Annotated in this window: 106 protein-coding genes, 8 tRNA genes and 3 pseudogenes (2 of these 117 cut by a window edge); 65 read left to right on the top strand and 52 right to left on the bottom strand. The window is 56.1% G+C overall.

The window, feature by feature from the left end:
• The 5 genes from pxpB to C1Y41_RS01425 form a co-directional block, all read right to left on the bottom strand.
• Positions 1 to 548, bottom strand: the 5' portion of a protein-coding gene (gene pxpB, locus C1Y41_RS01445; protein ID WP_104084665.1) for a 5-oxoprolinase subunit PxpB. 112 nt of this gene lie to the left of the window's left edge; only the first 548 of its 660 coding nucleotides appear in the window; its start codon is at positions 546 to 548; the stop codon falls past the left edge of the window.
• A gap of 154 nt (positions 549 to 702) precedes the next feature.
• Positions 703 to 1,446, bottom strand: a complete 744-nt coding sequence (locus tag C1Y41_RS01440) for a type 2 GTP cyclohydrolase I (RefSeq protein WP_039383201.1) — start codon at positions 1,444 to 1,446, stop codon at positions 703 to 705.
• An 18-nt stretch (positions 1,447 to 1,464) separates the two neighbouring features.
• A complete protein-coding gene (gene phrB / locus C1Y41_RS01435; protein WP_104084664.1) occupies positions 1,465 to 2,892 on the bottom strand; it encodes a deoxyribodipyrimidine photo-lyase in 1,428 nt (475 codons plus the stop codon).
• A gap of 12 nt (positions 2,893 to 2,904) precedes the next feature.
• Positions 2,905 to 3,861 (bottom strand): 2-thiouracil desulfurase family protein, encoded by a 957-nt coding sequence (locus C1Y41_RS01430; protein ID WP_039383196.1) that lies wholly within the window; start codon positions 3,859 to 3,861, stop codon positions 2,905 to 2,907.
• 149 nt (positions 3,862 to 4,010) lie between these two features.
• A complete protein-coding gene (locus C1Y41_RS01425) occupies positions 4,011 to 4,211 on the bottom strand; it encodes a YbfA family protein (RefSeq protein ID WP_071668988.1) in 201 nt (66 codons plus the stop codon).
• Positions 4,212 to 4,448: 237 nt separating this feature from the next.
• Here C1Y41_RS01425 and kdpE point away from each other — a divergent pair, with 237 nt between their 5' ends.
• Positions 4,449 to 5,123: a two-component system response regulator KdpE gene (gene kdpE, locus C1Y41_RS01420; protein ID WP_039383191.1), complete on the top strand. Its 675-nt coding sequence runs from the start codon at positions 4,449 to 4,451 to the stop codon at positions 5,121 to 5,123.
• Positions 5,124 to 5,162: 39 nt separating this feature from the next.
• Here kdpE and pgm read toward each other — a convergent pair whose 3' ends face one another.
• Both pgm and seqA read right to left on the bottom strand, forming a co-directional pair.
• Complete coding sequence (gene pgm / locus C1Y41_RS01415; protein ID WP_039383189.1) at positions 5,163 to 6,803, bottom strand: phosphoglucomutase (alpha-D-glucose-1,6-bisphosphate-dependent); 1,641 nt, start codon at positions 6,801 to 6,803, stop codon at positions 5,163 to 5,165.
• A 25-nt stretch (positions 6,804 to 6,828) separates the two neighbouring features.
• Entirely contained in the window at positions 6,829 to 7,371 is a 543-nt protein-coding gene (gene seqA, locus C1Y41_RS01410) for a replication initiation negative regulator SeqA (RefSeq protein ID WP_039383187.1), read from the bottom strand.
• Between the two features lie 243 nt (positions 7,372 to 7,614).
• Between seqA and ybfF the strand changes: the two genes are divergently transcribed.
• The 4 genes from ybfF to fur all read left to right on the top strand — a co-directional run bounded on the left by ybfF (position 7,615) and on the right by fur (position 10,284).
• On the top strand, positions 7,615 to 8,379 hold the full coding sequence (gene ybfF / locus C1Y41_RS01405) for an esterase (protein ID WP_039383185.1): 765 nt from the start codon (positions 7,615 to 7,617) through the stop codon (positions 8,377 to 8,379).
• A 158-nt stretch (positions 8,380 to 8,537) separates the two neighbouring features.
• A complete protein-coding gene (gene ybfE, locus C1Y41_RS01400) occupies positions 8,538 to 8,813 on the top strand; it encodes a LexA regulated protein (protein ID WP_039383184.1) in 276 nt (91 codons plus the stop codon).
• A gap of 137 nt (positions 8,814 to 8,950) precedes the next feature.
• Positions 8,951 to 9,481, top strand: a complete 531-nt coding sequence (fldA, locus tag C1Y41_RS01395; protein WP_039383182.1) for a flavodoxin FldA — start codon at positions 8,951 to 8,953, stop codon at positions 9,479 to 9,481.
• 356 nt (positions 9,482 to 9,837) lie between these two features.
• On the top strand, positions 9,838 to 10,284 hold the full coding sequence (fur, locus tag C1Y41_RS01390; protein ID WP_039383181.1) for a ferric iron uptake transcriptional regulator: 447 nt from the start codon (positions 9,838 to 9,840) through the stop codon (positions 10,282 to 10,284).
• Between the two features lie 61 nt (positions 10,285 to 10,345).
• On the opposite strand, the gene C1Y41_RS01385 is transcribed toward fur, so the two are convergent.
• From C1Y41_RS01385 to nagE, 3 genes are all read right to left on the bottom strand, one after another.
• Positions 10,346 to 10,741, bottom strand: coding sequence for a hypothetical protein (locus C1Y41_RS01385; RefSeq protein ID WP_039383180.1), 396 nt, complete (start codon positions 10,739 to 10,741; stop codon positions 10,346 to 10,348).
• Between the two features lie 235 nt (positions 10,742 to 10,976).
• Complete coding sequence (gene glnS, locus C1Y41_RS01380) at positions 10,977 to 12,647, bottom strand: glutamine--tRNA ligase (protein ID WP_039383178.1); 1,671 nt, start codon at positions 12,645 to 12,647, stop codon at positions 10,977 to 10,979.
• Between the two features lie 149 nt (positions 12,648 to 12,796).
• Positions 12,797 to 14,821 carry an N-acetylglucosamine-specific PTS transporter subunit IIBC gene (gene nagE, locus C1Y41_RS01375; RefSeq protein ID WP_039385758.1) on the bottom strand — a complete coding sequence of 675 codons (2,025 nt, stop codon included), beginning with the start codon at positions 14,819 to 14,821 and terminating at the stop codon, positions 12,797 to 12,799.
• Positions 14,822 to 15,161: 340 nt separating this feature from the next.
• On the opposite strand from nagE, the gene nagB reads away from it, so the two are divergent.
• The 12 genes from nagB to C1Y41_RS01315 all read left to right on the top strand — a co-directional run bounded on the left by nagB (position 15,162) and on the right by C1Y41_RS01315 (position 22,033).
• The gene (gene nagB / locus C1Y41_RS01370) at positions 15,162 to 15,962 is read left to right on the top strand and encodes a glucosamine-6-phosphate deaminase (RefSeq protein ID WP_071668986.1); all 801 of its coding nucleotides are present in this window, start codon (positions 15,162 to 15,164) and stop codon (positions 15,960 to 15,962) included.
• Between the two features lie 56 nt (positions 15,963 to 16,018).
• The gene (gene nagA / locus C1Y41_RS01365) at positions 16,019 to 17,167 is read left to right on the top strand and encodes an N-acetylglucosamine-6-phosphate deacetylase (RefSeq protein ID WP_104084663.1); all 1,149 of its coding nucleotides are present in this window, start codon (positions 16,019 to 16,021) and stop codon (positions 17,165 to 17,167) included.
• A 7-nt stretch (positions 17,168 to 17,174) separates the two neighbouring features.
• A complete protein-coding gene (locus C1Y41_RS01360; RefSeq protein ID WP_039383170.1) occupies positions 17,175 to 18,395 on the top strand; it encodes an N-acetylglucosamine repressor in 1,221 nt (406 codons plus the stop codon).
• Positions 18,396 to 18,431: 36 nt separating this feature from the next.
• Positions 18,432 to 19,184: an HAD-IIA family hydrolase gene (locus C1Y41_RS01355; protein ID WP_039383168.1), complete on the top strand. Its 753-nt coding sequence runs from the start codon at positions 18,432 to 18,434 to the stop codon at positions 19,182 to 19,184.
• Positions 19,185 to 19,482: 298 nt separating this feature from the next.
• Positions 19,483 to 21,150, top strand: coding sequence for an asparagine synthase B (gene asnB / locus C1Y41_RS01350; protein ID WP_039383166.1), 1,668 nt, complete (start codon positions 19,483 to 19,485; stop codon positions 21,148 to 21,150).
• A 217-nt stretch (positions 21,151 to 21,367) separates the two neighbouring features.
• Positions 21,368 to 21,444: transfer RNA gene (locus tag C1Y41_RS01345), tRNA-Met, on the top strand.
• A gap of 8 nt (positions 21,445 to 21,452) precedes the next feature.
• Positions 21,453 to 21,537: transfer RNA gene (locus C1Y41_RS01340), tRNA-Leu, on the top strand.
• A 21-nt stretch (positions 21,538 to 21,558) separates the two neighbouring features.
• Positions 21,559 to 21,633, top strand: a tRNA-Gln gene (locus C1Y41_RS01335).
• Positions 21,634 to 21,667: 34 nt separating this feature from the next.
• Positions 21,668 to 21,742 (top strand) — tRNA-Gln (locus tag C1Y41_RS01330).
• A gap of 30 nt (positions 21,743 to 21,772) precedes the next feature.
• Positions 21,773 to 21,849 (top strand) — tRNA-Met (locus C1Y41_RS01325).
• A 6-nt stretch (positions 21,850 to 21,855) separates the two neighbouring features.
• A tRNA-Gln gene (locus tag C1Y41_RS01320) sits at positions 21,856 to 21,930 on the top strand.
• Between the two features lie 28 nt (positions 21,931 to 21,958).
• Positions 21,959 to 22,033 (top strand) — tRNA-Gln (locus C1Y41_RS01315).
• Positions 22,034 to 22,136: 103 nt separating this feature from the next.
• Here the strand turns inward: C1Y41_RS01315 and ubiF are convergent.
• Positions 22,137 to 23,309, bottom strand: a complete 1,173-nt coding sequence (gene ubiF / locus C1Y41_RS01310; RefSeq protein ID WP_039383164.1) for a 3-demethoxyubiquinol 3-hydroxylase — start codon at positions 23,307 to 23,309, stop codon at positions 22,137 to 22,139.
• A gap of 238 nt (positions 23,310 to 23,547) precedes the next feature.
• Here ubiF and miaB point away from each other — a divergent pair, with 238 nt between their 5' ends.
• From miaB to C1Y41_RS01265, 9 genes are all read left to right on the top strand, one after another.
• Entirely contained in the window at positions 23,548 to 24,972 is a 1,425-nt protein-coding gene (gene miaB, locus C1Y41_RS01305) for a tRNA (N6-isopentenyl adenosine(37)-C2)-methylthiotransferase MiaB (RefSeq protein WP_071668984.1), read from the top strand.
• Between the two features lie 205 nt (positions 24,973 to 25,177).
• On the top strand, positions 25,178 to 26,251 hold the full coding sequence (locus tag C1Y41_RS01300; protein WP_094111648.1) for a PhoH family protein: 1,074 nt from the start codon (positions 25,178 to 25,180) through the stop codon (positions 26,249 to 26,251).
• On the top strand, positions 26,248 to 26,721 hold the full coding sequence (gene ybeY, locus C1Y41_RS01295) for an rRNA maturation RNase YbeY (protein ID WP_071668982.1): 474 nt from the start codon (positions 26,248 to 26,250) through the stop codon (positions 26,719 to 26,721). The genes C1Y41_RS01300 and ybeY overlap by 4 nt, the downstream gene beginning before the upstream one ends.
• Before the next feature lie 81 nt (positions 26,722 to 26,802).
• Complete coding sequence (corC, locus tag C1Y41_RS01290) at positions 26,803 to 27,684, top strand: CNNM family magnesium/cobalt transport protein CorC (protein ID WP_039383156.1); 882 nt, start codon at positions 26,803 to 26,805, stop codon at positions 27,682 to 27,684.
• A gap of 4 nt (positions 27,685 to 27,688) precedes the next feature.
• Positions 27,689 to 29,215, top strand: a complete 1,527-nt coding sequence (lnt, locus tag C1Y41_RS01285; RefSeq protein ID WP_039383154.1) for an apolipoprotein N-acyltransferase — start codon at positions 27,689 to 27,691, stop codon at positions 29,213 to 29,215.
• A 403-nt stretch (positions 29,216 to 29,618) separates the two neighbouring features.
• On the top strand, positions 29,619 to 30,512 hold the full coding sequence (locus C1Y41_RS01280; RefSeq protein WP_104084662.1) for a glutamate/aspartate ABC transporter substrate-binding protein: 894 nt from the start codon (positions 29,619 to 29,621) through the stop codon (positions 30,510 to 30,512).
• A 160-nt stretch (positions 30,513 to 30,672) separates the two neighbouring features.
• A complete protein-coding gene (locus tag C1Y41_RS01275; protein ID WP_104084661.1) occupies positions 30,673 to 31,413 on the top strand; it encodes an amino acid ABC transporter permease in 741 nt (246 codons plus the stop codon).
• Positions 31,413 to 32,090 carry a glutamate/aspartate ABC transporter permease GltK gene (gene gltK / locus C1Y41_RS01270; RefSeq protein ID WP_039383151.1) on the top strand — a complete coding sequence of 226 codons (678 nt, stop codon included), beginning with the start codon at positions 31,413 to 31,415 and terminating at the stop codon, positions 32,088 to 32,090. The genes C1Y41_RS01275 and gltK overlap by 1 nt, the downstream gene beginning before the upstream one ends.
• Positions 32,091 to 32,816, top strand: a complete 726-nt coding sequence (locus C1Y41_RS01265; protein WP_039383149.1) for an amino acid ABC transporter ATP-binding protein — start codon at positions 32,091 to 32,093, stop codon at positions 32,814 to 32,816.
• A gap of 58 nt (positions 32,817 to 32,874) precedes the next feature.
• Here C1Y41_RS01265 and C1Y41_RS01260 read toward each other — a convergent pair whose 3' ends face one another.
• Positions 32,875 to 33,357, bottom strand: coding sequence for a zinc ribbon-containing protein (locus C1Y41_RS01260; protein ID WP_039383147.1), 483 nt, complete (start codon positions 33,355 to 33,357; stop codon positions 32,875 to 32,877).
• 301 nt (positions 33,358 to 33,658) lie between these two features.
• Here C1Y41_RS01260 and leuS point away from each other — a divergent pair, with 301 nt between their 5' ends.
• From leuS to lipA, 13 genes are all read left to right on the top strand, one after another.
• Positions 33,659 to 36,241: a leucine--tRNA ligase gene (gene leuS / locus C1Y41_RS01255; RefSeq protein ID WP_071668981.1), complete on the top strand. Its 2,583-nt coding sequence runs from the start codon at positions 33,659 to 33,661 to the stop codon at positions 36,239 to 36,241.
• 14 nt (positions 36,242 to 36,255) lie between these two features.
• The gene (gene lptE, locus C1Y41_RS01250) at positions 36,256 to 36,855 is read left to right on the top strand and encodes an LPS assembly lipoprotein LptE (RefSeq protein ID WP_039383142.1); all 600 of its coding nucleotides are present in this window, start codon (positions 36,256 to 36,258) and stop codon (positions 36,853 to 36,855) included.
• Positions 36,852 to 37,883 carry a DNA polymerase III subunit delta gene (holA, locus tag C1Y41_RS01245; RefSeq protein ID WP_039383140.1) on the top strand — a complete coding sequence of 344 codons (1,032 nt, stop codon included), beginning with the start codon at positions 36,852 to 36,854 and terminating at the stop codon, positions 37,881 to 37,883. Before lptE ends, holA begins: the two co-directional genes overlap by 4 nt.
• Positions 37,876 to 38,544, top strand: a complete 669-nt coding sequence (gene nadD / locus C1Y41_RS01240; protein WP_094111645.1) for a nicotinate-nucleotide adenylyltransferase — start codon at positions 37,876 to 37,878, stop codon at positions 38,542 to 38,544. The genes holA and nadD overlap by 8 nt, the downstream gene beginning before the upstream one ends.
• A 111-nt stretch (positions 38,545 to 38,655) precedes the next feature.
• The gene (gene rsfS, locus C1Y41_RS01235; protein ID WP_071668979.1) at positions 38,656 to 38,973 is read left to right on the top strand and encodes a ribosome silencing factor; all 318 of its coding nucleotides are present in this window, start codon (positions 38,656 to 38,658) and stop codon (positions 38,971 to 38,973) included.
• 3 nt (positions 38,974 to 38,976) lie between these two features.
• Complete coding sequence (gene rlmH / locus C1Y41_RS01230; RefSeq protein WP_071668978.1) at positions 38,977 to 39,447, top strand: 23S rRNA (pseudouridine(1915)-N(3))-methyltransferase RlmH; 471 nt, start codon at positions 38,977 to 38,979, stop codon at positions 39,445 to 39,447.
• Positions 39,448 to 39,480: 33 nt separating this feature from the next.
• Entirely contained in the window at positions 39,481 to 41,385 is a 1,905-nt protein-coding gene (gene mrdA / locus C1Y41_RS01225) for a peptidoglycan DD-transpeptidase MrdA (protein WP_071668977.1), read from the top strand.
• 8 nt (positions 41,386 to 41,393) lie between these two features.
• Positions 41,394 to 42,506, top strand: a complete 1,113-nt coding sequence (gene mrdB, locus C1Y41_RS01220) for a peptidoglycan glycosyltransferase MrdB (protein ID WP_039385756.1) — start codon at positions 41,394 to 41,396, stop codon at positions 42,504 to 42,506.
• Positions 42,507 to 42,516: 10 nt separating this feature from the next.
• On the top strand, positions 42,517 to 43,596 hold the full coding sequence (gene rlpA / locus C1Y41_RS01215) for an endolytic peptidoglycan transglycosylase RlpA (protein WP_104084660.1): 1,080 nt from the start codon (positions 42,517 to 42,519) through the stop codon (positions 43,594 to 43,596).
• 123 nt (positions 43,597 to 43,719) lie between these two features.
• Positions 43,720 to 44,931, top strand: coding sequence for a D-alanyl-D-alanine carboxypeptidase DacA (gene dacA, locus C1Y41_RS01210; protein ID WP_039383127.1), 1,212 nt, complete (start codon positions 43,720 to 43,722; stop codon positions 44,929 to 44,931).
• Positions 44,932 to 45,026: 95 nt separating this feature from the next.
• Positions 45,027 to 45,290 carry a DUF493 family protein YbeD gene (gene ybeD / locus C1Y41_RS01205; protein ID WP_039383125.1) on the top strand — a complete coding sequence of 88 codons (264 nt, stop codon included), beginning with the start codon at positions 45,027 to 45,029 and terminating at the stop codon, positions 45,288 to 45,290.
• 69 nt (positions 45,291 to 45,359) lie between these two features.
• Positions 45,360 to 46,010 carry a lipoyl(octanoyl) transferase LipB gene (gene lipB / locus C1Y41_RS01200; protein WP_104084659.1) on the top strand — a complete coding sequence of 217 codons (651 nt, stop codon included), beginning with the start codon at positions 45,360 to 45,362 and terminating at the stop codon, positions 46,008 to 46,010.
• A 176-nt stretch (positions 46,011 to 46,186) separates the two neighbouring features.
• Positions 46,187 to 47,152, top strand: a complete 966-nt coding sequence (gene lipA / locus C1Y41_RS01195; protein WP_039383121.1) for a lipoyl synthase — start codon at positions 46,187 to 46,189, stop codon at positions 47,150 to 47,152.
• A 98-nt stretch (positions 47,153 to 47,250) separates the two neighbouring features.
• Here lipA and tatE read toward each other — a convergent pair whose 3' ends face one another.
• The 5 genes from tatE to pagP form a co-directional block, all read right to left on the bottom strand.
• On the bottom strand, positions 47,251 to 47,454 hold the full coding sequence (tatE, locus tag C1Y41_RS01190) for a twin-arginine translocase subunit TatE (protein ID WP_039383119.1): 204 nt from the start codon (positions 47,452 to 47,454) through the stop codon (positions 47,251 to 47,253).
• Between the two features lie 99 nt (positions 47,455 to 47,553).
• The gene (locus tag C1Y41_RS01185; protein ID WP_104084658.1) at positions 47,554 to 48,348 is read right to left on the bottom strand and encodes a deaminated glutathione amidase; all 795 of its coding nucleotides are present in this window, start codon (positions 48,346 to 48,348) and stop codon (positions 47,554 to 47,556) included.
• A 24-nt stretch (positions 48,349 to 48,372) separates the two neighbouring features.
• Positions 48,373 to 48,798 (bottom strand): GNAT family N-acetyltransferase, encoded by a 426-nt coding sequence (locus tag C1Y41_RS01180; protein WP_071668974.1) that lies wholly within the window; start codon positions 48,796 to 48,798, stop codon positions 48,373 to 48,375.
• Between the two features lie 347 nt (positions 48,799 to 49,145).
• Entirely contained in the window at positions 49,146 to 49,355 is a 210-nt protein-coding gene (gene cspE / locus C1Y41_RS01175; RefSeq protein WP_010615627.1) for a transcription antiterminator/RNA stability regulator CspE, read from the bottom strand.
• Positions 49,356 to 49,505: 150 nt separating this feature from the next.
• Positions 49,506 to 50,054, bottom strand: coding sequence for a lipid IV(A) palmitoyltransferase PagP (pagP, locus tag C1Y41_RS01170; RefSeq protein ID WP_083429514.1), 549 nt, complete (start codon positions 50,052 to 50,054; stop codon positions 49,506 to 49,508).
• A 966-nt stretch (positions 50,055 to 51,020) separates the two neighbouring features.
• On the opposite strand from pagP, the gene C1Y41_RS01160 reads away from it, so the two are divergent.
• Positions 51,021 to 51,266, top strand: coding sequence for a hypothetical protein (locus C1Y41_RS01160; protein WP_104084656.1), 246 nt, complete (start codon positions 51,021 to 51,023; stop codon positions 51,264 to 51,266).
• A gap of 37 nt (positions 51,267 to 51,303) precedes the next feature.
• On the opposite strand, the gene gntT is transcribed toward C1Y41_RS01160, so the two are convergent.
• Positions 51,304 to 52,620: a gluconate transporter gene (gene gntT, locus C1Y41_RS01155; protein WP_039383106.1), complete on the bottom strand. Its 1,317-nt coding sequence runs from the start codon at positions 52,618 to 52,620 to the stop codon at positions 51,304 to 51,306.
• Between the two features lie 275 nt (positions 52,621 to 52,895).
• Here gntT and C1Y41_RS01150 point away from each other — a divergent pair, with 275 nt between their 5' ends.
• On the top strand, positions 52,896 to 54,041 hold the full coding sequence (locus C1Y41_RS01150; protein ID WP_104084655.1) for an iron-containing alcohol dehydrogenase: 1,146 nt from the start codon (positions 52,896 to 52,898) through the stop codon (positions 54,039 to 54,041).
• A 19-nt stretch (positions 54,042 to 54,060) separates the two neighbouring features.
• Here C1Y41_RS01150 and C1Y41_RS01145 read toward each other — a convergent pair whose 3' ends face one another.
• From C1Y41_RS01145 to C1Y41_RS01135, 3 genes are all read right to left on the bottom strand, one after another.
• Positions 54,061 to 54,885, bottom strand: a complete 825-nt coding sequence (locus tag C1Y41_RS01145; protein ID WP_104084654.1) for a Cof-type HAD-IIB family hydrolase — start codon at positions 54,883 to 54,885, stop codon at positions 54,061 to 54,063.
• Between the two features lie 103 nt (positions 54,886 to 54,988).
• Complete coding sequence (locus C1Y41_RS01140) at positions 54,989 to 55,408, bottom strand: RcnB family protein (RefSeq protein ID WP_104084653.1); 420 nt, start codon at positions 55,406 to 55,408, stop codon at positions 54,989 to 54,991.
• A gap of 588 nt (positions 55,409 to 55,996) precedes the next feature.
• Entirely contained in the window at positions 55,997 to 56,227 is a 231-nt protein-coding gene (locus C1Y41_RS01135; protein ID WP_104084652.1) for a DUF1272 domain-containing protein, read from the bottom strand.
• Between the two features lie 131 nt (positions 56,228 to 56,358).
• Between C1Y41_RS01135 and C1Y41_RS01130 the strand changes: the two genes are divergently transcribed.
• Positions 56,359 to 57,462 (top strand): AI-2E family transporter, encoded by a 1,104-nt coding sequence (locus tag C1Y41_RS01130; RefSeq protein WP_104084651.1) that lies wholly within the window; start codon positions 56,359 to 56,361, stop codon positions 57,460 to 57,462.
• 299 nt (positions 57,463 to 57,761) lie between these two features.
• On the opposite strand, the pseudogene C1Y41_RS19970 reads toward C1Y41_RS01130, so the two are convergent.
• From C1Y41_RS19970 to C1Y41_RS20385, 6 genes and pseudogenes are all read right to left on the bottom strand, one after another.
• Positions 57,762 to 57,923: pseudogene (locus C1Y41_RS19970) on the bottom strand (filamentous hemagglutinin); the annotation flags it as partial.
• Positions 57,920 to 58,303: a hypothetical protein gene (locus C1Y41_RS01125; protein WP_104084650.1), complete on the bottom strand. Its 384-nt coding sequence runs from the start codon at positions 58,301 to 58,303 to the stop codon at positions 57,920 to 57,922. The gene C1Y41_RS01125 and the pseudogene C1Y41_RS19970, both read right to left, overlap by 4 nt.
• A 53-nt stretch (positions 58,304 to 58,356) precedes the next feature.
• A pseudogene (locus C1Y41_RS20080) lies at positions 58,357 to 58,631 on the bottom strand (hypothetical protein); the annotation flags it as partial.
• A gap of 298 nt (positions 58,632 to 58,929) precedes the next feature.
• A complete protein-coding gene (locus C1Y41_RS01115; protein ID WP_094112221.1) occupies positions 58,930 to 59,316 on the bottom strand; it encodes a contact-dependent growth inhibition system immunity protein in 387 nt (128 codons plus the stop codon).
• Positions 59,313 to 59,729: pseudogene (locus C1Y41_RS20395) on the bottom strand (polymorphic toxin type 28 domain-containing protein); the annotation flags it as partial. The gene C1Y41_RS01115 and the pseudogene C1Y41_RS20395, both read right to left, overlap by 4 nt.
• A 120-nt stretch (positions 59,730 to 59,849) precedes the next feature.
• Positions 59,850 to 60,137: a VENN motif pre-toxin domain-containing protein gene (locus C1Y41_RS20385; RefSeq protein ID WP_104084649.1), complete on the bottom strand. Its 288-nt coding sequence runs from the start codon at positions 60,135 to 60,137 to the stop codon at positions 59,850 to 59,852.
• Positions 60,138 to 60,398: 261 nt separating this feature from the next.
• Here C1Y41_RS20385 and C1Y41_RS19965 point away from each other — a divergent pair, with 261 nt between their 5' ends.
• Positions 60,399 to 60,893 carry a hypothetical protein gene (locus C1Y41_RS19965; protein WP_158249854.1) on the top strand — a complete coding sequence of 165 codons (495 nt, stop codon included), beginning with the start codon at positions 60,399 to 60,401 and terminating at the stop codon, positions 60,891 to 60,893.
• A 215-nt stretch (positions 60,894 to 61,108) separates the two neighbouring features.
• Here the strand turns inward: C1Y41_RS19965 and C1Y41_RS01095 are convergent, their stop codons facing one another.
• The 11 genes from C1Y41_RS01095 to C1Y41_RS01050 form a co-directional block, all read right to left on the bottom strand.
• Positions 61,109 to 61,408 carry a hypothetical protein gene (locus C1Y41_RS01095; RefSeq protein ID WP_223811764.1) on the bottom strand — a complete coding sequence of 100 codons (300 nt, stop codon included), beginning with the start codon at positions 61,406 to 61,408 and terminating at the stop codon, positions 61,109 to 61,111.
• Between the two features lie 102 nt (positions 61,409 to 61,510).
• On the bottom strand, positions 61,511 to 62,239 hold the full coding sequence (locus C1Y41_RS20155) for a hypothetical protein (protein ID WP_223811763.1): 729 nt from the start codon (positions 62,237 to 62,239) through the stop codon (positions 61,511 to 61,513).
• Positions 62,240 to 62,487: 248 nt separating this feature from the next.
• Positions 62,488 to 62,718 carry a hypothetical protein gene (locus C1Y41_RS01085; RefSeq protein WP_104084647.1) on the bottom strand — a complete coding sequence of 77 codons (231 nt, stop codon included), beginning with the start codon at positions 62,716 to 62,718 and terminating at the stop codon, positions 62,488 to 62,490.
• Positions 62,718 to 63,092: a hypothetical protein gene (locus C1Y41_RS01080; protein WP_223811762.1), complete on the bottom strand. Its 375-nt coding sequence runs from the start codon at positions 63,090 to 63,092 to the stop codon at positions 62,718 to 62,720. The genes C1Y41_RS01085 and C1Y41_RS01080 overlap by 1 nt, the downstream gene beginning before the upstream one ends.
• A 152-nt stretch (positions 63,093 to 63,244) precedes the next feature.
• Entirely contained in the window at positions 63,245 to 63,577 is a 333-nt protein-coding gene (locus C1Y41_RS01075; RefSeq protein WP_233207402.1) for a hypothetical protein, read from the bottom strand.
• A gap of 25 nt (positions 63,578 to 63,602) precedes the next feature.
• Positions 63,603 to 64,130 carry a polymorphic toxin type 25 domain-containing protein gene (locus C1Y41_RS01070; RefSeq protein ID WP_104084646.1) on the bottom strand — a complete coding sequence of 176 codons (528 nt, stop codon included), beginning with the start codon at positions 64,128 to 64,130 and terminating at the stop codon, positions 63,603 to 63,605.
• Positions 64,131 to 64,277: 147 nt separating this feature from the next.
• Positions 64,278 to 64,409 carry a hypothetical protein gene (locus C1Y41_RS20325; protein ID WP_255402022.1) on the bottom strand — a complete coding sequence of 44 codons (132 nt, stop codon included), beginning with the start codon at positions 64,407 to 64,409 and terminating at the stop codon, positions 64,278 to 64,280.
• A gap of 111 nt (positions 64,410 to 64,520) precedes the next feature.
• A complete protein-coding gene (locus C1Y41_RS01065; RefSeq protein ID WP_104084645.1) occupies positions 64,521 to 64,886 on the bottom strand; it encodes a hypothetical protein in 366 nt (121 codons plus the stop codon).
• The gene (locus C1Y41_RS01060; protein ID WP_104084644.1) at positions 64,883 to 73,552 is read right to left on the bottom strand and encodes a hemagglutinin repeat-containing protein; all 8,670 of its coding nucleotides are present in this window, start codon (positions 73,550 to 73,552) and stop codon (positions 64,883 to 64,885) included. The genes C1Y41_RS01065 and C1Y41_RS01060 overlap by 4 nt, the downstream gene beginning before the upstream one ends.
• 12 nt (positions 73,553 to 73,564) lie before the next feature.
• Positions 73,565 to 74,092 (bottom strand): toxin-activating lysine-acyltransferase, encoded by a 528-nt coding sequence (locus C1Y41_RS01055; RefSeq protein ID WP_094111773.1) that lies wholly within the window; start codon positions 74,090 to 74,092, stop codon positions 73,565 to 73,567.
• A gap of 2 nt (positions 74,093 to 74,094) precedes the next feature.
• Positions 74,095 to 75,786 carry a ShlB/FhaC/HecB family hemolysin secretion/activation protein gene (locus C1Y41_RS01050; RefSeq protein WP_083429512.1) on the bottom strand — a complete coding sequence of 564 codons (1,692 nt, stop codon included), beginning with the start codon at positions 75,784 to 75,786 and terminating at the stop codon, positions 74,095 to 74,097.
• 437 nt (positions 75,787 to 76,223) lie between these two features.
• Here C1Y41_RS01050 and C1Y41_RS01045 point away from each other — a divergent pair, with 437 nt between their 5' ends.
• The 5 genes from C1Y41_RS01045 to C1Y41_RS01025 are packed head-to-tail and all read left to right on the top strand — an operon-like array spanning position 76,224 to position 83,378.
• On the top strand, positions 76,224 to 78,761 hold the full coding sequence (locus C1Y41_RS01045; RefSeq protein ID WP_094111774.1) for a type VI secretion system Vgr family protein: 2,538 nt from the start codon (positions 76,224 to 76,226) through the stop codon (positions 78,759 to 78,761).
• Complete coding sequence (locus tag C1Y41_RS01040; protein ID WP_104084643.1) at positions 78,758 to 80,890, top strand: DUF3274 domain-containing protein; 2,133 nt, start codon at positions 78,758 to 78,760, stop codon at positions 80,888 to 80,890. The genes C1Y41_RS01045 and C1Y41_RS01040 overlap by 4 nt, the downstream gene beginning before the upstream one ends.
• Before the next feature lie 56 nt (positions 80,891 to 80,946).
• Positions 80,947 to 81,648: a hypothetical protein gene (locus tag C1Y41_RS01035; protein WP_199181670.1), complete on the top strand. Its 702-nt coding sequence runs from the start codon at positions 80,947 to 80,949 to the stop codon at positions 81,646 to 81,648.
• Between the two features lie 50 nt (positions 81,649 to 81,698).
• A complete protein-coding gene (locus C1Y41_RS01030; protein WP_094111777.1) occupies positions 81,699 to 81,953 on the top strand; it encodes a PAAR domain-containing protein in 255 nt (84 codons plus the stop codon).
• The gene (locus C1Y41_RS01025; protein ID WP_094111778.1) at positions 81,954 to 83,378 is read left to right on the top strand and encodes a hypothetical protein; all 1,425 of its coding nucleotides are present in this window, start codon (positions 81,954 to 81,956) and stop codon (positions 83,376 to 83,378) included.
• Between the two features lie 193 nt (positions 83,379 to 83,571).
• On the opposite strand, the gene C1Y41_RS01020 is transcribed toward C1Y41_RS01025, so the two are convergent.
• Positions 83,572 to 83,648: transfer RNA gene (locus C1Y41_RS01020), tRNA-Arg, on the bottom strand.
• Positions 83,649 to 83,743: 95 nt separating this feature from the next.
• Complete coding sequence (locus C1Y41_RS01015) at positions 83,744 to 84,247, bottom strand: DUF1198 family protein (RefSeq protein WP_104084642.1); 504 nt, start codon at positions 84,245 to 84,247, stop codon at positions 83,744 to 83,746.
• Positions 84,248 to 84,422: 175 nt separating this feature from the next.
• On the opposite strand from C1Y41_RS01015, the gene folD reads away from it, so the two are divergent.
• Entirely contained in the window at positions 84,423 to 85,289 is an 867-nt protein-coding gene (folD, locus tag C1Y41_RS01010) for a bifunctional methylenetetrahydrofolate dehydrogenase/methenyltetrahydrofolate cyclohydrolase FolD (RefSeq protein WP_039383072.1), read from the top strand.
• Positions 85,289 to 85,501, top strand: coding sequence for a ribosome-associated protein YbcJ (ybcJ, locus tag C1Y41_RS01005; protein WP_039383070.1), 213 nt, complete (start codon positions 85,289 to 85,291; stop codon positions 85,499 to 85,501). Before folD ends, ybcJ begins: the two co-directional genes overlap by 1 nt.
• A gap of 33 nt (positions 85,502 to 85,534) precedes the next feature.
• Here ybcJ and cysS read toward each other — a convergent pair whose 3' ends face one another.
• Positions 85,535 to 86,920, bottom strand: a complete 1,386-nt coding sequence (cysS, locus tag C1Y41_RS01000; RefSeq protein ID WP_094111779.1) for a cysteine--tRNA ligase — start codon at positions 86,918 to 86,920, stop codon at positions 85,535 to 85,537.
• 215 nt (positions 86,921 to 87,135) lie between these two features.
• Here cysS and ppiB point away from each other — a divergent pair, with 215 nt between their 5' ends.
• The 4 genes from ppiB (at position 87,136) to purK (ending at position 90,048) form a co-directional block, all read left to right on the top strand.
• Positions 87,136 to 87,630, top strand: a complete 495-nt coding sequence (gene ppiB, locus C1Y41_RS00995) for a peptidylprolyl isomerase B (protein WP_039383066.1) — start codon at positions 87,136 to 87,138, stop codon at positions 87,628 to 87,630.
• The gene (gene lpxH / locus C1Y41_RS00990) at positions 87,630 to 88,346 is read left to right on the top strand and encodes a UDP-2,3-diacylglucosamine diphosphatase (RefSeq protein ID WP_094111780.1); all 717 of its coding nucleotides are present in this window, start codon (positions 87,630 to 87,632) and stop codon (positions 88,344 to 88,346) included. The genes ppiB and lpxH overlap by 1 nt, the downstream gene beginning before the upstream one ends.
• Before the next feature lie 131 nt (positions 88,347 to 88,477).
• Positions 88,478 to 88,987, top strand: coding sequence for a 5-(carboxyamino)imidazole ribonucleotide mutase (purE, locus tag C1Y41_RS00985; protein WP_104084641.1), 510 nt, complete (start codon positions 88,478 to 88,480; stop codon positions 88,985 to 88,987).
• Positions 88,984 to 90,048: a 5-(carboxyamino)imidazole ribonucleotide synthase gene (purK, locus tag C1Y41_RS00980; protein WP_039383059.1), complete on the top strand. Its 1,065-nt coding sequence runs from the start codon at positions 88,984 to 88,986 to the stop codon at positions 90,046 to 90,048. The genes purE and purK overlap by 4 nt, the downstream gene beginning before the upstream one ends.
• A 36-nt stretch (positions 90,049 to 90,084) precedes the next feature.
• Here the strand turns inward: purK and ybbP are convergent, their stop codons facing one another.
• Positions 90,085 to 92,502 carry a putative ABC transporter permease subunit YbbP gene (gene ybbP, locus C1Y41_RS00975; RefSeq protein ID WP_104084640.1) on the bottom strand — a complete coding sequence of 806 codons (2,418 nt, stop codon included), beginning with the start codon at positions 92,500 to 92,502 and terminating at the stop codon, positions 90,085 to 90,087.
• Positions 92,499 to 93,185, bottom strand: a complete 687-nt coding sequence (ybbA, locus tag C1Y41_RS00970; RefSeq protein WP_104084639.1) for a putative ABC transporter ATP-binding protein YbbA — start codon at positions 93,183 to 93,185, stop codon at positions 92,499 to 92,501. Before ybbA ends, ybbP begins: the two co-directional genes overlap by 4 nt.
• On the opposite strand from ybbA, the gene tesA reads away from it, so the two are divergent.
• The 5 genes from tesA (at position 93,153) to C1Y41_RS00945 (ending at position 96,949) form a co-directional block, all read left to right on the top strand.
• A complete protein-coding gene (gene tesA, locus C1Y41_RS00965) occupies positions 93,153 to 93,785 on the top strand; it encodes a multifunctional acyl-CoA thioesterase I/protease I/lysophospholipase L1 (protein WP_139803627.1) in 633 nt (210 codons plus the stop codon). The two genes, ybbA and tesA, sit on opposite strands and share 33 nt — an antisense overlap.
• Positions 93,786 to 93,810: 25 nt before the next feature.
• Complete coding sequence (locus C1Y41_RS00960) at positions 93,811 to 94,584, top strand: SDR family oxidoreductase (protein WP_104084638.1); 774 nt, start codon at positions 93,811 to 93,813, stop codon at positions 94,582 to 94,584.
• 79 nt (positions 94,585 to 94,663) lie between these two features.
• On the top strand, positions 94,664 to 95,518 hold the full coding sequence (locus C1Y41_RS00955) for a co-chaperone YbbN (RefSeq protein WP_094111783.1): 855 nt from the start codon (positions 94,664 to 94,666) through the stop codon (positions 95,516 to 95,518).
• A 58-nt stretch (positions 95,519 to 95,576) separates the two neighbouring features.
• Positions 95,577 to 96,491, top strand: a complete 915-nt coding sequence (locus tag C1Y41_RS00950; protein ID WP_104084637.1) for an SPFH domain-containing protein — start codon at positions 95,577 to 95,579, stop codon at positions 96,489 to 96,491.
• Positions 96,491 to 96,949 (top strand): NfeD family protein, encoded by a 459-nt coding sequence (locus C1Y41_RS00945; protein ID WP_071668948.1) that lies wholly within the window; start codon positions 96,491 to 96,493, stop codon positions 96,947 to 96,949. The genes C1Y41_RS00950 and C1Y41_RS00945 overlap by 1 nt, the downstream gene beginning before the upstream one ends.
• Here C1Y41_RS00945 and cueR read toward each other — a convergent pair.
• A complete protein-coding gene (gene cueR, locus C1Y41_RS00940) occupies positions 96,925 to 97,341 on the bottom strand; it encodes a Cu(I)-responsive transcriptional regulator (protein ID WP_071668947.1) in 417 nt (138 codons plus the stop codon). The genes C1Y41_RS00945 and cueR overlap by 25 nt on opposite strands.
• Positions 97,342 to 97,435: 94 nt before the next feature.
• Here cueR and copA point away from each other — a divergent pair, with 94 nt between their 5' ends.
• The 3 genes from copA (at position 97,436) to ybaK (ending at position 101,511) form a co-directional block, all read left to right on the top strand.
• Positions 97,436 to 99,943 (top strand): copper-exporting P-type ATPase CopA, encoded by a 2,508-nt coding sequence (gene copA, locus C1Y41_RS00935; RefSeq protein ID WP_104084636.1) that lies wholly within the window; start codon positions 97,436 to 97,438, stop codon positions 99,941 to 99,943.
• 71 nt (positions 99,944 to 100,014) lie between these two features.
• The gene (locus C1Y41_RS00930) at positions 100,015 to 100,824 is read left to right on the top strand and encodes a TraB/GumN family protein (RefSeq protein WP_104084635.1); all 810 of its coding nucleotides are present in this window, start codon (positions 100,015 to 100,017) and stop codon (positions 100,822 to 100,824) included.
• Positions 100,825 to 101,031: 207 nt separating this feature from the next.
• Positions 101,032 to 101,511, top strand: a complete 480-nt coding sequence (gene ybaK / locus C1Y41_RS00925; RefSeq protein WP_104084634.1) for a Cys-tRNA(Pro)/Cys-tRNA(Cys) deacylase YbaK — start codon at positions 101,032 to 101,034, stop codon at positions 101,509 to 101,511.
• Here ybaK and C1Y41_RS00920 read toward each other — a convergent pair.
• Entirely contained in the window at positions 101,508 to 102,380 is an 873-nt protein-coding gene (locus tag C1Y41_RS00920; protein ID WP_039383034.1) for a LysR family transcriptional regulator, read from the bottom strand. The genes ybaK and C1Y41_RS00920 overlap by 4 nt on opposite strands.
• Before the next feature lie 90 nt (positions 102,381 to 102,470).
• On the opposite strand from C1Y41_RS00920, the gene C1Y41_RS00915 reads away from it, so the two are divergent.
• A complete protein-coding gene (locus C1Y41_RS00915) occupies positions 102,471 to 102,902 on the top strand; it encodes a multidrug/biocide efflux PACE transporter (protein ID WP_039383032.1) in 432 nt (143 codons plus the stop codon).
• 47 nt (positions 102,903 to 102,949) lie between these two features.
• Here C1Y41_RS00915 and ushA read toward each other — a convergent pair whose 3' ends face one another.
• Complete coding sequence (gene ushA, locus C1Y41_RS00910) at positions 102,950 to 104,698, bottom strand: bifunctional UDP-sugar hydrolase/5'-nucleotidase UshA (RefSeq protein ID WP_104085327.1); 1,749 nt, start codon at positions 104,696 to 104,698, stop codon at positions 102,950 to 102,952.
• Between the two features lie 354 nt (positions 104,699 to 105,052).
• Between ushA and ybaL the strand changes: the two genes are divergently transcribed.
• Positions 105,053 to 106,741, top strand: a complete 1,689-nt coding sequence (gene ybaL / locus C1Y41_RS00905; protein ID WP_039383029.1) for a YbaL family putative K(+) efflux transporter — start codon at positions 105,053 to 105,055, stop codon at positions 106,739 to 106,741.
• A gap of 53 nt (positions 106,742 to 106,794) precedes the next feature.
• On the opposite strand, the gene C1Y41_RS00900 is transcribed toward ybaL, so the two are convergent.
• From C1Y41_RS00900 to C1Y41_RS00885, 4 genes are all read right to left on the bottom strand, one after another.
• Positions 106,795 to 108,096, bottom strand: a complete 1,302-nt coding sequence (locus C1Y41_RS00900; protein ID WP_039383027.1) for an inosine/guanosine kinase — start codon at positions 108,094 to 108,096, stop codon at positions 106,795 to 106,797.
• 61 nt (positions 108,097 to 108,157) lie between these two features.
• Positions 108,158 to 109,117 (bottom strand): ferrochelatase, encoded by a 960-nt coding sequence (hemH, locus tag C1Y41_RS00895; RefSeq protein WP_039383026.1) that lies wholly within the window; start codon positions 109,115 to 109,117, stop codon positions 108,158 to 108,160.
• A gap of 114 nt (positions 109,118 to 109,231) precedes the next feature.
• Positions 109,232 to 109,876, bottom strand: coding sequence for an adenylate kinase (gene adk / locus C1Y41_RS00890; protein ID WP_039383025.1), 645 nt, complete (start codon positions 109,874 to 109,876; stop codon positions 109,232 to 109,234).
• Positions 109,877 to 110,027: 151 nt separating this feature from the next.
• Positions 110,028 to 110,849, bottom strand: a complete 822-nt coding sequence (locus tag C1Y41_RS00885; RefSeq protein WP_071668945.1) for a DUF6024 family protein — start codon at positions 110,847 to 110,849, stop codon at positions 110,028 to 110,030.
• Between the two features lie 185 nt (positions 110,850 to 111,034).
• On the opposite strand from C1Y41_RS00885, the gene C1Y41_RS00880 reads away from it, so the two are divergent.
• Entirely contained in the window at positions 111,035 to 111,904 is an 870-nt protein-coding gene (locus C1Y41_RS00880) for a LysR substrate-binding domain-containing protein (protein ID WP_039383021.1), read from the top strand.
• 65 nt (positions 111,905 to 111,969) lie between these two features.
• Here C1Y41_RS00880 and htpG read toward each other — a convergent pair whose 3' ends face one another.
• Positions 111,970 to 113,844, bottom strand: coding sequence for a molecular chaperone HtpG (gene htpG, locus C1Y41_RS00875; RefSeq protein WP_071668943.1), 1,875 nt, complete (start codon positions 113,842 to 113,844; stop codon positions 111,970 to 111,972).
• Positions 113,845 to 113,944: 100 nt separating this feature from the next.
• Positions 113,945 to 114,315 carry the 3' portion of a recombination mediator RecR gene (recR, locus tag C1Y41_RS00870; RefSeq protein ID WP_039383019.1) on the bottom strand. It continues 235 nt past the right edge of the window, so 371 of the gene's 606 nt are visible here — the last part of the coding sequence; the start codon falls outside the window, past its right edge; it ends in the stop codon at positions 113,945 to 113,947.

Raw genomic sequence — 114,315 nt, 5'->3', positions numbered from 1 at the left:
TGCCAGCCGCCGGGGGCAGCCAGCGGATAGATACCGGTCTGACTGCCGCCAATCCCCACTGAACCAGCCGGGACGGCCACGCGCGGCTCGGCGCGACGCGGCGTATGCAGTCGCGTATCCAGGCCGCCCAGATAGGGGAAACCAGGCTGGAAGCCAAGAAAATAGACAATGTAGTCTGCGCTGCTGTGCAGCTCTACCACCTGCGGCGGCGTCAGCCCGGCGCGATCTGCCACTTCTGACAGATCGGGTCCGGCACTGCCACCATACACCACCGGGATCTCAATCAGCCGGGGATTATTCTGCAGCTGCTCTTCACCCTCTTCCCACCAGCGCTGCAGACGCTCAATGGCGTCCTGCGCATCAATTTGTGACTCGCGCAGTATCAGCGTGAGGTTGTTCATACCGGGGATCACCTCCTGCACCTGCTCATCCTGCTGCAGTCGTTCACATAATCCCCAGATGCGCTGCTGACTGGCGAGCGAAACCGGCGGCGCCAGTTCCAGTACAACCGCCCGCTCTCCCAGTAAATAACAACGTGCCTGTTGCAAAACCCACCTCCCGATCGTGAATAACGCGCGCCGGCAGACGTGCTGCGGCACGATAAACCTTTCACATAGCTGCTCAGGTTCAATAGGTTATGCAAAAGTGGCGGAGATGTGTCAACCAGTTTGCGCCCGGCGAGCGGACGCAGAGAGAGAAAAATCAGGCAGGATTGTCGATATCGATAAAGGTAACATCGAGGTGGTAATGCTGCGCCAGCCACTCACCCAGCGCTTTGATACCGTCGCGCTCGGTCGCGTGATGGCCCGCGGCGAAAAAGTGCAACCCCTGTTCGCGCGCGCTGTGAATGGTCTGCTCAGAGACTTCGCCCGTAATAAAGGCGTCAACGCCGGCCGCGGCCGCGTTGTCGATAAAGCCCTGACCACCGCCGCTGCACCAGGCCACGCGTTTGATCAGCGCGGGTGCGTTATCACCGCAGTGCAGCGGCGTGCGTCCCAGGCGCTGCGCGATTTTTTCTGCCAGGTCGCTGCCGCTGAGCGGCGTGCGCAGCTCACCCCAGGGCAGCAGCGGCTCGATTTCACCCCTGACGTCGATATCAAACAGGCGCGCCAGCTGCGCGTTATTCCCCAGCTGCGGATGCGCATCCAGCGGCAGATGCCAGCCATAGAGATTAATATCGTTAGCCAGCAGCGTGCGCAGACGCTGTCGTTTCATGCCTTTTATTGCCGGGGCTTCGTTTTTCCAGAAATAGCCGTGGTGTACCAGAACGGCATCGGCATTCCGCTTTACCGCTTCATCCAGCAGCGCCTGGCAGGCCGTAACGCCGGTAACCACTCTTCTGACTTCACTGCGTCCCTCAACCTGCAGTCCGTTAGGTGCATAGTCGCTAAACGCGCTGCTGTTTAGCTGCTGGTTAACGATTTTTTCCAGCTCAATGTTATTCATAAAGGCTCCGTCATCGCCTCAGGCCGCGCCGCGTGCGCGTTCAAAGGCGTCTAATGTCTTTTTGCGTGCCGCCTTATGTTCCACGATTGGCAGGGGATAATCGAGTTTCTTGTTATTTTTCTTCGCCCAGACGTGCGGCTGATGAATATCGCTGTCGGGCACATTTTTCAGCTCCGGCAGCCACTGCCGGATAAATGCGCCCTGCTTATCGAACCGTTCACCCTGGGTTGTCGGGTTGAAGATACGGAAATAGGGAACGGGATCGGTGCCGGTAGAGGCTGCCCACTGCCAGCCGCCGTTGTTAGCAGCGAAATCACCGTCAATCAGCTGCTCCATAAAGTAGCGCTCGCCCTGCCGCCAGTCGATAAGCAGATCTTTTACCAGAAAGCTGGCGGTGATCATGCGCAGCCGGTTGTGCATCCAGCCAATGCTGTTCATCTGGCGCATACCTGCATCAACGATGGGATAGCCGGTTTTGCCCGCTTTCCAGGCGTCAAAATGGGCGCTGTCTTTCTGCCAGCTGACGTGATGAGTCCAGTCGATAAACGGCTGATGTTTACAGAGCGCCGGATAGGCCACGATCAGATGGCGATAGAATTCCCGCCAGATCAGCTCACTGATCCAGGTAAAGGCTTTTCCTCCTTTCAGCGCATCAGCATGCTCTTTCACAATCCGATGCAGACACTGCCGGGGTGAGAGTACGCCGGTTGAGAGATAGGCTGACAGCTGGCTGGTCCCGTCGCTGGCAGGTGTATCGCGCTCTGACGGATAATCCAGCACCGGCTGTCTGGCAAACGCGCGCAGGCGTTTTAACGCCGCCTGTTCGCCGGCCGGAAACAGCTTTTCATCGGGTTTTTCAGTCGGATAATCAAATGCGGGGATCTTTTTCAGGCTGTTCAGCGGCGCATCACCGCGCGCGGCAGGAGCGCTATGGCACTCTGGCAGCCCCTGCTGCAGCCGTTTTACAAACGCTTTGCTGAACGGCGTGAATACTTTGAACGTCGTATTATTGCCGGTCTGCACGCTACCCGGCGGCAGCAGCAGGCTGTCATCAAATCCCTGACAGGTAATACCCTGCTCATCCAGCTGTTTTTCGACGGCAGCGTCGCGCTCGCGCTCGTTAATTTCATACTGATAGTTGTAAAACAGCGCATCCACCCGATGCGTTTTGCAGAAGTCGCTCAGGTAATTAACCGAAGCAGCAAAATCATCGCACTGATGAAAATGCAGCGGAATGCCGCGTTCCGCCAGCGCCTGCTGCAGCTCACACAGGTTCTGATGAATAAAGGTCGCCTGTTTTGCTGACATGCTGTGCTGCCGCCACTGTTTCGGCGTGGCGATAAACAGCGCCATGACGTCAGCCTTTTTATCATGACACGCTGCCGCCAGCGCGCTGTTATCGTTAATACGCAGATCGTTGCGCAGCCAGAGCAGGTGTGTGGTCATGGGGCCTTGTCCTTATTGTCCGTAACGCAGGCGCAGTGCTTCCGGGTAGGGATCGAAATAGCGCTGCTGCGCCAGCCAGGGATGCGGATACTCAGCCATGTAGTGTTTCAGCATAGTAATAGGGGCCAGCAGCGGCTGAACGCCACAGCGATAGCGATCGATCAGCTGCGCCAGTTCCTGACGCTGAGGAGAGCTGAGTTTTGGCCGGAAATAGCCCTGTACATGCATCAGCACATTAGTGTGATTGCGGCGCGATGCGCGATGCGACATTAGCTGCATCAGCCGGTTGCGGTACTCAAACGCATACTCTTCCAGCGACGCCCATTTATCCATAGCGGCCACAAAGCGCCCCAGTTCGCGATAGGCATCCTGCGCGTGCGACAGCAGCAGCAGTTTGTACCGGCTGTGAAAGGCGATCAGTTTGTGCCGCGTCAGTCCGCTGCGCCACATTTCGTTGAACTCATGCAGCGCAAATACGCGCCCGGTGAAGTTTTCGCGCAGAACCGGATCGTGCAGGCGTCCATCCTCTTCCAGCGGCAGCCAGGGCATCTCCTGCTGTAAAAAAGAGGTAAAGATGCCGATGCCCGATTTGCGATTATTGTTTGTGGCAGGATCGTAAACGCGCACCCGCTCCAGACCGCAGCTGGGTGATTTGGCGCAGAGAATATAGCCGCAAAGATGGTGCAGCGATTTGACGCGCTCCGCTGACCAGCTGCGCATTTCGCTGGTGACTTCCTGATTGTCATCTTTGCTGAAACAGATATGGATCTGATCGTCGCCCTGCTTCACCAGCCTCAATGCCGGACGCGGTGTGGGCAGGCCGATAGCCATCTCAGGACAGACGGGCTCGTAGCGCACAAATTGCGCGAGTTCGTCCGTTGCAAAGGCAAAACGCTTGTGGCCGCCATCAAATCGGACGCTATCCCCGAGCAGGCAGGCACTGATGCCGACAGGAATTTTCTCGCTCATACTTGTACAACCTCCAGAATCTTGTAGAGGTTTAAGTGTAGCGCAAATGACGATGAATGGCAGGATGTAGCAGGCGCTATAAGGAAAATTTTGTTAAAAAAAAGCGGCCGCTTCGGGTAAAAGCGTCCGCCTCAGTCAAAAAAACTCTGTTACCAGTAAATACCGCCAGCGATTTCGGACTGCGCCAGCCATACCGGCTTGGTACTGGTTTTGCACCAGATGCGGTGCAGGTAGCTATAAAAACGCGCACGATCGCGGCGGAATAGCATAAAAGGAAGCGCCGCAACGCCTGCAATCAGCACCAGCGTGCGCCGTATAACGATTTTTGGCAGTGAATAGCGTTTATCCATTGCGTTCCTCCTGAGCAATCTGTTGTAAAGTGTGATCTGCCGCAAATATTACTCCTGGCTGCTCACTTTTGCTACTCATCAGACCACTTATTCTGAACTTTTTTTGACCATTTTTCCGCTTCACAGAATGGCGTTACAACAGTGTGAATAACGGGTTATTTTATTGGGGTAAATCGCTGCGCGGACGCCGCTGCGGTTTATTGCTAAAGTAGAGAAAACCGTGTTGCAGGAGCCCACGTGACAACCATTTTGATTGTGGAAGATGAAAAAGAGATCCGCCGTTTTGTACGCCTGGCGTTAGAGAGCGAAGGCGTAAAAATTGTCGAAGCTGAACAGCTGCAGCGTGGTCTGATTGAAGCGGCAACGCGCAAGCCCGATCTGGCGATCCTCGATCTCGGCCTGCCTGACGGTGATGGCATCGCGTTTATTCGTGAAGTACGCCAGTGGAGCACTATGCCGGTTATTGTGCTTTCAGCCCGCAGTGACGAGCAGGATAAGATCGCAGCGCTGGACGCGGGTGCGGATGATTATCTGACAAAACCGTTTGGCATTGGCGAACTGCTGGCCAGGGTGCGGGTGGCTTTACGTCGTCATCAGGGCAGTCAGCCCGATGCGCGCGTGCTGTTTGGTGAAGTCTGCGTTGACCTTGCTGCACGCCGTATCACCCGCAGCGGTCAGGAAGTGCATCTGACGCCAACCGAGTTTCGCCTGCTCAGTCTGCTGCTGAATAACGCCGGCAAGGTGCTGACGCAGCGCCAGCTGCTGAATCAGGTCTGGGGCCCCAATGCGGTGGAACACAGCCACTATCTGCGCATCTATATGGGCCACCTGCGTCAGAAGCTCGAAGAAAACCCGACGCAGCCTGCTCACCTGCTGACGGAAACCGGTATCGGCTACCGTTTTATGCCATAAAAAAAGGCCGCAGCAGCGGCCCTTTTCACGGTATCACCCTCAGGCGTTCTTCAGAACTTCGCTGACAATTTCCACCGCTTCTTTCTCAATCAGCTCGCGATGCTCAGCGCCAAGGAAGCTTTCGCAGTAAATCTTGTAAGCATCTTCAGTGCCGGACGGACGCGCGGCAAACCAGCCGTTCTCCGTCATGACTTTCAGTCCGCCAATAGATGCGCCGTTACCCGGAGCTGCCGTCAGGCGTGCGGTAATCGGATCGCCCGCCAGCGTATCAGCGCTGACCATCTCTGGTGACAGCTTTGACAGCGCGGCTTTCTGTGCCGAGGTCGCAGACGCCTGCAGACGATTGTAGCTTGGCGCACCAAAGCGCTCCGCCAGCTCATCATAGTGCTGCTGCGGATTTTTACCGGTCACCGCCGTGATTTCAGCGGCCAGCAGGCAGAGAATAATGCCATCTTTATCCGTTGACCAGGCTGAACCATCAAAACGCAGGAAGGAAGCCCCCGCGCTCTCTTCGCCGCCAAAGCCAAAGCTGCCGTCGAACAGGCCATCAACGAACCACTTAAAGCCCACCGGTACTTCTACCAGCTTGCGCCCGATATCATTAACCACGCGGTCGATCATCGCACTGGAGACCAGCGTTTTGCCCACGGCAACATCACTACCCCACTGCGGACGATGCTGGAAAAGATAGTTGATAGCGACGGCCAGGTAGTGGTTTGGATTCATCAGGCCAGCTGGCGTGACAATACCGTGACGGTCATAATCGGGATCGTTGCCGAAGGCCAGATCAAACTTGTCTTTATACGCCAGCAGACCCGCCATCGCGCACTCTGATGAACAGTCCATGCGCACCACGCCATCTTTATCCAGATGCATGAAGCGGAAGGTCTGGTCGATAGCGTCATTAACGATGGTCAGATCGAGGTTGTAATGCTCAGCGATACGCTGCCAGTAAGCCATACCTGAGCCGCCAAGCGGATCGACGCCAATTTTCAGTCCCGCCTTCTGAATCGCCGGGAAGTCGATAACCTGCGCCAGTCCTTCAACATAAGGCTGAATCAGATCCTGCTCAACAATGTGGCCGCTCTGCCACGCCTGATCCAGCGGCAGACGTTTCACATCCTGCAGACCGCCTTTGATCAGCTGGTTAGCGCGATCTTCCACCACTTTTGTGACGTTGGTATCAGCCGGCCCACCGTTTGGCGGATTGTATTTAATGCCGCCATCTTCCGGTGGATTGTGTGAAGGGGTGATCACAATGCCGTCAGCCTGCGCGCCGCCGCGTTTGTTATGCTCCAGAATAGCATTGGAGATAGCGGGCGTTGGCGTGTAGCCGTTATCCTGCTGCACGATGACATCCACACCGTTCGCCGCCAGCACTTCCAGTACTGACAGAATAGCGGGCTCAGAGAGCGCGTGCGTATCTTTGCCCACGTAGCATGGACCCGTAATACCGTTCTTTTTGCGCTCTTCGGCGATCGCCTGTGCGATAGCCAGAATGTGCTCTTCATTGAAGCTGTGACGTCCCGCGCTGCCGCGGTGGCCAGATGTGCCAAATTTCACCGCATGGTCCGGGTTAGCCGCATCCGGCTTCAGGACGTAATACTGCGAGGTTAATTGTGCAACGTTAATCAAATCGCTCTGCTGGGCAGGCTGCCCGGCACGGGGGTGATTGGCCATTGGCGCTTCTCCCTGACGCTTCAGTTTAAATGGTGCCGCAAACTTTCTCTGTCAGCTCCGGAGGGAACTGCATAGCCAGCATGATGTGCTCCACCATGCTGCATTTACGGCCTGTATTGGTGTTTGTGATGACCCAGTAAGGTGTACCTGGCACATGCTTAGGTTTGGTATGCGTGCCATTTTGCAGCAGCGTATGCTCATCACCGGCAAAATAGACGCGCGTACGTCCCTGCAGCGATGCGGTAGCATCGGCAAATGCATCAGGATCGAGACGATAGAGCGTTGACAAAATCAGCATAAAGCGGTTAACCGCTTTTTTCTGCTCGGCATACTCATCTGACAGCATCAGCTCGCGCATGGCACGCACGCGGTCCTGCGGACGCGCTTCAGGCTCTGCTGCTGCTGTCGCCTCTTTTACCGGGGCCGTTACTGCTGGCGCTGCTGCAGCGCGCGAGCTGGCGGTAAATTTCAGCATGCGACGCAGTATGTCTGAGGCGCTTTCACCGATGTGCTGCGTGTGGCTGGCAATATAACGGTAGAGTTCTTCGTCAACTTCAATCGTTTTCATCTTATTCCGTACGAGTCTGGCAACTAGCAGAATCCCGCATTCTGCAACGCCCTTACCGGTAGCGGGCACGCAGAGAGCCTGGGATCTGACATATTGATTATAAAGTTAAATCCGCAATAGCTGATAGCGCTGGCAACGTTTACGGGCAAAAGTCAGAATATGCCCTAATACCTGGCGACCGCCACCCGGACAGGTAGAATCATGATACCCTAACCCACGCTCTCAACTGTAAGAACTTTAGCCATGATTTTGAATGCCCGTCTGCAAACTGCACAATCTGATTCTCACAGCGCACCGGTTTTGCTTATCCATGGCCTGTTCGGCAGCCTGGATAACCTTGGCGGGCTGGCGCGTGGCGTAGCCGATGCGCGTACTACGCTGCAGGTGGATGTGCGCAACCACGGTTTATCGGCGCGCAGCAACAGCATGAGCTATGCTGCAATGGCGCAGGATATGGTTGATACGCTGGATGCGCAGCAGATCACGCAGGTTGATGTGATTGGCCACTCGATGGGGGGCAAAATCGCTATGGCACTGAGTGCGCTGGCGCCTGAACGCGTTGGCAAGCTGGTGCTGATTGATATCGCTCCCGTTGACTATCAGACGCGCCGGCACGATGAGATCTTTGCGGCGATTCGCGCGGTATCCGCAGCCGGCGTGACGCGCCGCAGTGAAGCCGCAGCGGTGATGCGACAGTTTATCCCTGAAGAGGGGATCATTCAGTTTATCCTGAAGTCCTTTGCTGAAGGAGAATGGCGGTTCAACGTGCCGGTATTATGGGATAACTACGCGACGATATCGGGCTGGGAACCTATTCCCGCCTCGGCTCATCCGGCGCTGTTTATTCGCGGCGGCGACTCTCCTTATCTGGATAATCACTATCGGGCCGCGCTGCTGGCCCAGTTTCCTGAGGCGCGGGCGCAGGTCATTGCCGGTGCCGGGCACTGGGTGCATGCAGAGAAGCCTGATGCCGTGTTACGTGCCGTGCGGCGCTTTTTTACGCTCTGAAAGCAAAAGCTTACTGCGCTATGTTTAAGATTGGCGTCACGTCTGACGCTGGAGTATGATGTCGCGCTAAAATTTTGCCACGGTGGTCAGACACTGTGGCTGGCCGATAATGTGTTTAATCGCGCGGCGCCGTTCGCGCCCACTCAGTTTCGCAAATCATGGCAAAAGAACAGACAGACCGTACCACGCTTGATCTCTTTGCAGACGAGCGACGACCGGGCCGCCCGAAAACCAGCCCGCTGTCGCGCGATGAGCAGCTGCGCATTAATAAGCGCAATCAGCTTAAACGCGATAAGGTTCGTGGGCTACGGCGCGTGGAGCTCAAAATGTCCGGCGAAGCGGTTGACGCGCTCAATACGCTGGCTGAGCAACAAAATATCAGCCGCAGCGAGCTGATTGAGCAGATGCTGCTGACGCAGCTCAAACTCATATAATTTATGCAGACCGCACACTGGAACACAAACTCTGCGCTTTGCGCGTTCCGCGCTTTTTCAGGGTCTGCTATCATTCGCTTATCTGTATAGTCTGTTGACTTACTCTCACATTCAGGATTTAAGAGGCTACCTAACCCATGGCAATCGTAGGCATTTTCTTCGGCAGCGATACCGGCAACACTGAAAACATTGCAAAGATGATCCAGAAACAACTGGGTAAAGATGTCGCCGAAGTGCATGACATTGCTAAGAGCACGAAAGAAGATCTGGAAGCGTTTGATATTCTGCTGCTGGGTATTCCTACCTGGTATTATGGTGAGGCGCAGTGCGACTGGGATGACTTTTTCCCGACGCTGGAAGAGATTGACTTCAATGGCAAGCTGGTTGCGCTGTTTGGCTGTGGCGACCAGGAAGATTATGCCGAGTACTTCTGCGATGCGCTGGGTACGATTCGCGACATTATTGAGCCAAATGGCGCAATCATCGTGGGCCACTGGCCTGTTGAAGGTTACCACTTTGAAGCCTCTAAAGGTCTGGCCGATGAGAAGCATTTCCTCGGGCTCGCCATCGATGAAGATCGTCAGCCAGAGCTGACGAATGCGCGCGTCGAAGGCTGGGTGAAGCAGATTTTTGATGAGCTGCAGCTTAAAGAAATTATTGAGGCATAATGTGTTGCCGTTACCCGATGCAGGCACGGTTAACATCGGGTAACGGAATTGCCTATAAAAATAATAGCTACGCTTTTTTAACTTTTCCCTGCAATTCTGTAGAATACCCGCAACGGTTAACGGCTTATTCCTCTGTCAGCAGGCTGAGGCTGAGTGAACTGAGAACCCAGCACTGTATAATCCCGCCGGCGACAGCAAGAGCGTTACTTCCGCCTCTGGTGATTTCTTTAGCATTTGCCTGGTTTCTATTCGCCTGCCCCGGTTCTATAATGAGACGCAAATGAGAATGCGCGTTAACCACACATTCAAGGCTGTTAAGCCGCAAATGACTAGCAAAGTAACAGGACAATATCCGCATGACTGACAACAATTCCGCATTGAAAAAGGCTGGCCTGAAAGTCACGCTGCCCAGATTAAAGATTCTGGAAGTGCTTCAGGAACCCCAGTGCCATCACGTCAGTGCGGAAGATTTGTACAAACGCCTGATCGATATGGGCGAAGAGATTGGTCTGGCCACGGTATATCGCGTTCTGAACCAGTTTGACGACGCGGGCATTGTAACCCGTCATAACTTCGAAGGCGGCAAGTCCGTTTTTGAATTAACGCAGCAGCAGCATCACGATCATCTTATCTGCCTGGACTGCGGTAAAGTGATTGAGTTCAGCGATGAGTCGATCGAAACGCGCCAGCGCGAAATCGCGACCCGCCACGGCATTAAGCTTACTAACCATAGCCTCTATCTGTATGGTCACTGCGAAGTGGGTGACTGCCGGGAAGATGAAACGCTGCATAACGATAAATAACGTCAGCTACGCTGCAAAATAAAAAAACCGGTGCAGGCACCGGTTTTTTTGTTGCTGCAGTTCAGGCGACCAGTGTCTCCTGCAGATAGCGCCAGCGCGGATTTTCCGTTGTGCAGTCCAGCACCGCCAGCGAAATACGGCTGTGGCTCTCGCCGTTCAGTATCTGCAGTTCGCGATACTGAATGGTGACCTCTTTTTGCTGCTCAGAAATGATTGCATGTTCGCTGGTCGCGATGCGCATTCCTTCACGCTGTCCGCACAGGCGGCGAAAAAGATCTTCAACGTCATTCAGATTCAGCTGTCTGCCCTGTGGCGTAACCATCCGGAAATCAGGATGGAAATGCGACAGCAGCAGCCCCATGGTATCGTTGCTGACATCCGCATGATTAAAAATACGTTCAATGAGCTGATGTAAAACCACAACGCTATGTTTGGCTTCCTGAGCGAGGCTTGTCATTATTTTTCCCTTTTTGCTAGCCACAGACCAAGTCCGGAGTGCGCATAGCCTACCTGAAAAAAAGGATTTAACACGGTCAAATGCGTTAATTTTTTTAAAGTCAGACAAGTCGTAAACCCGCATACCAGCTCGATTTTATTTAACGCAGAATAAATGGTTGCCGGGGAGCAAAAGAGGATAATAAAAAAGGGCGAATGCTCGCCCTTATATAATTTTATGATGCCGGAAGCGGTTATTATTCGCTGCCAATCTTCGCCCAGGTATCACGCAGGCCTACCGTGCGGTTAAATACCAGCGCTGATGGCTGCGAGTAGACGCTGTCCGCGCAGAAGTAGCCCTCACGCTCGAACTGGTATGGCGAGGTTGCTGCCGCTTCGCGCAGTCCTGGCTCCACAAAGCCCTGCTTGATCTGCAGCGAGTCCGGATTCAGGGTCGCGAGGAAATCCTCTGCCGCGCCCGGGTTAGGCACGCTGAACAGACGATCATAGAGGCGGAACTCAGCGGGCAGCGCATGAATTGCGGAGACCCAGTGGATCACCCCTTTTACTTTGCGGCCATCAGCCGGGTCTTTGCTCAGCGTATCCACATCGCAGGTTGCATAGATGCAGGTGATGTTGCCCGCCTCATCTTTTGCCACGCGCTCAGCGCGAATCACATAAGCGTTACGCAGGCGCACTTCTTTACCCAGTACCAGACGCTTATACTGCTTGTTAGCTTCTTCACGGAAATCTGCGCGATCGATCCACACTTCGCGGCTGAAAGGCACGTCGCGCGTTCCCATCTCCGGCCGGTTAGGATGGTTTGGCATGGTGATGATCTCATCATGCCCGGCAGGCAGGTTTTCAATCACGACTTTAAGCGGGTCGAGCACGGCCATAGCACGCGGCGCATTTTCGTTGAGGTCGTCACGAATGCATGACTCCAGCGAAGCCATCTCAACGATATTGTCCTGTTTGGTGATACCGATGCGGCGGCAGAACTCACGAATTGATGCCGCGCTGTAACCACGACGGCGCAGGCCTGAAACGGTCAGCATGCGCGGATCGTCCCAGCCTTCAACCCGCTTCTCGCTCACCAGCTGCGTCAGCTTGCGCTTCGACATCACCGCATATTCCAGATTCAGGCGCGAAAATTCATACTGCCGCGGATGCACCGGAATCGTGATGTTATCCAGCACCCAGTCATACAGGCGACGGTTATCCTGAAACTCCAGCGTACAGAGCGAATGCGTGATCCCTTCCAGCGCATCGGAGATGCAGTGCGTGAAATCGTACATCGGATAGATGCACCACTTGTTACCGGTCTGATGGTGCTCGGCAAACTTAATGCGGTAGAGCACCGGATCGCGCATCACAATAAAGCTGGAAGCCATATCGATTTTGGCACGCAGGCACGCCTTACCCTCTTCAAAGCCACCATCGCGCATTTTCCGGAACAGCGCCAGGTTCTCTTCGACGCTGCGATCGCGATACGGGCTGTTTTTGCCCGGCGCCGTCAGCGTGCCGCGATACTCGCGGATCTGCTCGGGTGACAGTTCGTCAACGTACGCCAGTCCTTTGTTGATCAGCTCGACAGCATAATTAAACAGCTGATCAAAATAGTCGGATGAGTAACGAATGTTGCCGCTCCACTCAAAGCCCAGCCATTGCACATCATTTTTGATCGACTCGACGAACTCCATATCCTCTTTAACCGGATTGGTATCATCGAAACGCAGATTGCATTCCCCCTGATAATCCTGTGCGATTCCAAAGTTCAGGCAGATCGATTTTGCATGGCCAATATGCAGATAACCATTGGGCTCTGGCGGGAAACGGGTATGCACACTACTGTGCTTACCGCTCGCCAAATCTTCGTCGATGATCTGACGAATAAAGTTCGTTGGGCGGGCTTCAGCCTCACTCATCTCAAAATCCTCAAACAATAACGGGTGATTTTACCTCGAAGTAACGGAGTATGATCCACAAAGCGCTGAAGGGAAACAACCGTTTGTTGGCGCTTTTAAAACAAAAAAGGCAGGAATCGCTTCCTGCCTTATCGGTTAGACGCCCGGGGTTAGTTTTTCACCTCATAGAGCGGCGTTTCGCCGGCAACGACCGTGCCGGTTGCCAGCAGCGTAAGACCTGCGAAGTCGTCGCTGTTGCTGACCACCACCGGACTGATCATCGAGCGCGCGTGAGCGTTCAGATAGTCCAGATCCATCTCCAGGATCGGCTCGCCAGCGGTAACGGTCGCGCCCTCTTCCACCAGCCGGGTAAAACCGCGCCCTGCCAGCGCAACGGTGTCCAGCCCCATATGCACCACTATCTCAACGCCGCTCTCTGTTTCCAGACAGAAGGCGTGATTGGTATTGAAGATTTTCACTATGGTACCGGCAATCGGTGCCACCACGCGGCTATCCGACGGCTGAATGGCCAGGCCATCACCTACCGCTTTGCTGGCGAACGCTTCATCCGGCACCTTATCCAGCGCCACTACATGACCTGATACCGGTGCCAGCAGCGTGGCAATCGCCTTATGTGTAGCCGCGGGCGCAGGCGCTGCTGCTGCCACAACCGGTTTAGCCACAGGCGCAGCGCTGGCGGCCGCCACCGGGCCTTTGGTCAATACGGACTTCATCGCAGTAGCGATACTCTCCGCCTGCGTACCCACAATAATCTGCACGCTCTGCTTATTAAGACGAATAACGCCTGAAGCGCCGATACGTTTTGCCACACCTTCGCTGACCTGTGCGGAATCTTTCACGTTCAGGCGCAGGCGCGTGATACAGGCATCAATATGCGTCAGGTTTTCAGAGCCGCCGACGGCAGCAATATAGCGACGCGCCAGCGATTCAGTCGCCGTTTCACCGCTACTTTCAGGCGTGACATTCACATCATAACCATCGGTTTCATCATCCGCTGCCAGCTCGCGGCCCGGCGTCAGCAGATTAAATTTGCGGATAGTGAAACGGAAGACGACGTAATAGATCACGAAGAAGACCAGGCCCTGCGGGATCAGCATCCACCAGTGCACCGCCAGCGGGTTACGCGACGAGAGCACCATATCTACCAGGCCGGCGCTGAAGCCAAAGCCGGCAATCCACTGCATGCTGGCCGCAATAAACACGGAAATACCGGTGAGTACCGCGTGGATCACATAGAGCACCGGGGCCACGAACATAAAGGAGAATTCCAGCGGCTCAGTGATACCGGTAAAGAATGCGGCAAAAGCGGCTGCCAGCATAATGCCGCCCACTTTTGCCCGATTCTCAGGACGCGAGCAGTGATAGATAGCCAGTGCCGCACCCGGCAGGCCAAACATCATGATCGGGAAGAAGCCTGCCTGGTAGCGACCCGTAATACCCGGAATGCCGCTGCCGTTAGCAATAGACTGCGCGCCGCCGAGGAATTTTGGAATGTCGTTAATACCCGCAACATCAAACCAGAACACGGAATTGAGCGCGTGGTGCAGGCCAACCGGGATCAGCAGTCGGTTAAAGAAGGCGTATACCCCCGCCCCGACAGAACCCAGTTTCTGGATATGTTCCCCAAAGCTTACCAGACCACCGAAGATCACCGGCCAGACGTACATCAGGATAAACGCCACGACAATCATCAGGAAGGAGACCAGAATCGGTACCAGGCGACGCCCGCTGAAGAAAGAGAGCGCTTTAGGCAGTTCGACATGGCTGAAGCGGTTATACATCTCCGCCGAAAGGATACCCACCATGATACCGACAAACTGGTTTTCAATTTTGCCAAACGCCGCAGGCACCTGCTCAAGCGGCATTTTCTGGATCATAGCGACTGCAGCAGGCGAACAGAGCGTGGTCACCACAAGAAAGCCAACAAAGCCGGTCAGAGCCGCTGCGCCATCTTTATCCTTAGACATACCGTACGCGACACCAATCGCAAACAGTACCGACATATGGTCGATAATCGCGGAGCCTGACTTTATCAGCAGTGCCGCCAGTGCGTTACCTGCCCCCCAGCTGTCGGGATCGATCCAGTAGCCTACCCCCATCAGGATAGCGGCCGCCGGCAGCGTGGCCACTGGCACCATCAGCGCACGGCCGACTTTTTGTAAATAGCCTAATATACTCACCTTGTTCTCCCCCTATGAGACTGGCGTATCCCCTGGTACGGGTTGGTTTTATTATCCCGGCACCTGGCGTGTTGATAAGACGATTCTCTGCGAGATGCAGTGTAAAGATAAATTAATTCGCCTCGCAAATTAAAACCGCTCCAGTTGTGACTTTTATCACCTTAATAGCCAATATAAGTCGCTTAATACTGGTCACTGCCACAAACTTATTTTATGATAAAAAATATCAACCGCTCTTTTTCGCTGTAGCCTGCTGATAAACGCGTTAACCTCATTCACACTTGATCACGGCTGCTACAGCATATTCTTTTTATCTGTTTAACCGAGGTGCACTATGAGACTGATTCCGCTGGCTACACCTGCTCAGGTTGGCAAATGGGCAGCCCGCCATATCGTCAACCGGATTAACGCCTTTAACCCAGGCCCTGAGCGTCCCTTTGTTCTGGGATTGCCTACGGGCGGCACGCCGCTGGAAGCTTACAAGCATCTGATTGAGATGCACAAAGCGGGCCAGGTCAGCTTTAAGCATGTTGTCACATTCAATATGGATGAGTATGTCGGTCTGCCGAAAGCGCACCCGGAAAGCTATCACAGCTTTATGTATCGCAACTTTTTCGATCACGTTGATATTCCGTCAGAAAACATCAATCTTCTGAATGGCAATGCGGAAGATATTGACGCAGAATGTCGCCAGTATGAAGAGAAGATTCGTGCGTTTGGTAAAATCCACCTGTTTATGGGTGGTGTAGGCAATGATGGCCATATTGCGTTTAATGAACCCGCCTCCTCGCTCTCATCGCGTACACGTATAAAAACGCTGACGCATGATACGCGTGTCGCTAATTCACGCTTTTTCGATGGCGATGTCAGCCAGGTCCCTAAATATGCGCTGACCGTTGGCGTGGGTACGCTGCTTGATGCCGAAGAGGTAATGATCCTGGTGACAGGCCACGTCAAAGCGCTGGCGCTTCAGGCCGCGGTAGAAGGCAACGTAAACCATATGTGGACCATCAGCTGTCTGCAGCTGCATCCAAAAGCGGTTGTGGTATGTGATGAGCCAGCGACAATGGAACTGAAAATTAAAACGGTAAAATATTTCCGCGAGCTTGAAGCGGAAAATATGCAGGGCGTCTGAGAGCACGATGTAGAAGCCTGCTGTCGTTGACAGCTGGCGCAGCCGGGAGAGAGATAATGTACGCATTAGTAAACGGTCGGATTTTTACCGGCTATGACATTCTGGACGATCACGCGGTAGTTATCGCGGACGGTATTATTGATCGGGTTTGCCCGCGCGCCATGCTGGATGCAGCGCTACCGCAACAGGATATGGCCGGCGCGTTTATCGCTCCCGGCTTTATCGACCTGCAGCTCAACGGCTGCGGCGGTGTGCAATTCAACGATTCGCCTGAAGCGCTGAGCATGGAAACGCTGGAGATAATGCAGCGTGCTAATGAAAAGTCAGGCTGTACCAGCTTTCTTCCAACGCTGATTACCAGCAGTGATGAACTGATGAAGCAGGCGGTGGAAACCATGCGCGCCTGGCTGACAACGCGCCAGAATCAGGCGCTGGGTTTGCACCTTGAAGGTCCGTGGCTCAACCGGGAGAAAAAAGGAACGCACAATCCGGCTCTGATACGCCAGCCCGATCCCGCACTGGTCGACTACCTTTGTGCCAACGCGGATGTCATTACTAAAGTCACGCTGGCGCCTGAACAGGCAGGCAGCGAGGTTATTCGTCAGCTCAGCGCAGCCGGTATCATCGTTTCTGCCGGTCACTCTAATGCGACCTATGCCGAGGCAAAAGCCGGCTTCAGCGCCGGCATTACCTTTGCGACCCATCTTTATAATGCGATGAGTCCTTTTAGCGGCCGTGAACCTGGACTGGTCGGTGCGCTGTTTGATTCGCCTGATGTATACTGCGGCATCATTGCAGATGGCTTACATGTCAATTACGCTAACGTGCGCATGGCAAAACGTCTCAAAGGCGAACGGCTGATTCTGGTTACTGACGCGACTGCGCCGGCAGGTGCTGCGATTGATAAATTCATTTTTGCAGGTAAAACAATATACTATCGCAATGGTCTGTGCGTGGATGAGCATGGAACCCTGAGCGGTTCAGCACTGACAATGATTGAAGCAGTGCAGAACAGCGTAGAGTATTGCGGCATTGCCCTGGATGAGGCGTTACGTATGGCAACGCTTTATCCGGCAAGAGCCATGGGCGTGGAGAAACAGCTGGGCACGGTAGCAGCAGGAAAAGCCGCCAACCTCACTGTTTTTACCCGCGATTATCAAATCATCAAGACGTTCGTCAATGGAGAGAGCGTCCTCAGCGAGTAAGCATTGAATGACCACTGGCGGCCAGACTCAAATAGGAAATGTCGATCTTGTCAAACAACTCAATAGCGCAGCCGTTTATCGGTTGATCGATCAACAGGGGCCGATTTCGCGCATTCAGATTGCCGATCTCAGCCAGCTTGCGCCCGCCAGTGTCACTAAAATTACCCGTCAGCTGATTGAACGCGGTTTGATCAAAGAGGTCGAGCAGCAGGCCTCTACCGGCGGTCGCCGCGCCATCTCCATTATCACGGAAACCCGTCATTTCCATACCATCGGCGTCCGTCTCGGACGCAACGACGCCACGCTTACCCTGTTTGATCTAAGCGGCAAATCGCTGGCGCAGGAAGATTATCCGCTACCGGAGCGCACGCAGGAGACGTTGGAGAACGCGCTGTTTAACGCTATCAGCGCGTTTATCAACGTGCATCAGCGGAAAATTCATGAGCTGATCGCTATTGCCGTGATCCTGCCCGGGCTGGTCGATCCGGTTAAAGGGATTATCCGCTATATGCCGCACATTGCCGTCAGCCACTGGCCGCTGGTTGCCAGCCTGCAGCAGCGGTTCAGCGTGACCAGCTTTGTAGGGCATGATATCCGCAGTCTGGCGCTGGCTGAGCACTACTTCGGTGCAAGCCGCGACTGCGCTGACTCGATTCTGGTGCGGCTGCATCGTGGAACCGGTGCCGGCATTATTGCTAACGGACAGATTTTTCTCGGCAGTAACGGTAACGTGGGTGAAATTGGCCATATCCAGGTCGATCCGTTAGGCGAACGCTGCCACTGCGGCAACTTCGGCTGTCTGGAAACCATCGCCGCAAATGGCGCGATTGAAAACCGCGTACGCCATCTGCTGAATCAGGGATATCCAAGTACGCTGTCGCTGGATAACTGCCTGATGCCGCAAATCTGTCACGCTGCTAATCAGGGCGACGCGCTGGCGTGTGAAGTGATTGAGTATGTGGGGCGTTATCTCGGCAAAGCGATTGCCATTGCAATCAACCTTTTTAACCCGCAAAAGGTGGTGCTGGCGGGCGAAATCACCGACGCCGACAAAGTGTTGTTTCCCGCCATCGAGAGCTGTATCAATACGCAGGTGCTGCGTGAGTTTCGTAAAAACCTGCCGGTGGTGCGCTCACAGCTGGATCATCGCTCCGCGATTGGGGCGTTTGCGCTGGCAAAACGCGCTATGCTGAATGGCATTCTGCTGCAGCATCTGCTGGAAGATTAATTGTAACCTGCCTGAGCAGGCCTGACGGGATCTTGTATGACCATTAAAAGCGTAATCTGTGATATCGATGGCGTGTTGATGCATGACAACACGGCCGTGAAAGGGGCTAATGAATTTCTGCAGCGTATCCTGGAAAAAGGCATGCCGCTGGTCGTGCTGACTAACTATCCGTCGCAGACTGCTCAGGATCTGGCCAACCGTTTCTCCAACGCCGGCGTCGACATTCCTGACTCGGTGTTTTATACCTCAGCCATGGCCACCGCTGATTTCCTGCGGCGTCAGGAGGGGAAAAAAGCGTATGTGATCGGAGAAGGTGCGCTGGTTCATGAACTCTACAACGCCGGCTTTACCATTACTGACGTCAATCCTGATTTTGTTATCGTCGGTGAAACCCGCTCGTTTAACTGGGATATGATGCATAAAGCCGCGTTTTTTGTGGCTAACGGCGCGCGCTTTATTGCGACCAATCCGGATACCCACGCGCGTGGATTTATTCCCGCCTGCGGCGCCCTCTGTGCCGGTATCGAAACCATTTCGGGCCGTAAGCCTTTTTATGTTGGCAAGCCCAGCCCCTACATTATGCGGGCGGCGCTGAACAAAATGCATGCGCACTCTGAAGAGACAGTGATCGTGGGTGATAACCTGCGCACCGATATTCTGGCGGGCTTCCAGGCGGGACTGGAAACTATTCTGGTGCTCTCTGGTGTTTCCACCCTGAGCGATATCGACGCAATGCCATTCCGCCCCGACTGGATTTTCCCTTCCGTCGCCGATATCGATCTGTTCTGACCGGCGCCGTGCACCTGCTGACGCCCTGCCCACCTGCCGGTGTGCGGGGCGTTACTGTTTTTAGCGCCTGATGATAAAAAGAGCTAAACCGGCAAATTATTAGATATCATCTAAAAAAATAGCCTTTATTTTGGTTTATATTCAATTTATTCACCTGTGCAACACTCTATTTATCATAAAAACGTTATTTTGCTTGCGCAACCACCATCAATTAGCGCATTTTCTTATACATCACGCAGCGCAGGCTGCCGGACAAATGCAAAATAACATCGCCACAGGGTGAGATCAGGAGTCAGTTATGTGTTCGATTTTTGGTGTGCTGGATCTGAAAAGCGATCCTGTTGAACTGCGCAAGAAAGCGCTGGAGTCTTCCCGTCTGATGCGTCACCGCGGCCCGGACTGGTCCGGGGTGTTTGCAGATGATAAGGCTATCCTGGTGCATGAGCGCCTCTCAATCGTTGACGTTAACAACGGCGCGCAGCCGCTGTATAACGCTGACCACACCCACGTACTGGCCGTGAACGGCGAAATTTATAACCATCAGGCGCTGCGCGCTGAGCTGAGCGATCGTTATGCGTTTCAGACCGGCTCCGACTGCGAAGTGATTCTGGCGCTCTATCAGGAAAAAGGCGTCGATTTCCTTGATGACCTGCAGGGTATGTTCGCTTTCATCCTGTGGGACAGCGTTAAACAGCAGTACCTGATTGGTCGCGATCATATCGGTATCATTCCGCTCTATATGGGCAATGATGAGCACGGTAACCTTTACGTGGCGTCTGAAATGAAAGCGCTGGTTCCGGTCTGCCGCTCTATTAAAGAATTCCCGCCGGGAAGCTTCCTCTCCAGCACTGATGGTGAGATCCGTCGTTACTGGCAGCGCGACTGGATGGATTTTGCAGCGGTTGCGCAGAACACCACCGATGCTGCAGGCCTGAAACATGCGCTGGAAGAGTCAGTAAAAAGCCATCTGATGTCTGATGTCCCTTACGGCGTGCTGCTCTCAGGCGGACTGGACTCTTCAATCATTTCGGCCGTTACCAAGCGTTTTGCGGCTAAACGGGTGGAAGATGCTGATAAGAGCGACGCATGGTGGCCACAGCTGCACTCGTTTGCTGTGGGCCTGGAGGGTTCACCCGATCTGAAAGCTGCGCAGGCGGTCGCCGATCATCTCGGTACCGTACACCACGAAATTCATTTCACGGTACAGGAAGGCCTGGACGCGATCCGTGACGTGATTTACCACATCGAAACGTATGATGTCACCACGATTCGCGCCTCAACGCCGATGTATCTGATGTCACGCAAAATCAAGGCGATGGGTATCAAGATGGTGCTTTCTGGTGAGGGCGCAGATGAAGTATTTGGCGGCTATCTCTACTTCCATAAAGCACCAAACGCCCGTGAGTTCCATGAGGAGAACGTGCGTAAGCTGCTGGCGCTGCATATGTTTGACTGCGCGCGTGCGAACAAAGCGATGTCAGCCTGGGGCGTAGAGGCACGCGTGCCGTTCCTGGATAAAAAATTCCTGGATGTGGCAATGCGCATCAACCCGGAAGATAAACTGTGCGGCAGCAACGGGAAGATGGAAAAGCACATTCTGCGTGAATGCTTCTCATCGTATCTGCCGGAGAGCGTGGCGTGGCGTCAAAAAGAGCAATTTTCTGATGGGGTCGGTTACAGCTGGATCGATACGCTGAAAGAAGTGGCGGCGAAGCAGGTCAGCGATCAGCAGCTGGCAACCGCACATTTCCGCTTCCCGCACAACACGCCTGGCTCAAAAGAAGCGTATCTCTATCGCGAAATCTTTGAGGAGCTGTTCCCGCTGCCGAGCGCAGCAGAGTGCGTGCCTGGCGGACCTTCTGTGGCCTGCTCTTCTGCTAAAGCGATTGAGTGGGATGAGGCGTTCAAATCCATGGACGATCCTTCCGGCCGTGCCGTTGGCGTACATCAGTCCGCGTACAAATAAGCGCATCGCCGGATAGTGTAAGGGACCCGCTGCGGTCCCTTTTTAGTTGCAACTGACGCGGATGTGATCGAAAATTGCTGAATAAAGCGCCAGCCTGGTTACAAGCCAGACAAACAGGCGCCGCAAGGTAAAAAACGGCAAAAAAACTGTTGACGCTACAAAGCTCAATACGCATAATGCGCCCCGCAACGCCGTTGAAGGTAACGCGAAAAAAGATGGCTACGTAGCTCAGTCGGTTAGAGCACATCACTCATAATGATGGGGTCACAGGTTCGATTCCCGTCGTAGCCACCATCTTTTTTGCGGGAGTGGCGAAATTGGTAGACGCACCAGATTTAGGTTCTGGCGCCGCAAGGTGTGCGAGTTCAAGTCTCGCCTCCCGCACCATTTCAGTCTTCGGCAGCCGGATGGGGTATCGCCAAGCGGTAAGGCACCGGTTTTTGATACCGGCATTCCCTGGTTCGAATCCAGGTACCCCAGCCAATCCGATATGTTTTCGTGGATACGCGTTAACAGATGGGATATCGCCAAGCGGTAAGGCACCGGTTTTTGATACCGGCATTCCCTGGTTCGAATCCAGGTATCCCAGCCAGCATCGGGAAAAGCAGTAAAGCAGTATTATGGCTACGTAGCTCAGTCGGTTAGAGCACATCACTCATAATGATGGGGTCACAGGTTCGATTCCCGTCGTAGCCACCAGATAATTGGGGTGTCGCCAAGCGGTAAGGCACTGGTTTCTGATACCAGCATTCCGGGGTTCGAATCCCTGCACCCCAGCCATACAAAGACAATTTGATCAAACACCTATTGGGGTGTCGCCAAGCGGTAAGGCACTGGTTTCTGATACCAGCATTCCGGGGTTCGAATCCCTGCACCCCAGCCAAATTGCACAACAGGCCCGCTTTTGCGGGCTTTGTTGTTTCTGACGTTCTGAAACGGCAGGGCTTTCTGCCAGCGCGCCGCGCCAGCAGTAAGCGTGGGTGAGGTCAGAGTCCCAGCGCGTAGCGCAGCGCACGACGCTTCAGGCCGCCGGCACGCTCTGCCGCCATCAACCCCAGATTACGCGCCAGGCGCAGCGGCGGCAGTGAGTTGCTGAACGCAAAATAGAACAGATCCATGCCACCCTGCATCAGCAGATTATCGCGATAGCGTTCACGCTGATAGCGCTGCAGCACCGCCATTCCTGACCACGTCTGCGCCTGACTGCGCGCCTCAGTCAGCACGGTAATCAGCGCATCCACGTCGCGATAGCCCAGGTTAACGCCCTGCCCCGCCAGCGGATTAATCGTATGCGCAGCATCGCCCACCAGCGCCAGCCCCGGCATGACGTAGCGCGTGGCATGACGCCGGACCAGCGGAAACGACGCCGCGCTCTTTATCTGAAAACGGCCGAGACGGGCCGGGAAATTCAGCTTTACCTCTTTCTCCAGCTGGCTCAGCGGCAGCGCCTGCAGCTGACGGATACGCGCGGGTGCGTCATACCACACCAGCGATGCATGCTGGTCAAAAAGCGGCAGAAAAGCTCGCGGCCCCTGCGGCGTAAACTGCTGCCAGGTAGCATCACCCGCCGGATGCTCACACTCGGTACTGATAAGCATGCAGGATTGCGCATAGTTCCAGCCGTGCACGCCAATGCCTGCCAGCTGCCGCACCCGCGAGTTAGCGCCATCCGCGCCAACCACCAGCCGGGCATCAAGCGGTGCGCCCTGGTCCAGGGTGATGTGCCAGCCGCCGCTATGCGGCTGCAGATCCTGCAGCGTTGCCGGGCACAGCAGCGCGACGCCATCCTGCTGCATCTGCTCCCACAGCGCCCGCTGCAACACGCGGTTTTCTACCATATAGCCAAGCACCGGCAGCCCCAGCGATGCTGCATCAAACGTGACGTGCGCGCTCTGCCACTCCCAGGTTTCCAGTTTGCGATAGGGCGCACTGCGCATCGTCTCTACGCGCGCCCAGGCGCCCAGCTGCTGCAGTAACGCAACTGAAGAAGCACCAATCGCGGAGATGCGGATATCAGGCTCGCAGCTGCTATCAAACGGCTCAGGTTCTGCACGCTCAATGACAGCGACGCGGAACTGCTGCTGCGCCAGCCCGCACGCCAGCGCCGCCCCCACCATGCCACCTCCGACGATGACCACGTCATACTGTCTCTCCTGCATCAATCCTCACCTTTCCTGTTGCCCTGACGCCCCACGGCGTTTGCTGATAAACAAAGTGTACCGGAAATCATCCGGAAGGGGGCTGAGCCGCTGCCACATCTTTTTGTGTCCGCGCTGCCTGCAGCAGCCTGGCTGTCACGCTGGTGCGCGAAGTATGACAGGTACGCTGGTCACATCCCCCCCAAAGCATTACACTATGCCCCCTGCACTTCCCTGCTCAGATTCAATGGCTGGTTCAATGACCAAAAAACTGCATATCAAAACCTGGGGCTGTCAGATGAATGAGTACGATTCATCCAAGATGGCTGACCTGCTGAACAGCACGCACGGCTACACTCTGACGGAGGAAGCCGAAGACGCAGATGTTCTGCTGCTTAATACCTGCTCTATCCGTGAGAAAGCGCAGGAGAAAGTCTTTCACCTGTTAGGGCGCTGGAAAAAGCTCAAAGCGGCCAATCCCGATCTTATCATCGGCGTGGGCGGCTGCGTGGCGTCGCAGGAAGGCGATAAACTGCGCCAGCGTGCACAGTGTGTTGATATCGTCTTTGGACCACAGACGCTGCATCGCCTGCCGGAAATGATCAATCAGGTACGCGGGAATAAAAGCCCGGTAGTTGACGTCAGCTTCCCGGAAATTGAAAAATTTGACCGTCTGCCGGAACCGCGCGCTGAAGGCCCGACGGCTTTTGTCTCCATCATGGAAGGCTGCAATAAATATTGCACTTTCTGCGTGGTGCCGTATACCCGCGGCGAAGAAGTCAGCCGTCCCTGCGACGATATTCTGCTGGAAATCGCCCAGCTGGCCGCTCAGGGTGTGCGCGAGGTTAACCTGCTGGGTCAGAACGTCAACGCCTATCGCGGCGCGACCTTTGATGACCAGATCTGCACGTTTGCTGAGCTGCTGCGCCTCGTCGCCGCCATTGATGGTATCGACCGCATCCGCTTTACCACCAGCCATCCGATTGAGTTCACCGATGACATCATTGATGTCTATCGTGATACGCCAGAGCTGGTGAGCTTCCTGCATCTGCCGGTCCAGAGCGGCGCTGACCGTATTCTGACGCTGATGAAGCGGGCGCACACTGCGCTGGAGTACAAAGCGATTATTCGCAAGCTGCGCGCAGCACGTCCTGATATCGAAATCAGCTCTGATTTTATCATCGGTTTCCCGGGTGAAACTCAGCACGACTTCGAACAGACCATGAAGCTGATCCACGACGTTAACTTTGACACCAGCTACAGCTTTATCTACTCCGCCCGTCCGGGTACGCCTGCGGCTGACCTGCCAGACGACGTGCCGGAAGAGGAGAAAAAGCAGCGCCTTTATATTCTGCAGGATCGTATCCAGCAGCAGGCGATGGCGATCAGCCGCCGTATGGTGGGTACCGTTCAGCGTATTCTGGTTGAGGGTACATCACGTAAAAATGTGATGGAACTGACCGGCCGTACTGAAAATAACCGCGTGGTAAACTTTGAAGGCTCGGTGAACATGATTGGCAAATTTGTCGATGTTGAAATCGTCGATGTCTATGCCAACTCACTGCGCGGCGTGGTCGTACGCACTGAAGATCGCATGGGACTGCGCGTGGCGCAGAGTCCGGCGGCCGTCATTGCCCGTACCCGCAAAGAGGATGAAACCGGCGTCGGCCTGTATCAACCCTGACAGTTAATCACTGTGCGGCAGCACGCAGCGTGCTGCCGCCTGTTTCATCCGCCACCCCTTGCATTCTGCAGCGGTCGCCCAAATATCTTTCCCTGCGCTTGCGTCCTGGTGCTGTCCCATAAATAATTTTGTCATACGCTTATGACGCGCACGCGCGGCATCCATACACCTTTTCAACTGGCCCTGTGTGACCCAAAGGATTCAATTGAATATCGAAACTCGTGAAATCGCCCTGGAACCCGCCGATAACCAGCGTCTGATGAGCCTGTGCGGTCCGTTTGATGACAATGTGAAGCAGCTGGAACGCCGTCTGGGCATCGAAATCAACCGCCGCGACAACCATTTCAAACTGGTGGGCCGCGCGCTCAGCGTGGAGGCCGCCGCGCATATTCTGCGTACGCTGTACGTGGATACTGCCCCGGTACGCGGCCATATTCCGGATATCGAACCGGATCACATCCATCTGGCCATTAAAGAGAGCCGGGTGCTGGAGCAGACCGCTGAAAGTGTGCCGGAGTATGGCAAAGCGGTAAACATTAAAACCAAACGCGGTGTGATTAAGCCGCGCACGCCGAATCAGGCGCAGTACATCGCCAACATCCTCGACCACGATATCACCTTTGGTATCGGTCCGGCGGGTACCGGTAAAACCTATCTTGCGGTTGCCGCCGCGGTTGATGCGCTGGAGCGCCAGGAGATTCGTCGTATCCTGCTGACCCGCCCGGCGGTAGAAGCGGGTGAAAAACTGGGCTTTCTGCCTGGCGATCTGAGCCAGAAGGTTGATCCCTATCTGCGCCCGCTTTATGACGCGCTGTTTGAGATGCTCGGCTTTGAACGGGTTGAGAAGCTGATGGAGCGCAACGTGATTGAGGTCGCACCGCTCGCCTATATGCGCGGTCGTACGCTGAATGATGCGTTTGTGATCCTTGATGAAAGCCAGAACACCACCATTGAACAGATGAAGATGTTCCTGACGCGCATCGGCTTTAACTCCAAAGCGGTGATCACCGGTGACGTGACGCAGATTGACCTGCCGCGCAGCACCAAGTCGGGTCTGCGCCACGCGATTGAAGTGCTGGCTGACGTCGAAGAGATCAGCTTTAACTTCTTCCACAGCGAAGATGTGGTACGCCATCCGGTAGTGGCACGTATTGTGAACGCTTATGAAGCCTGGGAAGAGGCGGATCAGAAGCGTCGTGATAAACTGGCGGAAGAGCGTAAACGGGAGTCGCTGGCCGCACAGGCTGTGCACTCCACACCACCACAGGAGCCGTCATGAGTACGGTAGTACTGGATTTACAGCAGGCCTGCGCCGACGCGCACGGCCTGCCGGAAGAAACCGCTTTTCAGCGCTGGCTGGAAGCGGCCGTTACCCCCTTTCAGCCAGAAAGTGAGGTCACGATTCGCCTGGTTGATGAAGCGGAGAGTCACGAGCTAAACCTGACTTATCGCGGCAAAGACAAGCCGACCAACGTGCTCTCTTTTCCTTTTGAAGCGCCGCCAGGAATTGAGCTGCCGCTGCTGGGTGATTTAATTATCTGTCGCCAGGTGGTTGAGCAGGAAGCGGCTGAACAGGGTAAAAGCACTGAAGCACACTGGGCACACATGGTCGTACACGGCACGCTGCATCTGCTGGGTTATGACCATATTGAAGACAGTGAAGCCGAAGAGATGGAGGCGCTGGAGACTGAGATAATGCTTGCTCTTGGTTATCCTGACCCGTACATTTCGGAGAAAGAAGACGCCTGAGCCGTGGGTTCAGGCTACTGTGCTGCCGGCGGGACGCGGGCAGCTATCCTTATCTAACAGCGAGATCGTAATTAAAACGCCATGAGCGACGACCATTCTCAAAACAACGACGCCCCCAGTAGTAAAAAGGGCTTCTTTTCCCTGCTGCTTAGCCAGCTGTTTCACGGTGAACCTAAAAATCGTGATGAACTGCTGGGTCTGATCCGTGATTCTGAACAAAAAGAGCTGATTGACCAGGATACCCGCGACATGCTGGAAGGGGTGCTCGACATCGCCGAACAGCGCGTACGCGATATCATGATCCCACGCTCACAGATGATCACCCTGAAGCGCAATCAGAGTCTGGAAGAGTGCCTGGCCGTGATTATTGAATCTGCGCACTCCCGTTTTCCGGTCATCAGCGAAGATAAAGATCACGTTGAAGGCATTCTGATGGCGAAAGATCTGCTGCCGTTTATGAGCAGCAGCGCTGAGCCCTTCAGTATGGAAAAGGTGCTGCGTCCTGCGGTAGTGGTGCCGGAAAGCAAGCGCGTTGACCGCATGCTGAAAGAGTTCCGCTCGCAGCGCTATCATATGGCGATTGTTATTGATGAATTTGGTGGCGTATCTGGCCTGGTGACCATCGAAGATATTCTGGAGCTGATTGTCGGCGAAATCGAAGATGAGTATGACGACGAAGAAGATCGCGACATCCGTCAGCTGAATCGCCATACCTACACGTTACGCGCGCTGACGCCGATTGAAGATTTCAACGAGGCGTTCGGCACCGATTTCAGCGATGACGAAGTGGATACGATTGGCGGTCTGGTTATGCAGGGCTTTGGCCACCTTCCGGCTCGCGGCGAGAGTATCACTATTGATGGCTACCACTTCAAAGTCGCTATGGCGGACAGCCGTCGTATTATTCAGGTGCATGTGAAAATTCCGGAAGATTCTCCACAACCGCAACTCGAAGACGAATAACTTTATGGCATCTGCCTCTCTTTTTTCCCGCCAGCGGGTGCGTCTGCTGCTGGCGCTGATAGCGGGTGCCACCGGCACCCTCGCCTTTTCTCCTTACGATTTCTGGCCTGCGGCGCTTATCTCCCTGGCGGGTTTGCAGGTATTACTGCTAAACCGTCGTCCTGCCCAGGCTGCAGCGCTTGGCTTTACATGGGGCTTTGGCCTGTTTGGCAGCGGCATTAACTGGGTCTATGTCAGCATCGCTACCTTTGGCGGTATGCCCGGGCCGGTAAACGTCTTTCTGGTGCTGCTGCTGGCAGCATATCTGGCGCTCTATCCGCTGCTGTTTGCCGTGGTGCTCAACCGCTTCTGGCCGCGCGCTACTCTATGGCGGCTGGCGCTGGCGGCGCCGGCGTTATGGCAAATCAGTGAGTTTCTGCGCGGCTGGGTCCTGACGGGTTTCCCCTGGCTGCAGTTTGGCTACAGCCAGATTGACGGTCCGCTGAAAGGTATTGCGCCGCTTGCGGGCGTAGAGACCATTACCTTTCTGCTGATGATGATTGCCGGCCTGCTGGTCTTTGCCCTGCATCAGCGCAGTCTGAAAAGCCTGATTGTTGCCGCAGCCCTGCTGCTGCTGCCGTGGCCGCTGCGTATGCTGCACTGGTATCAGCCGCTGCCGGCACGCAGTGTGGACGTGGCGATGGTACAGGGTAATATCCCGCAATCGATGAAGTGGGATCCGCAGCAGCTGCGCGACACGCTGCGCGTCTATACCAGCTACAGTCAGCCCTATATCGGCAGTGCGCCGCTGATTATCTGGCCTGAATCAGCTATTACCGATCTTGAAAGTAACCAGCAGCCCTTTTTACAGGCGCTGGACGCGGAACTGCGCGCGCGCGGCAGCAGTTTGATCACCGGCATTGTTGACTCACGCGTTGAGGGTGATAACCGCTATCACGACTATAACTCCGTCATCGTGCTCGGTGGCAAACAGCCTTATAACTACCAGAGCCGTAACCGCTATCAGAAAAATCACCTGGTGCCGTTCGGCGAGTTTGTGCCGCTGGAGAGCCTGCTTCGTCCGCTGGCGCCGTTCTTCGATCTGCCCATGTCCTCTTTCAGCCGCGGTGCTTACATCCAGCCACAGCTGAACGTGGCGGGTTATAACCTCACCAGCGCCATCTGCTATGAAATCGTTCTGGGCGAACAGGTACGTGCCAACTTCCGGCCAGATACCAACTTCCTGCTGACGGTTTCAAATGATGCCTGGTTCGGCCACTCGATCGGTCCGTGGCAGCATTTTCAGATGGCGCGCATGCGTGCGCTTGAACTGGGACGCCCGCTGCTGCGCTCGACAAACAATGGCGTTACGGCCGTGGTCAACGCCGACGGCGACGTTGAAAAGATGATCCCGCAGTTTACCCGCCGGGTACTGGAGGCGCGCGTAACGCCTGCTGCAGGCGAAACGCCCTATGCGCGCAGCGGTATCTGGCCGGTCTGGTTACTGACGCTGGCAGCGATCACCGCCGCCATTGCACGCCGGCGCGTCTGACGCTCGCGTCTCCCTGAAAGCGAAGCCACGGCTTCGCTTTTTTTTGTCTTTCCGCTGAAACATTCTCCTGCAATGCTGCGTAATGTGGCACGAAGCTTGCTGTTAACCATAACGACAGCGGCGAATCCCGGTAGCAGGCTTGCTGTCGTGAATTTCACGCACTGTTAACGGGCATGATTGCGCACTGAAACAGCGCAAGGCAGCTACATTGCCTTGTAATGGTGCGGAGCGGCTCGCAAAAAACAAACTTTTTTGTTTCATTGCGTTAACATTTCGCTATGTTAGTCCCCTATCCTGCGCGCAGTTGCGCTAAAGGATTATTAAAAAAGCAGCAGGACACAGACATAACATCACGCTCTGCGCAGTTTTATTCTGCGCGACATTCACACGAAGGAGTTGGAACATGCAAATGCGCAAAGTGGCCTTATCACTTCTGCTGTTGGGAGCAGCAGCGGGCGCGGCTCAGGCAGAAGATTTCACCGGCACGCTGAAAAAGATTAACGACAGCGGCGTTATTGTCGTCGGCCATCGTGAGTCATCCGTTCCCTTTTCTTATTATGACAACCAGCAAAAAGTCGTCGGCTATTCGCAGGACTACTCCAGCGCCATTGTGGCAGCGATCAAAGCCAAACTGAATAAACCCGATCTGCAGATCAAGATGCTGCCAATTACCTCGCAGAACCGTATTCCTCTGCTGCAGAACGGCACTTACGATTTTGAATGTGGTTCCACGACAAACAACGTTGAGCGTCAGCAGCAGGCGGCCTTCTCTGACACCATCTTCATCATCGGCACCCGTTTACTGGTGAAAAAAGGCGGTGACATTAAAGATTTCACCGATCTGAAAGGCAAAACGGTTGTGGTCACCTCCGGTACCACCTCTGAAATTCTGCTGCGCAAGCTGAATGATGAGAAAAAGCTCGATATGCGCATTATCAGCGCTAAAGATCATGGCGATTCGTTCCGCACGCTGGAAACCGGACGTGCCGTCGCCTTTATGATGGATGATGCCCTGCTGGCCGGTGAGCGCGCCAAGGCGAAAAAGCCTGATAACTGGGAGATTACGGGTACCGCGCAATCTAAAGAGGCTTACGGCTGCATGCTGCGTAAAGACGATCCACAGTTCAAACAGCTGCTGGATGAAACCATTGCTAAGGCACAGACCTCCGGTGAAGCGACCAAATGGTTTGATAAATGGTTTAAACAGCCTATTCCGCCAAAAAACCTCAATCTGAATTTTGAACTCTCCTCCGATATGCAGGCCCTGTTTAAATCACCTAACGACAAGGCGCTGTAACGTAACAACGATAACAAGGGCGGCCAGGCTGCCCTCCTGATTGCTGAACATGCGGTACGGACAGACAGACTGCTGCGGGTCGTTCCCCTGCGGCAGGAAAAAAGAGACCGCTCAACAATCTTATGGGTAGCCTGGCTACCCTTTTTTACCGGAGCTCGTTATGGGTATCGACTGGAACTGGGGCATCTTTTTACAGCAGGCTCCGTTCGGCAATACGACCTACCTTGGCTGGCTGTGGTCCGGATTTCAGGTGACCGTCGCGGTCTCCTGCTGCGCCTGGATTATCGCCTTCCTGGTGGGATCGCTGTTTGGCATTCTGCGTACCGTACCGAATCGCCTGCTGGCTGCGATTGGCACCTGCTATGTAGAGCTGTTTCGTAATATCCCGCTGATTGTGCAGTTTTTCTTCTGGTATCTGGTGGCGCCGGAACTGGTTGGTGAGAAGCTCGGCATGTGGTTTAAGGCGGAGCTTGATCCAAACATTCAGTTCTTCCTCTCCTCCATGATCTGTCTCGGACTTTTTACCGCAGCGCGCGTCTGCGAGCAGGTGCGGGCGGCGATTCAGTCGCTGCCGCGCGGACAGAAAAATGCCGGACTGGCTATGGGGCTGACGCTGCCACAAACCTATCGTTATGTGCTGCTGCCTAACGCCTACCGGGTGATTGTGCCGCCGATGACCTCGGAAATACTGAACCTGGTCAAGAACTCCGCCATCGCCTCCACGATTGGCCTGGTCGACCTGGCTGCCCAGGCGGGCAAGCTGCTCGACTACTCGGCGCACGCCTATGAGTCCTTTACTGCGATTACGCTCGCCTATGTCGGCATCAATCTGGTGATTATGCTGGTCATGGGTCTGGTAGAACGCAAAATTCGCCTGCCCGGCAACCTGGGAGGGAAATAATGTACGATTTTGACTGGAGCTCTATTCCGCCCAGCCTGCCCTACCTGCTTAATGGCATGGTGATTACGCTTAAAATTACCGCCGTCGCGGTGGTGTTCGGCATTATCTGGGGCACCATTCTGGCCGTTATGCGCCTCTCAACGTTTGCCCCGGTACGCTGGTTTGCAAAACTCTACGTCAACCTGTTCCGTTCAGTCCCTTTGGTGATGGTACTGCTGTGGTTCTATCTGGTTGTGCCGAGTTTTCTGCAGCAGGTGCTGGGCCTGTCGCCGCAGACGGATATTCGTCTTATCTCTGCCATGGTGGCCTTTGCGCTGTTTGAGGCTGCTTATTATTCGGAGATTATTCGCGCCGGTATCCAGAGCATCTCTCGCGGGCAATCAAATGCCGCACTGGCGCTCGGCATGACGCAGTGGCAATCAATGAAGCTGATTATTCTGCCGCAGGCGTTTCGCGCCATGGTGCCGCTGCTGCTTACTCAGGGCATTGTGCTGTTCCAGGATACCTCACTGGTCTATGTACTGAGCCTGGCTGATTTTTTCCGCACCGCCTCTACCATTGGCGAGCGCGATGGTACCCAGGTAGAAATGGTTCTGTTTGCCGGTCTGGTCTATTTCGCGATCAGCCTGAGCGCGTCGTTGCTGGTTAGCTATCTGAAAAGAAAAAGGACAGTTTAAATGATTAGCCTGAAAAATGTTTCTAAGTGGTATGGGCACTTTCAGGTGCTGACCGACTGCTCAACCGAGGTAAAAAAAGGAGAAGTGGTAGTGGTCTGCGGGCCCTCGGGCTCGGGCAAATCCACGCTGATTAAAACCGTCAACGGACTGGAGCCGGTTCAGCAGGGCAGCATTCAGGTCAACGGCACTGAAGTGAACAATAAAAAGACTAATCTGGCCAAACTGCGCAGTCAGGTCGGCATGGTGTTTCAGCACTTTGAGCTGTTTCCTCATCTGAGCATTATCGATAACCTGGTGCTGGCGCAGGTAAAAGTACTGAAGCGCGATAAAACGGCGGCGCGAGATAAAGGACAAGCCCTGCTGAAGCGCGTGGGGCTCTCTGCCCACGCGGAGAAGTTTCCGGGGCAGCTTTCAGGAGGCCAGCAACAGCGTGTGGCCATCGCCCGTGCGCTCTGCATGGACCCGATCGCCATGCTGTTTGATGAGCCCACCTCCGCGCTCGATCCGGAGATGATCAATGAAGTGCTGGATGTCATGGTTGAACTGGCAAACGAAGGCATGACGATGATGGTGGTGACGCACGAAATGGGCTTTGCGCGTAAGGTGGCTAATCGCGTTATCTTTATGGATGAAGGAAAAATTGTCGAAGATACCCGCAAAGATGACTTCTTTAATAATCCGCAGTCCGGGCGCGCGAAAGAGTTCCTGGCAAAAATTTTGCACTAACCGCTGAACCATGCGCGCCGCCTGCACACACGCAGCGGCGCGCTGTTAACGCAATCTGTCAGGGTTCAAACGGCTGGCGCTGAAACTGATCGTGATTGCACTCAGGGCAGCGCGTCAGGCTTTCAGGTGTATAGATAGCGCGCGTAAAGCCGCAGTTTTCGCACACCAGATTACCCAGCCCCACCACCTCACCGCTCTGATAAACGCCGTGATGATGCAGGTCTTTAAACACCTCACGCCACTCCAGCTGACTCTTATCTGTGATATCCGCCAGCTCTTTCCACAGGCTCTCACGGATCACACGTAAAAAGACCGAATCTTCCAGCGCGCTCTCCGCTTCGGGATAGCTGCGGGAGAATTCGTAAAGATCGCGTCGCACCGCCCGCATTACTTCATCCACTTCAGAAGATGAGAGACTCTCGTCGGTCAGCAGATCCTGACGCGCTTCCGCGACCAGCGCGTCGATATCGCGTTCACCGTGCTCCAGTCGCTGGGTTAACGTTGCTACCGTGGTTCGATACGCCTGCGCCACGTTATTCATTTTATTCTCCTTTCTGCTGTGAGGGCTGCTGTAAGTTTAGCCGCTTTATCGCAAAAGCTCTGACGGTCATCGCGGAAATTGCAAAAGCGCGGAAGCCGCAACGCATTCCGCAGAAAAGCGGCGGAGAGGGACGGTGAAATGTTGTTGAGGGCGGGGCTTATGGGTATGCTATGCGGATCATAAGTAGACAAACCCGGCCTGTCCGATGCGGCGGTCAAGCCATCAGGCGACGATGTCAGCGGCTCTGCTGCTGCAATAGGCGGTCCGGGAAAACGATTTTTACTAAGGATCACAGGCAGCCATGCAAGAGCAATACCGCCCGGAAGAGATAGAATCCCGCGTCCAGCAGCACTGGGACGAAAATGAAACCTTCAAAGTCACCGAGCAGGAAGGCAAAGAGAAATATTACTGCCTGTCGATGCTGCCCTATCCTTCTGGCCGCCTGCACATGGGCCACGTGCGTAACTACACCATTGGCGATGTTATTGCCCGCTATCAGCGCATGCTGGGCAAAAACGTCCTGCAGCCGATTGGCTGGGACGCTTTCGGTCTGCCCGCTGAAGGCGCTGCGGTAAAAAATAATACTGCGCCGGCGCCATGGACCTACGACAACATCAACTACATGAAGAACCAGCTGAAGCTGCTGGGCTTTGGCTACGACTGGAGCCGTGAACTGGCAACCTGTCAGCCAGAGTACTATCGCTGGGAACAGTGGTTCTTCACCAAACTTTACGAAAAAGGCCTGGTGTACAAAAAGACCTCGGCGGTGAACTGGTGCCCGAACGATCAGACCGTGCTGGCTAATGAGCAGGTAATCGATGGCTGCTGCTGGCGCTGCGACACCAAAGTTGAGCGCAAAGAGATCCCGCAGTGGTTTATCAAAATCACCGACTACGCTGAAGAACTGCTTAACGACCTCGACAAGCTGGATGAGTGGCCGGAGCAGGTTAAAACCATGCAGCGCAACTGGATTGGCCGTTCAGAAGGGGTTGAAATCACCTTTGACGTTGCGCACAGCGACGAAAAGGTCACGGTTTACACCACCCGTCCCGATACCTTTATGGGCGCGACCTACGTCGCCGTGGCGGCGGGTCATCCGCTGGCGCGACAGGCTGCCGCAGGCAATCCGGTGCTGGCCGATTTCATTGCCGAGTGCAGTACGACTAAAGTCGCAGAAGCGGATATGGCCACGATGGAGAAAAAAGGCATGGCGACCGGCCTGTCTGCTATCCATCCGCTGACCGGTGAAGCCATTCCGGTATGGGTCGCGAACTTTGTACTGATGGAATATGGCACCGGTGCGGTGATGGCGGTACCTGGTCATGACCAGCGCGACTGGGAGTTTGCGACTAAATATGGCCTGAACATCAAGCCTGTTATCCGCAACCTCGATGGCACAGAACCCGATCTGAGCAGCGGTGCCATGACCGAAAAAGGCACGCTGTTTAATTCCGGTGAGTTTGACGGTCTGGATCACCAGGCGGGCTTTAACGCAATCGCCGACGCGCTGACGGCAAAAGGCGTTGGCGTACGCAAAGTTAACTACCGTCTGCGCGACTGGGGCGTTTCGCGTCAGCGCTACTGGGGTGCACCTATTCCGATGGTCACGCTGGAAGATGGCACGGTCGTCCCTGCGCCAGAAGATCAGCTGCCGGTTATCCTGCCGGAAGATGTGGTCATGGATGGTATCACCAGCCCGATCAAAGCGGACCCGGAGTGGGCTAAAACTACCGTGAATGGTCAGCCAGCACTGCGCGAAACTGATACCTTTGACACCTTTATGGAATCTTCCTGGTACTACGCGCGCTATACCTGCGCTAACTACAACGAAGGCATGCTGGATCCGGCGGCGGCCAACTACTGGCTGCCGGTAGACCAGTACGTAGGCGGTATCGAACACGCCATCATGCACCTGATGTACTTCCGCTTCTATCACAAGCTGCTGCGTGACGCGGGCCTGGTTAACTCCGATGAGCCAGCAAAACGCCTGCTGTGTCAGGGCATGGTGCTGGCGGACGCGTTCTACTATGTTGGCGTTAACGGCGAGCGCAACTGGGTCTCTCCGGTTGATGTTACCGTTGAGCGCGATGATAAAGGACGTATTACCAAAGCAGTGGACAATCAGGGCCGCGACGTTATCTACGCCGGCATGAGCAAAATGTCGAAGTCGAAAAACAACGGCATCGATCCACAGCTGATGGTTGAGCGTTACGGCGCCGATACCGTACGCCTGTTTATGATGTTTGCATCGCCGGCAGATATGACCCTGGAGTGGCAGGAGTCTGGTGTGGAAGGCGCTAACCGCTTCCTGAAACGCGTCTGGAAACTGGCTTACGATCACGTAGCGAAAGGCGCAACTGTCGCGCTGGATGTCAGCGCACTGAATGATGAACAGAAAGCGCTGCGTCGCGATCTGCATAAAACCATTGCGAAAGTCGCAGATGACATTGGTCGTCGCCAGACCTTTAACACCGCTATCGCTGCTATCATGGAGCTGATGAACAAGCTGCTGCGCGCGCCGCAGGAGAGCGAACAGGATCGCGCACTGATGCAGGAAGCGCTGGTCGCCGTTACGCGCCTGCTCTATCCGTTCACGCCGCACGCCAGCTATGTCCTGTGGCAGGCGCTGGGTGGCGAAGGCAGCATTGATAATGCGCCGTGGCCGGTAGCGGATGAAGCCGCAATGGTCGACGATTCAATGCTGGTTGTCGTTCAGGTTAACGGTAAAGTACGCGGTAAAGTCACCGTGGCAGCAGATGCCACTCAGGAGCAGGTGCAGGCGCGAGCCGCACAGGAGCCACTGGTGGCAAAATATCTGGACGGCGTCACCCTGCGAAAAGTGATTTATGTCCCTGGCAAACTGCTTAACCTGGTCGTGGGTTAAGTTCAGGAGGAACTGTGCGACAACTAGTTATCAGGCTGTTTGTCCTGTTTGCGGTGCTGGTCACCGCAGGCTGTGGATTTCATCCGCGCGGCACCACTCAGGTGCCACCGGAGATGAAAACGCTGATTGTACAGAGTGGCGATCCTTACGGCCCGCTGGCGCGCACCGTGCGTCAGCAGCTGCGCATCAACGATGTAAACATCATTGAGGACAGCAAAGAGGCCAGCGCAACCTACCCGACGCTGCGTCTGGGAGGCGTGCGGCAGGCGCGTGACACGGCTTCAGTGTTTATCAGCGGTACCACGGCAGAATATTCGCTGGTGATGACGCTGACCGCACAGGTCGTGCTGCCCGGCAAAGGGATTTACCCTATCAGCACCACGGTCTACCGCTCGTTCTTCGACAACCCTAACGCCGCACTGGCAAAGGATGCGGAACAGGATATGATCCTGCAGGAGATGCGTCAGCGTGGAGCAGAGCAGCTGGTGCGTAAACTGCTGACGGTCCATGCCGCGCAGCTCAATAATAAAGAGACGCTGCCGGAGCCGGAGATCATCGCCCCGGGTTCTGATTCACCGGAAGTGCCCTCCTCTTCCGCCACCAGTCTGCAATGATCAGGATTTATCCTGAGCAACTGCGCGCGCAGCTTCGTGAGGGGCTGCGCGCCTGCTATTTTCTCGCCGGTAATGAACCCCTGCTGATCCAGGAGAGTGCGGATGCTATCCGCGCTGCTGCCGGCAGTCAGGGATTTGAAGAGCACTTTTCGGTCACGCTGGATGCCCAGACTGACTGGCAGGCGCTTTTTGCCAGCTGTCAGGCGCTGAGCCTGTTCACCCTGCGCCAGACGCTGACGCTGACGCTGCCGGAAAACGGCCCGAATGCTGCGATGGCTGAGCAGCTGGTTACCCTCTCTGCCCTGCTGCATAGCGATATCCTGCTGGTGCTGCGTATGACAAAGCTGACCAAAGCGCAGGAAAACAGCGCCTGGTACAAAGCGCTGAGTCCGCAGGCGGTGCTGGTGCCGTGTCAGACGCCGGAACAGGCACAGCTGCCGCGCTGGGTCGCCGCGCGGGCCAAAGCGATGCAGCTCAGCGTCGATGAGGCAGCGGTTCAGCTGCTGTGCTACTGCTATGAAGGCAATCTGCTGGCACTGGCTCAGGCGCTGGAGCGGCTGTCGCTGCTCTGGCCTGACGGCAAACTGACGCTGCCGCGCGTGGAAGCCGCAGTCAATGATGCGGCCCATTTTACGCCATTTCACTGGGTGGATGCGCTGCTGGCGGGGAAAGGCAAGCGGGCGCTGCATATCCTGCATCAGCTGCAGAAAGAGGAGAGCGAACCGGTGATCCTGCTGCGCACCCTGCAGCGCGATCTGCTGACGCTGCTGCATCTGCAGCGCAATCAGGCTAAGCAGCCTCTGCGCACGCTGATGGATCAGCAGCGCATCTGGCAAAACCGGCGCGCGCTCTTCACCGGGGCGCTGCAGCGGCTGGACGCCGAACGACTGCATCAGGCGGTACACCTGCTGGCTGAGCTGGAGCTCACCATGAAGCAGGATTATGGCCAGAACCTCTGGCCGCAGCTGGAAACGCTCTCGCTGCTGCTCTGTCAGCGTCACTTTCCGTCAGGATTACATTATGTCTGAACTCTGCGCCCTGTTTGGCGGCACGTTTGATCCGGTGCATTATGGTCATCTGCGTCCGGCAGAGGCGCTGGCGCAGCAGGTCGGACTGAAAAAAGTCACGCTGATGCCCAACAATGTTCCCCCCCACCGGCCACAGCCGGAAGCGAGTGCCGCACAGCGGGTGGCGATGCTGCAGTGTGCGATTGCCGACCGGCCGCTGTTTGATATCGACACGCGCGAACTGCAGCGTCAGACCCCCTCCTGGACAGTGACTACGCTGGAAGCACTGCGCCAGGAGCGCGGCCCGCGGCAGCCGCTGGGCTTTATCATCGGTCAGGATTCGCTGCTGTCGCTGCATAAATGGCATCGCTGGCAGGAACTGCTGTCACTCTCCCATCTGCTGGTTTGCAAACGGCCGGGCTATGCGACGGAAATGGGTTCGCCTGAGATGCAGCGGTGGCTGGAGCAGCATCAGACGCAGGACAGTGCGGCGCTGCATCAGGCACCGGCAGGCCATATCTGGCTGGCGGAGACGCCGCTTTATGCGATTTCTGCCACCGAGATCCGCCAGCGGCGCCATCAGGGAGAATCCTGCAGCACGCTGCTGCCGCCAGCGGTGATCGACTATATCGATCGCGCTGGCCTCTATCTGGATGCTCCGCCCGCCGGCGCGGGTAAATAACCCGGATATATATCTCCTCCGGTTGTAGCATGCTATACTGCGCCGCTTAATTTTTGGCTGCATTTCCGGGCATTCAGCCAGCCCGCATTACCTGTTTTTAAGGGGAACCTTTTGCAAGGCAAAGCACTCCAAGAGTTCGTTATTGATAAGATTGATGATCTGAAAGGCCAGGATATCATTGCGATTGATGTCCAGGGCAAATCCAGCATCACCGATTACATGATCATCTGCACCGGCACCTCAACCCGCCACGTCTCCGCTATTGCCGATCACGTTATGCAGGAGTCCCGCGTAGCTGGTCTGACTCCGCTGGGCGTGGAAGGTAAAGCAGCGGCAGACTGGGTTGTCGTCGATCTCGGTGACGTCATTGTGCATGTAATGCAGGAAGAGAGCCGTCAGCTTTATGAGCTGGAAAAGCTCTGGAGCTAAGCAGTGAAACTGCAACTTGTAGCCGTTGGCACCAAAATGCCCGACTGGGTTCAGACCGGTTTTATGGAGTATCTGCGGCGCTTTCCGAAAGATATGCCGTTTGAGCTGACTGAAGTTCCGGCCGGGAAACGCGGCAAAAACGCTGACATCAAACGCATTCTGGAAAAAGAAGGTGAAGCGATGCTGGCGGCAACAGGCAAAGGCAATCGTATTGTCACGCTCGACATTCCCGGACAGCCGTGGGAGACCCCGCAGCTGGCGCAGCAGCTGGAGCGCTGGAAGCTGGATGGTCGTGATGTCAGCCTGCTGATTGGTGGTCCTGAAGGCCTGGCTCCGGCGTGTAAAGCCGCTGCTGAACAGAGCTGGTCGCTGTCGGCGCTGACGCTGCCTCATCCGCTGGTACGCGTGCTGGTTGCTGAGAGCCTATACCGCGCCTGGAGTATCACCACGAATCACCCTTATCATCGTGAATAAACGCCCGACAACCTCCAGATAAAAACGCAGCGGATGAAACTACAGAGCAACGCTTTTCGCGATTACACTGCCGAACAAAAACTGTTTGTCCGCCGCGCCCTTGTGGCGTTCATCGGCATTCTGCTGCTCTCCTGCGTGCTGGTTTTCAACCTCTATCATCTGCAGATCCTGCGCTTTGATGATTACAGCACCCGCTCGAATGAAAACCGTATCAAGCTGGTGCCGGTCGCCCCGAGTCGCGGCATCATCTACGATCGCAACGGCGTTCCGCTGGCGCTGAACCGCACGATTTACCAGGCTGAACTGGTGCCGGAAAAAGTTGACGACCTTAAGCAGACGCTGCAGGCGCTGCGACCAGTGCTGGATCTGACTGACGACGATATCGACGCTTTTGAAAAAGAGCGCAAGCGCTCGCGTCGCTTTACCTCTATTCCGGTAAAAACCGGCCTGAATGAAGTACAGGTCGCACGTTTTGCCGTGAATCAATACCGCTTTCCCGGCGTGGAAGTTAAAGGCTACCAGCGCCGCTATTATCCTTATGGTCAGACGCTGACCCACGTTGTGGGATACGTATCGAAAATCAACGATCGTGACGTAAAACGCCTTGATGAAGAGGGCAAGTGGCCTAACTATGCCGCCACGCATGATATTGGCAAGCTCGGTATCGAAAACTACTACGAAGATGTGCTGCATGGCAAAACCGGCTATGAAGAGGTTGAGGTCAATAACCGCGGACGCGTGATACGCCAGCTGCATGAGCAATCCCCGCAGGCGGGCCGCGATATCTGGCTGACCGTTGACCTGCGGCTGCAGCAGTACATTGAAACGCTGCTGACCGGCAGCCGGGCGGCGGTAGTCGTCAGCGATCCGCGCACCGGTGAGATCCTGGCGCTGGTCTCCACGCCAAGCTACGACCCCAACCTGTTTGTCGATGGGATCTCCAGTAAAGATTACAAGGCGCTGCTCAGTGATGAAAACCGGCCGCTCTATAACCGTGCGCTGCAGGCTGCCTATCCGCCCGCCTCAACGGTAAAACCTTACGTAGCGGTATCAGCGCTGAGCGCGGGGGTCATTAACCGTAATACCAGCCTGTTTGATCCTGGCTGGTGGCAGCTGCCCGGTTCTGAAAAGCGTTATCGCGACTGGAAAAAGTGGGGCCACGGCCGTCTTAACGTGACCAAATCGCTGGAAGAGTCAGCCGATACGTTCTTCTATCAGGTCGCCTACGATATGGGCATCGATCGCCTCTCCGAGTGGATGACTAAATTTGGCTATGGTCATCGCACCGGTATTGACCTGCCGCAGGAGAGCGCCGGTAACATGCCGACGCGCGACTGGAAAATGAAGCGTTTTAAAAAGCCCTGGTATCAGGGTGACACCATTCCGGTCGGCATCGGACAGGGTTACTGGACCGCTACGCCGGTACAGATGAACAAAGCGATGATGATCCTGATTAATGACGGCGTGATCAAAGTGCCGCATCTGCTGCGCGCTACGCGTGAGGGCAGCGCCATGGTGCCTTATCGTCAGCCGCCTGATGCGCCGATTGGCGATATTCACTCCGGGTACTGGGAAATTGCCAAAGATGGCATGTATGGCGTCGCCAACCGGCCTAACGGGACTGCGCACAAAAGCTTTGCTGATGCGCCCTATAAGATTGCTGCCAAATCAGGTACCGCCCAGGTATTTGGTCTGAAAGAGAATGAGACCTATAACGCGCATAAAATTGCCGAGCGCCTGCGCGATCACAAACTTATGACCGCGTTTGCGCCGTACGACAAACCGCGGGTGGCCGTGACCATCATTCTGGAGAACGGTGGTGCCGGCCCGGCGGTGGGAACCGTGATGCGCCAGATCCTCGATCACATAATGCTGGGTGACAATAATACGGTGCTGCCTGAAGCCGCCCCGACGCCGCCCGGCTACGAAGGTGAATAATCATGTCGATGAACGATAGTCCGCAGAAAAGGACGATCTGGACGCGTATCCATATCGACCCGCTGTTTATGTTAATTATTCTCGCGCTGCTGACCTACAGCGCCATTGTGATCTGGAGCGCCAGCGGGCAGGATCCGGGCATGATGGAGCGTAAGCTGGGTCAGATTGCCATGGGCACGGTGATTATGCTGGTCATGGCGCAGGTTCCGCCGCGCGTTTATGAGAGCTGGGCGCCCTATCTCTATATTGTCTGCGTGATTTTGCTGATAGCCGTTGACGCCTTTGGTCATATCAGTAAAGGCGCACAGCGCTGGCTGGATCTTGGATTCGTCCGCTTTCAGCCGTCAGAGATCGCCAAAATTGCCGTGCCGCTGATGGTTGCGCGCTTTATTAACCGCGACGTCTGTCCGCCCACGCTGAAAAATACCGGCATCGCGCTGGTGCTGATCTTTATGCCCACGCTGCTGGTGGCCGCACAGCCCGACCTCGGCACCTCTATTCTGATCGCCGCTTCCGGCCTGTTTGTGCTCTTCCTGTCCGGTATGAGCTGGAAACTGATTGGCGTTGCGGTGCTGCTGGTTGCGGCCTTTATTCCGGTGCTGTGGTTTTTCCTGATGCATGACTACCAGCGCGATCGCGTGATGATGCTGCTCGATCCCGAAAGCGACCCGCTCGGCGCGGGGTATCACATTATTCAGTCCAAAATAGCTATCGGCTCAGGCGGGCTGCGCGGTAAAGGCTGGCTGCACGGCACGCAGTCACAGCTGGAGTTTCTGCCGGAGCGCCATACCGACTTTATCTTTGCCGTGCTGGCAGAGGAGCTGGGCCTGGTCGGCGTGCTGCTGCTGCTGCTGCTCTATCTGCTGCTGATTATGCGCGGCCTGATCATCGCCGCACGGGCGCAAACCACGTTTGGTCGCGTGATGTCAGGCGGATTAATGCTGATTCTGTTTGTTTATGTTTTCGTTAATATCGGCATGGTAAGTGGTATCTTACCGGTGGTTGGCGTACCGCTGCCGCTGGTCAGTTACGGCGGTTCGGCGCTGATCGTATTAATGGCGGGGTTCGGCATTGTCATGTCGATCCATACTCATCGAAAAATGTTGTCTAAAAGCGTTTAAGAGGCTGCACATGCGTAAGGACTGGCTTGGGGTTGCACTGGCGTCACTGGTATTAAGTGCCTGTACCACACAGGAACCGCAAACAAATACGCCGCCGCCACAGCCGGCGTATAACGGTCCGGTAGTGGAGATCCCGGGCGTTGAGCCGCGCTATGAACCGATTAATCCGGCTACCAGCCAGGATTACAGCGTGAATGGCAAAACCTGGCGCGTGGTCAAAAATCCATCTGACTTCAGCGAAGTTGGCCTGGCAACCTGGTATGGCGATGAGGCTAAAGGCAACCGTACCGCTATCGGTGAAACTTACGATCCTGATGCACTGACCGCTGCGCACCCTACCCTGCCACTGCCGAGCTACGTACGCGTTACCAATATGGCGAACGGCCGGCAGATTGTGGTGCGCGTTAACGATCGCGGCCCCTACATGCCCGGGCGCATTATCGATTTGTCACGCGCCGCCGGCGATCGTCTGAACATTTCTAATAACACCCGTGTGCGGGTCGATTTTATCAACGTTGCGCCTGATGGCTCACTCTCCGGCCCTGGTACAATTGGCACCAGGGTGGCGAAGCAGAGCTATGCGCTGCCTGCCCGTCCCGATCTCAGCGGCGGCAATGTGATGAACGGCGGCAGTGCGCCACAGCCGACAGAATCAGACGTACGCGAGGTTGATAACCGTTCGCTGCAGGGCGACGACAGCCTGGGTGCGCCGGTACAGAGCAGCGGCTTTCTGGGCGCGCCGCAGCCGTTAGCAACCGGCGTGCTGGAGGGCAGCGAGCCGTCTCCGGCCCCTGCGCCAGCACCCGCGGTAGCGGCACCTGCTGCTACCGCCGCCGCGGCCAGCGCGGGCGCACCGGCCAGCGGCAGCTTTGTTGTTCAGGCTGGCGCGCTGAACGATGCGGGTCGCGCGCAGCAGCTGGCCAGCACGCTCGGTAAGCGCTTCGGCGTGCCGGGTAAGGTTGAGACCAGCGGTAATGTCTATCGTGTTCAGCTTGGCAGCTTTGCCCGTCGGGCTGACGCCGCAGCGCTGCAGCAGCGCCTCAGTACCGAAGCGCAGATTAACGCCTTTATTACCACAGCCCGTCCCTGATAGTGACGGACAGTAACATTTACGGCTAAAACTGACCGGCAATGCGGGATGCTGCCCGATCCCGCATTTGCTATAGTAAGGCACTTTTTTCACCCTAACCCCACGGATGTTGTAGTCCTTAACATGAATACGCTGAAACCTTCTCGTTTGCTGAAACGCCTGACAGTGGGATCACTGGTCGCCCTCTCTCTCAGCCATGTTGCCTTTGCTGATGATATCAATCTCAAAACTATGATTCCGGGCGTGCCGGACATTGATGCTGAGGCTTATGTACTAATCGACTATAACTCCGGTAAGGTGCTGGCCGAAAAAAACGCCGATGCGCGCCGCGATCCCGCCAGCCTGACGAAAATGATGACCAGCTACGTCATTGGTCAGGCGGTTAAAGCCGGTAAAATCCATCAGGATGACATTGTTACCGTGGGTAAAGACGCCTGGGCTACCGGCAACCCGGTATTCAGAGGCTCATCGCTGATGTTCCTTAAGCCAGGCGATCGCGTGCCGGTCTCCCAGCTGACACGCGGCATCGTGCTGCAGTCCGGTAACGACGCCTGTGTCGCAATGGCGGATTATGTGGCTGGCAGTCAGGACGCGTTTGTTAACCTGATGAATAACTATGTCGGGGCGCTGGGTCTGAAAAACACCCATTTCCAGACGGTACATGGGCTGGATGCTGACGGCCAGTACAGCTCCGCGCGCGATATGGCGCTGATTGGTCAGGCGCTGATCCGCGACGTGCCGGATGAGTATGCTATCTATCGTGAAAAAGAGTTCACCTTTAACAATATTCGTCAGATGAACCGCAACGGCCTGTTGTGGGACAGCAGTCTGGCGGTGGACGGCATCAAGACCGGCCATACTGAAGCCGCGGGCTACAATCTGGTGGCGTCTGCCACCGAAGGCCAGATGCGCCTGATCTCCGCCGTAATGGGCGGTCACACCTTTAAAGGACGCGAGACCGAAAGCAAAAAGCTGCTGACCTGGGGCTTCCGCTTCTTTGAAACCGTGGCACCCCTGAAAGCGGGTAAAGAGTTTGCTTCTGAACCGGTCTGGTTCGGTAATACCGATCGCGTTCAGTTGGGCGTGGAGAAAGATGCCTATCTGACTATCCCGCGCGGCCGGATGAAAGATCTGAAAGCGAGCTATGTGCTGAACAACACCGAACTGCACGCGCCGCTGAAGAAAAACCAGGTGGTTGGCAGCATTAACTTCCAGCTGGATGGTAAAACGGTTGAACAGCGTCCGCTGGTTGTACTGAATGAAGTTGAGGAAGGCGGTTTCTTTGGCCGTATCATCGACTACATCAAACTGATGTTCCATCACTGGTTTGGCTGATTTACGGTTGAAAAACCACCAGCTCGCCCATAAATAAGATATGATCAAGGCTCTCGCCCAGGCGGGAGCCTGTTTTTTTAAGCACCGGAGCCAATATGAAAACCAAACTGAATGAACTGCTCGAATTCCCTACCCCGTTTACCTATAAAGTTATGGGACTGGCGCAGCCAGAGCTGGTTGATCAAGTGGTTGAAGTGGTGCAGCGGCATGCGCCTGGCGACTATACACCTGATGTAAAGCCCAGCAGCAAAGGCAACTATCACTCTGTATCCATTACTATTAACGCGACCCATATTGAGCAGGTTGAAACGCTCTATGAAGAGCTGGGTAACATCGATATCGTGCGCATGGTACTGTAACACCGGCGCTGGCAAAGCCCGCTTTGCCAGCGTTATACTCAGGCTTTCCCTCTTTACCGGACCTCCGCTGTGTCTGCAAATACGCTTCTTGTACGCAACCTCGGCCTGCGCGACTGGCAGCCCGTCTCCGATGCCATGCATCACTTCACCGATACCCGCAATGCGGAAACGCCCGATGAGCTCTGGCTGGTTGAGCACGCGCCGGTCTTTACGCAGGGACAGGCTGGTAAAGCTGAACACCTGCTGATGCCGGGCGATATCCCGGTGGTGCAGAGCGATCGCGGCGGTCAGGTGACGTATCACGGCCCGGGGCAGCAGATCATGTACGTGCTGGTGGATATTAAGCGGCGCAGGCTGGGCGTGCGCGAGCTGGTTACGGCACTGGAAGAGACCGTCATTGCCACCCTGGCAGAGTACGGCGTGACGGCGCGCGCGCGCGCAGATGCGCCCGGCGTCTATGTGGGTGATGACAAAATCTGTTCACTCGGACTACGTATCCGTAAAGGCTGTTCATTCCACGGGCTGGCGCTGAATATAGCGATGGATCTGGCTCCGTTTCTGCGTATCAATCCATGCGGCTATGCCGGGATGCAGATGACGCAGCTGAGCCGGTTCCGGCCTGACGCTATGCCAGCTGATGTGCGTCCGCGTCTGGTGGCACACTTCGCACGTCTGACGGGATTTGAAGAGATGGCGTGGCAGGATGAAAGCGCGGACTGACCTTGTCTGTGCGTGCGTATTTACAAAATTGTAACCTTTCTCACCGCATAGCGGCTGCTTCTGCAGCGGCGAGATGATATAATTTTTGCAAATTTTTCAAAAAAAGTTGAAAGCCTGGTTCTCAGTTTGAGTGAGGAAGCTTTCAAATCGCAATCCCGATCGGAACCTGCAGATTTATGAGTAAACCAATTCAGATGGAACGCGGCGTCAAGTATCGCGATGCCGACAAAATGGCGCTGATTCCGGTGAAAACCGTGGTCACCGAGCGCGACGAAATTCTGCGTAAGCCGGAGTGGATGAAGATCAAGCTGCCGGCTGACTCCAGCCGCATCCAGGGCATCAAAGCTGCGATGCGCAAAAATGGCCTGCACTCTGTTTGCGAAGAAGCGTCCTGCCCTAACCTGGCAGAGTGTTTTAACCACGGCACCGCCACCTTTATGATCCTTGGCGCCATCTGTACCCGCCGCTGCCCGTTCTGCGACGTGGCACACGGTCGTCCTAACGCCCCTGATGCGAACGAGCCGCTGAAGCTGGCGCAGACCATTGCCGATATGGCGCTGCGGTATGTGGTTATCACCTCTGTCGATCGTGACGATCTGCGTGACGGCGGCGCACAGCACTTTGCTGACTGCATCACGGCTATTCGTGAGAAGAGTCCCAGCATCAAAATTGAAACGCTGGTCCCTGATTTCCGCGGGCGTATGGATCGTGCGCTGGAGATCCTCACCGCCACGCCGCCTGACGTGTTTAACCACAACCTGGAAAACGTGCCGCGCGTTTACCGTCAGGTGCGTCCCGGCGCTAACTATGAGTGGTCACTTAAGCTGCTGGAGCGCTTTAAAGAGGCGCATCCTGATATTCCGACCAAATCGGGCCTGATGGTGGGCCTGGGCGAAACCAACGCGGAGATCGTGGAAGTGATGCGCGATTTGCGCCGTCACGGTGTGACCATGCTGACGCTGGGACAATATCTGCAGCCGAGCCGCCATCATCTGCCGGTACAGCGCTATGTCAGCCCGGCGGAATTTGATGAGATGAAAGAAGAAGCGATGGCGATGGGCTTCACTCACGCCGCCTGCGGCCCGTTTGTGCGCTCTTCTTACCATGCGGATATGCAGGCTAAAGGACTGGAAGTAAAATAATCCTCTGCTGACATCCTCCTGATACAAAAAAACCAGCCTCTGTGAGTCTGGTTTTTTTTCATCACAACTTGTTACAGTTGTGCGGCCCGGGCACGCCTTTACTCTTTATGGCTGACGCGCTCTGCCGGGATCTCATCTGCACTGCTCTTTGCAACGGTGCTGTCGTCGTCTTTCATGGCTTTTTTAAAACCCTTGATCGCCGATCCTAAATCACCGCCCAGCGAACGCAGCTTATTGGTACCAAATAACAGAACAATAAGTGCACCGATAATCAGCAGCTTGGCAATACTGATACCTTCCATACTCTACCTTCAGCTCTCACGTATAACGGACAGCCTTTATTAACGCGCACTCTGCGCCGGCACTCAACAGAATTCTGTAACAGAGTAAGATCGGATCGGTCACTCCTGACGCAGCTGCGGCGCGGCAAAGCGACGGTTCTCCAGCACCGGCAAAATGCGGCGTGCGTAAGCGAGTCGCTCCGCCTCAAGATCGGCGAAGATCAGCGTGGCAGATTCAGCAGCCTGCGCGATCGTCACCCCCAGCGGATCGATCGTCATGCTGTTGCCAATATTACGCGGCCCGCATTCACCAGTGGCGACCAGATAACAGGTGTTTTCCAGCGCCCGGGTCGCCGTCAGTAACGCCCAGTGACGCTCTTTCTGCGGCCCTCTGACCCACGCAGCGGGCAGCACCAGTACCTCTGCCCCGTCAAGCGCCAGGCGTCGCGCCAGCTCAGGAAAACGGATATCGTAGCAGGTCATCAGCCCGACCTTCATGCCGGCGACCTCAATCAGCGGCGGGATAGTGCTGCCTGCTGTAACGCGCTGTGATTCCTGCATCGCAAAGGCGTCATAGAGATGCAGCTTGGCGTAGTGCGCAATGATCCTGCCATTACGCAGGGCGATCAGCACATTTTGCGTTTTTCCTGCGGCAGCCGGTACGTGCACGCTCATAATCGTGGTGAGGCTGTTCTCTGCGCTCTCAGCCAGCAGCGCGCTGACAAACGGCCCATCAAGTGGCTGGGCCGCCTGCAGAATACGATCGGGATGCTCTCTGTCCTGCATCAGTACCGCTTCCGGCAGCACCAGCAGATCGGCTCCTCCTGCCCGCGCACGCTGCATCAAATCGCGACAGGTGACGATATTCTCCTGCCATTCGCTGCTGACGGCGAACTGCCCCATTGCCGCTCTCATTGTCTCTCCTCCGATACCGGTGCGCTAACAGAGATCTTTTGTATGGTAGCGCGGTGACTCCACATAGCCTTCACGTGCGTAAAACTGATTAGCTTTAAGCCGCGAAGCGTGACAGTGCACCTCCATACGATCGCAACCTCGCTGCCGCGCCAGCTGTTCAGCGTGGGACAGCAGCTGCTGGCCGCTGCCTTTACTGCGTTCACCTTCAGCAATGCAAAAGTAGCTGATGCGGGCAAAATCACCTGCCAGCGCCAGCTGCGGAATAAAATGCAGCGACAAAAATCCCAGTACCTGCGTTCCGTGTTCAGCCACCAGCAGGATCTCATCCTGATGAGTACAAAGCTGCACCAGCCGCGCTTCAATAAAGTGCTCAGTGCCACTATAGCCAAGCTCAGCCAGCAGCGCGCTCAGGGCGAAACAGTCATCAGGCCGCGCCTCACGTATATGCATAGTGCTTCTCCTTGTATCGGGCTGATGTTTATATAGCCTGTGAACGGGAAAAGCTGCAAGCGGCAGTGGTTAAAACTCTGGTTTGTGAAGCATTAAGCGCACTCTGTGGCGTCATATTTCTGTCATCTGAGCTTAAGGCTGACTTAATCTTGCTTTGGCATGCTGAGGGAAATCACATCTGAGGCGAGTAGAATGAAAAACTGGATCCCACGTTCTTCGGAAGAGATGCTGGCACTGACTTTTGCTGCGGTAGTGGTAGCCGCCTGGCTGATCACCTGGTGGCAGAACTGAAAAAAGAATAAAAAAAACCCGCCATCAGGCGGGTTTTTAAAATTCTGACTGTTAACTTACAGAGCGGTAACGTTAGCAGCAGATGGGCCTTTAGCGCCGTCGGTGATTTCAAACTCTACACGCTGACCTTCAGCCAGAGTTTTGAAGCCGTTGCTCTGGATAGCAGAGAAGTGTACGAATACATCTTTGCTGCCATCTTCTGGAGTAATGAAACCGAATCCTTTGGACTCATTAAACCACTTAACGTTACCTTTGATCTTGGACATCTATATTACCTTTACATGAAAAATGGACACTAAACTGTGTCGTCATCTAGTACAGCAATTGCAGTGGCATTTGTCCAGTCCGAATTGATGAAAAAGTGATAAATATCGGATTTTTGTCTTTGCATCACACTTTTGCACTTATGTGCTCGCTTAAAACTGGAATCTGAGCCAGGCAAAATAGACGTTGCCGTTGTTATAAGTACCGGGAATGTAAGTCATTTGAAACGTGGCGGGTCCGTAGCCTACGGATGCCAGCGGCAGCACCAGCGGCACCGGAATATATTTCCAGTTATCGCGCGCGGTGAAGCCAGCCGTATAGCCAGCTCCCAGATGAAAACGCTGATCCTGCAGCGGACGCCACGTCGCTTCCCAGCCATAGCCGGCAATCGGTTCCCACTTGTTGAAGGAGTCTTTAAACGCCATCACGTAGAGCCCGTTCCAGTTACCCTTATCGTCCCAGCGCGAGATGCCGCCCCCTGCCCCCCACGGCCGTTCGTTATATTTTCTGATGTGCGCATCATCATACGTCCAGCGGTTGTGCCAGGTGATGGCAGGCACATAAAGATCGTAATGCTGCGGCGCAGACCAGGTCTGAGCCACATTATCGCTGAAACTATTCCATCCCGCTTTAAGCGCGGCGCCTGCCGTAGCGGCTGAGGCAGAAAATGAGACCAGTAAGGTCAACACGCAGCCCGACATGGCTGCTGAAACGTGTCGATTCACGGATAAAACCCTGTTATTGCAAAATTTAATAGCGTGCAGAACCTCTGTAGCCAGCTCTGCAAAAGTGATTGCTGCATTTTTGCGTCTGAAATTGCCAAAAGTAGCGGTAATCCTTTTCAGATATAGCCTGAAATAACGCGCATGCAAGGGCCTATTGTACCTGCGAAGGCCGTTACGAATAAAACCGCAGTTAAACGAATCAGAAAAAGTGCTTTTGTGACATAAAGTGCAGTTTTGAAAATCGGCTAAAAGCAAAAAAATGTTATTTATCATAAAATAACGTAAATTTTGCCTGCCACCATACAGATAAACAGAATTAATCATTTGAAGCCAGGGTCTGATTGCGATATTTCTTATTTTCCGGGAGGGAACAGGGAGAGAAACGGTGACGATTTGTTGCAGCCAGTGCGGCAGTAAAAAATTCTTTTATACGTGCCAGCGGAGTGAAGCTTCAGAGCCGGCAACTCATCACGGCGCACGCTGTGCCGTATGCAGAAAGCCGCTAAACAGTTCGGATGTTAAACCGCCTGAAATAGCCGTCAGAGAGGCTATTGTACGTTATGCGCGATAACAATTTCAGGCACCCGCAGGTGCCTGAACACGTCAGAAAATCAGCTTGAATACACCCGTAATAGTCAGCAGCCCGACAATAAAGACAATCGCAATGATCCACAGAAATATTTTCATTATTCGCTCCTTCAGTTTGAAAATTTATGCATCCGCCGATGAGTATAGCTGAATATCCTGAACGCGCCGCACGCTGCCGATACGCGTTTCGCTTCACCGGCCAGGTGAATAAGCCCGTGCTATTTCTGCGAGCAGGGTCGCAGCTCAGCCATTAACTGGCCCTGCAGGCGCTCTTTACAGATTTCGACGCGCTAAACTTAAAGCGCCTGTGACGGGCCTCAATGGTTATCTCTGTTAGCGAAACGAGGAGAAATTATGAGTACGATTAATACCAGCATGGGACGTTATAGCCTGAAGGCGAAGGAGGTCGGCAGCCATATTAAAGGGAGTATCGCTATTAACGATGAAGGCGGTACACAGCTGACCATGCAGGAGTTTGATGAGCCCTGTGTGGATGATGTGGTAAATAATGTCATCTACCCAATAACGGGGGGGAATTATGAAATTACCCGTGCACTGCACGAGCAGATGGTAAAAGCGGGTTTTAAGCAGCCACATTAAGGCTGTCGGGCCACAATTCTGTGGCCCGTTATAAGCATTACAGCGCAGCAGAGAGCAGCAGACAGCCTGCCAGACCGCATACGGAAATAATCGTCTCCAGCGCCGACCACGATCGGATAGTCTCACCGATGGTGAGATTAAAATACTCTTTAAACAGCCAGAAGCCGGGATCGTTAACGTGCGAGAAGATAACGCTGCCGGAGCCTACTGCTATCACCATCAGCTCAGGGCTGGCACCACTGGTCACGATCAGCGGTGCAACAATCCCGCCAGCCGTAATGGCGGCAACCGTGGCTGAACCCAGCGCAATACGCAGGATCGCCGCAATCGACCAGGCCATAAAAATCGGCGACAGATTGGTCGCATGCATCATGCCCGCAATATATTTATCCACGCCGCTGTCTACCAGCACCTGTTTAAAGGCTCCGCCACCGCCAATAATCAGCAGCATCATTGCAATGATCTTGATGGAGTCGGTGATGGTGCCCATCACCTCATCCATGCTGCGTCCGCGATTCAGACCGAAGGTAAAAATAGCGATAAGAACGGCGATCAGCGTTGCCATAATCGGGTCGCCAAAAAATTCAGCGTAAGGCAGCAGTACGTGTCCTTTCGGCAGCAGCATCTCAGCCACCGCACGCAATGCCATCAGGATCACTGGCACCAGCGCGGTCCAGACGCTGACGCCAAATCCTGGCATCTCTGCTTCTGTAAAGGTTTTGGGATTCCACAGCCCTTCCGGAATTGGCTTATCGATGCCTTTCAGAAAACGCGCATACACCGGGCCAGCCAGAATCACGGTAGGGATCCCCAGCAGCGTGCCGTAAAGCAGCGTTTTACCCATATCAGCGTTAAACAGCGTCGCGATCGCGGTCGGACCCGGATGCGGCGGCAGAAAACCGTGCGTTACCGAGAGCGCGGCTGCCATGGGAACGCCGACGTAAAGCAGCGGCACGCGCGCTGAGGCAGCGATACTGAATACCAGCGGCAGCATCAGTACAAACCCTACCTCATAAAACAGCGCAAAGCCCACGGTAAAACCGGTCAGCACCAGTGCCCACTGGATATGCTTCTCACCAAATTTTGCAATCAGGGTGGTGGCGATACGCTGCGCGCCGCCGCAGTCAGCCAGCAGCTTGCCCAGCATGGCTCCAAAGCCCATAATCAGCGCCAGGCTGCCAAGTGTCCCGCCTACGCCGGTTTTGATTGAGCCGATCACTTTATTGACCGGCATGCCCTGCATCATGCCCACCGCCAGCGCCACCAGAATCAGCGCGATAAAGCCGTTAAGTTTGAAGCGAATCATCAGCAGCAGCAGCAGCGCTACGCCGATGGCCACATAGAGTAATGGCATGGTTATTCTCCACTTTTTACGCGCGGCGTCAGTTGCCAGCGGGTTGCGTTGTACTACCGGATCGGCCAGATGCGGCCGGATGTTGCGAAATGCGTCATACTGTTACCGGTATCATGTTAAGGGCAACACCGGGCCGGTAACATCAGAGCAGCGGGCTGAATTTCGTTTTTGCGAAGGCGATCAACTTTTGCTCATTAAGCTACCGGCGTTTATACCTGCGTCAGCAGCGCTTTTCGCTACACTGGCTGCCTGAAATCATTTGAAAGGATAGACAGGTGAGTGAGAACCTGATTGCACTTTACAGTAACCAGCGAACCCTGTGCGGACGCGGCAGCATTCGCACTCTGCCCGCGCTGCTGGCTGAGGATCCGCAGCCTGCGCTGCTGTTTTGCGGCCGCTCATTTCTCAATAGCGAGACGTGGCAGCAGCTGAAGGGTGAGCTGCAACACGCTATACAGGACTATGAAATCGTCAGTCATGAAGCTTCTCCGGAAGAGATTGACCTCTGGGTCGCGCGCTGGCGCGGACGGGTTAAACGGGTGGTGGCGATTGGCGGCGGCAGCGTGCTGGATGCGGCAAAAGCGTTCTGCGCCATGATAGAGCATCCGCTGCCGACGGCGCGCTACCTGGAAAAAGTGGGGGATACACCGGTGCAGGGCGACACGCTGCCGCTGATCGCCATCCCCACTACCGCCGGCACCGGCAGTGAAGTCACGCAAAACGCTGTGGTCACCGATCAGCAGCACATCAAAATAAAAGCGTCGCTGCGCCATCCAAACTTTGTTCCTTCCGTCGCGATTCTCGATCCCGACCTGCTGCGCGGCGCACCTGATAGCGTCCTCGCTACCTGCGCAATTGACGCCTTTACGCATCTGTTCGAAGCGTACCTGTCAAAGAAAGGCAACGTATTTACTCAGCAGATGGCGCTCAGCGGCCTGCGGCTCTTTTTTCAGGCCTGGCCTTACCTGAACCGCGCTGACCGGCAGGGTGACGAGGCGCGTGAGGCAATGATGATGGCGTCCTGGCTGGGCGGCCTCTGCCTGAGCAGCGCCGGCCTGGGCGTGATCCATGGCATCGCAGGCGAGTTGGGGGCGATCAAAGCGATTCACCATGGTGAAGCCTGCGGCCGCCTGCTGTTTCCGTTTCTGGATCAGCTGGCAGAAAGCGCCCACCCTGAACAGCAGCGCCTGATGAGCACGTTTGCGGCGCAGCTGATGCCCGGCGCCTCTGCGCCTGCCCCGCTGGCGCTGAAAGCCTGGCTGCAGCAGCACGCTATTGTGCCGTTCTGGCAGGAGGGACCTGCGATCTCTGCCACAGAGGTGGACTGGATTGTCGCACGCGCCAACAGTAAAAATAGCCGGGTAACCTATAACAGCGCGCAGATGACCGACATGCTTGTTCAGGCGTGGCGCGTGCTCTGAGCCTGCCGGCGCGCTCTGCTCAGGCGAACGGGCCCTCACCCGCCAGCATCTGCTCAATGACCTGCAGCACGCCAGCATGATTATTATCCGCGGTGACATAGCGCGCCGCGGCTTTCACCCGCGCCGGCGCGTTCTGCATCGCAAAGCTAAATCCCGACTGCGTCAGCATTTCCAGATCGTTGCCGCCATCGCCGAATGCCAGGACTTCGCTGCTCTCAATTCCCCAGCGCTGCTGCAGCAGACGCAGTCCGTTGGCCTTGTGGAGGCCAGGCACAATCAAATCTACTGAGCCGTGGCCGCTGGAGGTGGCCGCAGCCGATCCCTGATGCAGCCGCTCAATGTCTGCCATTAAAACCGGCACATAGTCATCAGAGAGGTTCAGGGCAAATTTAAACAGTCGATCGTCGGCAATCTCATCCAGCGTCTCAATGGGCCGCAGGCGGTGACAATAATGCCGCATCTTCTGCAGCCACTGCGCGTCCGCACCGGCAAAGTAGTAGGCGCTGTTGCGACCACAGATAAGAAAGCGCAGGCCGGGATAGTTACCCTGCTGCAGCGTATCCAGTACGGCATACACCGCCTCACGGCTGAACGCACCGCAGAAAAGCTCCTCTTCACTATCGAGGATCCACGCACCGTTCTCCGCAACAAACGCGATCTCATGGGCTATTTCCGGAAAAAAGGATTTCAGCTGGTAATACTGATTGCCGCTGGCGACGACAAACCGGATACCGCGCTGTTTCATCATTTGGTAGCAGGCCATGAACCGCGGACGGTCATACTGCTTACGGTCATCCAGAAAGGTGCCATCCATATCCACTGCTACCATTTTTACTGCGGCCATCATCACTCCTTAGCACATGTGTATTAGCGGTAGCTCACAGAATAGCCTGGCAAAGGGTAAAAGCAGAAGGATAGCGGGAGGCGTGGTTCCTCCCGGCAAGAGATTAATCGAAGGCGCCGTTGAGTAATATGGCGGTGATGATGCCGGTTGCAGCCGCTACCAGCACATAATTGCCGTCGATAAAGGCCCAGTGCTCACCGCGCGGCGGTGCGGTAAGGCCGCGATCGCGCCAGTTATCCACGCGGTATCCGGCACCGCGATAGGCGGGTGGCATCGGCTGGCCGCGCCGGAACTCATGCCCCTGCCAGGCAAAACGGTCAGCGTGATGATGCCCTTCCGGCCCGCCCCGCTCGCCGTGACGCTCATTATCTGGCCCACGGCGATCGGCTTCCCGCCCGGATGCGTGCTGGCTTTCATGTGTATTCCAGCGGGGACCGCCAGGACCTTCTGCCTGACTCAGCGCAGAAAACAGCGTGCTGCATGCAATAAGGGTAATAGCGATCTGCGTTTTAATTTTTTTCATCATGGTCTCCATCACAGCAGCAATAAGTGCGCTGCCGGCAGAGACTATTAACCAGTCACGCAGCGAATAATAGTTCTTTCATTCTTAAAAACCTCATTATTACAGTAAATTACACTGCCTTAGCGCTTTCTTAACGAAGATGTCCGGCCGGATACAAATAAGTACCGCAGAGAAAAAAACATAAAAAAACCCGACCGCAGGGATCGGGTAAATAAAAATGTTTCATTATTCAGAAACAGGGAAACCCTGCAAATCAGAGGGTAAAACTGAAGCACACAACGCCACATCACCAGCATTGCGCGCGCAGAATAACACTTCACCGCTAAAACAATAAATAAAATTGATCGGATTTAGGAATATTACTTAACGCTGCCAGGCAGATTAACGCTGCTTATAAATAAGGTCAGTGCTCTGACCTCACGCCAGTGGCGGAATTAAAAACTTAAAGAAAACATAAAATTAAAATAATTACCTTTTGGGGCTGGCAACAGGAAAATAACTGCCCTTTCTGCTCTCTGGTTTCACTGCGGATAACATTATAAGCAGCTTAATTAATTATCTGCTGGTCACTCATTGCGCGCGCCGGAATTACGGCTGCCGGATGTGCCGCAGCAGAGAAGCCGGATGCCGCACCAGCGCTGCGGCAGGTCGTATCGGGCGACGGACCAGTTCGCCGCTGCAGTTCGGACAGCGCTGCAGCAGAACATGCTCAGCGCAGGTTGCGCAGAACGTGCATTCAAATGAGCAGATACGTGCCTCCGCGCTTTCCGGCGGTAAATCGGCATCGCACCACTCACAGTTAGGTCGCAGTTCAAGCATAGGGTTCTCCGGTTTAGCGCAGGCTCAGGACAGATTTTTATCCGTTACTGCATTCAATCATGTGAAACAGATTACATTCTGCGCCAGCCGTTCTATAGTTCTTTCGCTACGTTTATTTGCGAGGCTATGGAATGCGTGTTAAAGGCTTAAATATCGGTTTCTTTATTCTTATCCTGGCGATTGTCACCATCGCCTTTTTTGATGTGCTGTCACCTTATTTCTCTGCCATTCTCTGGGCGGCTATCCTGGCGGTGATTTTTGCCCCGCTAAAGGTGCTGCTGCGGCGTAAAATGGGCGACCGTAACGGGCTTGCCTCTTTTGTCACGCTGCTGATTATCTGTCTGATTGTATTTACGCCGCTGGCGATCATTACCTCATCGCTGGTGGTGGAGATCAATACCGTTTACGTCAAGCTGCAGAATAATTCAGCGCAGTTTCCGACGGTGTTTGCTGAGCTGCTGCAGCATCTGCCGGGCTGGGCGCAGCGCTATCTGGCCGACCACGATCTCAACAACTCTACCCAGATTCAGCAAAAGCTCTCTGAGTTCGCGCTGAAAGGTGGTCAGTATATGGCGGGCAGCGTGCTGCTGATTGGTAAAGGCACGTTTACCTTTACCGTGAGCTTTGGCGTGATGCTCTATTTACTGTTCTTCCTGCTGAAAGATGGTGCCTGGCTGGTGGGGCTAATCCTCGAAGCGCTGCCGCTCTCCACCTATGTGAAGCATCATCTGCTGATGAAGTTTGCTGCGGTGTCGCGCGCGACGGTGAAAGGAACCGTGGTAGTGGCAATTGTTCAGGGTGTACTGGGCGGCTTTGCTTTCTGGATCACTGACATCGACGGCAGCCTGCTGTGGGGTGCGCTGATGGCGTTTCTGTCGCTTATCCCGGCGGTCGGATCCGCCATCGTCTGGGTACCGGCAGCGATCTTTTTCTTTGCCACCGGCGCGCTGTGGAAAGGCCTCTTCCTAGTCGGCTTCTTTGTGGTGATTGTCGGCCTGGTAGATAACATTCTGCGCCCGCTGCTGGTGGGCAAAGACACCAAGATGCCGGACTATATGATCCTGATCGCCACGCTGGGCGGCATGGAAATCTACGGCATCAACGGCTTTGTGATTGGCCCGCTGATTGCCGCTCTGTTCATCGCCTGCTGGAATCTCCTCTCCGGTCGCGATAACCGCGATAACGCCGAAGAGATTGATGAAGAGTTTATTGAAGAGGGCAAAACGCGCGAGTAGCGCTATGCGCTGAGCTGACTAAAACACCGCCTGCGGGCGGTTTTTTTATGGAGGCGGCTGCGAACAAAGTAAATCTTATAACAGATCCAGACGCTGGCCCGATTTCTGCTGGCACAAACTGCCGGATAAGCCAGTACCAGGGCTGATACTCTTTCAGATGTTGAAGGCTGTTCAGCCGCCGCGTTCCCCACTGCTTTCTCTGCCACACTCTTCAGCCCAGATGCACCAGCCAGAGATGCAACGATAGCCTTTGCCGGCCAGCGCGGCCGGGTCCCCCTCGCCCGCTATCTGCCCGCGAGACCCGCCGCGTAAGCCGTCACCGCCCCCACCACCGCGTGCGCCATCAGGTTCGCCTGCACGTTTACCGAACCGTCCGCGTTCAGCGTCTGGTTATGAATAACCTCTGCCAGGTACGGTGCCGCCGCGCCCGTTACCGCCTGCGCCCGGCTGCCTCCCGTCACGAACGTCCAGGTCTTGACCCAACACGAAACCTCTCGGATGGGAATAAAGGTTGTATTATAATTTCATTATTATAAATAAATAGTTTTGGTGACAATGCCGTAACATCATAGACATTTTCAGCAATCAGCTTAATATTCGTTCTGAATATCGGTATGTCAGTATCATCTGCCAGGACAAATACGTCTTGATTTTTTACTGCGCTTACGTTTAATACATCATACAAATTATCATAATCATTATGCTCCATCTCATTCCATACAACTCCCCCTATGGTAACAGGGTATTTATTAAGCAAGTCAATAGCTTTATCATTCTCATCACCGATAACCAAGTGAAAATCAGATAACAATGCTTCTTTACACTCGTCAAATAAAGTCATTATTTCTACCTGTTTAATTATTTCAATATGGTTTCAAAAGTCTTTTCATCACTTTAAAAAGGTATGACTGTTTTAACTGCTTTACCAGGTTATTTGCTTTTCGAATAATCCGATATACTAATGTGCGTCCCTTTCTCTGGGTCATAATCAACACACTACCTAACTTGCCATCACTGGATTTACGACTAACAACTTTTTCATTGCCAGCACTTACTTCTAACTGACCAATAACAGAATTTGAATCAGTACCTAAATCATCGACTATATTCATGGCTTTATTTCTGGCTACTTCCCAATTCTTTTCAGCTTTAAGCACCGTTTCAATACGGTTTACGACTCCCGGAAATTTCTTACCCGGCAATATTACCCCGGCCAGCATCCCGTTCGTCGCTTCCAACGCTATTTAGTTCACTTCGGTCGCCTGTATGATGGTATCAGCTACCGCAGACCATTCACTGCTCATCAGCGCCTTAACGCTATCCGCTACCGACTGATTCTTACCGGACAGGTCATTAAGCATTTGGAGGTGAAGGACTGGCTGCCGTAAGATAGGCTGGCGCCGATGGCGTTGTTGTTCTCCGGAACGGGTTATAAAGTAAAACCCCGGCTCATTGCCGGGGATTTTGCTATAGTGTTATCTGATTTATTTTTGAAATGTCTTTTCTTAGATCGTCACTTATATCTGAAGGATCTAATTCGTTTATGACACCCCTTATTTCAATAAATGTTTCTTTGTTAATTTTTAAATCATTTTCGGTTATTGTCGATAAAGATGATATAAGCTCACCGTCATAAAACTCACCTGCAAGAGGATCTTCTTTCAAAATAGTTAATATCTTAGGTAATAGCTGGTCAATACATATTTTTTGTCTTATGGCGCGACAAACATCTTCTACTTCTAGATCTTCAATAGGCATATCGAGAATTCTTTCGAACCATTCTTCAAGAGAAGATTTCTGGCTTATATCATTACTTTTATTGATATTTCCTATCAAAATACGGAACGTCGTCATATTCCATGTCCTTTCAGAGCAGATTCAATTTTATTAATAGCATCGGTAGCTCTGCCATATGCAGCCTGTGCTTCAGGATTGTCTAAATTTTTTAATGTATCCGCATGATTTCTTAATCCCCTGAGAGTATTTTGCATTTCCTGCATATGATCCCAGTAACCTCCATCTTGTTTAGGTACAGGATTGCCATCCATGTCCTTTAATGTTCCGGTTATATCATGGTCTTTCAGGGCATTTTTTATAGTGTTGTCGATCTTTCTAATAGCACTTTCCTGTTTTTGATTAAGCTGCTAAAGCTGTTTATCATTCTTTTGCTTGGGATCATTCTCAGGGGGAGTTGGAGTACCCGATCCGGCACCAGCCAGCTCAGTTTTCTCAGCATCAGTCAGATCCTTACCAACATTTGGCGTGGAACCGCTATTGTCGCTGTCACCGTTCTGTTGAGCCGCAACCACCGCCATCAACATGCAGCTGGTATTCGCCAGACAGGCCGCGTCCATCCCCTCTTTGACTTTCTTCGTCAGTGCCCGCATCTACTGCAACATGCCCGCGCTAAACATATTGTTACTGATTTCATTCTGGCCAGCCTGGGCGCCTGCGACCGCATCAGCCGTTGAATTACCGATAATGCCGCCAGCCAGCCCTGCTGCAACCGTGCCCAGCGCGACCAGCGTCTGCTTCTGCTCCTCATTCAGCTGACTGACAGGCACATTACCATACAGTGCCTTTTTGATGGCTTCACCCATCGACACCGTGGTGGCTGCGGCCGCCGCACCGGACAGCGCTGAGTTGCCCTGTGCCGCAGCTATGACACCAGCCATAGCCGTATCAGTTTTATTTTGAGCTTGGTAGATACTTTGCCCTTAATATTGCTTCGTGGTTTTCCGTATAGCGCCTTTAGTATCATCCCCGAATCCTGCCCGCCGCCACGGCAACAAAGCTGATTCCGGCGGCATGGCAGTTGATTATCGGCTTGACCAAATAGTGTTCGGCAGATCAAAACACCCCGGCCTGATTAAGCCGGGGCCGCTGTTTATCAGGAATCTGATGGGGGATATTTTCGGGCTTTACGTTCGTCAATTTTGGCGAAAACCCATGATTTTAGGGTCGCCGCTGTTCCTGCTATTGTGCTGGCAACCAAAATTTTTTTAATCTCTGACTGTTCAATATGCATGTTATGGCTAACGATAAGTTTTACAGTTATCAACGCTAGAGAAAAAAATATTAAACAGCAGAAAACCATATATGCAATACTCAGAAACAATAAAGCTAGGGTGGGACTATTTTTTTTCTTCATTTACTTCATCCTTGACAGCATTACTAACAAATTCGCCCCTATCGAAACGATGATATCTCCAACAGGAGTTGAACCGGAGCTCAAAAAAGAGTTAAATAAAGATGGCGCAACAAGGCTAACGACTGAGCCTAATGCCCAGCCAGCGCCTGCACCAGTTAAAGCACCTTTATCAGGCCCATCAGTAAACAGGGTTCCAACCGCTGTGATACCAGCATTTGCCTATATACCCCGCCTTGGTGCCAGACCACCAGTAACAGCCGCTGAGGCACTCCCCCGGTAATCCCAGGTTTTTTGCTTATTTTCAGGTAACACCTTGTTCTTATCACTGTTTATATCAAACCACTAATATTTATCGTTCGCTATTTCCGCGATTACTGCACCGCCTATAATCTTGCCAGCCGATACCGTGGAGCGCGAGCAGCTGATAATACGGCCACTAACTGAGTGACAAGAAAAAAACCCCAACCGCAAGGGTTGAGATTCTTAACTTTATAGCTAACGGTATGTTTCAGGTATATTCTTTAACTGCTCATCTAAAGACCATCCTGCTGGTTTTTCCTTATCTTTAAACCAAACGGCTCCTTTTTTGAGCCATTTTTCTCGATATCTTTTTAAGGCATTAATATTCATATCTTCATAACCGAATTCAACACCACAACAATCACATATTTCATAGCCAGGAGTTAGTCCATCATCTCCCCAAGGCGGCTCTAGTTGTTTAGCACCACACACCCGACATACATTAAGTTCATGACTATTGTGCATTAAAGTAATCCAAATCTGTTTTAAATCCATGATCGGCAGGATCTGGCCTGAACATCGCTTTTGGCACACCATCAGCCGTTTTTACAGCAAAGGTGTTTTTATCATTATAGAATACAGTCTCACCGCCAGGACTCACTTTAGATAATGTTCACAGTGGGGGATTATTAACAAAGCTATGCGTCGCTTCAACGTATTGCTTTGAGTTATGGAACTCAGAAAACTCCTGTATATGTTTGTCCCAATGTCCATAAGCATTAGATACAGGTTCTTTTTTCTTATTTTCTGTCTAAATTTGGGTATCTTTAGCTTTTGCTGAATCTGTTGGCTACCCTCATTTATCAGGCGAGACGCCTCTACAATATCTCCCTTCTTTAGTGCAGTTTCAGCAGCTTTGATAGCTTTACCCGCAGCATCGCCTGCACCTGGTATAACCCCGATTACCGCCGCCAGATAATCCAGCGCACTCTGCGCTTCCGCAAAGCTCTTGATGTCCCCAGCCACCGGCACAAAATCCACGACGAACGCGGCGGCGTCTTTCAGCGCTTCACGCCGCTCGTTGTACATTTTCACTGAGCAGGTTTCGGCGCTCATACCGCCACAGTTGGCCTTCTTATAGCGCTCGTTTTCGGCCTCAACATACTCACCGGCCTTCCGCTCAAGCGTCTTGCCTTCAGACTGCGCCTGAGCGATATCAACGAGAGAATTATTCTCAACAACAACGCTTCCCGGTGTACAGTCTGGCGAAGAACACCTTTTTTTCCTGTGCTTTCCGTCAGTTAGAAGCAGTTTTTGCTGAGACGTTTTCAGGACTCCAACTTTTTTCCCGACGCGCTTTTCCGGCCCGGAGCACGCTACCGCCACATCCTGGCATTACGCCTGCTCCCGTGCATATTAACAGTGCTTTACGCGCTGTCATTACCGCTTTTACATCGCTTCGGGAGACGGGTCATAGCTTGTCTGTGGCCTGGTGAACCGTCTGCCGGGCGCGGGCTGGCGAGGCCCGCCAGAGCCGGAACGGCATCCTGTGATCCGGCTGGCGAATGAAGGGTGACTGGCTGGTTTATAAAGTAAAGTTCCGGCACTAAGGCCGGAATTCAATTATATCTATATTATCGCTTGGGCATTTTTGTAGCAAAATAAGGAATAAGATAAATGCCTACACCACCTACTAATCCTCCTGCCACACCAGATTTAAGACTAAACTTTAATATATCAATGAAAGGTATGTTAAAGCTTCTAATTTCAATAAAATAGAATAAAGCTCGACTAATAAAAACCCCAACGGTGACGATTAATACGACAAACAATATGGTAGTAATTAACCTGAGAGGGTTGCGCATTATTTCGCTCCTTCTTTTAAAGAACTAACAGCTTTAGGCCCGCCCTGACCAATACCTTCCGTTGAACCATCAGCAACGTCCCCTTTCTTCAGCGCCGTCTCTGCTGCCCTGATGACCTTACCGGCAACATCATCTGCACCCGGTATAATACCCACCACCGCTGCCAGATAGTCAATAGCCGAATGCGCCTCCGCAAAATCCTTGATATCGCTCACAATCGGTACAAAATCAACGTTCAGCGAAGCCGTTGCTTTCAGTGCTTCATGCCGCTCGTTGTACATTTTCACTGAGCAGGTTTCGGCGCTCATGCCGCCACAGCTGGCCTTCTTATAGCGCTCGTTTTCGGCCTCAACGTACTCACCGGCCTTCTGCACAAGCGTCTTGCCTTCAGACTGCGCCTGAGCGATATCAGCGAGAGAATTATTCTCAACCGTTATTTAATGGCTAATGAATATTATTAACCATTTTATATACGCCAGTCTTGATAGCCAAAGAAAAATCGCACCAAAGGACAGGTCTAATTTTGTTAAAAAAACCCTAATGAAAAAAATGGTTTTTTATCATCAATTAACCCTTGGTAAAAATACTTCCCATACATTGCAAAGAGAAAAAATGATATCCCTCCTGACAAATTAGATACTAATGATAAATTATCAAAATCTCTTCGACATTCAGCTATCGCCGCCGCCACATACCCAAGAACAAGAAAAATCAATGCACTGCTTGATAAAAAATTACGTTTAAAAAACATATAATTAAAATAAAGCAAGGAATCCTTACCTACCTTAGTGCTGCCAAGGTTTCTATAAACAAAAATAAAAAAACAACCTCCCCACAGCAACAACAACAATAGCAACATGAAGGATGATGCATTAAGAATAATATCATTTCAAATCATAGTGGTATATTTCCTTAGTGGAGTCACCGTTTAGATCTATTTTTTCATCATGAGAACCAGTGGCAGAACCTGTAAAACCAATGCTTGGTCCAACAGAAAAGGAAAAGCCGATACCATCTTTTCCACCAGACATTCCTACGGAACCGGCACCAAAACCAGTCCTAGTTGAATAATCACGATTTAAGTTGCCAAACACCCCTGGGAAATATGGACCAAAATCAACACCAACAGAAGCTCCAGCCTTAACACCAAACTCTTTGGTGTATCCTGTAGAAATAGAGAAGTAATCATTATTAACCTCAGCTCCTCCTTTCAGAGCAAGCCCCGCACCACCTGAAACTTCAACCTTCCCGTCAGGTTTAACCTTATATTCAATCCCCCAATAAGGCTCTTCGCCAATAGCAATTATATTCACCGCATGCGCCATCAGGTTCGGCTGCACATTCACCGAACCGTCCTCGTTCAGCGTCTGGTTATGAATATCCTCTGCCAGGCAGGGTACCGCCGCATCCATTACCGCCTGCGCCAGGCTGCCTCCCGCTACGAACGTCCTGGTCTTAACCCAACACGAAACCTCTCTGATGGTAATAAAGGTTGTATTATAATTTCATTATTATAGATAAATAATTTTGGTGACAATACCGTAACATCATAGACATTTTCAGCTATCAGATTGATATTCATCCTGAATATCAGGTATACCAGCATCATCCGCCATGACAAATACGTCTTTATTTTTTAATGCGCTTACGTTTAATACATCATAAAAATTGTCATAATCACTATGTTCCATCTCACTCCAAACTAATCCCCTGCGCTATCCAGCAATATTCTTAAAAAAACTGATAAGACCCTAACGCAAGAACCAGTAAAGATCTCGGCCATAAGGGCCGAGACCTTAGAATTATTTAATAGGATAATGGTAATGTTCTGGGATCTTATAATCATCAGGAAAATCTACAGTATCTGGAAGCAAGGTAAATCGATCTATATCCTCCTTTGTCTGTTCAAAAACGCTATATAGTCCTGATAAAAAGGTTGATATACGCAGTAAAGCTGCCTGCATTGCCAACTCATCGTTATTTTTTTTTGCATTAAAAAATAATTCAATTGTCAAGTTAAGGTTTTTTATATCCCTTTGAATACTCTCAACTATTGAATAATCTTCTGCCAAATAAAAATCATCTGTATCAAGCCCTTTTCCTGCCTTCTGTTTTAACAACTCCAGATAAGCATCTTTGAATTTATCTAGCATACTAATATCAATCATTTTGGTATCCTCCGCCCTTCAGCTCTGGCGGCCTTAGTTTTTGCATCATTAAAAGACCCATCAATATTCAGGACAGCTTTAACTTTTCCTTTGCTATCAAAAACCTCAATATGATCTTTGTGCAACCCATCGAGATAATATTTATCTCCTTTCGCAATATAATCTCCAACAGCCCCCTTCGCTTGATAGACGCTTTGCCCCTGAAAGATCTGGCTTGTTTTCTGAGCGCTTTCTTTCATTTGGCTACCAAAACCAGACTGTTTAAAAAATTCTCCCATATTCCCAACCGCGTCAGCATTAGGCGTATATTTGCCACCAGTCGCCTTGCTGATACCAGTAGCAGCACCCGCCGCATTTGCTATCGCCGCATGACCAAAAATGTTAACAAGTTCAGTCGTGGTTTCTTCTGAACCACCAAACATTTGCGCACGATAAATCAGCGTATTAATCGAACCATCAAAGTTTGATTGTGCCCCACGCAGATTAACCCATTCCTGTTTCTCTGCCGGAGTCAGCGAGTCCATGCCTTCATTTCGTGCTTTGGCTGCCAGTTCGTCACTTCTTGCGCTACTTTCAGCCTGCCATTGTTTCATTTCTTTCGCGACAGCAACACATTCAGCAGCCGTTGAACAGGTGTTTATCTGCGCCTGAACCTTGTCGTACTCTTTGGCATAGTGCTCACGAACACTAGCTTTACAACTGCTGTCACTGCCGCAGGCTGTTAACTCTTCACTGCGGCTTTTCTGCTGGGCAGGGCTGAGATGATTATATTCTACCGCATTCCTCCCCGCCTGCGCGGCCGCCACCGCGCCCGCCGTGCTGTCGCCCGCTACTCCGCCCGCGAGGCCCGCCGCCAGCGTCCCCAGCGCGCTTATGGTCTGGCGCTGCGTCTCCGTCAGGTCGCTGCGGTCAGTGCCCGGATACATCTGCTGCGCGATGTACTCGCCCATCGCCGCGCCCGACGCCCCCGACAGCGCGCTGTTTCCCACCGCGTAAGCCGTCACCGCACCCACCACCGCGTGCGCCATCAGGTTCGCCTGCACGTTCACCGAACCGTCCGCGTTCAGCGTCTGGTTATGAATAACCTCTGCCAGGTACGGTGCCGCCGCGCCCGTTACCGCCTGCGCCAGGCTGCCCCCCGCCAGGCCCTGCACCGCCGCCGTCGCCGCCTGAATACCCTGCTGAAGGGCGCTGCCCGTGCCGAAAGGCGCCGCGGCGGTTTTATAAGCCTGCTCCGCTATCTCCCCGGCGGCGGGGGTCAGGTTGCCCTTGCCGGCCAGCGCTGCCTTCGCGGCCTGGAGCGCGGCCAGGTCCTTCTTCGCTCTCTCGCCCGCTATCTGCCCCTCCGTGCGCGCGATGTCCGCCGCCTGGTTGCCGATTTCCCCTATCAGCTGCGCCGCCTGCAGCCGGTTCTGCTCCCTCTCTTTATCGAATATCGGCGACAGCGTCTGGTTCGCGTGCGCGGCGTCGCGGCTAAGCCCGCTCACGTCCTGCGACTGCTTATCTCCGTCGCGGATAACCAGCGCGCCCCCGCTCACCGCCGCATTCGTCAGCGAGCTGCCGCTGCCGCTGTGGTTCGCCCCCGTCAGCAGCCCGTTCGCCATGTTCCCCGCAAACTGGCCGCCGATGCTGCCCCCGGTGCTCACGCCCGCGCTCTGATGCTCCACCTTATAGTCCGCCCTGTTTTCGATGTCGCGCCAGCCCAGCGTGCCCGTCTCCAGACGGTTTTTATCCGCCGTCGCCGTCGAGCCGATAACCGCGCCGTTCAGCTGCGTGTGCCCTCCAGCCGTCACGTCAAAGCCGCCTTTCCCCGCGAACAGGCCGGTCTGCTCCTCCACGCTCTGCCAGGTGCTGTGCATCTTATCCCGGCTCAGGTTCACGTTCGCCGAGCCGGTCATCGACCCGAAGGTGAAGCTGCCCCCGGCGCTGGCGCTCTGCTGCTTCGAGTCGTAGCGGTCGCTGTCCTGCTCGCTCGTCAGCGTCAGGTTGCGCGCCACGTCCGCCCTGATTTTTTCGCCGCTCACCTGCGCGCCCTGAAGCGTGGTGTCGCGCCCGCTTACCAGCGTCACCTCACGGCCCGCGCTCACCTGCGTTTCCGTGTGGGTGACGCCGCTGCCCTGCTCGCTGCCTTTTGCCTTATTTGCGCTGGCGGAGACGCTGATGCCCCAGCCGCCCTGACCCGCGCCGATGCCGATGCCCGCCGTGCCGCCGTGGCTCTCGTTTTTACCCTCCAGCGACGAGGTGTTCGCGGCCGACAGCAGGTTGAGGTCCCGGTTCGCCGACAGCAGCAGGTCTCTGCCCGCCTGCAGCTGGCTGCCCTGCACCGTCAGGTCACCACCGTGCCCTTTCACGCCGCTGCCGCGCGCCACCACGCTCAGATTATCGCCCGCCGTCAGGCTGCTGCCCTGTGCGGTGCGCTGCTCGCTGCGCTGTGTGGAAGTGGAAGACTGGCTACCGTAAGAGAGGCTGACGCCGATGGCGTTGTTGTTCTCCGGGCTGTCGCCCTGCGCCTCTGCCAGCCGGCCGGCCTGCACCGCCTGCACGCCGCTGAGCGCCGCTTTAGTACCCTGCAGCGCCGCCAGCCGTCCGCTGTCGGCAGACTTCGCCTCCTGCACCGTCTGCGCCGCCGTGTTCAGCGCGCTGCCTGCCGTGCCGGAAAGCGCCAGCGTCAGGCCCGAGGTTTTCTGCTCCACCCGGTGCGTCTGGCTGCTCTGGTTTTCCGCTGCGGTGATGCTCACCTCGCGGCCGTCCAGCGTCAGGTTTTTGCCCGCGATAAGATCGGAGCCGTTGATATCCAGCCGGTTGCCCGCCGTCAGCGACACGCTGCCGTTCACGCTGCCCACGGTGCTGCTCTGGCTGGTCGTCTCCTGCGCGGTGTCGGTGGTTTTCAGGCTCTGTTTGCCGTAACTGAAGCCGATACCGCCGGTGCCGGAAAACCCGCTCTTTTTCTCCTGCGCCAGATGCTGTTCACTGTTGCGTTCAGTCGCTCCGGTAACGCTGAGATCGTGGCCCGCCTGCAGAGAGAGATCGCCGGTACTCGCTATCTGGCTGCCCTGTACGCGCAGATCGTTGCCCGCTGCCACGGAAATAGTGTCGCCATTCAGCGAACTCCCCTGCGCCGTCTGACGCGAAATCTGGTCGCGTGTGGTTGTCGTGCTCTTCGACAGCCAGCCGCTGCTGCCCGTCGTCTTTTGCCGCTCGTCCAGATCCCGCGTGTTCTCGCCGTTTGTCAGTGTGACGTCATGTCCGGCGGTCAGCGCCAGCGCAACATCTGCTGACAGGGTGGCCGCGCGGGCATGGAGATCGTTGCCTGCCAGCAGCGAGAGATCGCCCTTGCTGACGACTTCGCTGCCGATCTCCTGCGTATTGCCCTGCTTCAGGCTGTTATCGCTATCCCAGACAAGCGTGTCCCGATTCGCCGTACTGACAGTATTGAGCGTCAGATCGCGTCCGGCCTTAATCACCGTCTGGCTATTTTCGCCGCTGTTAACCACCTGCGCCGCCGTGAGAGTGATATCACGTCCGGCCTGCAGTATCAGCCGGCCGTCGTCGCCCTGCACGTACATGCCTGCCACGCTATCCACCGTGGTCCGGTCGAACTGGTTTTCACCGTTCCGGCTGCTCACGCTGCGGGTTGTGCTGACGGTATTGATATCCCGTCCGGCGCGGGCGAGCAGCGAGTCGGTTGCCCCGATCACGCCGCCGATGTTATTGATATCTGCGCGGGCGAGAAGATCGACACTGGCGCCTTTGATCGTCCCCGCCATGTTGGTGATATTACCGGCGCTCAGCTTCACCACTTCGCGCCCGGCCAGCGTACCGCTGTTAAACAGGCCACCGCCCAGGTTCAGGTTGAGGTTGCGGCCCGCAATCAGCGCACCGCTGCCATCGACATCGCCTGGCTGAATGCGCGCATACACCTGCGGTACCAGCACCGTCTGGCTGGAGCCATCCGGCAGTCTGACCTGCGCATTAACCAGCCAGACAATATCTTTTGTCAGCAGCCCCATCTGCTCAGGCGTCAGCGCCACGCCTGGCGTCAGGTGATAGCGCTGACTAAAGGCGATAGCGTTGTTCATCAGCGCTTTGTACTGATCTTCGTCGTTGGTAAAGCCGCCCAGGTAGCGCTGCCCTGTCAGGTTCATGACCTGTTCCCGGATCAGCCGCTGCTCGTAATAGCCGTCACCCAGGCGCTTCAGTACGTTATCGCTGTTCTGCGTCAGGGCGTCCTGCATATAGTCGCTGCTCAGCCACTGCTTCTCCTGAGTAAAGCGCGGATCGGTCTCTACCAGATATTTCCCGCCGGGAGAGGGATTGGTTCTGAACAGGCTGTTGTCCGGCAGGCGCGTATCGGGCCCGACGATGCGGATCACGCTTGCGTTCTCCCCCTGGCTGCCGGGCACATCAAAATGCTGGCCGGGTTTAAGCAGCGCGGCAATGTCAGGCATGCTGCCTGTGATATGGGCATTCACGCCGCCCGCACGCCCCGTCGTGGCGTCGGTTCCCTCTGTGCTCTGTGGGACGAGCGAAAGGGGGTTGCCGCTCAGTTCACCGTGATCGACCAGCTCTCCTGGCTTCAGGGCAATGGTCTCAATCACGTCCGGCGGCGTGTAATCCGATGTGCTGTCGCCCTGCTCGTCGCCACCTTTATGACGGATGCGCTTGTAGTGAGTCACCTTACCGACGTCAGTCGTGATTCGCTGGCCCGCCACCTCGACATTATTGAGGTCTTGCGCGTTTATCGTCAGCGTATTGCCCGCGATGATCTGACTCTTATCATTCAGCAACCGGCCAGCGTTTATCGTCAAATCACCGCCCGCGATAATCTTCGCCGGATCGCTTTCGGCGATCTGCGTCTCCTGCACCGTACGCGTGTAGTCATACTGGTAGAAGTTATCGTTATTGCTGCCGGTATTGCCTGGCGTGTTGAGATTAAGCAGTGAGTCGGCCGAGTTGCGGTCAACAAAGACGCCCGGCTCGCTGGCTTTCCAGCGGACGGTATCGCCCGAGTGCTGATACCCGGTAATCGCCTCCGAAGACACGGTTACCAGCCCGGTGCTGAAACGATCGTTGACGTTATTGATTTCACCGGCAGCCATCTGCATGTTGCCCGCTGACTCGATGGTGGAGCTGTGATTATTGAGGGTGCCCGCTCTGCCGGTTGCCAGGCCGTCAGCATTCAGCTCACCGCCCAGCGCCATATCGCCGGCACTGTAGATCAGGCCGTGGTCACGATTGTTCAGCGTCTGCACGCCGATATCCACCCGCTCACGTCCCGCCAGCGTGGCGGCAGTGTCGTTTTCCGCCAGGTTGTTGAAAATATTAGCCTGTACGCCAACACTGTCGCCATAGATCCGGCCACTGCCGGTATTGGTCAGCACCGACGCCTTCAGCAGCGTCTGTTTGCCGTCGATCAGCCCATAGTTGGTCAGCTGTCCGCTAAGCGTCAGCCAGTTCTGTCCGGCATTGATTTCGCCGGTGGCAGCGTTCAGCAGGTGGGGGGCGCGCAGATCGAGCTTGCCGCCCGCCAGCAGTTTACCGCTGTTGTCAACATCGCCTGCGGTTGTGAAGTTGAAATTGCCGTTGGCAATCATCTCGCCACGGTTGTTCAGGCTCTGCTGGCTGACCAGCGTGATGTCACCCAGGGAGAGGATCTGTCCGTCACCCGCCAGGCGATCGGCACGGATCGTTAGCGATCGGCCCGCTTTAAGGACGCCCTCCCGATTTTCCAGCGTCAGACTATTGCTCTGAGGCTGCGCCACTCTGAAGCTGCGCAGGCGACTCTCCGGCGTCAGGTCATTGCTCTGCAGCAGCAGATCTTCTCCGGCCGAAATCGTACCCTGCCGGTTATCGACCGAGCCACGGCTGCTGATGGTTAGTTGCCGATCGGCCAGTAACATGCCGCGCTGATTGAACACATCGTCGCTGTTGATCCGCAGGCTGGCCGCTTCAATCCCCTGCTGATCACCCTGAGTATCCTGATTGTTCAGCTGCAATGCGTTCAGCACGGCGTTCGCGCCACTGCGAATCAGGCCGCCCGCATTGTCTATCATGCTCTGCGCACTCACCAGCAGATCGCCAATGCTCTGGATCTCTCCACCACGGTTATCCAGACGAGCCATTTCCAGCGAAGCCGCCTGCTCGCTGACGATGCGCCCGCCGCTGCGGTTATCCACTTCACCACTCTGCAGCGTAAGATCGCCTTTCGCGCCCACGGTTCCGGCCTGATTGTCGATCGCGCCGCTGTGCAGATGAAGATCGCTAAGGCTGTAGAGGGTGCCGCTCTGGTTATCGATCGCCTCGCCGTGGCTGTCGATAAGCACGCTACCGCCCTGCAGCAGACCTGCCCGGTTGTTGAACGCGGAGTGCGTGTCGAGGCTGAGCTGCTCCTGTGCCACCAGCGTGCCAGCGACATTATTCAGGCCGCCAGCCGCCAGTTGCAACGCGTTTCCGCTCAGCATCAGACCCTGCGTATTGTTTATCTGTCCGGCGCGGATAAGCATGTCGCCCTGGCTGATCACGCCGCCTTTTTCGCCGCTGTTCTGATTAAGCAGCGTCTCTGCGCCGATATCAAGCTGCGCACCGCTCTGGATAAGGCCGCCGTCACGATTATCGAGCGTATCGCCGCGCAGCGTTAGCGCCTGCTGCGCCGCCAGCTGGCCGTTACGGTTATCCAGTAAGCGGGCATCCACATGCCCGGTGTCGCTACTGACTATCCTGCCCTGACCGTTCTGCAGCGCATCCGCCGTGACGCGCAGCGTCTTACCCGCCCTCACAACGCCCTGCTGATTAGCCAGCTGTGCGCCTCGCAGACTGAGATCGCCTTCACTCGCGATAAAGCCCTGCCGGTTCGCCAGGCTGTCCGCGTTGATATCGATCTGCCGGGCCGAGGTGGTGCCGCTATCAAGATCGACATCGCCACCGCGCAGGGTGAGCTGACCATTTGAGCGCAGCGATCCCTTACTGCCGCGCAGATTACCGGTGGTGATCGACAGTGTGCCGCGGCCTGTATGGGTGATGTCACCCGACTGGTTATCGATCGCAGCCGCATTGAGCGTCAGGTTGTCACTGTTAGTCGCGATACGGCCGCCCTGATTATTCAGGCTGCCCGCGAAACTAAGCGTGAGATCGTCACGCCCGGTTTGCAGGATCTGACCCTGCTGGCTGGAGAGATCGCGCGCCTGCAGGTTGAGCTTGCTGGCTGTCAGCGTGGCGCCATCGTTGTTCAGCATTTTTCCGGTGCGCGCGGTGAGCTGCTGCTGCGCGGTCAGGGTGCCGCTGCGCGTCGCGATATCGCCCTCGCGGGCGTCGAGCGTCAGGTTTTTACCCTCAGTACGGCTGCCGCTGAGGTCAATAGTCTGCCCGCGTGCGCTCAGGCTGCCGCCGGCCAGGTTTTTCCCCTGCGCGCGAAGCTGGCCCATTGTCGTCAGGGTCAGATTGCCCGATTCACCAGGCCTGCCGTCATCCTGCACACCTGCCGCGAGAACGCCTGAAGCCGTGCTGTTGAGGCTGCCAGCCTGCAGCGTAACGTCATTGCGTGCCACAACAGAGCCGCGGTTCTGCACATCTGCCGCACTGGTTACCGAAGCTTTTCCGCCAGAAAAGATCGTACCGCTGTTGCTGACCCCTTGCCGCGCGGCGAGCTGCAGATCGCTACGGCTCTGAATAGCGCCGCTGTTCTCAATGCGGCCATCAGCGGTGATAACCACCGAACCCGCCTGCGCGCCAATATTGCCCGCATTGCGAACGCCGACGCCCCTCTCCGTGCCGACCAGACGGATTTTTCCGGCATACATGCCGCCCAGGCTGGAGACATCAAGCGCCATCCGGGGTTCTGTAGCGGGCTCGTCGCTCTGCTTCGTGACCTGCTGGTGTGCGGCATCCACCTTGTTTCGTCCGGTGGTGACGCGAAGATCCCTGGCCCAGACGCTGGCATTGACCTTCACCGATCGGGCAATAATGTCGGTATAGTCCTGGCGTGAGCTGTCCATCCCCGCCCCTTCGACCACCACTTCACCGCGTTCAACGTTAAAGCCCGTCAGGTTGCCATTGTTGAGCTGCGCCTGTCCGGTGGTCAGGGTGCCGCGACTGGCATTGATAAATCCGCAGCCGTTGCAGGTGATCCCGGACGGGTTGGCGATAACGACCTGGGCTTTCTGACCCGCGACTTCAACAAAGCCGTTGAGGCGGCTGGGATTGCGTGAGTTAACCTCATTCAGGATCACTTTGGCTTCGCCCCGGGCCAGCCAGGGATTGCCGCTTACCATACCGCCGAGTTCGGTCTGAACGTTTTTGTGGGAGTTGTTGAGGATCGCTCCCCGCTTTCCGACATCAAACTGACTATACGTATTGCGGGAAACACCGCCTGCGGAGGGCGTCTGGATATTGATCTGCGGCGTACCGCTGGCGCTGTTTATTATCGTGGGCCGCTGGCCGCCAGGCGCCTGTGCATCTGCCACAATGGCGGCGCTGGCAGGCTGTATCACGCCCATCGCCAGCCAGAGACTAAAACATAATGCGCCGACTCGGCCAGTGAGGCTGCTAAGCGTGTGGCTGAGACCTGACGCGCGTGCGCTGCCGGCCCGGCCTGATTTAGCAATATCCGGCACCACCATCAGCATGCCGCGGACTGTGTTAAAAATCACGCGGTAGCGATTTTTGTTCATCTAATATCCTTATCAGATTTGCGGTAACGCGGCGGCGAGCGGATGCTGCTGGCGCCACGTTTTTGCCGCTTTATGGGTCACGCGGCTGCCATGAAAGCTGAATACGCGCCTGCCGCGCTGCTCACCGCGGTGATCTAATGCCCGCCAGCAGGCATGAGGAAAGAGATCGCGCCGGATCAGGCGACTCATCGCTACGGTATGGCCAAATGGCGCGATCCAGTCGCAGCACCACATGCGTGTGCCACTGTTCCACGCGTCAGGCGGAAAATGGATAGCGGGCCGTGTAAGATAAAGCGCTTCGGCTTCTTCGTTCAGCCAGGCCCAGCTGAAGAAAAAAACCGGCGTACCGGCTTCAGCCACCAGCACATATTGTCGCTGTTTGATGATCGGCAGCAGCAGCGTCGGCAGGGCGTGCAGCGGCGCATCACGATGCAGCGGCGAGTGCATCCAGAGCCACACCGCCGATCCCAGTATTTCCGCTTCACTCTCTTCACCGCCCAGAATCAGCGGTGATTTAACCTCATACTTGCCTGCGCGCATTCTCAGTAGCTCCAGTTGAGGTTGAAGCCGAGCGTGACGCTGCTGGTGCGTAAACCGTCAGGCTTCGACAGCGGCGTCCCGATAAACAGGTCATAACCGGTATTCCAGGCCTGACCGCGCAGCCCCGCCACCCCGCCCGCCAGATGCTGGCCGGTCAGCAGCTCACTGCCCGCGCCGCCCACCTCGCCATAGTCCGCGCCCAGGTAGAACTCCTGTGCAGGCAGCGGCGTACTCCAGGCGATGTCATTGCGGACGAACCAGCCGCGGCTCGCGTTCAGCGTGCGTTCGCCGTCGAAACCGCGCACAGTCCAGCGGTTACCTATCGAAAACTGCTCCTGCGGCGTGAGCGGCGTATTACTCATCTGACGCAGGTATTGCGCACCGTAGCGAAAATGCTGGCTGCCGATGCTGAACGGCAGGCTGAACTGCGCATTGAGCTGAACGATTTTGCTCAGCGCCGTCGCCTCGCCGAAATACTCCTCGGGTGCGGGCTGGGCACCGAACCAGCGCGTGCCGCGCTGATAGCTGATGCCCGCATCCAGCGTCGCCTGGCGGATATAGTGGCGGTGTTGCAGACCGATACGCCACGCCGCCGTCTGGCGATGCTGCACCTGAACTTCGGTGTCGTTGATATAGTTGCGGGTTTCGCGCGTCAGGACGTCATAGGTCAGCGAGGTTTTTTGCGAGCCGCTGCGATGCAGTACCCGGCTAAGCTGTAAATCGAGGCTCTGACTTTTTCCGCTATAGCGGTAGTCCTGATGGGTTCCGGCGACCGTCTGGTGATAGTCATAGTCGCTGGCCGTTGCGGAGAACATCCAGTATCCAAACGGCACCGAGTAGTGGCCGATGACGTTTTTGCTGCCTTTACCGCCTTTGCCCTGCAGATCGTGCGTGGCCGACAGATAAAAAAGATCGCTCAGCGCAAAAGGGTTATCGAGCGACAGCGTGACGCCACCCAGATAGCGTCCGGTGCTGCGCGTACCGGAATCATCCAGCGAGAGACCGAGGCGCCACATCTTTTTCTGCTGCCAGCGTACCTCTATATCGCTCTCGCCCGGCTGTTCACCGGGCACGACCGACATATCGGCTACTACGGTCGGCAGCCGTTGCAGGTTTTCCAGCCCCTGTTCGATATCACGCAAATCCAGCAGATTACCGTCGCGGGCAGGAAATGCGCTGTAGAGCCACAGATAACGATCGCTACCCGGCGTCAGTCTGGCCTCCCGCACGTAACCGGGCAGGATCACCAGCCGTAGCGTGCCGCTGTTAAGGTCCTGCGAAGGTGCCAGCACCCGCGTAGTAACATAGCCATGATCAACCAGCCGGTTTTGCAGCGTACTCATCAGCAGATTAATGCCGCGCCCGCCCAGGCACTTTCCCTGCGCCTGGCTGGCAATAGCGTTAAGCGGCAGCCAGTGCGGCAGCGCCTGCTGCCCTTCAAGCACGATACGCGTGAGAGGAAAGCAGGGTTTTTCTGCAGGAAAAGAGAGGCGGCCAAAACCAGAAGCGGGCGGTGAAAGTCGCACATCAGGCGCTTTCGGCTCTATCTGCTGCTCCAGCGCCCGCTGGCGCTGTTGCTGCTGCCGGACCTGTTCACCTGCATCAGGCAAGGGCTCCGCAGTGGCCTCGCTGGTTATAAAAGCAGCAACCAGAAAAGAGAAACAGAGCGTAATTGATGTATCAGATGAAACCATCAGACAATCCTTGTCACGTAAACTAAACGCAAATCTTATTAATTAATATAAAAATTGCCGCATATTATTCACGAAAATGACCTGATAACAACGTCAGTATGGTTTTTTTTAAGCCAGATAATTTAGACTGATTAATCATTCTGCTAATTTTTCCGGGATGTATGTTATGCAGCAGCGAGAGTAGAGAGAGGCAAAAAAAAAGGCCATTATTTACTGAAAGGCCGGACTGCTGGCAAAAGCGCATCCGTCTGCTGACTCAGGATAGGGGCGGAAAACCGAAAAAATCATAACCAGAGTCCGTTGCCCTGCAGGGTTCAATGCTTCTCCCCTGTCGGAATCAGAGCCAGAATTAAATCAAATTTTACAATATACTAACCCTCTGTAATTATTTACACTTGTCCTTATGGTTTGTAATGCCAAACTAAATAAGGATATCTATGCCCCTGACAGGACGTTCGGGCTCATTCGCCGTTGCGGATTCGCTCAATCACTATCTGCTCGCCTTTGAAAGCTGCGAGATCGTTGCAGACGTTAAATCTTTCGAAGGGCGAGAGTCCCTTAGCCAGCCCTATCGATTTATCATCCGCTTTACTTCATCCGTTCAGGATATACCACCTGAGAAAGTGATGATGCAGCCGGCAGTTTTTATGATGCGGGCCTGTTCCACGGCGTGCTCCCTCTTTCGGCCTGCTAAGGATCGCTGGCACACATTACGCAAAATTTATGGGGTTATCACCCGCCTTTCCCATATATCAACCAGCGTTGACGAATCAACGTATGAAGTCACACTCGAACATCCTCTGGCGCTGATGTCCAGCACGCACCGGTACGCTATCTATCAGCGGACGTCTGTTCCCGAGCTCGTCAATTCTGTCCTGAAGTCGCACGGCTTTAGGGATTATGAGATTGACATGAGCCTGCTGCAGTGGCGTTACCCCAGGCGTGAGATGATCGTTCAGTGGGGAGAGAGTGACCTGAGTTTTATCCGGCGTCTGCTTTCTGAAGTCGGGATCTGGTTCCGCTTCTGCAAACATGAAACTGCTGAAGAGATCACCGTCATCGTATTTGCCGATCAGCAGGCAGGCTACCTATCTGGCGCGAAAATTCAGTCGCTGCCCGGAGCAGGGTTAACAGGCGATACCCTGACAATATGGCAGATGCGCTGCCACTCAGCGGTGGTGCCTGCATCGGTACGTACGCGCAATTACGACTACCGGCAAAGCCGGCTTATTCCGCCGGAACATGAGGCGGACATGAGCGGTGAAGCTCCCTACACCACAGGCAGCGATTATCACTACGCTGATATTCAGCATAGCACGGGCGATCGGTGGAGCAGCATTCAGGGCGGAGATGCTGAAACAGCCTGGCACTATGCCCGCATCCGCCATGAGCGCCATCTGTCCGGCCGGACGTGTCTGGAAGCCATCACTGACGATCCCGCACTGCAGCCGGGCATGGTGGCTGAAATCGACGGCGAGCAGCCTGAAGCATTTATGTCCGGCTTTCTTATCGTTGAGAGCGTCTGCCGCGCAAGCCGGGCAACAGGCTATCAGACGGCACTCAGCGGTATTCCCTGTAGTGAGCGCGCCGCTTTCCGGCCGGAGCGCCTGCCAAGACCGGTTATCTCAGGAACGATTCCCGCCCGCGTCTCCGGCAGCGTTATGAACGATAGCCTTGCCCGTCCCGATAGTCAGGGGCGCTATCGGGTGAAATTCAGTTTTGATCTCGCCAGCTGGGAGAAAGGCAGGGAAAGCATGCCTGTCCGTCTGGCCCGCATCTACGCAGGCGATAAGTATGGCGTGCATTTTCCGCTGCTGGACAACACGGAGGTGGCAATCGCATTTGAAAGTGGCGATCCCGAGCGGCCTTACATTGCCCATGTATTGCATGACGCGCTAAATCCGGACGTCGTTAACGATAGTAACAGCACGCGCAATGTTATCCGGACAAAGGGGAAGAACAAAATCCGGCTGGAAGATGCGGCAGGCAATGAGCACATCAAGCTATCAACCGAGTTCGGCAAAACGCAGCTTAACCTCGGTCATATGGTCGATACCGGTCGCAAAGCACGCGGTAAAGGCGCAGAGTTGCGCACCGATCATCACGCCACCGTGCGTGCCGCAAAGGGGATCTACCTGACGACCGCCGCGCAGACCGGTGCACGCGGAACGCTGCTGGAGATGACCGACGCGATCGCGCATCTGGAGCAGGCGCTCAGCATAGCTTACAGCCTGCAGTCGTCGGCCGCCGGGGCCGGCGCTGACGGCGCTGACACTGCCCCGCAGCAGGCGCTGCAGCAGGCCGTTTCCGGGCTGGCGCAGCCGGGCATTCTCTCCTGGGGTGAAGCGGGTATTGCACAGGCAACACCTGAAAGCCTCCATCTCGCCGCCGGTAAAGATGCGGTGATCACCGCCGGCAGTAACGGCAGCGTCAGCGTGTTCAAACGTCTTTCTGTCGCGGCGGGCCAGGGAATTTCCGCCTTTGTGCGCAGGCTTGGCATCAAACTGATTGCCGCGTCTGGCGATATCACGCTTCAGGCGCAGCGCGGCCAGCTGGCGGCGCTTGCCGATCGGAACATGCAGATCGCCAGCGTCAACGGAGAGCTTCAGATAAGCGCCAAAAAAGGCCTGTATCTGCACTGCGGCGGCGGCGGGATCCGCCTGCACCCGAACGGCGGCGTAGAGATATTCTCGCCAGCGCACATTGAGCAGAAAGCGCCGACTCTTGTTTATCAGAAGGGGGAACCGGCAAAAATTGTCGATCCGCTGTTTAAAGATAACCCGCTGGCGCGCGGTGTACGCCTGTACCGAAACGGCGACCGGAAACACCCGCTGGTCAGCCAGCCCTTCCGCGTTACCCGGCCGGACGGCAGCACGGTGGAGGGTATCACCGATGCTGCCGGGCACTCTCCGCTGCTGGATCTTGCAGAGACCGAACAGCTGGTTGTTACGCTTATCAGGGAGGCAAAGCGATGACTCATCACACCTCAAAAAACAGCGCCTTTAACGATCCGGAACTGGGCAGCTTCATCGGCCTTAATCGCGATACCGCCGGCGGTATGCTGATGCAGGAGTTTCCTGTAAACAGCCCCCTGCCCTGTATTGTTATTCTTGTACACGGCGTCAACGACATCGGCGAAGCTTACGAAACGCAGGAGAAAGGGATTATTGCCGGGCTGAATACCCGACTGGCGCGCGACGACATGTACCCGCACCAGTGGAGTGAAATTGAGGGATTAACCGACCTGAAAGATGCGCCAAAGCGCGTGACGGCCAGCGGGCGATCGCCGGTTATTCCGTTCTACTGGGGCTATCGCCCGGTCGATCGTGAAACCTATAACGCAGACCAGCGGCGCTACCGTGATGAGGTCGCCCGCCTCGGGCTGGAAACAGTTCTCCCCTACGATGCGTTTCAGGAAGATGATCCGGTACGGCTGAAAAAGCTGAACGCTGAGGGACGCGGCTTCTGCAACGATAACTACGGCAACGTGCTGAACCTGGCAGCAGCGAAGAATGGCGGCACCTTTGCTAACGCAACCACCTGCATTCCTGACATGCTGGGGCCCGGCGCGAACGGCGGGGCCATCTGGATGGCGGGGATCTACAGCCGCAAACTTAACGGCGGAGACTTTACCCACCCGATTTACGGCAATCCGCACCGCATTTATCAGTTTTTTGCTGCTCAGCGGCTGGCAGATCTGATTCTGGAAATCAGAAAGAACCCCAGTACACGTCACGACACCATCAATATAGTGGCGCACAGCCAGGGCACCATCATTACCATGCTGGCGAATATGCTGGTCAGGCAACAGGTAGCTGATTATCCGGTTGCCGACTGCGCCATCCTCTGCCACTCCCCCTACTCACTTGATCCGCGGCTCATGGAAAATATGCTGCCCGGCAAGCAGCAGACGTCGCACGGGCGTCAGGAGACGCTGCGTAATTTCTGCCGGCTGATGGCCACAAATCCAAAGTATGACGCCACGGGTCGCTACCAGCCGGAGTTTGTCACAGCCATGTACCACGATACCACGCTGTGGCGCAAACACCGCTGGAGCAGCGATCCCCGCTACAGCCGCAATAACTACGGCCGGGTTTATAACTATTTCTGCCCGAATGACGGCACGGTGTCGCTGTCCAGTGTGCAGGGCATCGGCTGGCGCGGTATTCCTGATACGCTCGCCGGCGGCATACCCAATCTCTATCAGCGCGCGTTCTGTCAGCACCACAGTACGGGCGGTAACGCGTCCGGTGCGCCTTTCAAAAAGCCTGCTTTCCGGCCCGGAGATTTTACGTATGACGGCTGGCCCACTAACGTGGCCTATCCAATGGAAAGCGGCGTGACTGAAAACGCCGAGGCCCTGCCTGAAGTGATAGAGCTGACCCTGATGGGGCACGATCGCAGCGGGGACATGAAATATAAAACGGGCGTTGGAGGCGAAGATCGCTATATTGACTACTCCGCCCGCGAGTATGAGAACGCCTGGCAGGTGACAGAGTTTCGTCCGGCGATCGGATTTGTTTATCCGCATCGCTCCGGTCAGCTGCTGTCTGAAACCGAGCTGGCTGCGGTCAACCGGTATTACGGCACCGCGTTTGTCTCCGGTCGCGTGGTTGGCAGCAGCACGCAGCGCTACCAGCTGAAGCGGCGTAAAACAAGCGAAGAAATCAACGAGATGGAAAAATATGGCGATCCGGTGAGGTTCAGCCAGCACTCTTCAATAGTGATGGATCAGAACGTGCAGGAAAAGGCTGTTGCCTACGACCTCGCCATCGGTAACTGCATGGCCTTTGAAGATCCCGCCTTCTGGCTCAATCTGCGCAAGCGCGCAGACTGGCGGCACGAGTTTAATCCGGATGCTAATACAAAGAAATATTACAAAACGGGCGTGCTGAATGAAGATATAACCAAAAAGTTTATGAATAAACCGGATCAAACTTTGCCGGCCGGTGAGTTCGGCGTGGTGAATGATTTCGGCCCGAAAACGCGCGTAGAGCCCGCCCGGCATCCGGAGGTGCATCATAAGGAAATGCCTGTGCATCAGTGGGACATGCCGGAGCCGGCAGGATATCGCGATGTGCCGGCAAAGAAAAAAACGGAGTGAACGGTATGGTAACGTTATGGAAAAACACTGTAATTACAGTGCTGGCAGCTCTGATTATGTTGACTGCCAGCGGCTGCAGCGGCAAGCCGCTGAAGAAACGGCAGACGCCGGTGCAGGTGGTGTACCGCTTTGACGACCACCGCTGGCTGGAGCTGCACGGGGTCGCCTGCGAGGGCGCCCTGTGGTTTGTGGACGAGAAGCGCGATATCCGCAGTGAGGTATCGTCACAGTTTTATCGCATCTTTACCAAGCCCTACATCAATGCCTCCGAGCGCTACATTGCCATTCCCAGCTGGGACTCTGCGCATTTCACCGTGTCCCGGGACTATGGCAAAACATGGACCCCTTCGTGGATCAAGGGGCGTGAAGATGATGAGGCGGGTTCTGATTCTCCGGAGTCTAAAAACATCGCTTCCCTGACTGTGGTCAATGACCAGGGGTTTCTGCTGACGAAGCAGGGGCACCTCTATATGTCCTCTCACCCTTTTGACGATCCGCGCATCATGCCAGGCGGAGAAGGGATTGATTACAGCTATACATTCAAAGGCAAAGTTTACTATGACCGGCTGGACGCTATTCGTCCTGGCAAAGGTGAGAACGTTTCGCGCTGGGGTCTCCTTTATATCGATCCCCGCATCCTGCCAGTAAGAATGGAGCAGTATTACGCCAACTTTCAGAACCTGCCGACCCGCGTGCCGGAGGTGAAGGGCTATACGGGCTGGACCCGCATGCAGTGCGATATGAAGGCGGGAATGTGATTTCATTTGCACAAAAATAAATTTAACAGGACAGAGAGTAAGGATATTTCATGGATGGCGTTATTCGACTGGGAGACCGCCTGTCGGCGGGAGGCTATGTTACTGAAGCTTCAGGAGAGATGTTCGATGGTAAGCCGGTAATGCTGATCGGCGACAAAGCGCGGTGCAGTCAGCATGGTGAAACCGCTGCTGCTGAAGGGCATCCTGCCTGGATCATGAACGGCCGTCACGTTGTGACCCATCGTTGCAAAGTGGCGTGCGGATGCCTGCTATTAAGCTCTTTGCCCGAAGCAGGAGTGCGATAAATGAAATATTTCTGGAAGCCGTTGCTCTCTTGTCCGGAGAAAACGGAAATACGCTTTCCCCGTCTGTTTACGATAGCTGCAGGTATTGTGGCCCTTATATTGATGCTGATGTTCAGTGCCCTGACGCTTGAGAATGCGCAGCTAACGCTCAGCATGCTTATCTGGCGATTACTGGCGCTCCCTGTTGCGGTCTGCATGACGGTTGTTTCGCTATGCTTTATTTTTTTCAACATTCTCTGTTGCTGGCGTCTTTTGATGCAGCTTGCGTACTGCGGTGTTGAATCAGACTGGCAATCACGGGCTTCTGAATGGACGCTGCTGGCTGAACACACCTCAATCTTTCCGGTTGATAACGCAGCCCTGAAAATGCTCGGACTTGAGGGGAAAATGCCGGTGGATGGCGATATTCCCCTCAGGCTTTCCGTTGAGGATGATGAAAGGTCAGGCATGGGACGGATGCTGGTCACAGTGCAGCGCCTGCTGGAACAGCTGGATCTGACACAGATTGACGCCATCACCGAACGTCCTGAACTGTTTCTCTACATGGGTAATACAGCAGGATCTGTTCGCGATGACATCACATCGCTGGTCCGCTCTTTCCATGCCGCATTCCGCCATGCCAGCTTCCACTATTTTGACGACATGCCTGAACTGTCACTGGTTCAGCAGTGGACAGACGGGTCGTTTAACGGATTTCGTCTGCTGTTAATTGCCGAACTGCATGATGGCGATAATCGTAACTTTTGTGAATATGCCTGTGCACTGCTCTTTTCCCGCTACCGGCAAATAAGCGGAAACAGAGTGCCGGTCTGCTGTTTTAAAGGAATGAGCGCTCAAATTTATAACCTTGAGCGCAGGATTAATGCACTGCTGTCTGCCGGGCAAGTCAGGCCCGCTGACCTGCGGCACGTCTGGACCAGCGATCTGCAGGGAGAAAGTCTTAATTTGCTGAAAAATTCCCTGGCGGAGAACAATGCAGGAATTAACGTCCGGAGCTGGCAAAATATGCGGATAGCCGATACCTGGACGACGGGCTATCAGTGGCTGATGATGGACTGGGCAGCCATGGCAGTTCGTAACGGAGAACGTGCTCAGCTGCTGGCAGCAAGGGAGAAGAGAGGCGAGCAAATCACGTTTCTTCAAATGAACGGGAAACTTGCCCGGCCCGAGGACAATTACAGCCCTGCCTACATCAAAAGTCTCAAAAAGAGCGGCAGTCTGCTTGGCTGCAGTTTTATACTTGCCACCTCTCTGCTGCTTATGACAATCAGTATCGAGGTGGGATGGAGCTTTGAAAAAGATTTCTTTACCCGCAGCGCAGTATTTATCATGCCGATAATCTTAACGCTTTTATCTATCGGGTTTATGCTCGGGAAAAGTTATAAAAAAGAAGCTGAGCTGAACAGATATTATGATTACGAATAAAACATACTGTACGGTTTCAGCAACCGCGTCTGAAATCCTTATGTCACTGTATTGTTAATTCAGATAGCTGAGCCGCTATTGTTAACAGAGCGGCGAAAAACTGCGACGGCGACCCTCAGGCAGTCGTGTCCCAAATCTGTCCCATGCTGAAAATATGAAAGCTGGCGGAGTGGCGTAACTGCTTGATTTGACTTGGCGCGCCCTACAGGATTCGAACCTGTGACCTACGGCTTAGAAGGCCGGTGCTCTATCCAGCTGAGCTAAGGGCGCTGAGGAGTTGGGTCGGATTATACGTCGGGAAGCGGGTACGTCAACGTTTTTGCCGTTTCTGTGCAGCGGAGTGCTGCGGGAATAACCAATTTGCATCAATGGCGTTTGCGCCATTCGCTGAGCGACACGAGATTACTGGTGCCGGTGGATTCCCCTTCCAGCTCAATCCCTTGTGGCGTAAAGCGCGCATTATATTGCTCACGCAGCGCGTGCAGCTCCTGGCTGTCCGGCTCCAGCTGGCGCAGAAAGCCCAGCGCGAGCAGCAGCTGCTGGCGGCTGATGAGTGCCGGGAAACCGGCGCGGCTGAGGATCGCATGCCAGCGCTGGCTGTTCTCCTCGCTGCCGTCAACAATCAGTACCTGCCAGATCAGCAGTACCGCTGCGCCATTGTGCAGATGCGTTTCGTTATCGCGGCTGAGGTAGTCGGTAAACTCTTTCGCCGCCTCTTTCCCCATCATCGAGAGCATTGACTCCACCTGTACCGGCGGCAGCTGCAGCCGCTTGCTGAGCCGCTGGGCGGCGTGACGCGAGGCGGCGGTGAGCAGCTGAAATCCAGCCACAAACACTACTGCCAGAGTGGCAAGCATTATCCAGATCATTACATCGTTCCCAGAGTGTCCTGCAGATATCATACCTATGCAGGCTGGCACGCGTCACCACGAAAAAAGCCTGAAAGCGCGCAGGCTGCTGAAACTGTGACTGACAGCTGCCCGCGCTTCTGCCAGAATAGGCACCATCCCCGATTTAACTCTCTACAGATGGATTTCCTCTCTGATGGCAGCAAAAATTATTGACGGTAAAACGATTGCGCAGCAGGTGCGTAGCGAAGTTGCGGAAAAAGTGCAGCAGCGCCTGGCGGCGGGCAAACGTGCGCCGGGTCTGGCCGTGATCCTGGTGGGCGAAAATCCCGCTTCGCAGATCTACGTCACGCACAAACGTCGCGCCTGCGAAGAGGTGGGCTTTGTCTCCCGTGCTTATAACCTGCCCGACTCCACCGGCGAAAGCGAGCTGCTGACGCTGATTGATGAGCTGAACAGTGACCCGGCGATTGACGGCATTCTGGTGCAGCTGCCGCTGCCGGCCGGTATCGACAACGTCAAGGTGCTGGAGCGCATCACGCCGGATAAAGATGTGGATGGTTTCCATCCCTATAACGTGGGTCGCCTCTGCCAGCGTGCGCCGAAACTGCGTCCCTGCACGCCGCGCGGTATTATCACGCTGCTGGAGCGTTATAACATCGATACCTATGGCCTGAACGCCGTAGTGGTCGGCGCGTCTAACATCGTTGGCCGCCCGATGAGCATGGAGCTGCTGCTGGCAGGCTGTACCACGACGGTTACTCACCGCTTCACCCGCGATCTGCGCCATCACGTGGAGCACGCCGATCTGCTGGTCGTAGCCGTGGGCAAGCCCGGTTTTATTCCGGGTGACTGGATCAAACCAGGCGCGGTGGTGATTGACGTCGGCATCAACCGGCTGGAGAGCGGTAAAGTGGTGGGCGACGTTGATTTTGCCGCTGCCGCTGAGCGCGCCTCTTACATTACGCCAGTCCCGGGCGGGGTCGGGCCGATGACGGTAGCCACTTTAATTGAAAACACGCTGCTGGCGTGCGAAGCGTATCACGACGTGGAGGAAGCATGATGGCGAGTTTCTCACTGGGTAAACATCAGCACGTTGATCTGTGCGATCTGCTGAAGCTGGAAGGCTGGGTAGAGAGCGGCGCGCAGGCCAAAGCGGTGATTGATGAAGGTGAAGTGCGCGTGAACGGGGCGATTGAAACGCGCAAGCGCTGTAAAATCGTCGCCGGACAGACGGTAGAGTTTGCCGGCCAGCGCATAACGGTGGTCGCATAGCAAAAAGGGCGAACCCGGGTTCGCCCTTTTTTCTTATTTACGTCGCCAGGTGGTGCCCTGCGGACCATCTTCCAGCACAATGCCGAGCGCGTTGAGCCGGTCACGTGCCACATCCGCCTGCGCCCAGTCTTTCGCCTGACGTGCGTCGTTGCGCATTTTGATCAGCTGCTCAATCTCTGCGACTTCGTCATTATTCGTCTGCGCTCCGCTCTGCAGGAACAGCTCCGGATCCTGCTGCAGTATCCCCAGCACATTCGCCAGCTCGCGCAATCTGGCCGCCAGCCCGTCAGCCGCCGCTTTATCTTCACTCTTCAGGCGGTTCACGTCGCGCGCCATATCAAACAGCACCGAGTAGGCTTCCGGCGTGTTGAAGTCATCATCCATCGCCGCGCGGAAACGCGCTTCAAAAGCTTCGCCACCGGCAGGCTGCGCGCCGGTATCGGTATGCCGCAGTGCGGTATACAGACGCTCCAGCGCCGCACGTGCCTGATTGAGGTTATCTTCGCCGTAGTTAAGCTGGCTGCGATAGTGTCCTGACATCAGGAAATAGCGTACGGTTTCGGCGTCATAGTGCTGCAGCACATCGCGCACGGTGAAGAAGTTGCCGAGTGATTTTGACATCTTCTCACGGTCAACCATCACCATGCCGGAGTGCATCCAGTAATTGACATAGGGACCGTCGTGCGCGCAGGTGGACTGCGCCACTTCATTTTCATGGTGCGGAAACATCAGGTCAGAGCCGCCGCCGTGAATATCAAAGTGGCTGCCAAGCTGCTTGCAGTTCATGGCGGAGCACTCGATGTGCCAGCCCGGACGACCGTTGCCCCACGGCGATTCCCACGACGGCTCATCGGCTTTGGACATCTTCCACAGCACGAAATCCATCGGGTTGCGTTTTACCTCTGCCACTTCCACACGGGCACCCGCCTGCAGCTGCTCCAGATCCTGACGCGACAGCGCGCCATAATCGGTATCGCTCAGCACATCAAACATCACATCGCCGTTCTCCGCCACGTAGGCGTGACCGCGTTCAATCAGCCGCTCCACCAGCTCAATAATTTCCGCAATATGGCGCGTGGCGCGTGGTTCCAGATCCGGCGGCAGGATGCCCAGCGCGGCAAAATCCTGGTGCATCTCCGCAATCATGCGGTTGGTCAGCGTCTCAATGGTTTCGCCATTTTCGTTAGCGCGGCGAATAATTTTGTCATCAATATCAGTGATATTACGCACATACTTCAGCTGATAGCCAATATAGCGCAGGTAACGCGCCACCACGTCAAATGCCACAAACGTACGCCCATGGCCGATATGACAGAGGTCGTAAACCGTAATACCACACACGTACATGCCGATTTCACCAGCATGAATAGGTTTAAATTCCTCTTTCTGTCGACTCAGGGTGTTATAGATCTTTAGCATTGAACGGTTCCGTTTTTATCGTGTGCGGGAGACGCCTTCTTTGGTAGCCTGATATTGTGCCGTATTTTTCTGACTTGTGCATCGCTGAGATACCAGATGCCGTTGCCTTGCTGACGCGTTCCGGGAAATTATGTTATAAGAGGCGTCGACAAAATGCCCGTCCGCATGCGAACGCGGCAACTGATACTGAATACAACCTCCACAGGACGAATATAATGGTCACTTTCCAGACGAACCATGGCGATATCGTAATCAAAACCTTTGATGATAAAGCGCCGGCCACCGTACAGAACTTCCTGGACTACTGCCGTGAAGGTTTTTATGACAACACTATTTTCCACCGTGTCATCAATGGCTTTATGGTTCAGGGCGGCGGTTTCGAACCGGGCATGAAGCAGAAAGCTACTAAAGCTGAAATCCGCAACGAAGCGAACAACGGCCTGAAAAACACCAAAGGCACGCTGGCGATGGCGCGCACTCAGGCTCCGCACTCGGCAACCGCACAGTTCTTTATCAACGTTGCTGACAACGACTTCCTGAACTTCCGCGACGAAAGCCTGCAGGGCTGGGGTTACTGCGTGTTTGCTGAAGTGGTTGAAGGTATGGATGTCGTCGAAAAAATCAAAGCGGTGAAAACCGGCCGCAGCGGTATGCATCAGGACGTGCCGACCGAAGACGTTGTCATCCAGAAAGTGACCGTCAGCGAGTAATGTCGCGCACGCTGTTTATCGCAGATCTCCATCTGTGTCAGGAAGAACCGGCAATTACTGCCGGTTTTCTGCATTTTTTGCAGGGTGAAGCGCGGCAGTGCGAGGCGCTTTACATCCTGGGCGATCTGTTTGAAGCCTGGATTGGCGATGACGATCCTAATCCGCTGCATCAGCAGATCGCCACCGCCCTGCGCGCCCTGCCGGTGCCGGTCTATTTTATTCACGGCAACCGCGATTTCCTGTTGGGCAAGCGCTTTGCCCGCGCCAGCGGCATGACGCTATTGCCGGAGGAGAAGGTGCTGGAGCTGTATGGTCAGCGCGTGCTGATTATGCACGGCGACACGCTCTGCACGGACGATGCTGGCTATCAGCGCTTTCGCGCAAAGGTCCACCAGCGCTGGCTGCAGCGGCTGTTTCTGGCGTTGCCACTGCGTCTGCGGTTGCGCATCGCGACCAGAATGCGCGCCGGCAGCCGGCAGGCGAACCAGCATAAATCGCTGGCCATTATGGATGTAAACCCGCAGGCGGTGGCAGCAGCCATGCAGCGCCAGCAGGCTCCGCTGCTGATCCACGGCCATACGCACCGGCCGGAAATCCACACGCTCTCTCTGAATGGCCTTCCCGCGCAGCGCGCTGTTCTTGGGGCATGGCACAACGCAGGCTCGATGATCCAGCTGGACGCCAGCGGCATAAAACTGATCGCCTTCCCCTTCTGATTTTACGGGTGCAATTGCCCGTTTTATGGCCGCGCAACCGTTTTCCTTGCTGCTATCTCATGCTATCCTCTGTGCCCTTCTTACCTGCCTCACCGGCCAGGTTCGTTTGTCTATTCACAGGAGTTGACCGCATGTCATCCACTGCCGCCCCGGCCCGTATCGCTATCGTCATGGGTTCCAGAAGTGACTGGGCTACCATGCAGTTCGCCGAGGAAATTCTCAACAGCCTGGACGTTCCCTTTCACGTGGAGGTGGTTTCTGCCCACCGCACCCCGGACAAGCTGTTCAGTTTTGCTGAAGGTGCCGCTGCGCATGGCTACCAGGTGATTATTGCGGGCGCCGGCGGTGCTGCGCATCTGCCCGGCATGATCGCAGCAAAAACGCTGGTGCCGGTGCTGGGCGTACCGGTGCAGAGCGCCGCGCTGAGCGGTGTTGACAGCCTCTACTCGATTGTACAGATGCCGCGCGGCATTCCGGTGGGTACGCTGGCCATTGGCAAAGCGGGCGCAGCCAACGCGGCGCTGCTGGCCGCGCAGATCCTGGCCACCCACGATGCGGCACTGGCATCGCGTCTCATCGCGTGGCGCCAGGCGCAGACCGATGAGGTGCTGGAGAATCCGGATCCGCGGGGTGAGGCATGAAGCCGGTATGCGTACTGGGTAACGGTCAGCTGGGCCGTATGCTGCGCCAGGCGGCTGAGCCGCTGGGCATTGCGGTCTATCCGGTGGGACTGGATGCGGAGCCCGCCTCGCTGCCCATTGCAGAGAGCGTGATCACCGCCGAGATTGAACGCTGGCCGGAAACCGCCCTGACGCGCGAGCTCGCCCGCCACCCCGCCTTTGTGAACCGCGATATCTTCCCGCGCCTTGCCGACCGTTTGACGCAGAAGCAGCTGCTGGATGAGCTTGGTCTGGCTACCGCACCGTGGCAGCTGCTGGCCGCACCTGATGAGTGGCCGGCGGTGTTTGAGAAGCTGGGCGAACTGGCGATTGTCAAACGCCGCACCGGCGGTTATGACGGTCGCGGCCAGTGGCGGCTGCGGGCGGATGAAACAGAGACGTTACCCGCTGAGTGCTATGGCGAGTGCATTGTTGAACAGGGCATAAATTTTAGCGGTGAGGTTTCGCTGGTAGGCGCGCGCGGTCAGGATGGCAGCATGGTATTCTACCCGCTGACACACAACCTGCACGAAGAGGGCATTCTGCGCACCAGCGTGGCGTTCCCGCAGGCGGATAGTGCACAGCAGCAGCAGGCGGAAACCATGCTGCGCGCCATTATGCAGGCGCTGGATTACGTGGGCGTCATGGCGATGGAGTGCTTTATCACGCCGCAGGGACTGCTGATCAATGAGCTGGCACCGCGCGTGCACAACAGCGGTCACTGGACGCAGAACGGCGCGTCCATCAGCCAGTTTGAGCTGCATCTGCGCGCCATTCTTGGCCTGCCGCTGCCGCAGCCGGCGGTATTCGCACCCTCGGTGATGGTGAATCTGATCGGCAGCGACGTAAACCACGCCTGGCTGGCGCAGCCGCTGGTGCATCTGCACTGGTATGGCAAAGAGGTCCGGCCTGGCCGCAAAGTGGGACACCTGAATCTCACTGACAGTGAGCCATCACGTCTTGCCACTGCCCTGCACGCGCTGCAGCCGCTGCTGCCGCCGGAATACGCCTCGGGCCTCGCCTGGGCGCAGGCGAAGCTCTGAGTTGCTGACGGGATCCCTCAGACAGAGGGATCCTGATTACGCCGCTTCAAAGCGCCGGAACAGCGCTTTGCCCTTCAGCAGTCGCACGCCCAGCCAGCCGCCGCACAGCGACAGCAGAAGCGCTCCGCACAGCGGTAGCGCAAACCACAGCGTCCAGTCGGGCTGCCAGGGAAAATCGAAAATTTTACGCTGCAGTGCCCACAGCGCGGCCTCTGCACCCAGCGCAGCCGCTATTCCGGAAACCACGCCGAGCAGAGCAAACTCACACCACAGCGTGCCGCGCAGCAGACGTTTGCTCGCGCCCAGCGTGCGATACACCACCAGCTCCTGACGACGCTGGCGCATGCCGATCTGGATCTGCGCCAGCAGCAGCAGGACACCGCACAGCGTCACCAGCACCACCATGATTTCCAGCGCCTGACTCACCTGCGCCAGCACCTGGCCAATCTGTTTCATGATGCTGCCAATATCGAGCAGGCTCAGCGTCGGGAACGTCCGGTTCAGCTGCGCCAGCAGCGCCGGATTATTCGCCATGCGGAAGCTGGTCAGCCATGTCTGCGGCTGCTGCTCCAGCGCGCCGGGCGGGAAGATAAAAAAGAAGTTAGGCCGCAGGCTCTCCCAGTCCACCTTACGCAGACTGCTGATGCGCGCGCTGAACGTCTGCGTATCGCCGCTAAAGGTCAGCTCATCCCCTGGCTTAACGCCCAGCCGCTGCGCCAGTTCGGCTTCAATCGAAACCTCCCCTGGCCGCGGGGGCCAGCTGCCGGCAAGCAGCGGGTTGTGATCCGGCCGCTGCGCCTGCCAGGTCAGATTGAGCTCGCGGTTCAGCGCATTATCCTGACGCGGATCGGCAGCTTTGCCGTTCAGCTCAACCAGACGCGCGCGCACGACGGGATAAAAGGTTTCCGGTTTGATCTGATGCTGCTGCAAAAAGTCACGCACCTGTGGCACCTGCGCCTGCGTAATATTCAGCAGAAAATAGTTTGGTGCATCCGGCGGCAGCTGCTGCTGCCAGCGATCGAGCAGATCGCCGCGCATAACCAGCAGCAGCGCCAGCAGCATAAAAGAGAGCGAGAACGCGGCCAGCTGGCTCAGCGTCATTGCCGGCTGTCGCAGCAGACGGTTAATGGCCAGCCGCAGCGCCAGGTTACGCACGACCAGCCGGCGCAGCAGCAGCAGCGTACCCCAGCCCAGCACGGCGAGCAGCAGCGCCAGCAGTACGATGCCGGTGAGCAGCGCCCAGAGCATTTTGCTGCCCCCCAGCAGCAGCGCCAGCAGCAGCACCACCACCAGCGCCATCGCCGGCAGATAGACGCGCAGCGGCCAGACGCGCGCCACCGCATCGCGCCGCAGTACGCGCAGCGGCTGGGTCGCCATCAGCAGACGATAAGGACGCAGCCCCACCAGCAGGGAAATAACAAACATGGTGCCCAGCGCCCAGAGCCATGGCCAGAGGCTGGCGGCAGGCAGCGATGCGGGCAGCACCGGCTTCAGCAGGGTAAGCAGCAGCAGTTCGATCCCCTGCCCCAGCGCGCTGCCGGTCACGCCCGCTAACAGCAGCACCGCCAGCCACTGGCCGATAATCAGCCGCTGCAGTGCACGTCGCGTGGCCCCCAGCGTTTTCAGCACCGCCACCAGATCGTAACGGCTGCGGCAGTAGTGGCTCATCGCTACCGCCACGGCCGCGATGGCCAGTAGCAGCGTCAGTAATGCCGACAGCAGCAGAAACTGCTGCGCGCGCTGCATGGAACGGCCCAGCGCATCCTCTGAGTTTTCGGTGCTTATCCAGCGTTCGCCCCCTTTAAGGCGCGGCTCGATCCAGCGATCGTAGCGCGCCAGCGGTGCGGCGTCGCCGGAAAACTTATAGCGCCAGCTCAGGCGGCTGCCGGGCTGAACGGCGCCGGTTTTTTCAACGTCCGCCAGGTTCATTAACAGACGAGGTGCCGTCTGGAAGGGATTGAATCCGCTGTCCGGCTCCTGGATCACCGTACCGGCAATGCGCAGCGTGGCGTCGCCGACCTCTATCGGATCGCCGACGCGCAGATCCAGCAGCGCTAGCAGACGCGCGGCGACCAGCACGCTGCCTGCCGCCGGACGCAGGCCCGGTGGCTCGGTCTGCAATGTACCAAACATCGGATAGGCGTCATCCACCGCTTTAACATCTGCCAGCTGCGGCGTCTCCCGCGCAAAGGTCATAGTGGTGAAGCTGAGTTGACGGCTGATCGCTAATCCCTCCTCACGCGCCTGCGTCAGCCAGGCTTCCGGCACCGGCCGGCTGCTGCGCAGCGTACGATCGCCCGCCATAAAGTCGCGGCTCTGCTGGCTGAGTCCTTTCTCCATGCGATCGCTGATGGAACCCAAAGCCAGCACGCAGGCCACCGCCAGCGTCAGCGCCAGCCAGACAATCAGCAGCGAAGGCGAGCGCCATTCGCGCCAGAACCAGCGCCAGATCATGCCTCCTCCCACAGCTTGCCGTCACGCAGCCGCAGCCGCCGATCGCAGCGCGCGGCCAGCTGCTCATCATGGGTCACCAGGATCAGCGTTGTGGCGTAATCACGGTTGAGCGAGAACAGCAGATCGGCAATGCGCTCCCCGGTCTGACGATCGAGATTACCGGTGGGCTCATCCGCAAACAGCAGGCCGGGACGCCCGCTAAATGCGCGCGCCAGTGCCACCCGCTGCTGTTCGCCTCCTGAAAGCTGTGCAGGAAGATGATGCAGGCGCGCTTTCAGGCCAAGCTGCGCCAGCAGCTCGCTGGCCTGTGCCCGGCTGTCGCGATCGCTCTCGCCGCGCAGCAGCGCCGGCAGCTGCACGTTCTCCAGCGCATTTAGCGTGGGCACCAGCATAAATGACTGAAACACAAAACCGACTTCGCGTGCGCGCAGCGCCGCGCGCTGCTCTTCGTTCATGCGGTGCAGCGGCTGACCCAGCAGATGAACCTCGCCGCTGCTGCCATCATCCAGCCCGGCGAGGATCCCCAGCAGCGTCGACTTCCCCGATCCCGATTCGCCAATCAGCGCGAGCGTTTCGGCTGGTTTGACAACCAGCTCAACTCCGGTAAGGATTGAGAGCTGATGCTCACCCTGACCGACGGACTTAGTAAGATGATGAACCGAAACAATGTTTTCCGCTGGCATTATCCCTTCCTGTGTGTGGTGCTGCTGCTGGTATCGCGCATCGCAGCAGCCGATACGCTGATGGTATTAGGTGACAGCCTGAGCGCCGGCTACCGGATGTCTGCCAGCGCCGCCTGGCCTGCCCTGCTCAGCACGCGCTGGCAGCAGCAGCCCAACGTCGTCAACGCCAGCATCAGCGGTGATACCGCCGGACAGGGTCTGGCACGGCTGCCTGCACTATTAAAACAGCATCAGCCGCGCTGGGTGTTAATCGAACTGGGCGGTAATGATGGTTTACGCGGTTTTCCGCCGCAGGCTATCGCGCAGGATCTGCGTGCGATTATCCTTGCGGTGAAAGCCGCTGACGCGCAGCCGCTGCTGATGCAGATCCGGCTGCCTGCTAATTATGGACGACGATACACTGAAGCGTTCAGCGCCATCTATCCGCGCCTGGCGGAAGAGTACAGCCTGCCGCTGGTGCCCTTTTTTATGGAGCAGGTCTATCTGAAGCCGGAGTGGATGCAGCAGGATGGTATTCACCCCAATCCGGATGCGCAGCCGTTTATTGCCGGCATTATGGCTGACGCGCTGGCTCCGCTAGTTAAGCATGACTCGCGCTAAGTCGTGCTATTTGACAGGTAAAGAAATGCAAAAATCGGTTTTGATCACCGGCTGCTCCAGCGGTATCGGGCTGGCAGCCGCCAGCGATTTGCAGGCGCGCGGCTACCACGTGCTTGCCGCCTGCCGCCGCGCCGAGGATGTTGCGCGGATGACTGCTCTGGGATATACCGGCATCCTGCTCGACCTTGACGATGCCGCAAGTGTGGATGCCGCGGCAGAACAGGTGCTGGCACTCACCGGGCATTGCCTGCACGGGCTATTTAATAACGGCGGATTTGGCCAGTATGGGCCGCTGAGCAGCGTCAGCCGCCAGCAGCTTGAAAAGCAGTTCTCCACCAACCTCTTTGGTACCCATCAGCTGACGATGCGGCTGCTGCCGGCGCTGCAGAACAGCGGCGACGGCCGCATTATCAATACCAGCTCGGTGCTGGGACTGATCTCCACCCCGGGGCGTGGCGCCTATGCCGCCAGCAAGTGGGCGCTGGAGGCGTGGAGCGATGCGCTGCGTATGGAAGTGCGCGCCAGCGGCGTGCGCGTCAGCCTGATAGAGCCAGGACCGATCGCCACGCGCTTCACTGATAACGTGCAGCAGGGTGAACAGGAGAAGCCGGTGCAGAATCCCGGTATCGCAGCGCGTTTTACCCTGCCGCCGGAAGCGATTCTGCCCAAACTGCGCCATGCGCTGGAGAGCCGTCACCCGCGGCTGCGCTATCCGGTTACGCTGGTGGCCTGGGGCATGAGTTTTCTGAAACGACTGCTGCCGGGCTGGATGCTGGATCGCATTTTGTGCAGCAACTGAGCGGTAACATCAGTCAGCGCTTGAAGCGGGACACTTTATCCCCATATTCTCTTTACACTTTCTGCCAGGAGCGTTTTTCATGTCACACGCTTTGATCACCGACATCAATGAGTCCAATTTGCAGCAGACGCTGGAGCAATCCATGCAGCTGCCGGTTCTGTTCTATTTCTGGTCTGAACGCAGCCAGCACTGCCTGCAGCTTACCCCGGTGCTGGAGCGTCTGGCACAGGAGTATGCCGGCCAGTTCCTGTTGGCAAAACTCGATTGCGACAACGAGCCCGCGGTGGCATCACAGTTCGGTCTGCGCTCGCTGCCCACGGTTTATCTGTTCCAGAACGGACAGCCGGTAGATGGTTTCCAGGGCCCGCAGCCGGAAGAGGCGATCCGCGCGCTACTGGAAAAAGTTCTGCCGCGCGAAGAGGAGCTGAAAGCGCAGCAGGCTATGGAACTGATGCAGCAGAACAAGCCGCTGGAGGCGCTGCCGCTGCTGAAAGATGCCTGGCAGCTGAGCAATAAAAACAGTGAGATTGGCTTTCTGCTGGCAGAAGTGCTGATCGCCCTGAACCGCAGTGATGAAGCGGAAGCGGTGCTGGATGTGGTGCCGCTGCAGGATCAGGATACACGCTATCAGAGCCTGGTCTCACAGATCGACCTGCTGAAGCAGGCGGCGGATACGCCTGAGATCCAGCTGCTGCAGGAGCAGCTGAACGCCGAGCCGCAGAACGCGACCCTGGCTGCTAAACTTGCGTTACAGCTGCATCAGGTTGGGCGTAATGAAGAGGCGCTGGAGCTGCTGCTGGGCTTTCTGAAAAGCGATCTCGCTGCCGGTGACGGTGAAGTGCGCAAAATGTTCCAGGAGATCCTGGCCGCGCTTGGCACCGGCGACGCCCTCGCCTCGCGCTATCGCCGACAGCTCTATTCGCTGCTCTACTGACGGATACGCAGACGGGCCGAAGCGACTCGGCCCGGTAATCTGACAGCCAGGAGGTTATATGCTGACCGCTATTCCTGTTATCATCGTGCTGGTGCTGGTGATTGTATGGGCCGGTATCAAGATTGTTCCGCAGGGCTATCAGTGGACGGTAGAGCGCTTCGGACGCTACACCCGTACGCTCTCGCCGGGGCTTAACCTGGTGGTGCCGTTTATGGATCGCGTGGGTCGCCGCATCAATATGATGGAGCAGGTGCTCGATATCCCTTCTCAGGAGATCATCTCCAAAGATAACGCCAACGTCACCATTGATGCCGTCTGCTTTATTCAGGTCGTTGACCCGGCGCGTGCCGCCTATGAGGTCAGTAATCTGGAGCTGGCGATAATCAACCTCACGATGACTAACATTCGCACGGTCCTTGGCGGCATGGAGCTGGATGAGATGCTGTCGCAGCGTGACAACATCAACACCCGCCTGCTGCATATCGTTGATGAAGCGACAAACCCCTGGGGCGTCAAAATTACCCGCATTGAGATCCGCGATGTGCGGCCACCGCAGGAGCTGATCGCTGCCATGAATGCGCAGATGAAAGCTGAGCGTACCAAACGCGCCGATATTCTGGCTGCTGAAGGCGTGCGTCAGGCCGCCATACTGCGCGCTGAAGGCGACAAGCAGTCACAGATTCTGAAAGCGGAAGGCGAGCGCACCTCCGCTTTTTTACAGGCCGAAGCGCGTGAGCGGCAGGCAGAGGCGGAAGCGAACGCCACGCGCATGGTGTCTGACGCGATCGCCGCCGGTGATATCCAGGCCATTAACTACTTTGTTGCGCAGAAATATACTGATGCGCTGCAGAAAATTGGCGAAGCCGGCAACAGTAAAGTGGTGATGATGCCGCTCGATGCCAGCAGCCTGATCGGCTCGGTAGCGGGCATCAGTGAACTGCTGAAAGAGCGTCATGCGGAGCGGAGGCCGTAATGCTGATGGAGCTGATTGCCCATCCGCACTGGTTCTGGCTGACGCTGGGCGGGCTGCTGCTGGCAGCCGAAATGCTGGGCACCAGCGGTTATCTGCTCTGGTGCGGTATGGCGGCGCTGCTGGTTGGCCTGGCCGAGTGGCTGTGGCCCTTCTCGTGGGCTGGTCAGGGGCTGCTGTTTGCCGCGCTGACGCTGCTGAGCGCGCTGGGCTGGTATGGCTGGATGCGCCATCAGGCTGCAACGCAGCAACCCAACACGCTGAACCAGCGCGGTAAAGAGCTGATTGGCCGGCAGCTGACGCTGGAGACGCCGCTTAAAAGTGGTATCGGACATGTACAGATTGGTGACAGCAGCTGGCGCGTACAGGCAACAGACGATCTGCCCGCGGGCACGCGGGTGACGGTCACGGCGGTTGAAGGGATCACGCTGCTGATTCAGCCGCGTTTACCGCCGGAGTGACCGCAGCAGCCCGCCAGCTGATTCATTATCGGGCACTCGGCGCCCTCGTCGCCGGGACACGCCTCTGCCAGTGACAGCAGGCGCGCCCGCATGGCGTGCAGCTCCTCAATATGCGCTGCAATTTCTTCAGCCTTCTGCAGCGTGCGCGCTTTGACATCTGCGCTGTGCCGCGCAGGATCGTTGAACAGCGCCACCAGCTCGCGGCACTCATCCAGCGTAAAGCCAACCTGGCGCGCCTGGCGCAGCAGATGCAGCTCTTCCAGATGGCGTTCGTCATAGTGCCGGTAGCCATTTCCGCTACGCAGCGGCGGCGTCACGATCCCTTTCTCTTCATAAAAGCGGATCGCTTTACTGGTCAGCCCGGTTTTTCTGGCAACGTCGCTGATATTCATGCCGGCTCCTTGACCTTCCCCCGAATGGAAGGTTTACGCTTATAACTACTGTAACCGGTGCAGCCGGTCAACTCTGTTCACTAAGGAGACTATCATGTCAGACAGACAAACGCTGGCGCTGGAGGGGCTTTCCTGCGGCCACTGTGTCAAACGGGTTAAAGAGGCGCTGGAACAGCGCAGCGACGTCGAGCAGGCGGAGGTCACGCAGCAGGAGGCACGCGTGACCGGGACGGCCAGCGCCAGCGAGCTGATCGCAACCGTAGAGCAGGCTGGCTACCACGCCATGCTGCAGCCTGAGGCAACATCCCCAAAGTCTGATCCGTTGACAGCTCAGGAGCCGCCGCCGGAGGCGCTGACAACGGCCTCTCAGCCGGCAGAAGCGGCGCTGCCGGTACAGCATCTGCTGATTGATGGCATGAGCTGCGCCAGCTGCGTCAGCCGGGTAGAGAACGCGCTGCGCGCGGTATCCGGCGTCACGGAAGCACGCGTTAACCTCGGTGAACGCAGCGCGCTGGTGCTGGGTGAGGTTAACGCACCGGCGCTGATTGCCGCCGTAGACAAGGCAGGCTACAGCGCTGAAGTGATTGAGGATGAACAGCGCCGGCGCGAGCGTCAGCAGGCGAACGCGCGGCAGGCGATGCGCCGCTTCAGCTGGCAGTCGGCGCTGGCGCTGGGGTTTGGCGTGCCGATGATGTTCTGGGGCATGGCGGGCGATCATATGATGCTGACGCCGGAGAATCAGACGCTGTGGCGTACGCTGGGCGTTGCCACGCTGCTGGTCATGATCATTGCCGGCGGCCACTTTTACCGCAGCGCCTGGCGCAGCCTGCGATTAGCCACCGCCACCATGGATACGCTGGTGGCGCTCGGCACCGGCGCTGCCTGGCTCTATTCGATAAGCGTGGCGCTGTGGCCGGAATTTTTTCCGCTGCAGGCACGCCACCTCTACTTTGAAGCCAGCGTCATGATCATCGGCCTGATTAACCTCGGGCACGCGCTGGAACAGCGTGCCCGTCAGCGCGCCTCGCGCGCGCTGGAGCGGCTGCTGGATCTGACGCCGGCGCAGGCGTGCGTGGTCACCGAACAGGGTGAGCAGCAGCTGCCGCTGAGCGCCGTCACCGCCGGTATGACTCTGAAGCTGGTCACCGGCGATCGGGTACCGGTGGATGGCGACGTCACGCAGGGAGAGGCGTGGTGCGATGAAGCGATGCTGACCGGCGAAGCCGTGCCGCAGGAAAAAGCGCCTGGCAGCAAAGTCTATGCCGGCACGGTGGTGCAGGATGGCACGCTGCGCTTTATCGCCAGCGCCACCGGCAGCCACACCACGCTGGCACGTATTATTAATCTGGTGCGTCAGGCGCAAAGCAGCAAGCCGGAGATTGGCCGCCTCGCCGATCGCATCTCTGCCGTTTTCGTACCGGTTGTGGTAGCGATTGCGCTGCTGAGCGGCCTCACCTGGTATCTGATTGGGCCACAGCCGCAGCTCGCCTATGCGCTGGTGATCATCACTACCGTCCTGATCATCGCCTGTCCCTGTGCGCTGGGGCTGGCCACGCCGATGTCGATCATCGCCGGCACCGGCCGTGCGGCAGAGCTGGGTATCCTGGTGCGCGATGCCGACGCGCTGCAGCACGCCAGCGAAACTGACACGCTGGTGTTTGATAAAACCGGTACGCTGACGCAGGGATCGCCGCAGATCGGCGAGATCTGCTGCTATGCTGACCGGGATCAACAGCAGATCCTGCAGGCCGCAGCGGAGCTGGAGCAGGGATCCACGCATCCGCTTGCCAGCGCGATCCTCGCTGCCGCGCCGCAGCCGCCGGCAGCAGAGATCACCCGCTTCCGGACGCTGCGCGGCAGGGGCGTGAGCGCACAGGTGGCAGGTCAGACCCTGCTGCTGGGCAACACGGCCCTGCTTGATGAGCAGCAGATTAACTATGACGCCGCCCGGGCAGATATCGAACGCATCGCGGCAAGCGGTGCTACGCCAGTGCTGCTGGCCGACGCGCACCAGCTGCTGGGCCTGATTGCGCTGCGCGATAATCTGCGGCCGGAGAGTAAAGCGGCACTGCAGCGGCTGCATCAGGCTGGCTACCGGCTGGTGATGCTGACGGGCGATCATCAGGCCACAGCCCGCGCTATCGCTGCTGAAGCGGGAATTGATGAAGTGATCGCCGGCGTGCTGCCAGAGGGTAAAGCAGAAGCCATAAGCCGCCTGCAGCAGCAGGGGCGCCGGGTGATGATGATAGGAGATGGCATCAACGATGCGCCAGCGTTAGCGCAGGCGGATACCGGTATTGCGATGGGCAGCGGCAGCGATGTCGCGGTCGAAACGGCGCCGCTTACGCTGATGCGTAACGACCTGCATGGGGTAGCGGATGCCCTGGCGATTTCGCAGGCCACGCTGCGCAATATGCGCCAGAATCTGCTGGGCGCATTTGTGTATAACAGCCTGGGTATTCCGATTGCGGCGGGCGTGCTCTATCCCTTTACCGGCCTGCTGCTGAGCCCGATTGTCGCGGGGGCAGCAATGGCCCTCTCTTCCATCACCGTCGTCAGCAATGCAAACCGCCTGCTGCGTTTCACTCCGCCCGACCGGTAATAGCAGCCAGCGCGCTGTTTTTAGCCGAAATAAATCGTTAGCATGACGGTTTAACCGTAACAGGAGCGGACATGAACAGCCCTATCTGGCAACGTCTCTGGCAGCGGATCGCCGCGCTTTTTCCGTCTGCCTACCGCTGGCCGGCAATGGATATGCGTCTGGGCGACCGGCTGCTGCATCTGACCGGCAGTATCCATATGGGCACACGCAACATGCAGCCTCTGCCAGCCGGCCTGCTGCGTCAGCTGCAGAAAGCGGATGCGCTGATTGTTGAGGCGGACATCACGCGCGGCGGCTCTCCTTTTGCGGATACCGCAGATTTGCCGCCGCTGCACACCCGGCTGGAGAGCGCCACGCTGACGCGGCTGCAGACGCTCTGTCAGGATCTGGGGCTGGAGAGTGATCTCTTTGATACCCTGCCCTGCTGGCAGATAGCGCTGATGCTGCAGGCGCACCAGGCGCAGCGGCTCGGACTGCGTCCGGAGTATGGTATCGATTATCAGCTGCTGCAGGCCGCAAAGGCAGCGGGCAAGCCGATCATTGAGCTGGAAGGGCCGGAGACGCAGATCGCGCTGCTGAAATCCCTGCCGCAGGAGGGTCGGGCGCTGCTGGTGGATACGCTTGAGCACTGGCATACCAATGCGCGGCTGCTGCAGACGATGATCAGCTGGTGGCTTGAAGCGCCGCCCGCGCAGCAGCCGGTAGCGCTGCCCGCGACCTTTGGCAGCGAGCTGAGCGATACGCTGATGCGTAACCGTAACCAGCAATGGCGCGAACAGCTGCTGGCGCTGCCATCGGGTCGCTATCTGGTGGCCGTCGGCGCGCTGCATCTCTATGGCGATGATAATCTGCCCGGCCTGCTAAAACAGAAGCAGCCGTAACGCGACACCTGCGCTGCTCAGGAGTGGCCGAAGGATAAGACAAAAAAAGAAGGCCGATATCACTATCGACCTGTCAAAGAGGAATTTGTTTATGATTTTGGTTATCGCCAGGGTGAGTGGCGCGGGACAATTCTCGCGCAAAGTTCAGATTTTCGCCACTGTTATTAGCGCAATCTTTGAGAAGAATTTTTGTCGTAAGGATTAATGATGACCCCTGCAGTCAAACTTCTGGAAAAAAACGGCGTGGCGTTTACGCTGCACCCCTATGAGCATGACAGCCATGAAACGCATTTTGGCGATGAAGCGGTGCGCAAGCTCAACCTTGATGCGCGCCAGGTGTTTAAAACGCTGCTGGTCGCGCTGAACGGCGATGCGAAAGCGCTGGCGGTGGCGGTTACGCCGGTTGCATCCCAGCTTGATCTAAAAAAAGTGGCGAAAGCGCTGGGCGCAAAGCGAGCAGAGATGGCCGATCCGCAGCTGGCGCAGCGCGTCACCGGCTACCTGCTGGGCGGCATCAGTCCGCTGGGCCAGAAAAAGCGCCTGCCAACGGTAATCGATCGGCAGGCCGCAGAGTTTGCCACCATATTTATCTCTGGCGGTAAACGCGGCCTCGACATTGAACTGGCTGCAGAGGATCTGGCGCGGCTGCTGAATGCCACACTGGCCGACGTGGCACGCTGCGATTAATCGGGCTGCTGCGCGCAAAGCTGATCGATCATCCAGCGCCCGGCCGGGCCGGGCGGATTACGTCGCGACCAGACCACATCTACCGCAATATGCTGCGGCCAGCCGGGAACGCATAGCTCTTTCAGGACCTGATGACCAAACTGATCCACCAGCCAGCGCGGCAGTACGCTCCAGCCAAACCCCTGCTCCGCCATCTCCAGCAGCAGCAGATACGTCGGCGCTGACCAGGTTCGCCCCGCCGCCGGCAGCGGTCCGCGCGTCTGTACCCAGGTGTTCAGCCGCAGCTGCCGCAGCTCGCTGAGCTGCGCCTCACTCACCTGAGCCAGCTGCGACAGCGCGTGATCCTGATGCAGAAAGATCGCCATCTGCGCCTCCACCTGCAGCCGGGCTACCGCCAGATCGGGCGGCAGCGCAGGCTGAGTGCGGACCACGCCCAGATGCACCCGCCCCGCCTGCAGCAGATCCAGTACATCCTCATCCTCTGCAATCATGCATTCAAAGTCGATATCGGGGTAGCGGGCATCAAACCGCGTCAGCAGATGTTCATGATGATCGGCCTGCCAGAAATCGGAAATGGCCAGACTCAGGCGCGGCTCAACACCCTGCGACAGACGCAGCGCCAGTTCATCCAGCCGCTGACTGGCGGCCAGGATCTGCTGCACCTGAGCCAGCGCGCGTTCCCCCTGCGGTGTCAGCACCGGCTGACGGCCGCGGCGGTCAAACAGCGCAAAGCCTAGATCGATTTCAAGGTTAGCGATGGCAGCACTGATGGTGGACTGGCTTTTTGCCAGCGCGCGGGCAGCAGCAGAGAAAGAGCCGCTCGCAACAGTCTGGACAAATGCCTCAAGGGATTCCGGAGAGTATTTCATGGTTTACCATCGTTTTTTTCGATAGACACTCATTTTATCTCAGATGCGTGCAGTGCGAAAATGCGCGTTATTACGTAACCGGAGATATTTATGCGTACCCGTTCGCTGAAAGAACGCATTCTGCACGCCGTGGGCTTTGAGGGCCTGGCTATTGTGACTATCGCGCCGCTGGCAGCATGGATTATGGACAAGCCGCTGTTCCAGATGGGCACGCTGGCGATTGCCCTTTCTACCGTCGCGATGCTGTGGAACATGATCTATAACACCCTGTTCGATCGCATCTGGCCGCCGCATCAGAAGCGCGGGCTGGGGCTGCGTGCCCTGCATGCGCTCTGTTTTGAAGGGGGATTTATCCTGATTGGCCTGCCGATCGCCGCCGGCATGTTGCATATTTCGCTGCTTAACGCCTTTTTAGTGGAGGTGGGATTCTTTCTGTTTTTCCTGCCCTACACCATGGTTTACAACTGGGTCTGGGATAAGCTGCGCCTGCGCTGGTTTGCGCAGCCATCCTGCCGCGCCTGATGCCGGGCGCGCGCTGCCTCCGGCCGGAAGCAGCGCGCCGGTTACGCTTAATCCTGCGCCGCGCGCGGCCAGATCCATGCCAGGAACATACGCGGATAGCTGCGCTTGCGCTGCTTTTCCAGCGCCTTGTCACGCTCGCGTACCTGCTCGTCGGTCAGATGCACGACGGCTGGCGGCACAAAATCAGCGATTTTTAGCGGTGAATGCTGAGTAATATAGTCGCGCAGCACGTCAGCATCGCGCAGACCGCTGTTGCGGTAGCCCGCGCGCGCCGTCAGCGGCGGATAGCCGTCGCCGCCGCTGGCGTTAAAGCTGTTAGTGGCAAGGCGATAGGTTTTTGTCTTCTCCAGCGGCTTACCGTTGATTTTGACATCACTCACTGAGGTGCCGTCGGCCACCAGGCTGATGCCGGCCAGCTGCGCAAAGCCGCCGGAGTTAGCTTTGATATTGGCGATGCGGGCAAGATATGCCTGCAGTTCCTCACCGCTCAGCGTGACCGACACCACCTGATTGCCAAACGGCTGCACCTGCAGCAGATCGCGCAGGCGCAGCTCGCCTGCCGGAAGCGATGTGCGGATGCCGCCGCCGCTGATCACCGCCACATCCGCTTTGGTCGCGGCGATCTGCGCTCGCAGGATCAGCTGCGCCAGATTGGTCTGCTCAAAGCGGACTTTATTGCGCTCGCCGACAAACAGCCCGTCACTGCGGCCAACGGCGACATCCAGCTGTTTACCGGCGCGCAGCTGGAAAGGGGTCAGCAGCTTCATCATCGCGGTATTGGGTACAATCGGCTCCTGATAAGGCAGCCAGGTTTCGCTGCCATCCTGGTTGGTGACTTTATGCTTCAGGTTAACCGGGATGAGCTGATAATTTTCCAGCGTCAGCTCACCGTTGCGAAAGGTAAAATCGCCGCGACCCACATATTTGCCCCACTCTTTAGCCTGCATGATCCAGACGCCATTTTGCCGATCGGGCTGGCAGGGCTGGCCTGGCTGATAATCGGGCACGCTGCGGTTAGCCTGCGCCATACAAACGGCATCGTGCGAGTGGCCGCCCACGATAACACTCAGGGTGCCGGGCGGCAGGCTGCGCGCCAGCTCAACGTCGCCCGGTGCGTTACTGCCGTGCTGACCGTCGTCATAATGTCCCATATGCGTCAGCGCGATGATCACATCAGGCTTTTCCGTGGCGCGCAGCTCCGCTACCGCTTTCAGCGTCTCTTTGACCGGATCGCGGATCTCAAGCTCTGCGACATTTTCCGGGTTGGTAATACGCAGCGTATCCGTAGTGGTCAGCCCGATAACCGCTATTTTCAGGCCCATACGGTTAAATATGGCCCAGGGCGAAAACAGCCGCCGATCGCTGCCTTTTTGATAGATATTCGCCGCGAGAAAGGGAAAACGCGCCCACTTTTTCTGCTGTTCCAGCACGCTCAGAGGCTTGTCAAATTCGTGGTTTCCCAGCGCCATAGCGTCATAACCCACCAGATTCATGCCGCGAATGTCAGGCTCTGCGTTCAGCACATCTGACTCCGGCACGCCGGTATTGATATCCCCGGCGGAGAGGATGAGCGCACCCCCTCCGCGCGCCTGGACATCATAACGCTGCTGGTCCATCAGGCTCTTTTGTGCTGCCAGCCCATACTCACCCTGCGCGTTACTCCAGAAATGGCCATGATGATCGTTGGTATGCAGGATGCTGAAGCGATAGCTGCGATCGGTTTGCCACGCCTGCGCCAGCATCGGCACCAGCAAAACCAGCAGCGCCAGCCAGCGCTTTTTCGGGGTAAGTAACAACACAACGCTCTCCTTGTTCGTTTTTTTCCACTGCATCGTGGACCTGACAGATTTCTGCCCTCTGTGTCGCACAGTTCCCTGCTTAACTCAAGCTGAAAGGCAGTACCCGCTGCTATTTTCATCTGCTCTCGCCGGCTGGGCCCGTCGGAGAATGCTGCGCTTTTTAACGCTGCTGTAATGCATTATCACTACCTGCACGCCAGGATAACTGCTGAAAATAGCGCTTCGGCACGTTTTTTATCGCATTTTTTCAGTTTATTCAGCTTTCATCCCGCAAATGTCTAAACGCTGCAGCAGGATTTGCATTACACTTGGTTGTTACAAGCGGACACATTTGCACACAAGGAGACAGGCATGCATCACACCACACCGTTGATCACCACTATTGTCGGGGGCCTGGTCCTCGCGTTTCTCCTTGGCATGCTGGCCAATCGCCTGCGCATCTCTCCGCTGGTGGGCTATCTGGTTGCCGGCGTGGTTGCGGGCCCTTTTACGCCAGGCTTTGTTGCGGATACGAATCTGGCACCTGAACTGGCAGAGCTGGGCGTCATTCTGCTGATGTTTGGCGTCGGACTGCACTTCTCACTGAAAGATCTGATGGCGGTAAAGTCGATCGCCATTCCCGGCGCCGTGGCGCAAATCGCGGTGGCGACGCTGCTGGGAATGGGGCTCTCCTGGACCATGGGCTGGTCATGGATGACTGGCCTGGTGTTTGGCCTGTGCCTCTCTACGGCCAGTACCGTAGTGCTGCTGCGGGCGCTGGAGGAGCGACAGCTGATTGACAGCCAGCGCGGCCAGATTGCGATCGGCTGGCTGATTGTGGAAGACCTGGTGATGGTGCTGACGCTGGTGCTGCTGCCTGCCATCGCCGGCATGCTGGAACAGGGTAACGCCAGTCCGACCCTGCTGGCATGGGATCTGCTGCTGACCATCGGTAAAGTGGCCGCCTTTATGGTGCTGATGATGGTGGTAGGCCGCCGCGTTATCCCGTGGATCCTGGCAAAAAGCGCGGCTACCGGCTCGCGTGAACTCTTTACTCTATCGGTGCTGGCGCTGGCGCTCGGTATCGCCTTTGGTGCCGTAGAGTTCTTTGATGTCTCCTTTGCCCTTGGCGCCTTCTTCGCCGGCATGGTGCTGAACGAATCTGAGCTGAGCCACCGCGCGGCGCGCGACACGCTCCCACTGCGCGACGCCTTTGCCGTACTGTTCTTTGTATCGGTCGGCATGCTGTTTAATCCGATGATCCTGATTGAACAGCCGCTGGCGGTACTGGGCGCGCTCGCCATCGTGGTGCTGGGTAAATCAATCGCCGCCTGGGCGCTGGTCACTCTGCTGGGGCACTCACGCCGTACCGCCCTGACCATTTCGGTCAGTCTGGCGCAGATTGGTGAGTTTGCCTTTATTCTCGCCGGCCTCGGCATTTCACTCGATCTGCTCAGCGAAGAGGGGCGCAACCTGGTGCTGGCGGCGGCTATTCTCTCCATTATGCTGAACCCTATCCTCTTCTCGCTGCTGGAGCGCTATCTGGATAAAACTGAAACCGCTGAGGAGCAGACGCTGGAAGAGGCGATGGCGGAAGAGAAACAGATCCCGGTAGATATCTGTAATCACGCAGTGATTGTGGGTTATGGACGCGTCGGCAGCCTGCTGGGGCAGCAGCTGCTGGAAGCAGATATCCCGCTGGTGGTGGTGGAAAACTCCCGCCCGCGCGTTGAAGCGCTGCGTGAACAGGGTATCAGAGCGGTGCTGGGCAATGCAGCACGCGCAGAGACCATGGAGCTGGCACGGCTTGACTGCGCCCGCTGGCTGCTGCTGACCATTCCGAATGGCTATGAAGCGGGTGAAGTGGTGGTGGCCGCACGTGAGAAGCGCAAGGATATTGAGATTATCGCCCGTGCGCACTATGACGACGAAGTCGCCTATATTATGGATCGCGGCGCTAATCAGGTCGTGATGGGCGAGCGTGAAATTGCCAGCAGCATGCTCAATGTGCTGAAAAAGGAGATCGCCGTTGAGCCGATCTCCCGCGAATGCCCGATTTGATCGGGGATCGCTGACTGCAGGGGCGCACTGATGCGCCCCTTTTTACTGCGCGCTTATCTGTCCCAGTAAGACTCTTCCAGGCTATCTTCCCGCTCCGGCAGGCCGCGCGTCAGGCGCGGTGAATGCTGGTTCAGCACCTGATAACTCACGCGGTTAGCATATTTGCACACCTGCGCCAGCGAGGAGTAGGTCAGATATTCACGCGCATGTTTGCTGGAGTTGGGGACTTTGAGGCGATGGAAGTTGTTCGCCGTGATATCGTGCAGCAGCGCTGCCAGCGCCCCGTCTCCTGCCCCGTTGGTATTCATGATCTTTTCCGGTCCGCCCATGTAAGGCGCGATATGCGAGAAGATGCGCAGCGGCTGCTGACAATCCTGCTGGCGCATCGCCCGGCTGAACTCATACTGGTTGAATTCCGCAATCGCGCCCGGCAGCAGCGGGTGATTCGTTTTGCGCTTAAATTCATCTTCAGTGAAGCCCGCCATGTAGAGCCCGGTCGGACCGGCGGTGCAGAGCACCAGATCGACCCACTCCAGCGCCATATCAGCTGCCAGCAGCGGATCCTGTTCACCGGTCAGCGCAAACGCTTCTTCTTCGTTCATCGCGACAATAGAGACGTGATCGCGCAGGAAATCACGCCAGAACTGCGGGTTATCCTGAATGACATATTTTGTACCCAGCGTTAACACCACCGGCACATTATGCTTTTTCGCATACGCAATGGCGCGCAGCGTGGCGTCCGGCATCGGTTCACCAGGCTGGCAGCGTACCAGATAGGAGGTCAGCACCAGCGCTGACGCCCCGGCAATCACCTCTTCCGGGATACTCTCCGCCTGCAGCCGGTTCATCAGCCCCGGACTGATCGCGAAGGTCCGTTCACCGTGCTCGCCAATCAGGGTAAAGCAGCGGCCAATCGCGCCGTCCACGCCCTGCAGGAAGTTCAGATCCATACGGCTGGAGGTGTTGCAGAGATAGCGATAGGCGTAGCCGCCAATCTGGATGTTATTGCACATGACGCCCAGCAGCACGGAACGATCGTCAGCCAGCACCGAGTAGTTGTGCAACGTGTTGCCAATGGTGCCGCCGGCAAACTGGTGGCTGATCAGCTGCTCGCGCATCAACTCGTTATAGAGCGCTTCCGCCGTCGCGTCGTCAATCACCAGCGAATGCCCGGCACTCAGGCCGTAGCGCTGCAGGAACGCGTCATCAACTTTGGCTTCGATATCCACCAGCGTCTGGTCGATACCCACCACCCAGCTGCCCTCCTCCTGCTCCTGCTGAATAGCCTGCAGCAGCGGATCGCGCGCGTTGACGGGAAAATAGTGTTTGGATTTACGTTTGCCGGGAAATTTCATGAAAAGCAGTCATCAGGGAAAATCAGGCAGAGAAGCATATCATACTCTCTGCCTGATGCGCTTAGCGGCGCGCGTTGACCAGCTGTACCATCATCTCAATGTGCTCGTCATCAGCGTTAAGCGCGGGAATATATTCAAATTTTTCGCCGCCTGCATGCAGGAAAATTTCACAGTTTTCACCGCTGATCTCCTCCAGCGTTTCCAGACAGTCCGCCGCAAAGCCGGGGCTCATGACCTGCACGTGCTTAATGCCTTTGGCCGGCAGACTTTTCATGGTCTCATCGGTGTAGGGCATCAGCCACGGCTCACGCCCGAAGCGCGACTGAAAGGTCATCATGATTTTTTCAGGGGCGATATTCAGCGCCGCCGCCAGTGCGGCGGTGGTATCTTTACAGCGCTGCGGATAATCATCGCCTTCATTGGCGAAACGCTGCGGAATGCCGTGGTAAGAGAGCACCAGCAGATCCGGCTCGCCGTGGCGGGCAAATGAGCGCTCAACGGAGGCTTTCAGCGCGGCAATGTAAGCCGGATGCTCAGCATAGTCGCGAATAAAGGAGACCTGCGGCAGCGAGCGCAGCGGTTTAAAGCTGCTGGCCAGGCCATCCCACACGGCGGCAACGGTAGAGCAGGAGAACTGCGGATAGAGCGGCAGCACAATCAGGTGCGTGACGCCCTGATCCAGCAGGCGATGTACCGCTCCGTCCAGGCTCGGCTGACCATAGCTCATGCCCAGCTCGACCGGCATGTCCACGCGCTGCGCCAGCGCGGCACGCTGCCGCTTGCTGAATACCATCAGCGGCGATCCCTCTTCCATCCAGACGGAGGCGTAGAGTTTCGACACGCGCGGCGAACGAAACGGCAGAATAATAAAATTAAGGATGGGCCACCATAGCCAGCGCGGCGTATCAACCACGCGCGGATCGCCGAGGAACTGCTTCAGATAGCGTTTCACCGCCGGGGTGGTAGGTGCTTCAGGTGTGCCTAAGTTAACCAGCAGAACACCGGGCTTATCTTGCCTCATTCTGTTTCCTTGATATCGCAACGAAGAGTGGTGAATCGGGGGAAATTGTAGCGGAAATCACGGGCGGGAAAAGCAATTGCTGTAAAAGGGCCAGGCATCCGGCCCTTTTGGTACTTAGCCGAGGATACGGCGCAGTTCTTCACTGACGTCAGCCACCGGGCGGGTGCCGTCAATTTTGTGATAGGCGGTGTTACCCGCTTCCGCTTCTTTGCTGTAGTAAGCGATCAGGGGCGCTGTCAGCTCATGATACTCAACCAGGCGCTTACGCACGGTCTCTTCCTGATCGTCTTTACGCGTGGTCAGCTCTTCACCGGTCACATCATCTTTACCTTCCACTTTTGGTGGCTTGTTTTTGATGTGGTACACGCGGCCAGAAGGCGCGTGCACGCGACGGCCCACAATGCGATCGACGATCAGCTCGTCCGGCACGGCAAATTCCAGCACGTAATCGACTTTGATGCCCGCTTCTTTCATGGCGTCAGCCTGCGGGATGGTGCGTGGGAAGCCATCGAGCAGGAAGCCGTTTTTGCAGTCTTCCTGCGCGATACGCTCTTTAACCAGCGCAATCACCAGTTCATCAGTCACCAGTTTACCGGCATCCATGATGGCTTTCGCCTGCTGGCCCAGTTCGGTGCCTGCTTTTACTGCGGCGCGCAGCATGTCACCGGTAGAGATCTGCGGAATACCGTAGTTCTCCATAATATACTGAGCCTGAGTGCCTTTACCTGCGCCCGGTGCCCCGAGCAGAATAATACGCATTGCGTAATTCCCCTTGCGAATCGCATTGATCAATCTATGAAGGCCAAGAACATACCATTATGACCCGCCAGCCACAAGGCAACGGGCACGCTATCACTGGCCCGCCTACTGTGACCTGCTTTGGGATGAAGCGCCAGCTGAGGGATTGATTTTAGGAATTCAGGCTACGCAGCAACAACGCTTTCAGCTGCTTTTTCAGCGTCGCGGTGACGTTTGTATGTTTGCTGCCGCTGCCGCGCAGGCTGGCCGGGATCAGCAAACGTCCGGGCAGCCGCCGGATCTCCGGCGGCAGGGTAACATTATGCAGCGCCGGCGGCAGATCAATCAGGGCAAATGGCAAACCGGGCTGCTGCAGTGAGGCGAGCGGTAGCGGCGTTTCGAGCGCAAACCGGTCAACCATGGCGATATTAAACGGCTTCCACTCAGCGCTCTCCATCATCGTCAGCGCCTGCTGCGGCGCGCTTCCCAGCGCCAGCCCCTGCTCTATCAGCCGCAGTTCGCTGCGCACCAGCGTGCTGAATTTTGTCGTGCGCAGCGCAATCAGTACCAGATCGTCGCTCAGCGCTGCATGGTGGTTCAGGTGTGCGACAAACAGATGGGAGCCGGCAATCAGCGTTTTGTGCAGCGCGCTGGCAAACGACCCGGAAGCGTCGGTCACGCCCTGACTCTGGCAGGCGTCGAGCGAGCGCACCCGCCCTTCCGCCAGATCCACATGCTCTATCAGGGCGATATTTCCCGCCATCATCGGGACGGCGGGCAGCACGCTCAGCTCGCTGACCGGATGGTGCGAGGCGTAGCGTGTCTGATTACGCGCCTGCTCCTGGCGTAAAAAAAGCTGAGAGAGCACCACCCGCGCAATATGCAGCGTGGGCGCAAAGAAGAGATCGTAATTTTCCAGCCGGTAGTAGCGGGATAGCTGGCTGCGCAGCCGATCGCATATCGCCGCCCTGGCAGAGGCGTTTTGTGAGGCCATCGCGTAACGTTTCCCTGTATTAGCTGCGAAGTGGTGCTTTCCGGCAGATAAAACGCGTGGCTGATACATAGCCAGCCCGTCCCGTCAACCTGCCAGAATCTGGAGCAGAGGTTAGGGCAATGCGGCTGGACATTAAAATGATATAAACTGACAATCCCTGTTAGGTTTTTACACAAGGGACGAGTATGACCGCGCTTCCGTCACTACGGGCGCTGCGCTATTTTCATCAGGCAGCGCTGCACAGCAGTTTCAGTACGGCAGCGGAAACCCTGCATGTCACCCACAGCGCCGTCAGCCATCAGGTGCGCCAGCTGGAGAGCTGGATGGGCAAACCGCTGTTTGTACGCACTAACGGACGCGTCAAACTCACCTCGCATGGCGAACGCCTTCTGGTCAGCTGTCAGAAAGCGTTCAGCGAACTCGCCACCAGCTGCGAAAGCATACGTACCGGTATGCGGCATCACCTCTCTGTTTCCTGTGCGCCCAGCTTTCTCTCTCAGTGGCTGATCCCGCGTATCAGCAGTTTCTATCAGCGCTACCCGGATATCGACGTGCAGTTTCAGTCACTGGTTGAGATCGATCAGCTGCGCAGTGAACACACCGATGTGCTGATCCTGAGTTATGAGCAGCAGCCCGATGATGATATTGAAGCCACGCTTATCAGCGATGACGCGATTGGGCCGCTCTGTGCGCCCCACTACGCCGAACGCCTGCAGAGCGCGCGCGATCTGCAAACGCTGCCGCTGCTGCATGCGGATACCCGGCTGCACGCCTGGGCTGAGTGGGCAAAAAACAGCGGCGCACGCGGTGATTTCTGGCGTGGCAAACACTTTGATAATCTGATGCTGGCTATTCAGGCCGCCAGAAGCGGTCTGGGGATCATTATGGCCCCGCGACTGCTGGTGCAGCAGGAGCTGGAAGCGGGCGCGCTGATTGCGCCGCTGGGCTTTGTGCGCATCGATCGCGCGACCTGGATGATGGCCAAACGCTCGCGCGAGCAGAATGCAGAGATCCGTCTGTTTCGCGCATGGCTCAGAGAGCAGGCGCAGTGCTGACGCCATAAAAAAGGGCGCCATTAATGGCGCCCTTAGCTGTTTTATTCGCTTCGCGCTGTGCGGCGTTACGCCGTCAGCAGCTGGTTCATGCGGCGGATAAACTGGTTAGGATCGTCCAGCGTACCGCGCTCAGCCAGCAGCGCCTGATCCAGCAGCAGTTCAACCCATTCGGCAAAGCGCGCCTCATCCTGGGTATCCGCTACGCGTTTCACCAGGCCATGCTCCGGATTGATCTCAAAGATATATTTCACTTCCGGAACATCCTGACCGGCGGCGGCAAACAGCTTCGCCATCTGGGTGGTCATTTCGTTAGCATCAGTGGTGACGATAGCAGGCGTATCGGTCAGACGATGCGTCAGTCGCACCTCTTTAACGCGCTCGCCCAGCAGCGTTTTCACGCGCTCAACAAACGGCTCCAGCGCTTTTTCCGCTTCTTTCTGCTCTTCGGTCTCTTCATCCGCCAGCTTGCTCAGCGACTCATCAGCTTTGCTTACTGACTGGAACGTTTTACCTTCGAACTCGGTGAGATAACTCATCATCCACTCATCGATACGATCGGAGAGCAGCAGTACCTCAATGCCTTTTTTGCGGAACAGCTCCAGATGCGGGCTGCTTTTCGCCGCGGCATAGCTGTCCGCCGTGATGTAGTAGATCTTCTCCTGACCTTCAACCATGCGGCTCAGGTAGTCATCCAGCGATACGCTCTGCTCGCTGCCTTCGCTCTGCGTGGTGGCAAAACGCAGCAGTTTAGCAATCGCCTGCTGATTGGCGCTATCTTCTGCCGGTCCCTCTTTCAGTACCAGACCAAACTCTTTCCAGAACTGCTGATACTTCTCTGCATCATCTTTTGCCAGTTTTTCCAGCATCTGCAGGCTGCGCTTAGTCAGCGCGGCGCGCAGGCTCTGGGTGACACGGCTGTCCTGCAGAATTTCACGTGAGACGTTAAGCGGCAGATCGTTAGAGTCAATCAGACCGCGCACAAAGCGCAGGTAGTTCGGCATGAATTGCTCAGCGTCATCCATAATAAACACGCGCTGTACATAAAGCTTGAGGCCATGCTTGCTGTCGCGGTTCCACATATCGAACGGAGCACGCTGCGGGATGTAGAGCAGGCTGGTGTACTCCTGCTTGCCTTCCACGCGATTATGGCTCCAGATAGCCGGATCGCTGAAGTCATGTGCAATGTGCTTGTAGAACTCGTTGTACTCGTCGTCGCTGATCTCCGCTTTATTACGCGTCCACAGCGCCTGGGCTTTGTTGACCTTCTCCCAGGTTACGGTGTCGTTCTCTTCATCTTTGGTTTCGATCTCTACCGGCAGTGCGATGTGATCGGAATATTTGCTGATGACGTTACGCACGCGCCAGGCGTCAAGGAAATCATCTTCCCCTGCGCGGAAATGCAGCGTGATCTCGGTACCGCGATCGGCTTTTTCGATTTCTGCCAGGGTATATTCGCCCTCGCCTTCTGACTCCCAGAACACGCCCTCGCTGGCCTGTGCGCCGGCAGCGCGGGTGCGCACGGTCACTTTGTCAGCAACGATAAAGGCGGAGTAGAAACCCACACCAAACTGGCCAATCAGCTGGCTGTCTTTCGCCTGGTCAGAGCCCATAGACTCCAGGAACGCTTTGGTGCCTGATTTAGCGATAGTACCGAGGTTTTCAATTACCTCATCGCGACGCATACCGATACCGTTGTCGCTCAGCGTCAGCGTCCGTTTCTCCTTGTCGACCGAGATACGCACGCGCAGCTCGCCGTCGCCTTCATAGAGATCCGGAGTGGAAAGCGCGCGGAAGCGCAGCTTATCAGCGGCATCAGAGGCGTTGGAGATCAGTTCACGCAGGAAAATCTCTTTGTTTGAATAGAGGGAATGGATCATCAGGTGCAGAAGTTGTTTTACCTCTGACTGGAAGCCACGCGTCTCTTGTCCTTTCATGGTCATTGCTACCTCAACAGAATCGGGGTTGATCGAACGTTGAGGAAGAGATGGGGATGGCGGGAAAATTTTCAAGCCGGTTTCAGTGAATGAAACCGGCGAGTGCTTAGAATTTAATCTTATGACGCCCGGCAAGAGAGTGCGACAGCGTGGTGCCATCAACCATCTCCAGCTCACCACCTACCGGCACACCGTGTGCAATACGGCTGGCGTCAACGCCATACTGACCGCACAGCTCAGCGATATAGTTGGCGGTCGCTTCACCCTCTACCGTGGGGTTGGTCGCCAGGATCACCTCCTGCAGCGTCTCATGTTCCAGACGCTGCTCCAGGCGATCGAGCCCGATATCCTGCGGACCAATCCCATCCAGCGGCGACAGATGTCCCATCAGCACAAAGTAGCGTCCGCCAAACTGGCCGGTCTGCTCAATGGCGTGAATATCTGCCGGGCTTTCCACCACGCAAATCTGCCCGTTCT

The sequence above is a fragment of the Pantoea sp. ICBG 1758 genome (genome assembly GCF_002928325.1).
Taxonomy (GTDB): Bacteria; Pseudomonadota; Gammaproteobacteria; order Enterobacterales; family Enterobacteriaceae; genus Pantoea; species Pantoea eucrina.
The sequence above is the reverse complement of the archived record's forward strand: the minus strand, read 5'-3'. Positions and strand labels throughout refer to the sequence as shown.

Bases quoted from the DNA above. Each gene is read 5' to 3' on its own strand.
- C1Y41_RS01440 (WP_039383201.1), bottom strand. From the start codon at position 1,446: ATGAATAACATTGAGCTGGAAAAAATCGTTAACCAGCAGCTAAACAGC.
- phrB (WP_104084664.1), bottom strand. From the start codon at position 2,892: ATGACCACACACCTGCTCTGGCTGCGCAACGATCTGCGTATTAACGAT.
- C1Y41_RS01430 (WP_039383196.1), bottom strand. From the start codon at position 3,861: ATGAGCGAGAAAATTCCTGTCGGCATCAGTGCCTGCCTGCTCGGGGAT.
- C1Y41_RS01425 (WP_071668988.1), bottom strand. From the start codon at position 4,211: ATGGATAAACGCTATTCACTGCCAAAAATCGTTATACGGCGCACGCTG.
- pgm (WP_039383189.1), bottom strand. From the start codon at position 6,803: ATGGCCAATCACCCCCGTGCCGGGCAGCCTGCCCAGCAGAGCGATTTG.
- seqA (WP_039383187.1), bottom strand. From the start codon at position 7,371: ATGAAAACGATTGAAGTTGACGAAGAACTCTACCGTTATATTGCCAGC.
- ybfF (WP_039383185.1), top strand. From the start codon at position 7,615: ATGATTTTGAATGCCCGTCTGCAAACTGCACAATCTGATTCTCACAGC.
- ybfE (WP_039383184.1), top strand. From the start codon at position 8,538: ATGGCAAAAGAACAGACAGACCGTACCACGCTTGATCTCTTTGCAGAC.
- fldA (WP_039383182.1), top strand. From the start codon at position 8,951: ATGGCAATCGTAGGCATTTTCTTCGGCAGCGATACCGGCAACACTGAA.
- fur (WP_039383181.1), top strand. From the start codon at position 9,838: ATGACTGACAACAATTCCGCATTGAAAAAGGCTGGCCTGAAAGTCACG.
- C1Y41_RS01385 (WP_039383180.1), bottom strand. From the start codon at position 10,741: ATGACAAGCCTCGCTCAGGAAGCCAAACATAGCGTTGTGGTTTTACAT.
- glnS (WP_039383178.1), bottom strand. From the start codon at position 12,647: ATGAGTGAGGCTGAAGCCCGCCCAACGAACTTTATTCGTCAGATCATC.
- nagB (WP_071668986.1), top strand. From the start codon at position 15,162: ATGAGACTGATTCCGCTGGCTACACCTGCTCAGGTTGGCAAATGGGCA.
- nagA (WP_104084663.1), top strand. From the start codon at position 16,019: ATGTACGCATTAGTAAACGGTCGGATTTTTACCGGCTATGACATTCTG.
- C1Y41_RS01360 (WP_039383170.1), top strand. From the start codon at position 17,175: ATGACCACTGGCGGCCAGACTCAAATAGGAAATGTCGATCTTGTCAAA.
- C1Y41_RS01355 (WP_039383168.1), top strand. From the start codon at position 18,432: ATGACCATTAAAAGCGTAATCTGTGATATCGATGGCGTGTTGATGCAT.
- asnB (WP_039383166.1), top strand. From the start codon at position 19,483: ATGTGTTCGATTTTTGGTGTGCTGGATCTGAAAAGCGATCCTGTTGAA.
- ubiF (WP_039383164.1), bottom strand. From the start codon at position 23,309: ATGCAGGAGAGACAGTATGACGTGGTCATCGTCGGAGGTGGCATGGTG.
- miaB (WP_071668984.1), top strand. From the start codon at position 23,548: ATGACCAAAAAACTGCATATCAAAACCTGGGGCTGTCAGATGAATGAG.
- ybeY (WP_071668982.1), top strand. From the start codon at position 26,248: ATGAGTACGGTAGTACTGGATTTACAGCAGGCCTGCGCCGACGCGCAC.
- corC (WP_039383156.1), top strand. From the start codon at position 26,803: ATGAGCGACGACCATTCTCAAAACAACGACGCCCCCAGTAGTAAAAAG.
- lnt (WP_039383154.1), top strand. From the start codon at position 27,689: ATGGCATCTGCCTCTCTTTTTTCCCGCCAGCGGGTGCGTCTGCTGCTG.
- C1Y41_RS01280 (WP_104084662.1), top strand. From the start codon at position 29,619: ATGCAAATGCGCAAAGTGGCCTTATCACTTCTGCTGTTGGGAGCAGCA.
- C1Y41_RS01275 (WP_104084661.1), top strand. From the start codon at position 30,673: ATGGGTATCGACTGGAACTGGGGCATCTTTTTACAGCAGGCTCCGTTC.
- gltK (WP_039383151.1), top strand. From the start codon at position 31,413: ATGTACGATTTTGACTGGAGCTCTATTCCGCCCAGCCTGCCCTACCTG.
- C1Y41_RS01265 (WP_039383149.1), top strand. From the start codon at position 32,091: ATGATTAGCCTGAAAAATGTTTCTAAGTGGTATGGGCACTTTCAGGTG.
- C1Y41_RS01260 (WP_039383147.1), bottom strand. From the start codon at position 33,357: ATGAATAACGTGGCGCAGGCGTATCGAACCACGGTAGCAACGTTAACC.
- leuS (WP_071668981.1), top strand. From the start codon at position 33,659: ATGCAAGAGCAATACCGCCCGGAAGAGATAGAATCCCGCGTCCAGCAG.
- holA (WP_039383140.1), top strand. From the start codon at position 36,852: ATGATCAGGATTTATCCTGAGCAACTGCGCGCGCAGCTTCGTGAGGGG.
- nadD (WP_094111645.1), top strand. From the start codon at position 37,876: ATGTCTGAACTCTGCGCCCTGTTTGGCGGCACGTTTGATCCGGTGCAT.
- mrdA (WP_071668977.1), top strand. From the start codon at position 39,481: ATGAAACTACAGAGCAACGCTTTTCGCGATTACACTGCCGAACAAAAA.
- mrdB (WP_039385756.1), top strand. From the start codon at position 41,394: ATGAACGATAGTCCGCAGAAAAGGACGATCTGGACGCGTATCCATATC.
- rlpA (WP_104084660.1), top strand. From the start codon at position 42,517: ATGCGTAAGGACTGGCTTGGGGTTGCACTGGCGTCACTGGTATTAAGT.
- dacA (WP_039383127.1), top strand. From the start codon at position 43,720: ATGAATACGCTGAAACCTTCTCGTTTGCTGAAACGCCTGACAGTGGGA.
- ybeD (WP_039383125.1), top strand. From the start codon at position 45,027: ATGAAAACCAAACTGAATGAACTGCTCGAATTCCCTACCCCGTTTACC.
- lipA (WP_039383121.1), top strand. From the start codon at position 46,187: ATGAGTAAACCAATTCAGATGGAACGCGGCGTCAAGTATCGCGATGCC.
- tatE (WP_039383119.1), bottom strand. From the start codon at position 47,454: ATGGAAGGTATCAGTATTGCCAAGCTGCTGATTATCGGTGCACTTATT.
- C1Y41_RS01185 (WP_104084658.1), bottom strand. From the start codon at position 48,348: ATGAGAGCGGCAATGGGGCAGTTCGCCGTCAGCAGCGAATGGCAGGAG.
- C1Y41_RS01180 (WP_071668974.1), bottom strand. From the start codon at position 48,798: ATGCATATACGTGAGGCGCGGCCTGATGACTGTTTCGCCCTGAGCGCG.
- cspE (WP_010615627.1), bottom strand. From the start codon at position 49,355: ATGTCCAAGATCAAAGGTAACGTTAAGTGGTTTAATGAGTCCAAAGGA.
- pagP (WP_083429514.1), bottom strand. From the start codon at position 50,054: ATGTCGGGCTGCGTGTTGACCTTACTGGTCTCATTTTCTGCCTCAGCC.
- C1Y41_RS01160 (WP_104084656.1), top strand. From the start codon at position 51,021: ATGAGTACGATTAATACCAGCATGGGACGTTATAGCCTGAAGGCGAAG.
- gntT (WP_039383106.1), bottom strand. From the start codon at position 52,620: ATGCCATTACTCTATGTGGCCATCGGCGTAGCGCTGCTGCTGCTGCTG.
- C1Y41_RS01145 (WP_104084654.1), bottom strand. From the start codon at position 54,885: ATGGCCGCAGTAAAAATGGTAGCAGTGGATATGGATGGCACCTTTCTG.
- C1Y41_RS01140 (WP_104084653.1), bottom strand. From the start codon at position 55,408: ATGAAAAAAATTAAAACGCAGATCGCTATTACCCTTATTGCATGCAGC.
- C1Y41_RS01135 (WP_104084652.1), bottom strand. From the start codon at position 56,227: ATGCTTGAACTGCGACCTAACTGTGAGTGGTGCGATGCCGATTTACCG.
- C1Y41_RS01130 (WP_104084651.1), top strand. From the start codon at position 56,359: ATGCGTGTTAAAGGCTTAAATATCGGTTTCTTTATTCTTATCCTGGCG.
- C1Y41_RS01125 (WP_104084650.1), bottom strand. From the start codon at position 58,303: ATGACTTTATTTGACGAGTGTAAAGAAGCATTGTTATCTGATTTTCAC.
- C1Y41_RS01115 (WP_094112221.1), bottom strand. From the start codon at position 59,316: ATGACGACGTTCCGTATTTTGATAGGAAATATCAATAAAAGTAATGAT.
- C1Y41_RS20385 (WP_104084649.1), bottom strand. From the start codon at position 60,137: ATGGCTGGTGTCATAGCTGCGGCACAGGGCAACTCAGCGCTGTCCGGT.
- C1Y41_RS01095 (WP_223811764.1), bottom strand. From the start codon at position 61,408: ATGGATTTAAAACAGATTTGGATTACTTTAATGCACAATAGTCATGAA.
- C1Y41_RS01085 (WP_104084647.1), bottom strand. From the start codon at position 62,718: ATGCGCAACCCTCTCAGGTTAATTACTACCATATTGTTTGTCGTATTA.
- C1Y41_RS01075 (WP_233207402.1), bottom strand. From the start codon at position 63,577: ATGTTGCTATTGTTGTTGTTGCTGTGGGGAGGTTGTTTTTTTATTTTT.
- C1Y41_RS01070 (WP_104084646.1), bottom strand. From the start codon at position 64,130: ATGGATGCGGCGGTACCCTGCCTGGCAGAGGATATTCATAACCAGACG.
- C1Y41_RS20325 (WP_255402022.1), bottom strand. From the start codon at position 64,409: ATGGAACATAGTGATTATGACAATTTTTATGATGTATTAAACGTAAGC.
- C1Y41_RS01065 (WP_104084645.1), bottom strand. From the start codon at position 64,886: ATGATTGATATTAGTATGCTAGATAAATTCAAAGATGCTTATCTGGAG.
- C1Y41_RS01060 (WP_104084644.1), bottom strand. From the start codon at position 73,552: ATGAACAAAAATCGCTACCGCGTGATTTTTAACACAGTCCGCGGCATG.
- C1Y41_RS01055 (WP_094111773.1), bottom strand. From the start codon at position 74,092: ATGCGCGCAGGCAAGTATGAGGTTAAATCACCGCTGATTCTGGGCGGT.
- C1Y41_RS01050 (WP_083429512.1), bottom strand. From the start codon at position 75,786: ATGGTTTCATCTGATACATCAATTACGCTCTGTTTCTCTTTTCTGGTT.
- C1Y41_RS01045 (WP_094111774.1), top strand. From the start codon at position 76,224: ATGCCCCTGACAGGACGTTCGGGCTCATTCGCCGTTGCGGATTCGCTC.
- C1Y41_RS01040 (WP_104084643.1), top strand. From the start codon at position 78,758: ATGACTCATCACACCTCAAAAAACAGCGCCTTTAACGATCCGGAACTG.
- C1Y41_RS01035 (WP_199181670.1), top strand. From the start codon at position 80,947: ATGTTGACTGCCAGCGGCTGCAGCGGCAAGCCGCTGAAGAAACGGCAG.
- C1Y41_RS01030 (WP_094111777.1), top strand. From the start codon at position 81,699: ATGGATGGCGTTATTCGACTGGGAGACCGCCTGTCGGCGGGAGGCTAT.
- C1Y41_RS01025 (WP_094111778.1), top strand. From the start codon at position 81,954: ATGAAATATTTCTGGAAGCCGTTGCTCTCTTGTCCGGAGAAAACGGAA.
- C1Y41_RS01015 (WP_104084642.1), bottom strand. From the start codon at position 84,247: ATGATCTGGATAATGCTTGCCACTCTGGCAGTAGTGTTTGTGGCTGGA.
- folD (WP_039383072.1), top strand. From the start codon at position 84,423: ATGGCAGCAAAAATTATTGACGGTAAAACGATTGCGCAGCAGGTGCGT.
- ybcJ (WP_039383070.1), top strand. From the start codon at position 85,289: ATGGCGAGTTTCTCACTGGGTAAACATCAGCACGTTGATCTGTGCGAT.
- cysS (WP_094111779.1), bottom strand. From the start codon at position 86,920: ATGCTAAAGATCTATAACACCCTGAGTCGACAGAAAGAGGAATTTAAA.
- ppiB (WP_039383066.1), top strand. From the start codon at position 87,136: ATGGTCACTTTCCAGACGAACCATGGCGATATCGTAATCAAAACCTTT.
- lpxH (WP_094111780.1), top strand. From the start codon at position 87,630: ATGTCGCGCACGCTGTTTATCGCAGATCTCCATCTGTGTCAGGAAGAA.
- purE (WP_104084641.1), top strand. From the start codon at position 88,478: ATGTCATCCACTGCCGCCCCGGCCCGTATCGCTATCGTCATGGGTTCC.
- purK (WP_039383059.1), top strand. From the start codon at position 88,984: ATGAAGCCGGTATGCGTACTGGGTAACGGTCAGCTGGGCCGTATGCTG.
- ybbP (WP_104084640.1), bottom strand. From the start codon at position 92,502: ATGATCTGGCGCTGGTTCTGGCGCGAATGGCGCTCGCCTTCGCTGCTG.
- tesA (WP_139803627.1), top strand. From the start codon at position 93,153: ATGATGAACCGAAACAATGTTTTCCGCTGGCATTATCCCTTCCTGTGT.
- ybbA (WP_104084639.1), bottom strand. From the start codon at position 93,185: ATGCCAGCGGAAAACATTGTTTCGGTTCATCATCTTACTAAGTCCGTC.
- C1Y41_RS00960 (WP_104084638.1), top strand. From the start codon at position 93,811: ATGCAAAAATCGGTTTTGATCACCGGCTGCTCCAGCGGTATCGGGCTG.
- C1Y41_RS00955 (WP_094111783.1), top strand. From the start codon at position 94,664: ATGTCACACGCTTTGATCACCGACATCAATGAGTCCAATTTGCAGCAG.
- C1Y41_RS00950 (WP_104084637.1), top strand. From the start codon at position 95,577: ATGCTGACCGCTATTCCTGTTATCATCGTGCTGGTGCTGGTGATTGTA.
- C1Y41_RS00945 (WP_071668948.1), top strand. From the start codon at position 96,491: ATGCTGATGGAGCTGATTGCCCATCCGCACTGGTTCTGGCTGACGCTG.
- cueR (WP_071668947.1), bottom strand. From the start codon at position 97,341: ATGAATATCAGCGACGTTGCCAGAAAAACCGGGCTGACCAGTAAAGCG.
- copA (WP_104084636.1), top strand. From the start codon at position 97,436: ATGTCAGACAGACAAACGCTGGCGCTGGAGGGGCTTTCCTGCGGCCAC.
- C1Y41_RS00930 (WP_104084635.1), top strand. From the start codon at position 100,015: ATGAACAGCCCTATCTGGCAACGTCTCTGGCAGCGGATCGCCGCGCTT.
- ybaK (WP_104084634.1), top strand. From the start codon at position 101,032: ATGACCCCTGCAGTCAAACTTCTGGAAAAAAACGGCGTGGCGTTTACG.
- C1Y41_RS00920 (WP_039383034.1), bottom strand. From the start codon at position 102,380: ATGAAATACTCTCCGGAATCCCTTGAGGCATTTGTCCAGACTGTTGCG.
- C1Y41_RS00915 (WP_039383032.1), top strand. From the start codon at position 102,471: ATGCGTACCCGTTCGCTGAAAGAACGCATTCTGCACGCCGTGGGCTTT.
- ybaL (WP_039383029.1), top strand. From the start codon at position 105,053: ATGCATCACACCACACCGTTGATCACCACTATTGTCGGGGGCCTGGTC.
- C1Y41_RS00900 (WP_039383027.1), bottom strand. From the start codon at position 108,096: ATGAAATTTCCCGGCAAACGTAAATCCAAACACTATTTTCCCGTCAAC.
- hemH (WP_039383026.1), bottom strand. From the start codon at position 109,117: ATGAGGCAAGATAAGCCCGGTGTTCTGCTGGTTAACTTAGGCACACCT.
- adk (WP_039383025.1), bottom strand. From the start codon at position 109,876: ATGCGTATTATTCTGCTCGGGGCACCGGGCGCAGGTAAAGGCACTCAG.
- C1Y41_RS00885 (WP_071668945.1), bottom strand. From the start codon at position 110,849: ATGGCCTCACAAAACGCCTCTGCCAGGGCGGCGATATGCGATCGGCTG.
- C1Y41_RS00880 (WP_039383021.1), top strand. From the start codon at position 111,035: ATGACCGCGCTTCCGTCACTACGGGCGCTGCGCTATTTTCATCAGGCA.
- htpG (WP_071668943.1), bottom strand. From the start codon at position 113,844: ATGACCATGAAAGGACAAGAGACGCGTGGCTTCCAGTCAGAGGTAAAA.